This window comes from Sphingobacterium wenxiniae (genome assembly GCF_900116225.1).
GTDB classification, from domain to species: Bacteria; Bacteroidota; Bacteroidia; order Sphingobacteriales; family Sphingobacteriaceae; genus Sphingobacterium; species Sphingobacterium wenxiniae.
Genome location: NZ_FOZZ01000010.1, coordinates 57,672 through 140,114, shown reverse-complemented (window position 1 = coordinate 140,114; position 82,443 = coordinate 57,672). Strand labels below are relative to the sequence as shown.

The 82,443-nt window shown below is 39.5% G+C and carries 86 protein-coding genes (1 of these 86 cut by a window edge); 32 read left to right on the top strand and 54 right to left on the bottom strand.

Annotation, left to right across the window (positions count from 1 at the left end; genetic code table 11):
• The 6 genes from BM375_RS13525 to BM375_RS13500 all read left to right on the top strand — a co-directional run.
• On the top strand, positions 1–392 hold a 392-nt coding region (locus BM375_RS13525; RefSeq protein ID WP_170852670.1), incomplete at its 5' end, for a tyrosine-type recombinase/integrase.
• Between the two features lie 572 nt (positions 393–964).
• Positions 965–1,810, top strand: a complete 846-nt coding sequence (locus BM375_RS13520) for an RteC domain-containing protein (protein WP_093366821.1) — start codon at positions 965–967, stop codon at positions 1,808–1,810.
• A 274-nt stretch (positions 1,811–2,084) separates the two neighbouring features.
• Positions 2,085–2,378 (top strand): helix-turn-helix domain-containing protein, encoded by a 294-nt coding sequence (locus tag BM375_RS13515; RefSeq protein WP_093366820.1) that lies wholly within the window; start codon positions 2,085–2,087, stop codon positions 2,376–2,378.
• Between the two features lie 98 nt (positions 2,379–2,476).
• Positions 2,477–3,928, top strand: a complete 1,452-nt coding sequence (locus BM375_RS13510; RefSeq protein ID WP_093366818.1) for a DUF3945 domain-containing protein — start codon at positions 2,477–2,479, stop codon at positions 3,926–3,928.
• Positions 3,929–3,930: 2 nt separating this feature from the next.
• Positions 3,931–6,024 carry a type IA DNA topoisomerase gene (locus tag BM375_RS13505; RefSeq protein ID WP_093366817.1) on the top strand — a complete coding sequence of 698 codons (2,094 nt, stop codon included), beginning with the start codon at positions 3,931–3,933 and terminating at the stop codon, positions 6,022–6,024.
• Entirely contained in the window at positions 6,014–6,895 is an 882-nt protein-coding gene (locus tag BM375_RS13500) for an ORF6N domain-containing protein (protein ID WP_093366815.1), read from the top strand. The genes BM375_RS13505 and BM375_RS13500 overlap by 11 nt, the downstream gene beginning before the upstream one ends.
• 40 nt (positions 6,896–6,935) lie before the next feature.
• Here the strand turns inward: BM375_RS13500 and BM375_RS13495 are convergent, their stop codons facing one another.
• Positions 6,936–7,112, bottom strand: a complete 177-nt coding sequence (locus tag BM375_RS13495; protein ID WP_093366814.1) for a histone H1 — start codon at positions 7,110–7,112, stop codon at positions 6,936–6,938.
• 176 nt (positions 7,113–7,288) lie between these two features.
• Here BM375_RS13495 and BM375_RS13490 point away from each other — a divergent pair, with 176 nt between their 5' ends.
• The 3 genes from BM375_RS13490 (at position 7,289) to BM375_RS13480 (ending at position 13,832) form a co-directional block, all read left to right on the top strand.
• The gene (locus BM375_RS13490) at positions 7,289–7,864 is read left to right on the top strand and encodes an MT-A70 family methyltransferase (protein WP_093366812.1); all 576 of its coding nucleotides are present in this window, start codon (positions 7,289–7,291) and stop codon (positions 7,862–7,864) included.
• A gap of 114 nt (positions 7,865–7,978) precedes the next feature.
• On the top strand, positions 7,979–8,416 hold the full coding sequence (locus BM375_RS13485) for a DUF1896 domain-containing protein (protein ID WP_093366811.1): 438 nt from the start codon (positions 7,979–7,981) through the stop codon (positions 8,414–8,416).
• Entirely contained in the window at positions 8,403–13,832 is a 5,430-nt protein-coding gene (locus tag BM375_RS13480; RefSeq protein WP_093366809.1) for an N-6 DNA methylase, read from the top strand. Before BM375_RS13485 ends, BM375_RS13480 begins: the two co-directional genes overlap by 14 nt.
• On the opposite strand, the gene BM375_RS13475 is transcribed toward BM375_RS13480, so the two are convergent.
• The gene (locus BM375_RS13475; protein ID WP_093366808.1) at positions 13,833–14,660 is read right to left on the bottom strand and encodes an RteC domain-containing protein; all 828 of its coding nucleotides are present in this window, start codon (positions 14,658–14,660) and stop codon (positions 13,833–13,835) included. It abuts the gene before it with no gap.
• A gap of 313 nt (positions 14,661–14,973) precedes the next feature.
• Positions 14,974–15,525 carry a Tll0287-like domain-containing protein gene (locus BM375_RS13470; protein ID WP_170852669.1) on the bottom strand — a complete coding sequence of 184 codons (552 nt, stop codon included), beginning with the start codon at positions 15,523–15,525 and terminating at the stop codon, positions 14,974–14,976.
• A 539-nt stretch (positions 15,526–16,064) separates the two neighbouring features.
• On the opposite strand from BM375_RS13470, the gene BM375_RS13460 reads away from it, so the two are divergent.
• From BM375_RS13460 to BM375_RS13445, 4 genes are read left to right on the top strand one after another with little or no spacing between them, the layout of a single operon-like run.
• Positions 16,065–16,472 (top strand): DoxX family protein, encoded by a 408-nt coding sequence (locus BM375_RS13460; RefSeq protein WP_093366803.1) that lies wholly within the window; start codon positions 16,065–16,067, stop codon positions 16,470–16,472.
• Positions 16,473–16,491: 19 nt separating this feature from the next.
• Entirely contained in the window at positions 16,492–16,932 is a 441-nt protein-coding gene (locus tag BM375_RS13455; RefSeq protein ID WP_093366802.1) for a DsrE family protein, read from the top strand.
• Between the two features lie 7 nt (positions 16,933–16,939).
• Positions 16,940–18,544, top strand: a complete 1,605-nt coding sequence (locus BM375_RS13450; protein ID WP_093366800.1) for a bifunctional metallophosphatase/5'-nucleotidase — start codon at positions 16,940–16,942, stop codon at positions 18,542–18,544.
• Between the two features lie 22 nt (positions 18,545–18,566).
• Complete coding sequence (locus tag BM375_RS13445; protein ID WP_093366799.1) at positions 18,567–19,127, top strand: TlpA family protein disulfide reductase; 561 nt, start codon at positions 18,567–18,569, stop codon at positions 19,125–19,127.
• A gap of 42 nt (positions 19,128–19,169) precedes the next feature.
• Here BM375_RS13445 and trxA read toward each other — a convergent pair whose 3' ends face one another.
• From trxA to BM375_RS13365, 16 genes are all read right to left on the bottom strand, one after another.
• Entirely contained in the window at positions 19,170–19,463 is a 294-nt protein-coding gene (gene trxA / locus BM375_RS13440) for a thioredoxin (RefSeq protein ID WP_093366797.1), read from the bottom strand.
• A 4-nt stretch (positions 19,464–19,467) separates the two neighbouring features.
• A complete protein-coding gene (locus tag BM375_RS13435; RefSeq protein WP_093366796.1) occupies positions 19,468–19,671 on the bottom strand; it encodes a DUF6132 family protein in 204 nt (67 codons plus the stop codon).
• A complete protein-coding gene (locus BM375_RS13430; RefSeq protein WP_093366794.1) occupies positions 19,671–19,907 on the bottom strand; it encodes a hypothetical protein in 237 nt (78 codons plus the stop codon). The genes BM375_RS13435 and BM375_RS13430 overlap by 1 nt, the downstream gene beginning before the upstream one ends.
• Positions 19,908–19,918: 11 nt before the next feature.
• Positions 19,919–20,290 (bottom strand): rhodanese-like domain-containing protein, encoded by a 372-nt coding sequence (locus BM375_RS13425; protein ID WP_093366793.1) that lies wholly within the window; start codon positions 20,288–20,290, stop codon positions 19,919–19,921.
• A gap of 43 nt (positions 20,291–20,333) precedes the next feature.
• On the bottom strand, positions 20,334–20,648 hold the full coding sequence (locus BM375_RS13420; RefSeq protein ID WP_093366791.1) for a rhodanese-like domain-containing protein: 315 nt from the start codon (positions 20,646–20,648) through the stop codon (positions 20,334–20,336).
• A 75-nt stretch (positions 20,649–20,723) separates the two neighbouring features.
• Entirely contained in the window at positions 20,724–21,371 is a 648-nt protein-coding gene (locus BM375_RS13415; protein WP_093366789.1) for a peroxiredoxin, read from the bottom strand.
• A 26-nt stretch (positions 21,372–21,397) separates the two neighbouring features.
• On the bottom strand, positions 21,398–22,777 hold the full coding sequence (locus BM375_RS13410) for an MBL fold metallo-hydrolase (protein WP_093366788.1): 1,380 nt from the start codon (positions 22,775–22,777) through the stop codon (positions 21,398–21,400).
• Between the two features lie 26 nt (positions 22,778–22,803).
• Positions 22,804–24,222: an MBL fold metallo-hydrolase gene (locus tag BM375_RS13405; RefSeq protein ID WP_093366786.1), complete on the bottom strand. Its 1,419-nt coding sequence runs from the start codon at positions 24,220–24,222 to the stop codon at positions 22,804–22,806.
• 91 nt (positions 24,223–24,313) lie between these two features.
• Positions 24,314–25,117: a sulfite exporter TauE/SafE family protein gene (locus BM375_RS13400; RefSeq protein ID WP_093366785.1), complete on the bottom strand. Its 804-nt coding sequence runs from the start codon at positions 25,115–25,117 to the stop codon at positions 24,314–24,316.
• A gap of 140 nt (positions 25,118–25,257) precedes the next feature.
• Entirely contained in the window at positions 25,258–26,724 is a 1,467-nt protein-coding gene (locus BM375_RS13395; RefSeq protein ID WP_093366784.1) for an MBL fold metallo-hydrolase, read from the bottom strand.
• Between the two features lie 186 nt (positions 26,725–26,910).
• A complete protein-coding gene (locus BM375_RS13390) occupies positions 26,911–27,276 on the bottom strand; it encodes a carboxymuconolactone decarboxylase family protein (protein ID WP_093366782.1) in 366 nt (121 codons plus the stop codon).
• Positions 27,276–27,821, bottom strand: a complete 546-nt coding sequence (locus tag BM375_RS13385; RefSeq protein WP_093366781.1) for a DinB family protein — start codon at positions 27,819–27,821, stop codon at positions 27,276–27,278. The genes BM375_RS13390 and BM375_RS13385 overlap by 1 nt, the downstream gene beginning before the upstream one ends.
• 78 nt (positions 27,822–27,899) lie before the next feature.
• Positions 27,900–28,592 carry a methyltransferase domain-containing protein gene (locus tag BM375_RS13380; RefSeq protein ID WP_093366779.1) on the bottom strand — a complete coding sequence of 231 codons (693 nt, stop codon included), beginning with the start codon at positions 28,590–28,592 and terminating at the stop codon, positions 27,900–27,902.
• An 11-nt stretch (positions 28,593–28,603) separates the two neighbouring features.
• On the bottom strand, positions 28,604–29,908 hold the full coding sequence (locus tag BM375_RS13375) for an APC family permease (RefSeq protein ID WP_093366778.1): 1,305 nt from the start codon (positions 29,906–29,908) through the stop codon (positions 28,604–28,606).
• A 3-nt stretch (positions 29,909–29,911) separates the two neighbouring features.
• The gene (locus BM375_RS13370; protein WP_093366776.1) at positions 29,912–31,972 is read right to left on the bottom strand and encodes a TonB-dependent receptor domain-containing protein; all 2,061 of its coding nucleotides are present in this window, start codon (positions 31,970–31,972) and stop codon (positions 29,912–29,914) included.
• Positions 31,973–32,032: 60 nt separating this feature from the next.
• Positions 32,033–32,377 (bottom strand): hypothetical protein, encoded by a 345-nt coding sequence (locus tag BM375_RS13365; RefSeq protein WP_093366775.1) that lies wholly within the window; start codon positions 32,375–32,377, stop codon positions 32,033–32,035.
• Between the two features lie 260 nt (positions 32,378–32,637).
• On the opposite strand from BM375_RS13365, the gene BM375_RS13360 reads away from it, so the two are divergent.
• Positions 32,638–33,399, top strand: coding sequence for an SDR family NAD(P)-dependent oxidoreductase (locus tag BM375_RS13360; protein WP_093366774.1), 762 nt, complete (start codon positions 32,638–32,640; stop codon positions 33,397–33,399).
• 53 nt (positions 33,400–33,452) lie between these two features.
• On the opposite strand, the gene BM375_RS13355 is transcribed toward BM375_RS13360, so the two are convergent.
• The 33 genes from BM375_RS13355 to mobA all read right to left on the bottom strand — a co-directional run bounded on the left by BM375_RS13355 (position 33,453) and on the right by mobA (position 67,645).
• Positions 33,453–33,779, bottom strand: coding sequence for a DUF202 domain-containing protein (locus BM375_RS13355; protein WP_093366772.1), 327 nt, complete (start codon positions 33,777–33,779; stop codon positions 33,453–33,455).
• A gap of 4 nt (positions 33,780–33,783) precedes the next feature.
• Positions 33,784–34,413 carry a Crp/Fnr family transcriptional regulator gene (locus BM375_RS13350; RefSeq protein ID WP_093366771.1) on the bottom strand — a complete coding sequence of 210 codons (630 nt, stop codon included), beginning with the start codon at positions 34,411–34,413 and terminating at the stop codon, positions 33,784–33,786.
• A 12-nt stretch (positions 34,414–34,425) separates the two neighbouring features.
• A complete protein-coding gene (locus tag BM375_RS13345) occupies positions 34,426–34,839 on the bottom strand; it encodes a YeeE/YedE family protein (RefSeq protein ID WP_093366769.1) in 414 nt (137 codons plus the stop codon).
• A 5-nt stretch (positions 34,840–34,844) separates the two neighbouring features.
• On the bottom strand, positions 34,845–36,200 hold the full coding sequence (locus BM375_RS13340; RefSeq protein ID WP_093366767.1) for a hypothetical protein: 1,356 nt from the start codon (positions 36,198–36,200) through the stop codon (positions 34,845–34,847).
• Positions 36,201–36,205: 5 nt separating this feature from the next.
• Complete coding sequence (locus BM375_RS13335; protein WP_093366766.1) at positions 36,206–36,763, bottom strand: YeeE/YedE family protein; 558 nt, start codon at positions 36,761–36,763, stop codon at positions 36,206–36,208.
• An 80-nt stretch (positions 36,764–36,843) separates the two neighbouring features.
• Positions 36,844–38,106: an NAD(P)/FAD-dependent oxidoreductase gene (locus tag BM375_RS13330; RefSeq protein ID WP_093366764.1), complete on the bottom strand. Its 1,263-nt coding sequence runs from the start codon at positions 38,104–38,106 to the stop codon at positions 36,844–36,846.
• Between the two features lie 459 nt (positions 38,107–38,565).
• On the bottom strand, positions 38,566–39,024 hold the full coding sequence (locus BM375_RS13320) for a DUF2141 domain-containing protein (protein ID WP_093366763.1): 459 nt from the start codon (positions 39,022–39,024) through the stop codon (positions 38,566–38,568).
• Between the two features lie 16 nt (positions 39,025–39,040).
• The gene (locus BM375_RS13315) at positions 39,041–40,162 is read right to left on the bottom strand and encodes an ABC transporter permease (RefSeq protein WP_093366761.1); all 1,122 of its coding nucleotides are present in this window, start codon (positions 40,160–40,162) and stop codon (positions 39,041–39,043) included.
• A complete protein-coding gene (locus BM375_RS13310) occupies positions 40,162–41,268 on the bottom strand; it encodes an ABC transporter permease (protein WP_093366760.1) in 1,107 nt (368 codons plus the stop codon). Before BM375_RS13310 ends, BM375_RS13315 begins: the two co-directional genes overlap by 1 nt.
• A 15-nt stretch (positions 41,269–41,283) precedes the next feature.
• On the bottom strand, positions 41,284–42,018 hold the full coding sequence (locus tag BM375_RS13305; protein WP_093366759.1) for an ABC transporter ATP-binding protein: 735 nt from the start codon (positions 42,016–42,018) through the stop codon (positions 41,284–41,286).
• Positions 42,015–42,920: an ABC transporter ATP-binding protein gene (locus BM375_RS13300; protein WP_093366757.1), complete on the bottom strand. Its 906-nt coding sequence runs from the start codon at positions 42,918–42,920 to the stop codon at positions 42,015–42,017. Before BM375_RS13300 ends, BM375_RS13305 begins: the two co-directional genes overlap by 4 nt.
• A gap of 3 nt (positions 42,921–42,923) precedes the next feature.
• A complete protein-coding gene (locus BM375_RS13295; RefSeq protein WP_093366756.1) occupies positions 42,924–43,808 on the bottom strand; it encodes an HlyD family secretion protein in 885 nt (294 codons plus the stop codon).
• Positions 43,809–43,829: 21 nt separating this feature from the next.
• Positions 43,830–45,086, bottom strand: a complete 1,257-nt coding sequence (locus tag BM375_RS13290; protein WP_093366754.1) for a TolC family protein — start codon at positions 45,084–45,086, stop codon at positions 43,830–43,832.
• A 91-nt stretch (positions 45,087–45,177) separates the two neighbouring features.
• Positions 45,178–45,504: a cupin domain-containing protein gene (locus BM375_RS13285; RefSeq protein WP_093366753.1), complete on the bottom strand. Its 327-nt coding sequence runs from the start codon at positions 45,502–45,504 to the stop codon at positions 45,178–45,180.
• Positions 45,505–45,597: 93 nt separating this feature from the next.
• Positions 45,598–48,099, bottom strand: coding sequence for a cation-translocating P-type ATPase (locus BM375_RS13280; protein WP_093366751.1), 2,502 nt, complete (start codon positions 48,097–48,099; stop codon positions 45,598–45,600).
• 15 nt (positions 48,100–48,114) lie between these two features.
• Complete coding sequence (gene chrA / locus BM375_RS13275; RefSeq protein ID WP_093366750.1) at positions 48,115–49,239, bottom strand: chromate efflux transporter; 1,125 nt, start codon at positions 49,237–49,239, stop codon at positions 48,115–48,117.
• Between the two features lie 138 nt (positions 49,240–49,377).
• Positions 49,378–49,944 (bottom strand): cytochrome b/b6 domain-containing protein, encoded by a 567-nt coding sequence (locus BM375_RS13270; RefSeq protein ID WP_093366748.1) that lies wholly within the window; start codon positions 49,942–49,944, stop codon positions 49,378–49,380.
• Positions 49,945–49,948: 4 nt separating this feature from the next.
• The gene (locus tag BM375_RS13265; protein ID WP_093366747.1) at positions 49,949–50,698 is read right to left on the bottom strand and encodes a phosphatase PAP2 family protein; all 750 of its coding nucleotides are present in this window, start codon (positions 50,696–50,698) and stop codon (positions 49,949–49,951) included.
• A 1-nt stretch (position 50,699) separates the two neighbouring features.
• Complete coding sequence (locus BM375_RS13260) at positions 50,700–51,833, bottom strand: efflux RND transporter periplasmic adaptor subunit (RefSeq protein WP_093366746.1); 1,134 nt, start codon at positions 51,831–51,833, stop codon at positions 50,700–50,702.
• 12 nt (positions 51,834–51,845) lie between these two features.
• Positions 51,846–56,189, bottom strand: a complete 4,344-nt coding sequence (locus tag BM375_RS13255) for a CusA/CzcA family heavy metal efflux RND transporter (protein ID WP_093366744.1) — start codon at positions 56,187–56,189, stop codon at positions 51,846–51,848.
• Positions 56,190–56,269: 80 nt separating this feature from the next.
• Positions 56,270–56,659, bottom strand: coding sequence for a hypothetical protein (locus BM375_RS13250; protein WP_093366743.1), 390 nt, complete (start codon positions 56,657–56,659; stop codon positions 56,270–56,272).
• 249 nt (positions 56,660–56,908) lie between these two features.
• On the bottom strand, positions 56,909–57,496 hold the full coding sequence (locus BM375_RS13245) for a DUF6448 family protein (RefSeq protein WP_212611682.1): 588 nt from the start codon (positions 57,494–57,496) through the stop codon (positions 56,909–56,911).
• Between the two features lie 132 nt (positions 57,497–57,628).
• Positions 57,629–59,554: a heavy metal translocating P-type ATPase gene (locus BM375_RS13240; RefSeq protein ID WP_093366740.1), complete on the bottom strand. Its 1,926-nt coding sequence runs from the start codon at positions 59,552–59,554 to the stop codon at positions 57,629–57,631.
• Positions 59,555–59,566: 12 nt separating this feature from the next.
• Positions 59,567–59,776 (bottom strand): heavy-metal-associated domain-containing protein, encoded by a 210-nt coding sequence (locus tag BM375_RS13235; protein ID WP_093366831.1) that lies wholly within the window; start codon positions 59,774–59,776, stop codon positions 59,567–59,569.
• Between the two features lie 124 nt (positions 59,777–59,900).
• Complete coding sequence (locus tag BM375_RS13230; RefSeq protein ID WP_093366739.1) at positions 59,901–60,764, bottom strand: helix-turn-helix domain-containing protein; 864 nt, start codon at positions 60,762–60,764, stop codon at positions 59,901–59,903.
• A gap of 48 nt (positions 60,765–60,812) precedes the next feature.
• Positions 60,813–61,115 (bottom strand): cupin domain-containing protein, encoded by a 303-nt coding sequence (locus tag BM375_RS13225; RefSeq protein WP_093366737.1) that lies wholly within the window; start codon positions 61,113–61,115, stop codon positions 60,813–60,815.
• Positions 61,116–61,204: 89 nt separating this feature from the next.
• On the bottom strand, positions 61,205–62,098 hold the full coding sequence (locus tag BM375_RS13220; protein WP_093366736.1) for a 3-hydroxyacyl-CoA dehydrogenase: 894 nt from the start codon (positions 62,096–62,098) through the stop codon (positions 61,205–61,207).
• A gap of 20 nt (positions 62,099–62,118) precedes the next feature.
• On the bottom strand, positions 62,119–62,628 hold the full coding sequence (locus tag BM375_RS13215; protein WP_093366734.1) for a hypothetical protein: 510 nt from the start codon (positions 62,626–62,628) through the stop codon (positions 62,119–62,121).
• 18 nt (positions 62,629–62,646) lie between these two features.
• Positions 62,647–63,111 (bottom strand): hypothetical protein, encoded by a 465-nt coding sequence (locus BM375_RS13210; RefSeq protein WP_093366733.1) that lies wholly within the window; start codon positions 63,109–63,111, stop codon positions 62,647–62,649.
• 14 nt (positions 63,112–63,125) lie between these two features.
• Positions 63,126–63,716, bottom strand: coding sequence for a TetR/AcrR family transcriptional regulator (locus tag BM375_RS13205; RefSeq protein ID WP_093366731.1), 591 nt, complete (start codon positions 63,714–63,716; stop codon positions 63,126–63,128).
• A 91-nt stretch (positions 63,717–63,807) separates the two neighbouring features.
• A complete protein-coding gene (gene mobC, locus BM375_RS13200; protein ID WP_093366730.1) occupies positions 63,808–65,808 on the bottom strand; it encodes a conjugal transfer protein MobC in 2,001 nt (666 codons plus the stop codon).
• A 101-nt stretch (positions 65,809–65,909) separates the two neighbouring features.
• Positions 65,910–67,205 carry a conjugal transfer protein MobB gene (gene mobB, locus BM375_RS13195; RefSeq protein ID WP_093366728.1) on the bottom strand — a complete coding sequence of 432 codons (1,296 nt, stop codon included), beginning with the start codon at positions 67,203–67,205 and terminating at the stop codon, positions 65,910–65,912.
• The gene (gene mobA, locus BM375_RS13190) at positions 67,202–67,645 is read right to left on the bottom strand and encodes a conjugal transfer protein MobA (RefSeq protein ID WP_093366727.1); all 444 of its coding nucleotides are present in this window, start codon (positions 67,643–67,645) and stop codon (positions 67,202–67,204) included. Before mobA ends, mobB begins: the two co-directional genes overlap by 4 nt.
• 699 nt (positions 67,646–68,344) lie before the next feature.
• On the opposite strand from mobA, the gene BM375_RS13185 reads away from it, so the two are divergent.
• From BM375_RS13185 to BM375_RS13100, 18 genes are all read left to right on the top strand, one after another.
• On the top strand, positions 68,345–69,112 hold the full coding sequence (locus BM375_RS13185; protein ID WP_093366725.1) for a ParA family protein: 768 nt from the start codon (positions 68,345–68,347) through the stop codon (positions 69,110–69,112).
• 12 nt (positions 69,113–69,124) lie between these two features.
• Positions 69,125–69,535, top strand: a complete 411-nt coding sequence (locus BM375_RS13180) for a DUF3408 domain-containing protein (protein ID WP_093366724.1) — start codon at positions 69,125–69,127, stop codon at positions 69,533–69,535.
• A complete protein-coding gene (locus BM375_RS13175) occupies positions 69,535–69,807 on the top strand; it encodes a DUF3408 domain-containing protein (RefSeq protein ID WP_093366722.1) in 273 nt (90 codons plus the stop codon). The genes BM375_RS13180 and BM375_RS13175 overlap by 1 nt, the downstream gene beginning before the upstream one ends.
• A 2-nt stretch (positions 69,808–69,809) precedes the next feature.
• Positions 69,810–70,445, top strand: a complete 636-nt coding sequence (locus BM375_RS13170; RefSeq protein WP_093366721.1) for a conjugal transfer protein TraD — start codon at positions 69,810–69,812, stop codon at positions 70,443–70,445.
• Positions 70,446–70,650: 205 nt separating this feature from the next.
• On the top strand, positions 70,651–70,956 hold the full coding sequence (locus tag BM375_RS13165) for a DUF4134 domain-containing protein (protein WP_093366719.1): 306 nt from the start codon (positions 70,651–70,653) through the stop codon (positions 70,954–70,956).
• A gap of 11 nt (positions 70,957–70,967) precedes the next feature.
• Positions 70,968–71,300, top strand: coding sequence for a DUF4133 domain-containing protein (locus tag BM375_RS13160; protein ID WP_093366718.1), 333 nt, complete (start codon positions 70,968–70,970; stop codon positions 71,298–71,300).
• The gene (locus tag BM375_RS13155) at positions 71,297–73,801 is read left to right on the top strand and encodes a TraG family conjugative transposon ATPase (RefSeq protein ID WP_093366716.1); all 2,505 of its coding nucleotides are present in this window, start codon (positions 71,297–71,299) and stop codon (positions 73,799–73,801) included. The genes BM375_RS13160 and BM375_RS13155 overlap by 4 nt, the downstream gene beginning before the upstream one ends.
• A gap of 21 nt (positions 73,802–73,822) precedes the next feature.
• Positions 73,823–74,455 carry a DUF4141 domain-containing protein gene (locus tag BM375_RS13150; RefSeq protein ID WP_093366715.1) on the top strand — a complete coding sequence of 211 codons (633 nt, stop codon included), beginning with the start codon at positions 73,823–73,825 and terminating at the stop codon, positions 74,453–74,455.
• A gap of 2 nt (positions 74,456–74,457) precedes the next feature.
• The gene (traJ, locus tag BM375_RS13145; RefSeq protein ID WP_093366713.1) at positions 74,458–75,453 is read left to right on the top strand and encodes a conjugative transposon protein TraJ; all 996 of its coding nucleotides are present in this window, start codon (positions 74,458–74,460) and stop codon (positions 75,451–75,453) included.
• Between the two features lie 21 nt (positions 75,454–75,474).
• Positions 75,475–76,098, top strand: coding sequence for a conjugative transposon protein TraK (traK, locus tag BM375_RS13140; protein WP_093366712.1), 624 nt, complete (start codon positions 75,475–75,477; stop codon positions 76,096–76,098).
• Between the two features lie 11 nt (positions 76,099–76,109).
• Positions 76,110–76,541, top strand: coding sequence for a hypothetical protein (locus BM375_RS13135; protein ID WP_093366710.1), 432 nt, complete (start codon positions 76,110–76,112; stop codon positions 76,539–76,541).
• Positions 76,542–76,561: 20 nt separating this feature from the next.
• On the top strand, positions 76,562–76,849 hold the full coding sequence (locus BM375_RS13130) for a nitrogen regulatory IIA protein (RefSeq protein WP_093366709.1): 288 nt from the start codon (positions 76,562–76,564) through the stop codon (positions 76,847–76,849).
• Positions 76,836–78,173, top strand: coding sequence for a conjugative transposon protein TraM (traM, locus tag BM375_RS13125; protein WP_093366707.1), 1,338 nt, complete (start codon positions 76,836–76,838; stop codon positions 78,171–78,173). Before BM375_RS13130 ends, traM begins: the two co-directional genes overlap by 14 nt.
• 24 nt (positions 78,174–78,197) lie before the next feature.
• Positions 78,198–79,094, top strand: a complete 897-nt coding sequence (gene traN, locus BM375_RS13120; protein WP_093366706.1) for a conjugative transposon protein TraN — start codon at positions 78,198–78,200, stop codon at positions 79,092–79,094.
• Between the two features lie 21 nt (positions 79,095–79,115).
• The gene (locus BM375_RS13115; RefSeq protein WP_093366704.1) at positions 79,116–79,676 is read left to right on the top strand and encodes a conjugal transfer protein TraO; all 561 of its coding nucleotides are present in this window, start codon (positions 79,116–79,118) and stop codon (positions 79,674–79,676) included.
• A gap of 11 nt (positions 79,677–79,687) precedes the next feature.
• Entirely contained in the window at positions 79,688–80,137 is a 450-nt protein-coding gene (locus BM375_RS13110; RefSeq protein ID WP_093366703.1) for a DUF3872 domain-containing protein, read from the top strand.
• Between the two features lie 112 nt (positions 80,138–80,249).
• Positions 80,250–80,540, top strand: coding sequence for a molybdenum ABC transporter permease (locus tag BM375_RS13105; protein ID WP_093366701.1), 291 nt, complete (start codon positions 80,250–80,252; stop codon positions 80,538–80,540).
• Between the two features lie 367 nt (positions 80,541–80,907).
• Positions 80,908–81,375 carry a response regulator gene (locus BM375_RS13100; RefSeq protein WP_093366699.1) on the top strand — a complete coding sequence of 156 codons (468 nt, stop codon included), beginning with the start codon at positions 80,908–80,910 and terminating at the stop codon, positions 81,373–81,375.
• Here the strand turns inward: BM375_RS13100 and BM375_RS13095 are convergent.
• Positions 81,350–82,330: a bacteriophage abortive infection AbiH family protein gene (locus tag BM375_RS13095; RefSeq protein ID WP_093366829.1), complete on the bottom strand. Its 981-nt coding sequence runs from the start codon at positions 82,328–82,330 to the stop codon at positions 81,350–81,352. The two genes, BM375_RS13100 and BM375_RS13095, sit on opposite strands and share 26 nt — an antisense overlap.
• A 49-nt stretch (positions 82,331–82,379) precedes the next feature.
• Positions 82,380–82,443 carry the 3' end of a GIY-YIG nuclease family protein gene (locus BM375_RS13090; protein WP_093366698.1) on the bottom strand. Its footprint extends 512 nt past the window's final position, so the window shows 64 of its 576 coding nt (coding positions 513–576); its start codon lies off the right edge, out of view; it ends in the stop codon at positions 82,380–82,382.

Genomic DNA, 82,443 nt, shown 5'->3' with positions numbered 1-82,443 from the left:
AATCTTCAGATGGAATTATCAGAATCCATCAAAGCAAAGGTAATAAAGATCGGATTGTATCATTACCAGACAAATTGCTGGCGACTTTGAGACATTATTATCAAGCATTCAAGCCAAAGGAGTACCTCTTCGAAGGTGAGAAGGGTGGCAAGTATAGCGAACGAAGTGTACAGTTGATTCTGAAAAAAGCATTGGTCAAAGCAAATGTTCAGTCGGAAGGCTCTGTACATACATTGCGACATTCTTATGCCACACATTTAATCCAATCAGGTATCGATATCCGAATTGTAAAAGAGTTATTGGGTCATGAAAATATAAAAACGACTATGATCTACGCTCATATCACTGACATAGACAAGCAAAAGACTCCTAGCCCTCTTGATTTTTTATAAGAATAAGATGAACTTTTCACGCTCTATAGAAACAAGCATTATGCTCCAATCATTCTTTAAGAAGGGTTATTCTTCTAGCTTAACTTAACTTTGCTTAGGTTATTGAATAATCAATATTCAGATATAATTTGTCCGAAATATGTCCAAAAATAGAAAAAGCCACTGATAATCAGTGGCTTTTGTCGTCCTCCCAGTACAATTTTCGAACCATTTTTTGGAGGATTTGAAGAAATTAGTTAACAACACATAACCATAAGTGGTTATACGTAAGATGTTTAAGCAAGAAAGAAGAAAGTAAATTAAATATTGGAACTTAAATAAAATAAATGGTTCGAACTTTCTTAAAACTTTGAAGTAGCTATATATGTTATTTATTATAAATTTAGGTAGTTTAGCTCAAGTGAGCCTATCTCACTCTCGTATTATTCTAAATTTCTGGCATTGAGACTTTAAACAAAATCCCCCAAGTTCGACCCACCTTGGGGGATTTATTCATTTGTATTTATAAAGTTTGTGATTCAATTGAGGAATATTTGCCTAAAAACCAGTATTCCGCTTAAAAATCATTTATTATGGAATACTCTTTACAGAATATTATTTTAGAGATTCACAACCAGGAGGAAAAGATTCTATCTCAGGGTAAACGATTTATTGATGAGGCATACGAAATGACCTTGTACCTTCAGAATCTGATTTTTTCGGTCAAGAAGCTCATAACCGAACAAGGGTTTAGTAACGACGCCGAAGAAATACATTTCTTCCGTACCATAAAGCCCCAAATACTTGGAAAATTAATTTATTACAACAAGGTCTATCGGATCGAAACTTCATGTCCTGTTAACAATGGAGAGATGTATTATGGTTATTTCTCCACTCAGTTAGCAAACCTAAAACGTGAATATATTGAACATATCTGCAATTCGGACTTTTACAGATACTATCAATCTGGAAGAACAGACAAAGATGGTATCTTTTTTAAACGGGGAAACATAAACTACCATGATGGATTGAACAGTATTGTATTTGAGATTGATCCGGAGTTCTCTACTTTCTTTGACTTCAAAGTCGCCCGAATCATTTCCAATGAATTACTTTATACATACCTCTTGACGAAAATCAATCCAGAAGAAAATCCCGATATGATTATTCAGAAGCTAGAGAATTCTAAGGACATATTTTGGACGGATAGTAAAAATGCACTTATTGAATTAGTCTATGCGCTTTATGCTTCTGGAGCTATTTCCCATGGCAAAATCGGTATTCGAAAAGTAAGCCTGTTATTTCAGGTACTTTTTCGCGTTCCTTTAGGTGATCTACATCATGCGTTTCATCGGATGAAAACGCGTGCCGGGTCAAGGACTTCTTTTCTAGATCAACTCAAACTATCCCTCGAAGAATATATGGACAAAGACCTTTAGCTAAAATAAAAATCTTTTTGAGGCAGTGCATTTGATGCGCTGCTTTTTTTTTACCCATATCTGCCAATTGGCAATACTTACCTTTTACAATACATAATCGCACTCAATATTCACAAACCCTCCTAATACAAGAGATTTAGCAATCTACCAAAAAATAAAAAACAACCTTTTCAATTGGCAAAGCTTGGCAGACAATCGCTACCACAATATTCAATTTTGTACAAACAAGATTAAGGAACTGTACAAAAAGTAATAACCATTAAAGTATATACTCATGAATATTAACAGAATGGAATTTCTGGCGTGGATGGAACGTTTAATGAGTCGCCTTGATATGTTGGGCGACAATATAGACGATTTGCAAAAGAAACGAAACAGCATAGACGGCGAAGAATTGTTGGACAATCAGGATTTGCTCCAAATGCTAAAAATCAGCAACCGCTCCCTGCAACGGTATCGCTCCATTGGCAAGCTACCTTATTATACGATAAGTGGAAAACTGTATTATAAACTATCCGATGTGCATCAGTTTATCAGGGATAGCTTTAATCCGCCTCCAAAGAAATAAGCGCCACTAAGTGCCAAATACTACCTTTGAGTGCCACATCTGGCAATGCAGTGAACGCTTCCTTTACTTTCGACGATGAACTTTAAATTTTTCAGATTATGAGTGAAGAAACAACAAACAAACAGGAAATGCCCGAACAGTTATCGGACATATTGTTAGTGCTGGATAAAGAAAAAATGAAAATCCAAGCCGTAAAGAGCATTGACGAAAACGGAAAAATGGAAACCGTAGAACCAACGAAAAAGAACCAAAATCAGTTTATGCGTGTAGACAAACACGGCGATTTATTTACCAATTTCTTCTCCAACTTTTTCAGTCAGTTGAAAAACCCAACCAACTTTTCATTTTTTAAAGTAGGAGAATCCGAAGCTATCGAAAAGGCAAAGGAAATGCAGAAACAGGTTGATAAGCCCACACCGGAGGGCGAAAAAGTGATGAAAGAACACGAAGTAAAACCCGATACACAAGAGAATAATAAACAAGAAAATAAAAATGATATGGCAACAGCACAAACAACACAGGAAACAAGCGATTACCGCTATAAGCCGGAGCAGATTGATTGGGACACAATGAAAAATCTCGGATTGAGCAAGGAATATCTCGAAAAAAGAAATCTGCTCGACCCTTTGTTAAGAGGTTACAAAACCAATGAGCTTATACCGATAGGCATTAATCTCGGAGGATCTATCCTCCGCACAGATGCCCGTCTGTCTTTACAGCAAGGCGAAGACGGCAATGTTATCGTAGCAATACACGGTATCAAAAAAGAACCTAATCTGCACTTTGAATTCTTCGGACACAAGTTTACAGATGAAGACAAGAAAAACCTGCTCGAAACAGGCAATATGGGGCGTGTGGTTAATTTAATCAATTCTAAAACAGGCGAACTAATGCCGTCTATTATAAGTATTGACAGGCTTACCAATGATGTAATTGCACTGCGAACGGATTTCATTAAAATTCCTGATGAAATTAAAGGTGTAAAGCTGAATGATGAACAAAAGCAAACTTTAATGAAGGGCAAACCGCTCAAATTGGAGGGTATGATTTCCACAAAAGGTACGGAGTTCTCGGCAACGGTACAGTACAATGCCGAAAAACGTTACCCCGAGTTTTTGTTTGACCGTAGCAACAATAACGGACAAAAGCAAAATAACCAACAAAAAAATCAGCAGAGCCAACCGCAGGAAGCTCCAAAAACATTTCGTGGAAAAGAGCTGTCCGATGAGCAATACAATAACTTCAAAGCGGGTCAAACTGTGTATATGGCAGGGTTGGTCGATAAGAAAGGACAAACGTACAATGGTTACATCACGTTCAACAAAGACACAGGAAAAACAGGTTTTGAGTTTCCAAATCAATACAAAGAAAGAATGCAACCTACAGAAGCCCACAAAACGCAAACTGCGGTCAATTCGCAGGGCAAGACCAACGAAGCGACCAAAAACATCAAAGAGCCTTTGAAGTCGGGGCAACAAAGACCGAAAAACGAAAAACAACAGGAGCAACAAAACAAGCCTGCAAAATCAAAAGGTAGAAAAGTTAGTTAATTATGAAAACAATCATTGCAGAAAAACCAAGCGTAGCGAGGGAAATAGCAAGCCTGTTAGGAGCTTTCGATAAAAAGGACGGCTACCTGACAGGCAACGGCTATTTTGTTACGTGGGCGTTCGGTCATTTAATTGGATTAGGAATGCCCGAAGATTACGGCATTTCGGGGTTTGACAAGGCATCACTGCCGATATTGCCAAACCCTTTTTTATTGATCGTCCGCAAGGTCAAAAAAGACAAAGGCTATACCGCCGATACAGGAGCATTAAAGCAACTGAAAATTATCAAAGAACTATTCAATAAAAGTGACAGCATTATTGTAGCTACCGATGCTGGTCGAGAGGGCGAATTGATATTCCGATACATTTATGAATACCTAAAGTGTAATAAACCCGTTGAACGACTTTGGATAAGTTCGCTTACCGAAAAAGCCATTAAACAGGGCTTTGAGAACTTGAAAGACGGAAAAGAATTTGACGGGCTGTACCAGTCTGCACAAGGCAGAAGCCGTGCCGATTGGCTTGTGGGTATCAATGCCACACAAGCGTTGAGCATTTCCGCGGGCAATGGTATTTATTCGCTCGGCAGAGTTCAAACGCCTACCTTGGCTTTGATTTGCAAACGCTATCTCGAAAATAAAAATTTCTCGGTAAAGAAATATTGGCAGATACAGTTATTGCATCACAAAGAAGATATTTACTTCAAAAGCATTTCAAAAAGCAAATGGGAAGACCAAAAACTCGCTGATAATACGCTGAAATCCGTTCAACGCATCGGAACGGCAACGGTTACATCAATAGAAAATAAAAACGTAACGGAGCAACCGCCCTTACTGTTTGACCTCACAGGATTGCAAAAGGAAGCTAACAAGAAGCTCAACCTTTCAGCCGAAGAAACTCTCAATATTGCCCAAAGCCTGTATGAAAAGAAATTTATCACTTACCCACGGACAGGGAGCAAATACATTCCCGAAGATATGTGGGCTGAAATCCCCAATCTCGTGAGGGCTTTGAAAAACAGGGAAACTTGTAAAAAAGCCTTGTCAAAAATGAAATGGGGGCGTTTCAATAAACGTATCGTAAACGATTTGCGTGTTACCGACCATCACGGATTGTTGATTACGGATAAAATCCCGTCAGCCCTGAACGCAAAGGAAAATGAGGTATATGATATGATTGCCTTTCGCTTGCTCGAAGCCCTTTCACAAGCCTGTACCAAAGAGATAACCAATGTTGCTTTGGAAGTATCGCACTACGATTTTACGCTGAAAGGCTGTAAGATTATCGAAGCGGGCTGGCGTGGGATCAAAGGTAATTTTTCCGGTGATGATACCGAACCCGTACAGGATTTGCCTGAACTGAAAAAAGGCAATGAACTCAAAATCAAGGAAGCTACTGTTTCGGAGAAGAAAACCAAACCGCCTGTACTTTATACCGAAGCCGGACTATTGTCGGCTATGGAAACCGCTGGTAAGGAAATCGAAAACGAAGAAGAACGGAAAGCCTTGCAAAACATCGGTATTGGTACTCCGGCTACAAGAGCTTCCATTATTGAAACCCTGTTTACCCGAAATTATATCCAAAGGGAAAAGAAATCCTTAATCCCGACTGAAAAAGGATTGCAAGTGTATGAATTGGTCAAAGACCTAAAAATTGCAGATGTGGCAATGACTGCCGAATGGGAATTGGCTTTACAGAAAATCGAAAACAACGAAGCTGATGCAGGTACATTTCAAAAGGAAATGGAAACCTATGCTTCAACGATTACCAATGAACTGTTGCAAACCTCCATTGCCCAAAGCAACCTGCCTAAATTAGTTTGTCCGAAATGCAAGAGCCATCATCTGATTATCAGGGATAAAATTGTCAAATGTCCTGACGAGGTTTGCAGTTGGGTACAGTTCCGCAATGTGTGCGGTGTACACATCGGTATAGCCGATATTGAAAACCTTGTCAATAAAGGTAAAACTTCGCTTATCAAAGGAATGAAAAGTAAGGCAGGTAAGAAATTCGATGCTTACATCGTGCTGAATGAACAAGCCGAAAGCTCCTTTGAATTTGAGAAAAGCAAAAGCTACAAACGCAATGGAAAATAAACCGACTATTGTACCACAAGAAATCAGAAACCTGATTTATACCATACGTGGCAAACAAGTGATGCTGGACAGCGACCTCGCTACGCTTTATCAGGTGGAAACAAAGAACCTTAATAAAGCCGTAAAGCGGAATATCAACAGGTTTCCTGTTTCTTTCTGCTTTCAACTGACCGAAGATGAGGTTGAAAACTTGAGGTTCCAAATTGGAACCTCAAGTTTAAACTACGGTGGAAGACGTTACCTCCCCTACGTTTTTTCGGATATGGGAGTTGCGATGGCTTCTGCTATTCTCCGTTCAGATATAGCTGTTAAAATCAGCGTTGAGATTATGGAAGCCTTTGTAAAAATGCGAAAAATGCTCATCAGCAACGCTTCGCTGTTTCATCGTTTGGACAATATAGAACTGAAACAATTACAAGCCGACCAAAAATTTGAGGAAATATTTAAGGCTCTTGAAAGCAACAAGCTCCACGCCGAAAAAGGTATTTTCTACAACGGTCAGGTATTTGACGCCTATACCTTTGTTTCGGATATTATCCGAAATGCCAAAAGCTCTATTATTCTGCTTGACAATTACGTGGACGATACGGTACTGACCTTATTGGGAAAACGTAATACCAATGTAACCGCTACTATCTTCACCAAAAGCATCAGCAATCAGTTACGGTTAGACCTGCAACGCTACAATAGTCAATATCCGTCTATCGAAGTAGATATTTTCTCCGATGCCCACGACCGATTTTTGATTATTGATCGTACGGAACTGTACCATATCGGAGCATCACTCAAAGACTTGGGTAAGAAATGGTTTGCCTTTTCACGAATGGATATTGAGGTCGCTAGAATGCTTCAAATATTGACCACTACATAAAAGCAAAACCCTCCGAATTTCCAGAGGGTTTTGTGCTTTTTTAACCTTTAGATGCTTCCAAAGATGCCTTTCTGAACTCTTTTAAAAGTTTCTCCAATTCAAGAGAAGCCTTGCGTGCTCGTGTTCCTGCCGCTTTGTTTCCCTTTTCTGATTGTAATTCTGCATCAGCTTTTAATGCTTCATAGCTTGCGTTGATTTTTTCAATTAGTCCGTTCATTATGATAGTGAATTAAAACTTGTAAAGCACAAAAATACATTTTTCTGCCTTATAAGATATACTAATAAGCCAAATCCTACCTCTCAAAGCCAAACCCTGCCACTTTTATATATCCTTTCCTTCTGCATAATACTTTAGTCATCACAAAAAAAATGAACTTTTAAAATCCAATTGTGATGACTGTAAATCGAAAAAAATATGACATAATCTACGCTGACCCTCCATGGCATTTTAAAGTATGGAGCAAGAAAGGCGCTGGACGCAGTGCCGAAAATCACTATCTAACCCAGAGTGGGGAATTTCTAAAAGGAATGAAAATCCAAACACTGTGTAAACCCGATTGTGTTCTTCTTATGTGGGCTACTTTCCCTTGTTTGGAACAGGCATTGGAACTCGGAAAGTCCTGGGGATTTACCTATAAGACTGTTGCATTTACGTGGGTGAAAACGAATAAGAGCAACGACAAAACTTTTGCAGGAATGGGTTATTATACAAGGGCTAATGCTGAAATAGTCCTGCTGTTTACCAAAGGGAAAGCGATTACCCGTCAAGCAAGGGATGTTCCTCAGGTGCTTATATCCTCCCGTGGAAAACATTCAGAGAAACCCGATGAAATCAGAAAACGTATAGTTCGTTTGTTTGGTGAAGTGGACAGACTGGAACTGTTTGCAAGGCAAGGCTCATCCGAAAATATATTTGAGGGATGGGATGTTTTCGGCAATGAAGTTGATAATTCCATTGAGATACCTTAAAGAATTATTCCGCCAAATCCTGCCTCTCAACGCCAAACGCTGCCACTTATGCAAAGGCACTGATGTACCGCTATAATTTTAGGCTTTCAGTAAAATTCTAAACAAAATTATAGTATGAGTACACAGCAAAAAAACCTATCGTATTTCAGATTACGATTGCAGGAACTGTTAAACAGTAGCTTCCCCGAAAAGGCACACGACCAAAAATTTATCGACCAACGTTCATCGTGGGCTTCCAATGCCTATGAGGGTGCTTTTAGGGCAGGAAACCCAATTGAACAATGCAACGAGATAGCCAATTACATACTCTTTGAGGGCTTGCATTTCTCCAAGTTTGACACAGTTTTTCAAGTGGTCTGCAATGAGTTTGATACCCTGATGGCAGATGAGGAATTGCGACCGTTCGCCCTTAAAATGTTCCCTGTCTGCGAGCCTGTTTTTTCAAAATATACACTAACCGATGATTTCGCATACGGTTATGAGTTTGACCTGCTCTACACCGAACTGATTGGAGCAATCGCAATATGGATAGAGGAAAATGGGCTTCAGTAAAAAGCAACACCTCCGACAGAATATTGATGCCTTGCGGATTGCTTTTACATTGGAAAAGGAGAAACGGCAAGCCACCGTAAGCGAAAGACTGTCATTGATGCAATATAGCGGATTTGGTGGTCTTAAATTCGTTCTCAACCCTATTACGGACAATATAGACATCAATAATTGGAGGAAAAATGACCACGATTTATTCCCCATTACGCAGGAACTCCACAAACTGCTCAAAGAAAACTCTACGGACGACAAGCAATACCGCCGATACGTGGATAGTATGAAAAGTTCGGTACTTACGGCTTTTTATACTCCGCCACAGGTCATTGATGCCATTTCATCAGCCTTGCGTGAAAGTGGTGTAAATATTCAGAAATTCCTTGAGCCTTCCGCAGGTATCGGCTCATTTATACAATCCTTTTCCGAAAACCAACAACCCAAAGTTACTGCATACGAAAAGGATTTGTTGACAGGTAAAGTTTTAAAACACCTTTATCCCGAAAGTAATATCCGCATAAGCGGTTTTGAGGAAGTACCTGAAAAGGAACAAAACGGCTATGATGTTGTTGCAAGTAACATTCCGTTTGGCGACACCTCTGTATTCGATTTGTCCTTTTCCCGAAGTAAGGATAATGCAAAAGTACAGGCTTCCCGAAGCATTCATAATTACTTCTTTCTGAAAGGAAATGATATGCTCCGTGAGGGCGGTTTGCAGGCGTTCATTACTTCGCAAGGTGTTCTGAACAGCCCGAAGAATGAGCCGATACGCAGGTCGTTAATGGAGAACAACAATTTGGTTTCGGTTGTCCGTTTGCCCAACGACCTCTTTACGGAATATGCAGGGACGGAGGTCGGAAGTGATTTGATTATCCTGCAAAAGAACACAGCAAAACAAGGTCTGACCGAAACGGAAGAACTGTTTTGCCAAAGCAAACAGACCAAGTACAATACGCCAAGTAACGCTTTCTTTCAGAATGGTTCAAGAGTAATCCATACCGACCGTAAAATTGATACCGACCCTTATGGAAAACCTGCAATCATCTATACTCATAAAGACGGTGCCGGTGGCATTGCCAAAGACTTGAAGCAAATGCTTTCCGAAGATTTTGGAAAGCATCTGAATTTGGATTTATACAAAGGCGAACGCAACGATGAGCCTGTCCTCCAAATTCCAAGTGAGCCAAAGGTAACACCTCAGGTTGTTGAGCCTGTAATCATTCAGCAAAAGCCAAAACCTGCACCAATTCCGGAAAGTCCGCAGGAACTGAAACAGTTAAGTATTTTTGACCTGTTTGAAAATGCGGGCGAACCTGTAATGGTAATTGCTCCACCCAAAAAAACCACGCAAGCCAAAAGACAAACCGCTAAAAAAAGACGGGGTACAATAGGTCGTCAAACTGACCTGTTCGGTGGTGCGATGCGACAACCTTCTACGCCGCCAAATCCTAACGGAACTACGAACGGAACAACTCAAATAAACGGCAAAAAACAGGAAGTTATTGGCGATTTGTTTTCACAGGCAAACGGGAATGGCCAAGCGGAAACGCCTGCCGTTCCCAACATTGACATTAACACCATTCCCGAACCTGCTCCGTATAGTGGCGAATTGCAATCGTTCCACCGAAAAGACTGCCTTGTCGTAGATAACGGTTGGGTCGGACATCTGCAAGATGTAGATACCGCAGACGGTACGGCAGTTTTCCACCCTTTACAACTATCGCCCTTACAGAAAGCAAGAGCTGAAGCCTATATCGGGGTGCGTGATATTTACCAACAGCTCTATATCAAAGAAGCGGAGCTTCAAACCGAACACAAAGACGAAAGGGAAACCCTTAACTGTCTTTACGATGCCTTTGTCAAAAGGTACGGAAACCTCAACAGTGCAGACAATATCAAGCTCATCAAAACGGATAATGCTGGTAAAGAAATGCCTTATTTGGAGCGTGTTGTCGGTGGTGTAATCCATAAGGCAGATATATTCAACCGCCCTGTAAGTTTTTCCACAGGAACCATAGCAACCGACAATCCCGAAGAAGCCTTATCCGCATCGCTTAACAAATACGGAAGCGTGGATCTGAACTATATGTCCGAAATCAGTGGTATGCCTGCTGATACGCTGAAAGAAGCCTTACACGGGCGTATTTTCTATAATCCATTAAAAAAGGAATATGAAATAGCTGAACGTTGGATTTCGGGCAATGTCGTGGAGAAAGCAAACGAAATCAAAACCTACTTCGAAAACAATCCCTATGATGCCCAAGCCAAAGAAAGCCTTTCCGTATTAGAGGAAGCAAGACCAAGACGGATTGAATTTGAGGAACTTGATTTTAATCTCGGCGAACGTTGGATACCCACAGGCATTTATGCACGGTTTGCATCACATTTGTTCGACGCGGAAGTCAATATCCATTATGCTGATAGTGCTGATGACTTTTCCGTAACCTGTAAGCAAAAGAATGTACACATTTGGGACAAGTATGCGGTAAAAGCACAAAGCAGGACGTATGACGGAATTGCCCTGCTCAAACACGCCCTTGTCAACACTACGCCCGATATTTCCAAAACAATACACATAGATGGCAAAGATGTCAAAATGCGGGATATGGAAGCCATACAAATGGCGAATACCAAGATTGATGAAATACGCACTGCCTTTACCGAGTGGCTTCACGCCCAGAATGATGCTTTCAAAACAAGACTGACGGACCAATACAACGACACCTTTAATTGTTTTGTGCGACCGGACTATGATGGCTCACATCAGAAGTTTCCGGGATTGGATCGCAAGGGCTTAGGTATTGAAGACTTGTATTCAAGTCAAAAGGATGCTGTCTGGATGATTAAGCTGAATAACGGTGCTATCTGCGACCACGAGGTAGGTGCAGGAAAGACCTTGATTATGTGTACTGCCGCACAGGAAATGAAGCGTTTGGGAATGGCTCATAAACCGATGATTATCGGATTGAAAGCCAATATTCCGGAAATAGCTGAAGCTTACCGCACTGCTTATCCCCACGCCAAAATCCTCTATCCGGGCATTGATGATTTTACGCCTGAAAAACGCCTGCGGATTTTTGGAGATATTAAAAATAACGAATGGGATTGTGTGATACTCACGCACGACCAATTCGGAATGATACCCCAGTCGCCCGAAATACAAAAACAAATTCTCCAAGACGAATTGGATACTGTGGAGGAAAACCTTGATGTGATGCGAAGTCAGGTCGATGAAATAACCCAATGGATGCTCAAAGGAGCGGAAAAACAAAAGGAAAATCTTGAAGTCAAGCTCAAAACCCTGCAACACGATATTGAAAACCGCAAAGATGATATTGTGGATTTCAAAATGATGGGTATTGACCACTTATTTATTGATGAAAGTCATCAATTCAAAAATCTGATGTTTAATACAAGGCATTCGAGAGTGGCAGGATTGGGTAATCAACAAGGAAGCCAAAAGGCACTGAACCTGCTGTTTGCTATCCGTACCATACAGGAACGTACTCAAGCGGATATGGGAGCAACTTTCCTTTCAGGTACAACAATCAGTAATTCACTGACCGAATTGTACCTGCTTTTTAAGTACCTGCGACCTCGGGCATTGGAAAAACAGGGTATTAATTCTTTTGATGCATGGGCGGCAATCTATGCCAAGAAAACGACTGATTATGAGTTTTCAGTGGCTAACAATATCGTAGCAAAAGAACGTTTCCGTTATTTTATCAAAGTGCCGGAACTGGCTCAATTCTACTCCGAAATTACGGACTACCGCACTGCGGAAATGATTGGTATTGACCGCCCCGAAAAGAACGAGATATTTTATAACATACCGCCAACTCCGAACCAGGAAGAATTTATCCAAAAGCTGATGAAGTTTGCCGAAACAGGCAAAGGCGAATTATTAGGGAGAGCTCCATTATCCCAAAAAGAGGAAAAGGCAAAAATGCTTATCGCTACGGATTACGCCCGTAAGATGTCGCTTGATATGCGAATGGTAAGCCCCCATTACCAAGACCATCCCGACAACAAGGCTTCGCATTGTGCCAATAATATCGCCAAGTATTACAATAAGTTCAACGCACAAAAAGGTACGCAGTTCGTGTTCTCGGATTTGGGAACATACAAGCCCAACGAATGGAATGTATATGCTGAAGTCAAACGCAAACTCGTAGAAGACCACAGCATACCTGCACACGAAATCCGATTTATACAGGAGGCGAAGAACGACAAGCAACGCAAGGCACTTATCAAGGGAATGAACGACGGTACAATCCGTGTGCTGTTCGGTTCTACAAGTATGCTCGGTACAGGTGTTAATGCACAAAAAAGAGCCGTTGTCATACACCATTTGGATACGCCGTGGCGACCGTCCGACCTTGCCCAAAGGGACGGTCGGGCTATCCGAAAAGGCAATGAAATTGCTAAACATTTTAACAACAACAAAGTGGACGTTATTATTTATGCAGTAGAAAAATCGTTGGACAGTTACAAGTTTAATCTGCTGTTCAACAAACAACTATTTATTGACCAACTGAAATCCAACAATCTCGGCAAACGGACGATTGACGAGGGCAGTATGGACGAAAAATCGGGAATGAATTTCTCGGAATATGTGGCTATCCTTATGGGAAATACCGACCTGTTGGACAAAGCTAAAATAGAAAAACAGATTGCGGGATTGGAAAGTGAACGACAAGCGTTCAATCGTTCCAAATATAGTGCAAAGTACAAATTGGAAGATTATACAGCAGAATTAGACAAAGCCCAATCACGCTTTGACCGTATGAGCCTCGATTGGAATAATCTGCAAGGGCGAATTCAAAAACGTTCGGACGGTACGATTGCCAACCCTGTACGCTTGGATGGATTGTCGCCCAATGCGGATATAAAACAAATCGGTGCAAAACTTAATCAATTGGCGGGCAAAGCCCGCACAGGTGGCGATTATGAAGAAATCGGAAGCCTTTACGGTTTTCAGCTTTTGGTCAAAACCGAAATGTCGCAAAAAGAGGGCGTGGATATTCGGGTAAACCGTTTTCTGATACAGGGCGAGGGCAATATCAAATACACCTACAACAACGGTATCATTGCCAAAGATGAGAAGCTGGCATCAATGAATTTCCTCAACGCATTGGAAAAACTACCCAACTATATCGAACAGGAGCAAAAGAAAATAACCGAAATTCAAAAGGATTTACCTATACTTCAAGAAGTGCTTAACGGTACGTGGAGCAAAGAGAGCCGATTGAGCGAACTCAAAACAGAGCTGGCTTCCGTTGAACGGAAAATACAGCTTTCTATCAAACCCGAAACACACGGAGACCCCGAAGAACAAGCCGAAAAAAAGCAGAAAAATGCCCCTGATAATTCGGAGAGTATTGTGCGGACAAAAGGTATTCATTTACCGAGAGGTGTACTGTAATTATCTCTCATCCTGTTCGTCCATTTTTTTAATCAGAGCTTCACGCATACTGTCAAGGAATTTTGTTTGGGTTATTTTTCTGGATTTCAATTCCATATACGTATGATAAAAATCGCCTAAATCAACATTAAAGGATCTTTCAAAAAATCTGACAATAGCAACAATATCAGCGTTTCCATTATTCAGAACACCTTGAGCATTTAGTCCATATATCAATTCAATTAAAGCTACTTTACTTCCTGTCCAAGTTAAGGAGACGTCGTTAGTTCTATTTGTGATATTATTGTTGTTTAATTGCTCTTCAAGAAATACCTGTATTCTGTCATTCGCTAAAATTTTGGCTACTTTGTAATCGTGAGATGTGGAAAAACTGTGATCCGTTTCAAAATAAAATGTGTCCAAACTTAAAACTATATCATAATTTCCACGTACAAAATATTTATGGTCAAGATACGAGCTATTTGTTCTATAATAACTATAAAATTCTTTATTGTTGTCATAAAATCTTTTAAGCTTTGTTAATTCAGTGTTGAAATATTCATCTAACACTTTCTTTCCACCATACGGCTTTTTAGCCTCAATCTTAAAAACGGCGTTGTAACAAATCAATTTAGAAAGTATGATGGGTTTTAGCTTTTTAAAGAAATATATTTCTTCTTCCTCATCTTTAAAACCACTTTTCATTACCTCTTGTTTTAGGTCAGCTAAACATTTTATCAGAAGTTTTATTACTTCTTGTGCTAATTGCATGCGGTCTTCGATTTCAACAGACAGTTCGTTAATTTGATAATCTAAATTCTGAACACATTCATTATAGTATTTCTCCATAGGCTTATTCTTTTATAAGGTTTTCAATCTGCTTAACAAACTTTTCAGACATGTAATTGCTAAATCTCTTATGATGAAATCTGATTTCTCAGTTCTTATCAAATATTAGCCTAATAGGCAATGCTCTGTATTACACGCTTTCCCGAACATTGCTAAATGTTGTGTATAGTATCCTTAAAAATTTTCTTTATTAATAGTATAACTAACTGAACTTAATCACATGAATTTCCAATAGAGAAAACCCATCAAAACTCCAAGATGAACTCCAATTGTCGGTAATATATTTTTCTTGAAGTAGATATATTATTTGTCATTACTTTAATTTAATTTTCCACATACCTCTTAAATCGCCCATTTTGTAGTTGACAGCTTTGTCGCCGGGATATTTTTGGGTAATACTATTTTGTGTGCTTTCGGCTATATCAGATTTACCACCGTGGCATTTGACACAAGTGGGCATCGCTATTAAAATGGGTTTATAATAATATACCTCCCCATTATTATGCTGCTCGATAAAATCTGCTTTCTTAGATTTAATCTTTTTCCAAGCCAAACTATCTGCCTGTGTTTTAATTGCATTAGCGGGATTTCGGTTCTTATCGCTTAGTCGTTGGATGTAAACATTAAGACCCTCAGCAATGCTGTCTGTGAGTGGCATTGCCTGAATGTTGCAAAATTCAACCGCGTAATCTATTCCTCCTTTTTGTATGGCTCCAGCTACGTTTTGCAATAAAATCATTTGAGATACTGTTGCAATGGAATCAGCCTGCCTTTTTAAGGCAGAAATTTGTTTTTCATTCTGTGTAGCTTGCTTACAGGAAGCCACTATAAATGGCAGTAATAAAGTCGCTATTCTCAAATTCACTGTTCTCTTTCTTTCAAAGATAATTTACCCTAAACTTTTAATATGTAACATTGGTTACAAACCAATGAATATGATCTTGTTATTTTTGTTGCAACTTTAAACTGTGTTTAATTGATTATGTTTCAGTTTCTAAAGACATATCGCCAAATTGTGATCGTTTTGCTAACGATTGTAATGGCTATTCCATGTTCTGTAAAAAGAGATCTGAAGCAACAATTTCGACCTGAAAGCACCCAATCTACAAACAGTAATTCTCCCAAAATAGGGTGCACTTCTTTCTGTTCCGTATATTCAGAATCCAATAAGAAACAAAAAAGCCAAACATTCCGCAAAGCTGCATTCCCATATTCTTCCTTATATGCGCATGAGAGCATCATAACAGCAGATTTCATTGCTCCGATTATAGATAATTACCATTTCTATAAAGAAAAAATTCCCACACATATCCGAAACCAACAATTCTTGATTTGATACCCTGATGAATCTGCTGTTTTAAACAGCATCAGTTTCGATTAGTATTTATTAAATCAGAATTATCTATGGACAAACAAATTCAAATAAATGGATTATCCGTTTTGTTGTTGCGTATTACACTCAGCGGTATATTTATCGTTGCAGGTGTATCACATCTGTTAAACCCCGAAGGAGTAACCCAACGTATTCAAAATGCTCCTTACAGTAGCTTTGCATCTATGTTTGGCGATCCACATGTATTAGGGATTATATCGGGGTATGTACTCCATATTTTCGGAATTACTTTCCTGTTGGGCGTATTTACCCGTTGGTCTGCCGTTATCTTATTTCTTACGCTCATTCCAATTACAATAACCATACAAATGGGAAATGGCATTCTACACGGCCCACTCTGGAAAAATATAGCACTTTTCGGGGGATTGTTGTTTTTTATCCTCAACAACCCAAAACCATATAGTCTTTACAATCAATAACATTTAAAATCAAAATAAAATGAAAAAACAAATCATCATCATTGCTTTATTCCTTTTAGGAATCACACTTTTTAACGATGTAAAAGCACAAAACCTTACCACATCTCAAGTTGAAAATGCCATCAAAAAAGATGGAAAATATGCCCTTTTAGTTCAAAATTCGAAGCACTTTATGGTATCGGTCATGACGGGCGAAGAATACAAAACGAAAAATACAGGCATCCAGTTTGAAATCGTGCTTATCGGGGAAGTCGTAAAAGATTTAGCTGAAAAAGAAGACTTAAAACCATTCATTGAAAAAGCTCAAAAAACAGGCGTTAAAATCGTTGTTTGCGAGTTTGCAATGGAAAAATTAGGTGTCAAAAAATCGCAATATCAGCCTTCAATCCTAACTACTCCCAATGGTTTCACATACCTTTTTGGCTTGCAGGAATTAGGATTTAAAACCATAACTCTTTAAACTAATCATGATGAGAAAATTAGCAATATTATTCAGCTCAATAGCGATGCTATCTTGTAGCGACAACCATAAAGAAGAAATGATTACCATTCTGCAAACTGCCGATATACACGCTTACCTGAATCCACATTCGGAATTATTCGTTGAAAATGATTCCATCGTTTTCAGAAATACCGGTGGATTAGCCAATATTAAATCTTTGGTGGAATCGGTACGCCAGGAAAATCCCGATGGAACAATCTTTATAGACGGCGGTGATTTGATACAAGGAAGCGGAGAAAGTGTCCATTCTGAAGGGAAAATATTTCCTTCCCTCATTCAGGCTATGAATTACGATTTACTGATTCCGGGCAACTGGGAAGTTATCTATGGCAAGCAGGTAATGCTCGACGTGATGAACGGTTACAAAACTAATGTCATCGTATCGAATATGTATCACGAAGCGGACGAAAAACCGATTTTTCCTCCCTATTGGATTACCGAAAAGAAAGGGGTTAAAATGGGGTTCATTGCCTATAATGACCCGGAAGTTCCGATACGACAAAACCCGGGTTTTAGTAAAGGGTTGAAATTTACTGAAGTTGAAAACAACTTGAAAGAACTCATCAAAGAGCTAAAAGAAACCCAAAAAGTAGATTTGCTCTTTTTGGTGGCACATATTGGTATTTCGAAACAGGTTTTATTGGCAAATAATCCTGCGGTAAAAGGCGTGGATTTCATTTTTGGAAACGATACGCACGAACGCATCCGAAAACCGATAAAAGGTAAATTTACAACGGTGGTAGAGCCCGGAGCTTTTGGTTCGTTTGTAGGTAAATTGGATTTGAAAATTAAAGACAAGAAAATTGTTGGTTACGATTACGAACTGATGGAAGTTGACCCGGAGAAATATCCCGCAAATACCGAAGTACAGCAATTGGTCGATCAGTCGTTGGCTCCCTACAAAGAAGATATGCAACGGATATTGGGCTATACTTCGACACCGATGTACCGCTACTTAGTGGTTGAAAACCCCATGGACAATATGATTACCGATGCCTTGCTTTGGAAATCAGGTGCAGATTTTGCTACGTCCAATGGTTTTCGTTTTGGTGTGCCGATTGTTCCTGATGAAAATGGTAAAAAGGCGATTACCAAAGAGGATCTATGGCGGATGCTGCCTGTGGACGAACACATGAAAATCGGTGAAGTGACCGGTCAGCAAATCAAAGACTGGTTAGAAAAGGAAATCAACAATGTATTTGCCAAGGATCCGTCCAAACGTTTTGGCGGATGGCTGGTTCGCTTTTCGGGCATGACCTTAAAATTTGACAGTTCCAAAGAAATGGGCGAACGTGTGCTGGAAGTAACCATTCAAGGCAAACCGATGGATCTCGGTAAAACCTATAAAATGGCTTCGTGTAACCGTACCGGAGAGCCTTTGCACGTGTTATGCCGTATGCCAAACGGTAAAAATGTTGAGATTAAAGATTATACTTTGCACGATGCCGTAGAAGAATATTTAAAGGTAAAAGGAACAGTAAATCCTGTACTGGACGGACGTTCAATTGCGGTAGATTTAGGCACAAATGCTTTCTCTCAAATGGCGGAAACAGGGTATAAATTTCGATAGTATAAGCGGTAAACTAAAAATAATGAACAGAACAAAAAAAAATTATATGCTTGCATTTCATTTAGTCCTATCTACAGCCATTCTCACAGGTTGTTCCAATATTGAAGGAAGACATAACGAAAAAACGGGGCAACAAACAGATATTGTTGCCGAAAAAACGGATAATGATGTTGAAAAAGGTATTACATTTCAGGACGGAAACGGAAATGTAGTTGTATTAAACGATCTAAAGGGTAAAGTTGTCTTTATTAACTTTTGGGCAACCTGGTGTCCGCCCTGTATTGCAGAAATGCCGTCCATCAACGAACTGAAAGCGAAGTTTGGCGAAAATGAAAATATCATCTTCCTGATGGTGGATGTAGATGGAAAACATAAAAAATCACAAGCTTTTATGGACAAACGAGAATTTAACCTTCCGGTATATATTCCCCACAGTGAAATCCCAAAAGAATTTCTAAGTGGAGCGATACCTACAACCGTCATACTGGATAAGAAAGGTGCTATTGCGGCAAGGATTGAAGGCGGAAGGGATTATTCGAAGCCGGAAATCGTCAATGCGTTAAAACAACTCATAGAGGAGTAACAAGTGAAAAAAGCCGAAGATACTCACATCTTCGGCTTTTTTTTACAGATTTTCTTTAATTAATCTTTCCAATTCATTTGCAGGGAAAACCCCTGACTGTCGCCATTTTATCTTTCCGTTTCTAAAAATAGCCAGTGTCGGGACACTTCGGACTTGGTATTGAGCAGCAACTTGTTGATTTTGATCTACATCAATTTTTATGATACTGGCAGTGTCGCCGACCCGCTGCTTGAGTTCTTCTAAAATAGGAGCCTGCATTTTGCAGGGGCCACACCACGTGGCGAAAAAATCGACCAACACGGGTTTGTCTTGATTAATGATTTCCTGAAATGTCATTTTGTTATTTTTTATCTTTTTTGAACATTGAAAATATAAGTCCGCCCATAACCGAACCATATATGGTACTGTTTACAGGGTTTGATGTTATGGCACAAGTACCTGTATTACAACCAACGAACTTCCAATAGAGAAATCCTGCTATGGCACCTAATGGTACGCCAATGATGGTTAAAAGGTTCTTTTTTATAAATGTCTGCATCATCATTATTTTACTTCTTCATAGGTGATGTCTTCCGTATTTTTGGCTTTGCTTGTAGAATATGTTGTGTTGCATCCAGCAGCACCGCAACAGCCAATATTAAACAGTGGCATTAGTGTAAATAATCCACCTAAGACAACAAGCATCCATTGCTGTGCCTGAATGCCTTGAACGATGATCACAATTCCCAAAACCAGACGGATAATCCGCATGAAGTTCCAGCCTCTTAAATAGTTTTTCATTTGTCTGCTTTTTAATTATTAGAAATTAACGAGTTAACATTTTGCCAGGTACCACCATTGACAACGTTTTTAAAACCGTTTTTTTCTAAAATACTTTTTGCCTGACTACTCCGGTTGCCACTTCTACAAAACACAACAATGTTTTTCTTTCCTTTGAATTTGGAAACTTGTCCCGAAATTTTGTCTAATGGAATGTTGACAGCTCCCTTTACACTTCCGGATGCAAACTCGGAAGGTGTACGAACATCAACTAAATAGGCATTGTCCGCAAGTACTTCTTTTAGTTCTGTATTGTCTTTCTGACCGAAAAGATTTTTAAAAATTCCTAACATAACTACTCCAATTATAATAATGAGAATGAATTTGACACTTTGTTTTTGCATCTTTTTTTGATTTATACCGTTGAGTGAAAAAGTGATGTGTCATTTACTTTTTCTGCAATATTTCATCCAAGGCTTGCTGTACATTTTGCCACGGACCACCGTTCACTACATTTTCAAATCCGTGTTGTTGCAGGATTATTTGTGCATTTCCGCTTCTTGCTCCGCTTCGGCAAAAAACAACAATATTTTCGTGATTCTTGAACTGCGAAAACTCTTTTTCCAATACGCTTAATGGTATGTTTACAGCACCGTCAACACTTCCCGAATTAAATTCTTCAGGAGTTCGTACATCCACCAAAAACAGATATTCTTTGTCTGATATTTTATCCGGTGAAAGGTTGTTTAATATTTCTAACATAATTGAAATAATATTTTAGAAGAAGATTGGCTTTTACGATAAAGTCCTTAAAGCCAATCTTCTTTCCTGTTTATTTTAAATTGATTTTTTAGCCAGATACCAATCCACTTGCTCTAAACTTGTGTCGGCTTTACGTTCTTTCAACCCTTCCAATGTTTTTGGAGCTCCTACGATTACTTTATCGCCTGGCTGCCAGTTCAATGGCATTGCCACTTTATATTCGTCTGAAGTTTGAAGGGCTAATAAAGCACGTTTAATTTCTTCCATATTACGTCCTACATTCAATGGATAATACATTATCAAACGGATTTTTCCGGTCGGGTCGATAATAAATACGGCACGAACCGCAGCAGTTTCACTTTCACCCGGTTGCAACATTCCGTATAGTTTTGCTACTTTCATATCCAAATCTGCAATGATCGGAAAGTTGAACAAAACGCCAGTTTTTTCATCAACGGCATTTACCCACGCAATATGCGAATGGATACTGTCAATGCTTAATCCCATCAATTTGGTATTGTGCTTTTCAAAGAAATCGCCTTCGTTCGCAAATCCCGTCATTTCGGTGGTACAAACCGGTGTGAAATCGGCAGGGTGTGAGAATAAAATCACCCAGCTTCCTTTGTTGTATTCTGAAAATTTTAAATTTCCTGTTGTAGTCACCGCTTCAAAATCGGGTGCCATATCGCCAATTCTTGGCATTGTATTTACTTGATTTTCCATTTTTTTAGAATTTTAATATTATTTAATTAACTATTTACTTCCATCCACTCTTTCATTCCGGCAGAATAGTTTTTTACGTTTTTGAAACCGTTTTTAGCCAACAATGATTGAGCAATGGTCGCTCTATCGCCGCTTTGGCAATGAATGACGATTTGTTTGTCTTTATTGAATTTGTCCAGATTGTCGGGTAATGTTCCCACAAATACGTGATCTGCACCTTCTACATGATAGGTTTGATATTCTGTCAATCCTCTTACATCGACGATTTGAACATTTGGATTTCCGATATACGATTTGAATTCTTCTATATCGATAATGTCTTCAGTTTCTAATTCCAAGTCCAAATCATTCACATCAGAAATGTATCCATAGATATTATCCAAACCGATTCTCATTAGTTTTCGGGTCAAATCTTCCATCTGATTGTCATGTGCAACCAAAATAAATTGCTCCTGATAGTTCAGTAACCAACCTGCCCAAGTTGAGAAAGAATTATTGCCTTGGATATTAATGCTTCCCGGAATAAATCCTTTAGCAAAATCTGTTTTATTTCGAGTATCGATCACTTTCAATCCGTTGTGGTATGCAGTTAGAAATTGTTCTTTGGATAATTTTGGGTGCTTCGGAACTTCTACCAATAGCGGACGATTGACTTTGTTCAAGTGTTTCATCATTGCAAAATATTTCGGCGGTTCCGGTTGACCTTCTAACAGGTACTTAATAAATCCGGCTTCATCATTTTCATATTGGAATGCCCAGTTGCGGATTTTCTCGTAACCAACTGTAGAACTTGGCACTGCTCCCAAGGCTTTACCACAAGCCGAACCCGCTCCGTGTGCCGGCCAAACTTGTACGTATTCGGGCAATTCGGCAAATCGTTGAATGGATTCGTACATCTGCTTCGCACCTTTTTCTTGTGTGCCAATTAATCCTGCCGCTTTTTCCAATAAATCTGGACGACCAATATCGCCTACGAAAACGAAATCTCCTGTGAAAACCATCACCGGTTTGTCGGTAGCCGGCTGGTCTGTCAACAAAAAGCTGATGCTTTCCGGTGTATGACCCGGTGTGTGCAATACTTCCAAGGTTAGATTGCCTACATTTATTTTATCGCCGTGTTTAAGTCCTATGTGTGGAAAAGCATATTGCCAATCAGCTCCACCTTCGTCCGAAAGATACATTTGTGCTCCTGTCACTGCTGCCAACTCACGTGAACCACATAGAAAATCAGCGTGGATATGTGTTTCGGTAATATGCGTGATTTTCATATTGTTTTGCTTCGCAATTTCCAGATATACATCGATATCACGCTGTGCGTCAATTACGATGGCTTCGCCTTTTGCCTGGCAACCGATAAAGTAACTCGCCTGAGCCAAACTTTTATCATATACGTGTTGAAAAAACATAATTTTTAATTTTTAAGAGTTATTAATTAAAGCATTGTGGTTGGGCAAACGTAATCGCTCACTTTGAATTTTCCGGATTCTTTTATTGCGGTAAATCCACCTTGAACGTCAATCAGATTGTCATAGCCTCTGGCTCTTAATATGGAATTGAATATCATAGAACGGTAACCACCTGCACAATGCACATAATAGGTTTTGTCTTTGCTTATTTCGGTGATATGCTCGTTGATATAATCCAGTGCTATGTTTTCTGAACCCATCACGTGTTCTGAAAAATGCTCGCTCTTTTTGCGTACATCCAGAATATTCAGGTCTGGATTTTCTTCCATTCGTTTTGCCAGTTCTTCTACCGAAATTGATTCGATAGTATCCGTTTCTTTGCCTGCATTTTTCCACGCTTCAAATCCGCCTTTCAGATAGCCGATCGTATTGTCATAACCCACACGAGCCAATCGGGTAACGATTTCTTCTTCACGCCCTTCATCGGCAATCAATAAAATGGTTTGTTTAATATCCGGAATTAATGTTCCTGCCCATGGAGCAAAGTTGCCGTCGATACCGATGTTGATGGAATTTGGAATAAATCCTTTGGCAAAGGTTTGTGCATCACGCGTATCCAATAACAGTGCATCGGTTTCGTTGGCAGCCGTTTCGAATGCTTCGGGACTTAAAGCTTGTGTTCCTTTGTGCAACACCTCATCAATGCTTTCATAACCTTTGATGTTCATTAAAACATTTTCAGGAAAATATCCTGGAGGAGGCATCAAACCATCCAAAACCTCATCAATGAATTTTTCTTTACTCATTGGTTGCAACGCATAATTGGTTTTCTTTTGATTGCCCAAGGTATCGGTGGTTTCCTTACTCATGTTTTTACCACAAGCCGAACCCGCTCCGTGTGCCGGATAAACGATAATATCGTCTGCCAACGGAATGATTTTATTGCGCAATGAATCATATAAATGAGCCGCTAATGTTTCCTGTGTTAAGTCGGCAATTACTTTTTGTGCCAAATCAGGACGACCTACATCTCCGATAAATAGTGTATCGCCTGTGAACAAGCTGGTTTCTTTACCGTTTTCATCTATCAAAAGAAAACAAGTACTTTCCATGGTATGTCCCGGTGTATGGATTACTTTGATTTTTATGTTTCCAACGTTTAAAATTTCTCCGTCTTCGGCAACGTGTGCCTCAAAAGAAGGCTTTGCGGTAGGACCAAAAACAATGGTTGCATCGGTTTTCTTAGCCAAATCTAAATGTCCGCTTACAAAATCGGCGTGAAAATGCGTTTCTAATACATATTTTATTTTGGCTCCGTCTTTTTCCGCTTTTTCGATGTAAGGCTGTACTTCACGAAGCGGATCTATTACCACTGCCTCTCCGTTACTTTCGATATAATAAGCACCTTGTGCTAAACATCCTGTATAAATTTGTTCTACTTTCATTTTTTATGATTTTTTAATTGTTTAAATATTTATGATACAAAACTACAACCTGCTTACAACCTGTACAGTAACATAAGTTACAAGACTGTTTTTATAAGAATAATTCTTTGATAAGGATATAGATTCCCATAACCAGTACAAACCAACCGAAGGCAGATTTGAGTTTATTGCCTTCTATTTTTTTGGACAGGAAGATTCCAATAAAAATCCCGATAACGGATAATCCGGTAAAAATGGAAAGCAAAGTCCAGTCTATGGTTTCACTGCCTTGTAAATCGCCTGTAAATCCTAAAAGTGACTTTGCTGCAATGACAAATAAGGAAGTCCCTACGGCTAATTTCATCGGCATTTTTGCTAATAAAACCAATGCCGGAATAATTAGAAATCCGCCACCTGCACCGACTAATCCCGTCAGTGTACCGACCAAAGCTCCTTCCAACAGAATCATAGGATAGTTGTATTTTATTTCACCTGCATCTGTGTCTTTACAATGCGGACAAGGACGAATCATAGATATGGAAGCAAAGATCATCACGATGGCAAACAATACCATCAAGGCGATAGGTTTAGTGAATTGGAAATCTCCGACACTGAAAATCACATCAGGAATTAAAGGCATCAGATATGCCCGCGTTAAATACACCGCAACAATAGATGGAATACCAAAAATGAATACGGTTTTAAAATCTACTTTTTTCTGAAGAGCATTCTGAACACCACCTACCAAGGATGTTGCCCCAACAACGAATAAGGAATAAGCAGTGGCTAAAATGGGATTAACGCCCATAACATACACTAAAATAGGAACGGTAAGTATGGAACCTCCGCTACCTATAAGTCCTAATGAAACACCTACTAAAACGGCTAATAAATAGCCTATAAGATCTGTTGCCATAATTCAATAATTAAATGATACGGCAAAATTAGAGGACTGCAATAACGCGGGCAGTAACAATTGTTACAGAGCTAAAAGAAAATAAAAAGACTATCTGTATAAAAGATAGCCTTTGTGGGTAAGTATGAATTGGGAAGTCATTATTTCACCAATTCGTTGTTTTTTTCTTTCCAATCGTTAATTCCTCCAGCATAATTCAGAATGTTTTCAAAACCGTGTTTTATAAGAATGGAATAAGCAATTGCCGCACGTGCACCACTTTGGCAATGGATGATGACAGGTTCTTTTTTATTGATTTTATCCAGATTTTTTTCAAGTGTATTTAAGGCAATATTTTCAACACCGTTGATATGACCACTTTTGTATTCGTTTTCGGTACGGACATCAATTTTCTGAATGTTTTTGTTTTCCAAATACGATTTAAAAGTATCTGTATCAATGGTTTTTACTTTTTGTAAAGACAAGTTGTAATCTGAAGGATTGGTAATGTAACCATAAATATTGTCCATTCCGATACGCATCAGTTTTCGGGTAAGGTCTTCGATTTGGTTTTCTTCGGCAACTAGAATAATCTGATTTTGGTAATCGACAATCGAACCAGCAAATGTGGAGAATGTTTTCATATTTTCAATCAGAAAACTTCCCTTAATAAATCCTTTACCTGAAACTGATTTTGGACGGGCATCTATAACGGTTAACCCATTTTTAATTGCATTATCGATCTCCTTCTGATTGAGTTCAGTAAGTTTTGGCACTTCAACCAATAGTGGACGATCTGCTTTGTTCAGGTGTTTCATCATCACAAAATATTTTGGCGGAGCCGGTTGATCGTTCAAAATATAGTTTACAAAATCAGTTTCTTTTCCCGAAAATTGCAAAGCAGGATTGGTCAATTTTTCTTGTTGCAAAGTAGATTGCGGAATATTGCTCAAACTTTTTCCACAGAAAGAACCTGCTCCGTGTCCCGGCCATATTTCGGTATTATCTGGTAATTTCAAAAATTTCTCAATAGAATGATAGAGTTGCTTTGCTCCAATTTCCTGCGAACCAATTTGTCCTGCTGCTTTTTCCAATAAATCGGGACGGCCGACATCGCCTACAAAAATAAAATCTCCGGTAATGGCTTTTATTGGATTTGAAGTTCCGTCTTTTACCAAAAACGTAATGCTTTCAGGAGTATGTCCAGGTGTGTGAATGACTTCTATCGTAATACTTCCAACCGAAATCTTATCGCCATCTTTCAGTCCGGTATGTGGAAAATCGTATTGCCAATCTTTTCCGCCTTCATCGGATAAATACAAGGGTGCTTTAGTAACAGCTGCGAGTTCTCTCGAACCACTGAGAAAGTCTGCGTGAATATGTGTTTCGGTTATTTTGGTAATTTTTAAATTATGTTTCTCTGCAATTTGCAAATAGGTATCAATGTCTCTTTTAGGGTCGATAACAATCACTTCTTTGGTTTCTGCATCGCCAATCACATAACTTGCCTGTGATAGCGTTTCGTCATAAATACGTTCAAAAAAAAGACCTTGTGCAAACGAGGAATTCGATAAGAAGAGTAAGGCTACCAACCCAAGGAAACTGCTTTTAAAAAAGATAGATTTCATATATTAACTGCTTTAAAATTTCAATGTTATATAATTATCTACACTAACTTCACATGGATATAGTGTAGTTTTAAATTATCAAAATTAGCAATTCTCATTTGGGCGGAAAGTAACATAGGTTACATAAATAAAAAAAACGAGGACATTAAATCCTCGTTTTTTATGATACCCTTTAAACAGATTTTTTTAAACAGACTTTTCCATCGCTTCAAATACACAATCCACCGCCAAACTAAATGCCGGCATTCCACCGGTAATGGCTGCCGTTTCGCAAACGCCAAAGAGTTCTTTTACGGTAGCTCCGGCTTTTAAGGCTCCTTTAGCGTGCAGTTTTGCAGGTTCTTTGTGCATTCCCCCAATCAGTAAAGCAAAATGTACCAATTGCTGGGTTTTCTTGTCCAACGGATTGTTGTAAATGAGTTTTTCCCGGTATTTTTCGATGATTTCTATGGCATCTGTTTCGTCTGAAAGTGCTGCCAATTTTAACCTTTTTTCGATGTTTTCCGGAACGAAACCCAGCAGTTCTTCGTACTTTTTTCTAATGTTTTCCATTAGCCGATTAAGGTTGAAGTGTTGGGCCATTCCATATATTCAGCCGGATAAATTCCGTTTTGACGCATCAGCATATCCACCTGTCCTAAATGATACGAATGATGCCCAAACGTAATCCACAGAAATGCCATTACCGTGTATTTCCGTCCCATAAAGGAAACGGTTTTATTCAAATCTTCTTCGGTATAGCTTTTTAGGATTTCAAATCCTTTGGCAAAAACGTCTTTGTATTTTTCGACCAGTTCTTGTCCGTCTGCAATGTTTTCCAATAAAGAAGCGTTATCTGGTTTTGGAATTGCCAGTCCGTTTTCTCCTTCCTTCATCGCTTGAAACCAATGAATTTCTGCCAATACAAAATGACGGATTAATCCACCTATATTAATCGTATTCACACGGGTTCCGAGATACATCACTTCGCTATCAATTGGTGTACTTTTAAACACTTCATCAGGAACATCTTTCAGTAATTCCAACGTTTGAAGATAAAGTTGTTCGTGGATATTTAAGAAGCGGTTAAATTCCTGAATTGTTGCTTTGTTTTCCATTTTCCTTAAAATTTTCGTTAGTGTAAAATTAGCTTGAAACCGAGATAGGTACAGTAACCATTGTTACAGAAGGCTGAATTATTTCGCTTTAATAATAAATTGATACGGCAATAAATCTACATTCACCTCAAAAGAAGTATATCCCGCTTTTTTCAGTTCGGCTATTACTTCATCTATCGAAACTTTGTGATTGATTGGAGGTCCCACCGGAACATCGGTTTTAAAGAAATCAATCACCACTAATTCTCCGTCATTTTTCAAACCTTTTTTTACTTTTGCAAAATACTCGGCTCGATTGTCAATATGGTGATATGTATTTACGATTAACACCATATCCACTTCATTGTCTTTCAAATTAGGACTGTCAAAAGGTATTTTGCGAAGAGTGATATTCTCGATTTTGTTGTCTTCAATACGTTTTTTTAGGAAAGTCTGAAACTCATCATTTACATCGGCTGCAATTACATTTGCTCCGTGTTTGGCAAGTTTCACAGAAAAATATCCCGTTCCCGCACCAATGTCCATAATGGCTTTTCCATTGATGTCGCCTAAGTATTGCATCACCTTGTGCGGTTGCTGGTATTCGTCACGTTCTTTGGATTCGAAACGGTTGATCAAATCATCCGTAGAAGATTTGTGCATATATTCATTTGCAGAGTGTGCAGGTTTTCCGTCTCCGTGACCGTGATGCTTTTTGTTTTGATGTTCCTGTGCCATAATTGTACTGGTTGAGGCAATCGCAAGGATTGCGGTAATAATTTGTTTTTTCATTTTATATTAATTTAATAATTAGACTTTTCTAATTTTTTACTCCAGAAATAAGTTCCTGTTCCAATGAGTAAATTGCTCATTCCCAATATTGTTTCAAACGGATTATTGATAAACGCGTAGGTAATCATCCATACGGACAAAAGAATAAATACGCTTTGGAAAAGCGGGAACAACGGACTTTTGAATCCTTGTGTTTGTTGATCGTTATTTTGTTTTCGCAATTTGAATACGCCTAAAACAGTCATTAAAGAAGATGCCGTGAGCAAAATTCCACAGTAAATCATTATTTGCTCAAAAGTTCCGGTAAGCAACAATAAAGCACTGATGCCAAACTGCAACCACAAGGCTCTTTTGGGAATGCCGTTTTCCTGTGTTTGAAAGTACGACCAAAGACGATGTTCTTTTGCAATGCTTGATGTTACTCTCGGCCCAACCCAAACCATAGCACTAATGCCTGAGATTAACAGTAATGAAATAGCCAACCCAAAAAAATTTCCTGCTTTTTCTCCTAACATTTGCTTTGTAGCAATGGTGCCTACGTCCAACTGTCCGGCTAAATTCTCAACCGGAACGTGCTTCAGAAAAACGTATTGCAATAAGGTGTATAAAACCGTTACCAAAACCGTTCCTCCAATAAGTGCTTTGGGTAAAGATTTTAAAGGATTTTCAAATTCTTCGGTAATATAAGCTGCCGCATTCCAACCCGAATAGGAATAGCTTACATAAATCAACCCGATGGCAAAAGCTGTTGACGTTAATTCGGTAAAATATCCTTTTGAAGAAACGATTTCATTGCCCGAATGTTCAGGTAAAACCAAACCAATACTGATGATTATTACAATCAAAATTACTTTGAGCAAAGTACTGATGTTTTGAAATTCGGCACTCAGTTTCAAACTTCGGGTATGGATTAATGTGATGACAGCGACCAAAGCAATACTCATCCATTTGACATTGAAATTCCCAAATGGAAAATACTCCGAAAAAGCAATCGCAGCTAAAGCAATCGGTGCCGCAAAACCAACGGTAAGCGAAATCCATCCCGAAAGATAACCGATTAAAGGATTGTAAATTTTGGACAAGAAAGCATATTCTCCTCCTGATTTTGAAATAACCGTTCCTACTTCAGCATAACTGAACGCTCCCGAAAGAGCCAAAATACCGCCTAAAACCCAAAGAGTAAGTACAACCGATGGATTATTCAAGTCTTTGAGTTGAAACCCTAAACTGGTAAATGCACCTGTGCCTATCATATTGGCAACAACAATGGCAATTCCTGTTAGCGTCGTGATTTTATGTTTGGATTTTGGCTGCATACGTTAAAATTTATATTGCACGAAAACCGTAAAATTTCTACCAGCTTCATTAATCGGTATACTGGCAAAACCTTCCTGATTTCGGAATGCAAAATTTAAATGGTTGTGGTATGTTTTATCAAAAATATTTAGCCCGGCTATTCCGATACTTAGTTTTTCAACAGGTTTATAACCTAACCGCACATCCATAGTCTGATAACCTCCTGTTCTGATTTCTCCGAATGAATATGCCAACTCATTTTGGGTTGCAACAATATTATACTGAATATTTCCCCAGAATTTTTCTTTTTCTATTCCTGCAGAAATACGAGCTGTGAAGGGAGGAATTAACGGTAAAGATTCATCAAAATTCTTATTTCTGGTATAGATATAAGACAAATCTGTTTTTAAGAAATAGTACTTTCCGAAATCTAATTTTGCGGAAACATCAATACCCGTTTTATAAGCATCTTTGATATTGGTAAATACTTTAGCATCAGTTCCAATATCAGGCTCAATCACTGCCGAAATATAATTTTTCAAAAAGCCATAATATACAGATCCCTCAAAACGAATGGTATTAAAAAAGCCACTTAGGTTTTCATAACCGCTTAATCCAATTTCAAACTGATTATTTATTTCAGCTTTCAAATCAGGATTTCCGGTATAAGTATAGCTATCCTGTCCTACATTGAACTGGTTGATGTATCGCTCGATCATATTGGCAGAACGCACACCACGACCATAAGCAAATTCTAAAAACAGGCGGTCTGAAAATGCTTTTTTCAACGAAATGGTTCCGCTTATATTATGCTCTGTTCTTTTATCCAAATCATACAATGCGGCAAAATCAGCTTCCGGTTTACGAATGTCTGAAATGACCATATCGTAACGTAATCCTGCGGATAAAATATAGCTGGGCAGAAAGTTCCATTTCGCTTCCGTATAAGCTCCTATATCGTCAATATACGAATCCTGCCATATAGAATTTATTCTTGTAATAGGGTTAGGCAATGGTTTACCGTTCTGCATCTTTATCAGTCTTGTTCGGTCTCCATCTCTACCAATGTGCAGATAGTCCACTCCGCTAAAAAAATGAAGTTTATCGGACGTTTTCCATTCGAATTCTGCTTTTGCTCCGATGGTTGTAGAATTTACATCAGCTGCTGCTTCGGTTGCTGTCGCTGTGGAGCGTTTGTAATTGGTCATCAGATGATCTACATAACTGTAATAGGTTTTTACTTGCAGACTTTTTAGATTTCTACCAATATTCTCCCATTTGTAATCCAATGAAGCAATGCTGCTATTGTCATATTCGGTATCCATAGGAAGACCTGCGTGCAGCACATCCCGACCGAAAGCCTGTCGCCATCCGGCTTGTATGCGGTGGTTCTTTTTGATGTTATAACCGAATTTTAATCCGTAATCGGAACTTTTAAAAGCCGAAGGGATTTCTGTTCCATCACCATCTTTGTAGTTGTCATAATTGCGGTAACCGAAATTTCCGGCGAGGTCGAATTTATCAGTGACGTATTGCAATTGAGCCATTCCGACATACGCATTTCCATTGGTTTCATAGCCTGAAGCTATTGAACCGTGCAAACCGTGTTTTCCTTTGGACGGATTACGGGTAACGAGATTAACAATGCCACCAAATGTAGCTCCGTAACGAACGCTATACGGACCTTTGATGATTTCGATTTTTTCGATTTCTTCAGGAGCAATGTGAGAAGTAATCGGGTCCATTCGGTTGGGACAGGCGTGCATTGCTTTGATACCACCATCATATTGGATATTCAATTGTTCATATTGAGCCCCCCTAAAAGTCGGATCCATTGCATAGTTTCCTCTTTTAATTAGTGAAAAACCATTGATATCGTTAAAAAGTCCGGCTACATTTTTGGGTTGTACTATTTTTTCGTCATAGTTATTGGAAACTTTGCTGAAAGTAGGATTTTCGAGCCTGTAGCCTTTGATAATAATTTCGTTTAAGATAGTCGTTTTTACGCTGTCTTGTTGCTGTTTCTCTTGTGCCGCAGCCATAAAAGGCATTGCACAAAGTGAAACCCAAAGTATTGATTTCATTTTGTTTAAAAATTTGATGAATAAGAAATGTGTCCCATGAATACATCAGGGATTTTGAATTTAGACCATCAAATTTTCGGGTGGGTGTTTGCATTTATCCAAATACAGAAAAGAATATAGAGATTGTTGGGCAATGATTTTTTTCTTCTGTAATCTTTCGATTGTTATAAACTCTAAGGTGAATTTTTCGGTAGGAATAAAACCCGGAAAGCTCAAAGAAGTGATTTGTTCCGGAATTTTATCTTGTTTGTCGGAAGTTTCTTTTGTGGCTTTGCTCAGACTACATTTTCCGTCACAGTGCATTTCGGGTTTGTCCTGATTTTCACAAAAAAGCTCGATGTAGGTTTCACTGTCTATCAAATAAAAAGCATAATGAAACTGTGCATAGAATGTTCTAAGCACCATAGTAAAAAGGAATATGTATAAAACTAACTTCTTCAAACAAATTGTAGAGTAAAAAAAACAGCTCAAAGGTAGTTTTTAAGACTATAATTGATTGTAACTAATGTTACAAAACTGGCTTCTTTTTGATTATAATTCTATTGGTTGTTGGATTTGGTAAATACTAAAAAATAATCAATTTAAATGTGATTTTTGTTACCGAATTTGATATACCTTAAATTTAACTTTACCCAAGAATTTAATTAAACTAAAAAGTAAATATTATGGCAAAATTAGCAAACAAAGTAGCCGTTATTACCGGAGGTTCCGGAGCAATTGGTTCAACAACAGCAAAGTTATTTTTAAATGAAGGAGCAAAAGTGGTATTGGTGGATATAAATGAGGAAGCATTAAGCAAGGTTGCTTCTGAATTGAATAGTCCTAACGTAAGTTATGTAGCGGCTGATGTTACAAAAGCCACTGATGTACAAAAATATGTAAAACATACGGTGGATACTTTTGGCAAGATAGATGTATTTTTCAACAATGCAGGGATTGAAGGAGTGGTAAAGCCCATTACCGAATATCCAGAGGAAGTTTTTGATAAACTGATAGCCGTAAACGTAAAAGGTGTATGGTTGGGGGTTAAATATGTGTTGCCGGAAATGAATGATGGAGGTAGTATCATCAATACTTCCTCTGTTGCCGGTCTGGTAGGTTCGCCAAACGTATCGGCTTATGTAACTAGTAAACACGCTGTAATCGGTATTACCCGTACCGTTGCTAACGAAGCTGCTTCGAGAAATATACGTGTAAATTCTATTCATCCGTCACCTGTCGATAACCGTATGATGCGTTCTTTGGAAGAGGGTTATGCACCAGGGGATGCTGAAGCAGCAAAGAAAGGATTTGAAGCTACCATTCCTCTGAAGCGATATGCTACAAATGAAGACATTGCCAATGGTGTATTGTTCCTCGCATCTGATGACAGTAAATTCATTACTGGAATGAAATTGGTCATCGATGGCGGTATGACGATGGCTTAATTTTCAAAGTAGAAACCTAAAATGACGGTTTAAATTAACCGTCATTTTTAGGTTTACTTATTTTCATATTTAAACTTATAATCGCCTATATGAATTTTACTTTGCTTGATTTTTTTGTGGTTGCGGAAATAGTTGATAATGCCCACAACGAGTAAAAGCCCGGATATTACGAACAAGATATATTCAAAAATAACCACCTCGTTACCATCAACAAGCTTGTTGACACTAAGTCCAGCCACCAAAAAATACATGGAGCTTCTTAAAAATGACAGAAATGTCGATTGATTGGCAAGAAATGTACGTTGGATAGCTAATTCTTCTCTAAGTATCAGGTCTTTTTTGAAAGGTGAATTTATTTGTTCGCCTTTGGTTTCTTCCATAGTGTTAGTTTAACAATTCTATGTTATTGCGGTTTAGTTTTATTTTTCCTTCATTTTCCAATGCTTTCAGCAATCGTGAAATTACTACACGGGAACTGTTGAGTTCGTAAGCAATTTCCTGATGGGTTTTGGTAATAATATTGGAATTGTTTATTTTACTCTTTTCCAACAAATAATTATAAAGTCGCTTATCCATATTGGTAAATGCTATATTGTCTATGGCAGCAAGCATTTCATTAAAACGGTTGTTGTAACTTTGAAATACGAAAGCACGCCAGCTTTTATATTTGCCCAACCATTCTTCCATTTTGCCCACAGGAATCATGGCTACCAAACCATTATTTTCAGCCACCGCACGAATTTCACTTTTTTTGTCGCCCATACAGCAGGTAAGTGTCATGGAGCAAGTGTCGCCTTTTTCGATAAAATAGAGCAACAGTTCGCCTGTATCAAAATCTTCCCGCATGATTTTGATGGCTCCTCTAATCAGCAAAGGCATGGTTTTGATGTATTTTCCTATATCGATTAACACATCGCCTTCCTTAAATTCAACCAGCTTCGCAACTGAAATTATTTCGTCAATCAGCTCTTTTTCAAATATACCCCGATAGGTTTCACGGATTAATTCTTCCATAGTTATTTTGATTTAATGAGGCAACTTGTCTTTTATCAGACCGTAAAGCCACGTTCCTAATATCGCTCCTAAAATTACAACTAAAATCGGGAAATAGCCAGCTCCTGTCATTACAAACATAGGACCCGGACATGCTCCCGCCAATGCCCAGCCTAAACCAAAAAGAATACCACCTATTAAATAGCGTGGAATACTTTTATCCTTGTCTGCAATGACAATGGGATTGCCATTCACGTCTTTTACTTTGTTTCTTTTGATGTACTGTACTATGATTATTCCCACTGCTAAAGCTGTACCCATCAATCCATACATGTGAATGGATTGAAACTGGAACATTTCATAAATGCGAAACCATGATGCGGCTTCGGATTTGTACATGACAATTCCGAAAAATGTTCCGATCAGTAAGTAAACTATATTTTTCATTGCTTTTAAAAATTAAAATTTGTTATTAAATTCAATTGGTTGTAATCGCTTCTTTGTGCAACCAGTTGTGTATTATGCTCGTTTTTATTTTGTTTCCAGACATATAATAACTCGATATGAAGTCCTTTTAAAAAATTGGTAAACTCGTAATGCAGTCGTGTATTGATCTGGTAATAATCATCGATATTGTATTTGTTTAATTCATAGTCATCTGTTACTGCTCCATGGGTAGTGGTGGCATCGATATTCAAAAATAAATGTTTCCAATTGTACTGATATCCAAGAGCAAAGACATTAACTCCGCCCAATCCTTCAATACGGCTTCTGGGCATGGAAGTATAAAACTGATCCCGCCCCAATTCTTTCGGGAATAAGTACCTGCCGGACTCAAAAGATTTCGAATACGCAGCCTTGATTTGAGAAGCTCCGTTTTTATATTTCAGCATAAAACTGGCAACCTGTCCGTTTTCGTTCGGTTGCACGTATCGGTTTTCGTAAGCCAGTTTCTTTTGGTAGGCATCTGGTATCTGATACGTATAAACCATGCCAAGCTCCCAATTCTTTTTTGCATACTCCATTTGCAACCAGGAGGTATTGATAAATTTATCCAAATGAAAATTCCAGAAATTGGCTTTCAGATTTTTAAATTCTTTTCCTAAATGCACAATAGCTAATCCTTGTGAATGAGTTGTTTCTTCGTATTCTGCTTTTTCTCCGTTTGGTAAATAGCCGTTATCGGTAAGTCCTATTACTTCTTCCATTGGAAACCATTCGGTCATCGATCTCGGAGAGACTCTATGAATCCAAGCTATATCAGCCTGAAATTTTTCATCTTTGTGATGCAGCCAACCTCCCTGGAAGGCAAAAGGCTTCATTCTTCCATCGCTTTTATTCAATAAGGGCGTATATTCTACCGGGATTTTCCCATAGGTTACGTACGAATTTTTCCAATGATATTTGATATACAGTTCCTCCAATCTGTCCAGATCTTTAAAATTGTCCTTATGATTCACATCAAAAAGTTCCTGCTCCCATCGTGATGATTTATTGGTCTGATCGTAAGGTTTATTCAAATCTGATGAAAACACCTTGTAGGTAAATATCCCTGAAACACCTAACTGAAAACCCTTGTATGATTTGGTTTCATAGCTTAATACACCTCCAATGGCATTGGCATAATAATCATTTCCATGATGGTTTTCTGTTATCAGAAAATAGTTGCGGATATGACCGCTGATTTCGCCTTCTTTGAGATAGGGAACCAATGATTTATCTTCAAGGGTATCTTTTGTGTGATTTTCTTGTGCCTTTGTTGGTTGAGAAAGTATAGCTACAACCAGCATTACCACCAGCTTTTTCATTGGTATTAAAAAATTAAAGGAAAAATAAGATGTACCATAATTAATCCTCCAATGAAAAATCCAATAGTCGCAATCAATGACGGTAACTGTAAATTACTGATACCTGATATGGCATGACCTGAAGTACAACCACCTGCGTAACGTGCTCCAAAACCAACCAATATACCTCCTATCAATAGTATAGCCAATGTCTTAGGGTCTGAAAAAGCTTCCTGTCCAAAAAGCTCTGTTGGTACATATGCTTTCCCGGCACTTTCAAAACCTATTTCCTTTAAATGTTCAATCGTTTTTGGGTTTAAATCCGGTGTTTGGTTGTTTGAAAGATAATTAGAAGCAACAAAACCACCAATGATGGCTCCGCTCATTACCAATAAATTCCATCTTTGTGCTTTCCAGTCAAAACAGAAAAAATCACAAGTTTTGTCGGCTCCGCACATGGTGCACAGTGTTCTTAAATTGGACGACATTCCAAAATTCTTTCCTACATAAAGCAGGATAAACATCGTCAATGCAATCAGTGGTCCGCTTACATACCACGGCCACGGTTCTAAAATCCATTCCATAAATTATAGTATCATTCTTTTTTATTGTTGCAAATTTCGGCTTATAAAAAGAGATAGTCTGTTACATAGGTTACACAGGGCTAAACATCTTCGCCTTTCATCATTTTATTCCAATACAAATAAGGGAGCATATATTTTTTTAATAGCCACAAGCGCCAGTGTTCTTTGGAACTGTCGCCGATAAGCATCATTTTGAGTTTTGGGTCGGGCGTGAATTCGTTTTTGTAGTTAAATTCTGCCAATACCATTTTTCCGTATCCGGTTACTAAGGGACAAGACGAATATCCTTGGTAAGATTTATTGTCAGCAGTTTTTCCTTTGATGAGTTTGAGAATATTATCAACCACTACAGGAGCTTGTTTGCGTATGGCTGCTCCGGTTTTTGCGGTAGGCAATGCGGCTACGTCTCCAATCCCGAAAATATTCGGATATTTTTTGTGTTGAAGACTATTGATATCCACATCTAACCAACCTGCTTCATTCACCAATACAGATTCTTTTACAAACTTTGGAGCTGTTTGAGGCGGAGCTAAGTGCAACAAATCAAAAGGCATTTCAATCAATGAATCACCTTGTTGCTTTTCTCCCAAAACATTACCTTCTTTCACTACGAAATTATTTTCATCAGGAGCAACGCTTTTGAAATAAACTATTTTTTTGTCTGCATCTATTTTAACGGGAGCATAAAATGGCTTAAAATGTACATTGTATCGATGGATGACTTTCATCAATGTATCCGCAATCCGCTTCAGCCCAAAGATGACAGTACCGGGAGTTGCAAACACTACATTTGATTTTTTGTCTAATCCATTTCGGCGAAAGTAGTCGGCCGCCAGATACATAATTTTCTGCGGAGCTCCACCACATTTGATAGGGGTTGTGGGTTGGGTAAAAACCGCATTTCCACCTTTGAAATTCTTTAAGCATTCCCAGGTATATTTCGGATCTATGTAGTTACTGCATACAACGCCTTTTTTTACGGCTTCTTCCAATCCTTCTATCAGGGAAAGGTCATTTACTAATCCGGGAGCAACAATGAGATAGCTATAACTAATTACCTGTCCTTTCTGTGTTTTTATTTTGGCTTGCTCGGGAAAGAATTCGGTCACAGAATCCCGAATCCATTCTACACCTCGCGGAATTAAATCTCTAATAGGTTTTGCCGTTTTGTCGAAATCATAAGTTCCGGCTCCAACTAATGTCCAGGCCGGTTGATAATAATGCATCTCTGCCGGATCAATGATGACAATGTCAAGTGACTTATCCTTTTTTAAAAGCTGAGCTGCTGTCATAATACCGGCTGTACCAGCTCCAATTATGACTATTTGATAATGTGCTTTCATACCCTATACTATTTATGTTTATGCGTAAAAGTATATACTGAATAAAAGAATGTCAGTAACAAATGTTACTTAACCAAGTTTTTTAGCTTTGGTTCCCTGATTTATTTGTTTTTTTTACCTTAAATAAAGTCTAATCAAAGTGTATACCTTCCTCGATAAAAGGAGTAAGAACAGAAGACGGATTTATATTCGAAATTTAGTTTAAAACATTAAACGTGTTTTTTGAAATACTATACATGAAATAGCGTATTTACGCGGTTGTGAAATTCCACAATTGAAATAACTTTCTCAAACGACAATTTTCTTTTATTGTATCAAATGCTGTAAGTTCGGGTCATTCTTGATACGCTCCATTTCGCTTTCAACAATATGCACAATATCGGGTTTTATACGCTTGTAATTGCTTTCGATTTCCTGCTTCATATTATCAATTCCGTTTTCATTAACAAAAGAGAAGCTTCATAAGTATATTGTTTTTATAGAGACGGTATCGTTTTTCGATACTGCAAACTTTGCTTTTTCAAACTTTGGCCGATTGTTTAAACCTATTGACTGATAATTAGAGAAACCAATCCCTTCTTTGGGTTTAATGAAACCTATATCTGTTTTTCCATTTTTGTTTTCATCGTGTAAAATATGTACCGCATATTCTCCCTTAGGTAAATTTTTAAAGGTAAATGTAGAGCGGTTGTCAACGATTTCCGCCTTTCCTTTTTTGTAAAAGCTCTTTAAATCCTGATCGGGAAAATTCACTTCAGAATCATAGATAATATATTGAACGACCCCTTTAGAGTTGCGTAGGTTTTCAACGTTTACGGTTAACGAATAGGAATTTTGTAATTCTTTAAATGATGAAAACAAGACAAAGGCAAGCCATAAGGAAGAAAACAATGTACCATATTTTATTAATTTGCTCATAGTCATAAATTAAGAATCAACTCACTTTTTTATAGCTCCAAACGGCTAAAACATTCAACACAAACGCATATGCCAGGGTTTTTATGAGCTGGGGTAATATATCTGTAAAGCCGGCACCTTTCAGCATCACCATTCGCACGACCTCCACAAAATATTTAATCGGATTGAGCTCGGTAAACCATTGTGCCCACTTGGGCATACTTTCGATTGGGGTAAACAAGCCGCTCATCAAAATAAAAATGACCACAAAAAACCAAGCAATAAACATCGCCTGTTGCTGGGTATCGGTATAATTGGATATCAGCAAGCCCATGCCTAAAATAACCAATAAATAAATGGCGGTATAGAAATAGAGCACCCCGTTACTGCCCAGCATCGGGGTATTGAAAATGAGTTTTGCCAAAATTAGCCCGATGGTCAGCAAGCCCATTCCAATCACCCAGAAAGGAAAGAGTTTACCGATGATAAATTCTCCTTTTCGGATGGGTGTTACATTGATTTGCTCAAGTGTGCCGATTTCCTTTTCACGAACGATATTCATCCCCGAAAGGAACAGCGTAATCATCGTAACCAACAAAACCAAAATACCTGGAACCATAAACGTTTTATAATCCAAGGTCGTATTGTACCAAAACGAAGGAATAGTTTCAATGCGAACAGGTTTACTGTTTCCGTTGGAAAAAGACAAAAGCTCTAACCTTATTTTTTTATTGAAACCTTGTATGATTTGATTGATATAGCCACTTTCCACACCCGCAGCCGCTCCGTCTATGGCATCGATTATGATGCTTAAATTGTTCTTTTTATATCGGACAAAATTCCGTTCGAAATCTTGTGGGATATGTAGCAGCACACTCACTTCCCCTTTTAGCATCGCTTCACTCGCTTGTTCATAATTGGCGTAGGACGCTTTTACATCAAAATATTCCGAAGCTTTAAATTTTTCTACTAATTCACGTGAAGAAGCACTCCGGTCATCATCGATATAAGCAAATAATATGTTTTTTACCTCATAGGTAGCTGCATTGGATAAAATGAGCAACTGAAGCAGTGGCAAAACAAAGATGATGGGCAACATTCCCTTATTGCGGAATATTTGCTTAAATTCTTTCTGTATGATATAGCCGATAACCTTCATTATTCCAATCGAATTTTATATTTTTTGATACTTAACGCAATGAAAAAGACCGTCATGCCAATTAGAATTAGCGTTTCTTTCCACAAATAACTCAAACCAATACCTTTGAGCATAATTCCCTTGGCAATCGTGATAAACCATTTGGCTGGCACGATATTGCTGATAACTTGCAAGGGTGCCGGCATACTCGAAATAGGGAATATAAATCCGGACAACAAAATCACCGGAAGCATTAACCCCATTAGTGAAATCATCATCGCCGTTTGCTGGGATTTGACCATCGTGGAAATTAAAATACCCAAAGCCAGTGAAGTAATGATGAACAACACGCTTTCCAGTCCCAATAAAATCAAATTTCCTGCTATGGGCATTTTGAACACCGTAATTCCTAAAAAGATGATAATCGCAGCGTTGATCATTGAAAGGAAAATATACGGCACCACTTTGCCCACGATAACCTGAAAGGAACTTAGAGGGGAGACCAATAGAATTTCCATTGTGCCTAATTCCTTCTCACGGGTTATCGAAATGGAAGTCATCATGGCAGAAACCAACATCAGGATAATGGTCATTACGCCCGGAACGAACATAAAAACACTTTTTAATTCGGGATTGTAAACCATTCGCACTTCGGGATGAATTTGGTAATCCATCTGAACACCTTGGTTTTGTTGCTGCTGGTAGCTCTGTATAATCGAACTGATATAATTGGTAATAGCACTGGCAGTATTGGGGTCGGTGGCATCGGTCAGGATTTGAATACTGCCTTGTCCTTCTTTTATTAAATGCTCACTGAAATCCTTTTCAAAGTTGATAACGGCTTTAATATCACCTTTTTTAAATGCTTCTTCAATTTCTTTTTCACTGGTCAAAAAGCGTTTTATCGTGAAGTACTTTGACGCATCAATCTTTTGGGTGATTTCCTGGGTATTCACATCTTTGGATTGGTTCAAAACGGCAATGTCCACATTGTTGATTTCATTGGTAATGGCAAATCCGAATAGCAAAATCTGGGCAACGGGCATCCCAAATAAGATAAACAACGAGCGTTTATCCCTGAAAATATGGTAAAATTCCTTTCGGACAAATCCCAAAAATCGCTTCATATTCAACTACTTTATTTATTCAATATTTCTTGCTAAACGTAAAAACACATCGTTCATTGAACTCACTTCAAACTGTTCTTTCAATTTTTTTGGCGTGTCTAAGGCTTCGATCTTTCCGGCTACCATAATGGAAACCCGATGGCAATATTCCGCTTCGTCCATATAATGTGTGGTGACAAAAATGGTAGTGCCTTCATCGGCTGCTTTATAAATCATTTCCCAAAATTGCCTGCGTGTAATCGGGTCAACGCCTCCGGTGGGTTCATCCAGAAAAACGATTTGCGGATCGTGCAACATTGCTACCGAAAAGGCAAGTTTCTGTTTCCAACCCAGCGGCAATGAGCCAACCAATTGATGGGCAATTTCGCCCAATCCGAGTGTTTCAATCAGCTTGGTGCGTTTCTCCCGTATTTGTTTTCGGGAAAGCCCATAAATTCCACCATAAAAAGTAATGTTTTCAGCCACGGTCAAGTCATCGTACAAGGCGAATTTCTGGCTCATATAGCCAATATTCTTTTTGATGGCATCCTGCTGGGTATGCACATCAAATCCTGCTACCATTGCTTCGCCACCTGTTGGGTTGGAGATGCCGATTAGCATTTTCATTGCCGTCGTTTTTCCTGCACCATTAGCACCCAAAAAACCAAATATCTCTCCCTTTTTCACTTCGAAAGTAATGGCATCCACAGCGGTAAAACCGCCAAACCGCTTAGTTAATCCTTTGGATATGATTACGTTTTCTTCTTTCATTTTCTTGATAATTCCATAAAGACATCTTCAATGTCGGGTTCTGTTAAGCTGATGCTCACGTCTTGCAGGTTTTTGTTTTCCAAATATATTTTAAGTTCATTGCTGTCAAAACCTTCCCGTTTATCGGTATAATGCACAAATTCGCCAAATGGAAAAACACTGTGGGCGTGTTCAAAATCCTTTAATGCCGTCAACAATCCATACATATTGGATGCATAGATATCGTAAATCTTTTTCGGGAATTTTTTCACGATAGCTTCCGGACTGTCAATTTCCAGTATTTTGCCTTCCTGAATTAATGCAATACGGTCGCAAAGTGCGGCTTCGTCCATATACGGTGTGGAGACCAGAATGGTAATGTCTTTTTGTTGCAGGCGTTTCAGCATTTCCCAAAATTCTTTTCGCGAAACCGGATCCACACCCGTAGTGGGTTCGTCTAAAAAAAGCACTTTGGGCTTGTGGATAAGGGCACAGGAAAGTGCCAGTTTCTGTTTCATCCCTCCCGATAATTTACCTGCCCTGCGATTTTTAAACGGTTCTATCTGCTCGTAAACATCCTTTATCAAATCGTAGTTTTCCTCAATGCTTGTTCCGAAAATGGTGGCAAAAAAGTTCAGGTTTTCTTCAATGGTCAGATCCTGATACAGCGAAAACCTGCCGGGCATATAACCCACCGAGTGCCGGATGTTCTTATAGTCCTGTACTACGTCATAACCTGCCACTTTTGCTTGTCCTTTATCAGCTACTAACAAGGTGGTCAGAATTCTAAAAAGCGTTGTTTTTCCCGCTCCGTCCGGACCGATTAAGCCATAGAGTTCGCCGGGTTTCACTTCAAAGGAAATGTCCTTGACAGCCGCTACGTTTTTATAAGATTTACTGATATTTTCTACTAAAATTCCCATTCGTTATTGTGTTAGCCACATTTCTGCCGGCATTCCAATTTTTAAACTGCCATCATTCTTTACGGCAATCTTTACAGCATAGACCAAATTCACCCGTTCTTCTTTGGTTTGGATGATTTTAGGTGTAAATTCCGCTTCCGAGGCAATCCAGCTTACTGTTCCGGGATAGGTTTTCATTCCGTCTTTCGCATCTATTTTTATTTGGACTTCCTTGCCGATGCTTAGTTCCGGAATTTGCGTTTGCGATACATACACCCGAAGTTCCATCAGGCTTAAATCAGCAATTTTGTACAAGGGTTTCCCGAAAGCCACAATCTCTCCCGATTCGGCATATTTGGTCAAAACCGTGCCTTTTATGGGATTCGTGATTTTGCTTTTGGTAAGCTGTTCATTCAGCGATACGATTTTTGCATCCATCGCTTTGACTTCATTCACAATCGGGGCATTCTGGCTTTCGGCACTGCTGATTTGGCGATTTAACACCCGGACACGACTGTCTGCCTGATCCACTTGTTGTTGTGTTGCCGCATTTTCGGCAAATAAATTGTGTATTCGATTTTGTTCGATTTTCGCATTTTTCAGTTCCTCCTGCAATACATCCATTTGCGACCAAATCACTCCCGATCTGGATTTGATGGTCGCTTGCGAAGCCAATAATTCCATTTTGGTCAAATGTAATTGCAAGGTATCGACCAGGCCTACCTGCTCGGCTTCGTTGAGTTCCTGACCCTCTTCAACGTTCAGAAAATTCAGTTTGCCGTTGGCTTCTGCCGAAACCGTTATTTGCGTGGCTTCAAAATTCCCGTAGCCGTCTGCTTTTTCTTCCTGCGAACAGGAGTATAAAGATCCTATCAACAGAAGTCCGATTATGAATTGATATTGTTTCATTTTTTTAATTGTTTGCGTTAATTATTTCCCGACGATTACGTTATAGTTTGCTTTGGACAGGCTCAACTGAATTTCGTGCAATTGTTTGTCTATCTTGGCTTCAAAGAGGTTGTTGAGTTCGATGATGTATTCCGATGAGCGAATGGTTCCGTTCTTTAGTTGTGACGTTACTGAGGTTAACACTTCCTCACGGAGGTTGATGATTTCATCGTCTTTTTGTAACAGACCTTCGTACTTTATAATGTCATTATAAGCCGCCTGCTCATTGATAACGGTTTGAAGCAGGAAATTTTCCCGCTCGGTGGAAACGATCTCTTTGTTATAGCGAATGATGTTTTTTTTCTGTTTGTTTTGTCCCCAGTCAAAGATGTTCCAATTAAGCCTGATGCCGACGATGTAGAAATCCTGAAACGAATTGTCCAGCATATTCAGCCCGGGATTTCCGTAGCCAGCCTGTGCAAAACCAGAAACGATTGGGAAGACCTCCTTGGCGATGGCAGCTTCGGAAACGGTCAATTGATTTTCTTGCAAGGCGAACAATTTCAATTCCGGGCGGAGGTTTTCTTCGTTTTTATAAACGGTCAGGTTAGGATTTTCCAGCACTAAATCTTTGGTTACATCCAGATGGAGCAATTGTGAAAGCTGTTCCAATGCCTTTTTTCGGTCGGCATCCACTTGGGTTTGCTCTTGAGACAGCTTGAGCAACTCGGCTTCCAATATTTTCTCGGATGACGTTAACGCCGCACCATATTTCACGGCAGCTTTGACTTCGTTCAAGCGTTCCTGAAGTTGTTGCTTTTTCAGCTCCAATAATTTAGCCTGCTCTTGTTTGAGCAACACATTGAAATAATACTGGTTTACCTGATATTTCAATCCATACAATCCCACCTCAACCTGCTGTTGCAGGGTTTGTAATTCAGCTTCTTTTAGTTTCGTTTGTGCTTGGATAGCACCGCCTTTATAGATAAGTTGGGATACGTCAACCGTAGCTCTGTACTGGTCTTTATTGGGCGGTACAATGGACATGTTGGGGAGCGAACCGGGAAAATGAACCACATCAGACTGGTAGGTGGCCTGTGCGTTTACGTCCAATTTTGGGAGCTTTCCCTTCTCCAAAATACTGATTTCAGCGTCCGATTTTTCTTTTAGCCAATCTGCTTGATTTCGGAGTGGATTGTTCTTCAAAGCGTAATTATAACTTTCTTCCAAACTCAATTGCTGTTGGGCAAAAAGAACGGCAGGGAGGAACAAAACGTTTAATGCTATTATTCTTTTCATTTGCAGTTTTTTAAATGGGCTTACCGAATAATTTGCGAGTATTCACTAACATCATTGGGTAAATTTTTTTGTTTTATTGAACTTGACTGAATTATTCCTGTTTGATCATCGTCAACAGCATTTTAAAGCGTTCGATGGCTTTCAGGGAATGCGGAATGTTTGCGGGCATAATGATAGACTGTCCTTTTCTCAAATGAAAGGATTTTCCATTGATGGTTATTTCTGCTTCACCGTCCAAAATTTGCACAATGGCATCAAAAGCGGTTTTATGCTCCGAAAGTCCTTGCTCTTTATCAAACGAGAAAAGCGTTAGATTTCCTGCTTTGCTTTTTGTAACCTGTTTGCTGATCACGCCACCGTCCGTGTATTCAATCGCCTCTTCTAAAGAGAATTTAGTTTCTTTTTCAAATGCTGCCATACTATTTTACGTTTTTAAAAAATATTAGTTAGTATTCACTTACAAAGGTAATACTATTTTTTAATTGAGCACTATTATTCTTAAAAAAATGCCTTACCTCTTTCTTTTTATCCATTTATACAATTCAAACCACAACACAGAAGCTGCTGCAATTAAAAACGCAATGCCCAATTCCTGAATGTTTAATCCGGTAACGTGAAAGAAATCGGCAAAAATAGGGATATACAATATCGCAAGAAGCAGCACCAAAGTGGCACCGATAATGATTGGGAATAAGTTGTTTTTGTATTTGAAACTGTCAAAAACACTGTACACAAACGAACGGTTAACCAGGCTTAGCAGGATATTGGCGAAAATCAAGGTCGTGAAAACCATCGCTCTGGTGGTTACTTCATCGCCTCCGTTTTGTACGGTTAACTGGTATGCGAACAGTACACCTGCCGTAATGAGTAAGCCTTGAATAATGCTGATGCTTAATTCCTTCCAGTTCAGAAAAGTTTCGGTCATTTTCCGGGGTTTTCGTTGCATTGTGTCTTTTTCCATCGGTTCGTTTTCATAGACAATGGAACAAGTAGGACCCATTATCAGCTCCAGGAAAATAACGTGAACAGGCGTGAAAATATGCGGATAAATCCAGCCCAGGAACAAAGGCAAAGAAACTGTTAGAATAATCGGAATATGAATGGAGATAATATACTGAATGGCTTTTTTGATATTGGCATAAATACGCCTGCCTGCGGCAATTCCTGTGATGAGTTTGTCCAAATCATCATTGGTAATCACTAATGAAGCTGCTGCTTTCGCTATTTCCGTTCCTTTGCTTCCCATTGCTACACCAATATGAGCGGCTTTCAGTGCAGGAGCATCGTTCACACCATCACCCAGCATCGCCACGACTTCGCCGTCTTTTTTGAACGCATTGACCATCGCTAATTTTGCTTCGGGAAACATCCGAGTGAATAAAGTTGTTTTCTTTGAAAGTTCAATCAATTCCGTTTCGGTGTGATGGATCATTTCTGCTCCGTTTACGGCCGGAGTTTCATTGATAATTCCCGCTTGCTGGGCAATCGCATTAGTGGTGTCGGCATTGTCGCCTGTAATCACCTTTACTTTAATTCCGGCATCGTATATTTTTTGGAAAACTTGCTGAATGTTTTTCTTTGGTGGGTCGTAAAACACGGTAAATCCTAAGAATTCAAAGTTGAAATCCCATTGTTTTTCGGGGAAATCTTTTCCTTCAAAATTTGACCTGGCTACACCCAATACCCGATAGCCTTGTTTGCCAAAATCGCTGATATGCTGGCGCATTTTTTCTTTTTCGCCGTCTGAGAGATTGGATACGGCAAGTATGGCTTCGGGAGCACCTTTGGCGGCAATAATTCTTTCGCCCTGGTCATTTTCAAAAAGATGCGTCATCATCGGTGGTTTTCCTTCCAGGGGATATTCGTGTATCATTTGGAAGTTCTTCCGTTGGTCATCAGCTTGAGTTTGTTCATAAACCTGATGCAGCGTTTTCTCCATCGGATCAAACGGAACAGGTTCACTACTCCACATCGCAAACGCAATGAGTTCTGAAAGCTCGGGTGAGTTAAAATCAGCTTCGTCAAAAATATTATTGGATTTATAATCGAACAAAGCTTTCAAGTGCATTGAGTTTTCGGTAATGGTGCCAGTCTTGTCTGCGCAGATCACCGTGGTACTCCCCAATGTTTCTACTACACTGCTTCGCTTGATGATAATTCCTTCTCGCATCAGTTTCCAGGCTCCCAATGCCATAAAAGTGGTAAAAGCCACAGGGATTTCTTCCGGCAAAATGGACATCGCCAAAGTCAGTCCAACCAATAAACTTTCAATAATATCTCTTGATTGCCAAAAACTGTATGCCCAAACTAATAAAAAAACAACAATGCCGATGATTGCCATCCATTTGACAAATTTTGTAATCTGAATTTGTAAGGGAGATTGCTCTCCTTTGATGTTCTGAATGGATTGTCCGATTTTTCCCAGCTTGGTTTCCGCACCGATTTTTTCCACTTTAAAAACCGCCAGTCCAGAAACGGTCAACGAACCGCTATATACTTTCCGGTCTTCGGTTTCCTGACTTTTGAACACCGAAAAGCTTTCCCCTGTTAGCGATGCTTCATTGACCGAAAAATCATTGCTGTGCACAATCTCACCATCCGCATTGATCATCTTTCCTTCTTCGGTAATGCACAAGTCGCCCACGGCAATTTCGTGGGTAGGGATTCGTATTACTTTTGAATTTCGGATAACGGTACTGAGCGGTTCGTTCAGTTTTTCCAAGGCTTCCAATGCCTTTTTACTACGATTGTCCTGATAGAACGAAATACCCGAAACGGCTATAATCGCTCCCAACATAAAAATTGCTTCGGAATAATTGCCCACAATCACATAAATAATCGCCACGGCAATGAGCAAAAGCAACATCGGCTCTTTCAGGATGTCCAATAGCATCGTGTACCAGGCACTTTTCTTCACGTTATCTGCCTGATTGAAGCCGAAATCGTTTCGAGAGATTTTCAAATCTTCTTCCGAAAGTCCGGTCAGGTGTTTGGGAATGTTATAGGGTGTCATAAAACTATATTTTAATTATATTAGATGTAATAAATAGCCCGTCAAAGACCCCAGAAGTATGATAACGACGGAGCTTATTTTTCGGAAGCCAAAGGTTAGAAAAAGGCTGATGATTGCAATGGATATCGTCCGCCAGTCGGTTATTACTTCTCTTCCCATAATGATGCAGACCGAAATAATGAGTGCTACCGAAGCAATATTTACTGCATCTAAAAAGGAAGAGAAACGTGTTGATTTTCGTAAAAATTTCAAAATTGGATTCAATAATGCGACGAAAATAAAAGAAGGCAAAAAGACAGCAAATGTTGAGATAATTGCACCCCAAATTCCATTGATTTGATAACCAATAAATGTAACCGAAGACGTAACGGGGCCGGGCGTAAACTGCCCCACGGCAATGGCATCAATCAGTTCTTGGCGACTTAAAATACCTGTGGTCACGAGTTCAGAATCTAAAAATGCAAACAACACATAACCACTTCCGTACAAAACTGCTCCTATCTTTAGGAAAATCCAAAACAGTTTGAGGTTGGTAACAGAAATTGTGGTCATTAAGGGAATGGACAAGAACGGAATCGGGAAAAAACTGTTGAGTGTATGCTTCTCTTTAAGTGATTTATAAAGCATAAATAGTAAACCGAAACCAAACATTAATAAGATTTCATTTTGCACAAAAAATGAAAAAATTAAAACCAATAATCCAACAATAGCCAACTCTTTAGATTTTACAGATTGCTTGCCTAATGGATAGACTGCTGCCAAAATAATGGCAATAATTGCGGGTTTGATACCATAAACAAATGGTTCGACTTGAGGAAGTTGTCCATATATTTTGTACAAATAAGCAAAAATCCCCGTGATAAGTACGGCAGGAAGAATAAAAAGACTTCCGGCAACAAGCATTCCCTTCCAGCCGCCTTTTTCTTTACCAATATGTATGGCGAGTTCAGTACTGTTGGGACCAGGAATTAAATTTGTAGCTCCCATCAAATCAAGAAATTGCTGCTCGGATAACCAATTTCTTTTCACTACAACTTCCTCCCGCATCATAGCAGTATGACCAGCAGGACCACCAAATGCCGTAAATCCCAGTTTCAGAAAAAGTCGGGCAATTTCTTTGATGTTGTTATGTTCGCTCACTAATGAAATCTTTGCGTTAAAATTATTGGTTATTACGGTTCATAATCATTTAATTAATATATATTTTTCCAAAATATATAAGGTCGATAGGTTATATTATTGTAAAGTATTTTGGCTTATCAATATCAAAATTTTTCTTTAATCCCCACCAATCATTTTTGAGGTGACTCCTTTTTTACTGGATAATTCAGCAATGACAATTCCCACAAAATGCAATAGAATAAAAATAGGAAACCAATAAACACCCCATTTATGGACAGCTTCAATATTTTCTTTCCATTGTGGAAAAAATCCTTGTCTGATACAAATACCCGTAACGGCAGAAATGAATACAAAAAGATAAAAATACACATAAGTAAAACCCTGTAACCGTTCTTTAAGCGGTATTTTGATTTGAAACGGATTTGGAAAACGAATGCCTTTTGCCAACATATAAATTATTCTTGCAAGGAATGAAAATATCATAATGTGTGCAAATACTTCGTGCCATTGCCACATAGGCTCAAGAATGCTTTTAGCAATTTCCATTGACTGTTCTTTGGCTAATAAATCTGTTTTACTTTCGATGATACCGATTATATGTTTTTTATTCATCCAGTTCATACGAAGAAAACCGGTGAGAAATAACACAAGCATTGCAAAAGCCATTATCCAATGCAATATTCTATGAGTTACAGTAAACTCTTTCTTAATAATTGTTTTCATTGTTTTAAAATGTTTTAATAATTGTAAGTCCAACAGCTTTGGATTGATAGAAAGGAACAACAGACAATGCTTCACTTTCTTCTTTCGACGAAAACCATTTCGATGTGAGAGGAAACAGCCAATAGGCAATCTCGGTGGACAAGATACCAATACCTGCCCCCGCAACAATATCACCGACCCAATGCTTATCGTTGAATATCCTGTATATTCCTGTCATAGCTGCCAGAGGATACCCTGATATGCTAAGCCAGAAATTACTGTCCTTATATTCCCTGAACATAAAATGGGCTGATGAGAAAGCCGTAGCCGTATGTCCGGAAGGAAAAGAAAAATTATTGGAACCATCGGGGCGTTCTTCGCCTACGAATTGTTTTGTGGGCAATACCAATGCTGCAGAGATTAATTGAGACGTAGCATAGATAATGGTTCTATCTTTAAAATTATGTTTTCCTTTAACTCCGGCAAGATTAAGTCCATATACCGCTGCTGCCGGAGCATATTGCATATAATTGTCTATGGTTGCTCCGGCAATGATATGTTCCCGTGTTTCGTAGCGTGTGGACTGGTTCAATGACTTTAAATCATCAGACATCAAACTCAATGCTCCGTATGAAATCAAAACAGAAGGAACGATCAGTTTCTTTGCCGAAAATTTATACGCTTTATCTTCAATGCTTAATGTGTCTTTGCCTACTGTTTGAGCTTTTAAGCTCAACGCATACAAGAAAGTAATCAATAACAATATAGGTTTCATCTTAATCTTCTGCTTTATTTTTCAGTGCCATTAAGAGTGTGTAAGCATTTTTGACCACGATATTTTCATTATCAAACTGCTCGGCATTGATGATTTCGACAAGATTATTTTCAGCATTTCCGGTTTGCACTTCTTTCATTTCAAAAGTTTGTTTTCCTTTCTCCACAAAAACATAGTGTTTGTTTTCAAACCGAACAATCGCCTCTTCAGGAAGCACATTAGCGTTATGGGCAGAAACCTCTATTTCGGCATTCATAAACATTCCTGGAAGTAAATTTTTATCGTACTGCTCAAACTGGCAATGTACTTCAGCAGCATTCTGACCGGAGATGTTTTTGCTGATGAGAATGACTTCCAAAGGATATTTTGTCTGCGGATGGTTGTTGGAGTATGCCAACAATTTTTGCCCCACATCAAGTTTATTGATGTCTTTTTCAAAAACGGTCAATTTCAAATGAATGTCATTAGGGTTTACCAACTCAAAGAGTATATCACTTGGGTTTACATATTTCCCAATATTAACGTTTACTTCCGATACAAAACCCGATATCGGTGAATAAATATTAATGCTTTTTGAAATGGTACCGGTACGTATTCTTTGCGGATTTAAGCCTATCAATTTCAGTTTTTCTTCCAGCGATTTCAATAAAACCAACTGCGTTTGATAATTCGTTCTTGCTTGCTCAAACACTTTATCGCTCGTGGCTTTGCTTTGGTTCAGCTCTTTCTGGCGGTTGTACTCGCTTTCTGTTAAACTCAACTGGGCTTTTGTGGTTAAATAATCCTGTTGCAACTGTATATACTGTATGTCTTCCATTACTGCCAATGGGTCCCCTTTGCGGATGTGCATTCCGGGCAGTAATTTTGTTGATTTCAGATAACCACCCAACGGAACACTAACCGAAACCAAACTTTGTGGCGGTACATCAATCTTTCCGTTTAATCTGAGTACTGAAGAAATATTGGACGTGAAAATCTTAGCTGTTTCAATTGCCGCATTTTTGTACTGTTCATCCGTAAGCGTAAGGGTGTTTTCCTGCGTTGGCTGCTCATTTTCTGCATCGCTCTGTTTGTTGTCATTTCCGCAGGAAGTGAGTAACAGTGCTATATTTATGATTAAAATTATATTTTTCATTTTTCCGGGATTTTATTGATTGTTGTAAAAATTAAGTTCAGCAAGAGCAGTATTCAGATTTTTTACCGCTTCGATATAATCACTTTGAATGCCGATCGCCTGATTGATTGAAAGCACCCATTCCAAATAATTGATGTCACCGTTCAGAAATTGCTTTTCGGCTGTTTCAGTAATGGTTGCTGCGTTTTTCAAGGCTGTGCTTTCAAAATAACGAACCATTTCTTCAAATTTTTGATATTCCATAAAAGCAGAATGATACGCATTTTCAAAGTTTTTCAACTTCCATTCGTATTCATTGGCAGCGATATTTTCATTGATTTTTGCTGCATTGATTTTTGCTTTTTGACTACCCGTAAAAACTGGAATACCCAAGCGAATTTGTATCGAATGGAACTGCGGTGTACTATTGTATAATTTATCGTCCGGTCCCATTCCACGCATTCCCATCAGGTTGTATCCAAAAGAAAGGTCAGGCAATAATTTTGATTGCTCTGATTTGGTAACAGCATTGGCTATCTGTTGTTGCTGTTTCAAAAACTGTATTTCAGGATGCGAAGTCAATAAAGAACTGTCATTTTCTAAAAATGGAATACCTAAATCAGCATCTTCCATTGGAACAAAATCTTTTTCCGTATTCAGCAAAAGTTGAAACTGCAACTGCACAATCTCCCAGTCTTTTTCCAACTGCAACAGTTGCAAGGCCATTTGTCCACGCTGGTTTTCGGCAGTTGTTTTTTCCAGAACATTACTTTCTCCGGCTTTAAAACGAAGGGTAGCTTTGTTCAAAAATTCTGCAAACAGCGTATCGGTTTTTTGCAACAGCTCTCTTTTGTGATGCAGGTAAACCAGCGTATAGAAAACCTGTGAAACCTGCTTTTTGAGTTGTGCTTCCTGAACGTCAGTGTTCAACAGGCTACTTTTCCACTCCTCGGTCAGCAATTCTTTTTGTCGTTTATAAACAGTTGGAAAGTTGATCGTTTGGGAAATCCCAAACCGGGTATCGTTATAAATACCATTGATTTGTCCGTATTCACCAAAAACATCCGTTACCGGAATTGCTGTTCCCGATTTTATCAGTTTTTGATGGTATTCATTTCTCAAGCGTTCTGTTTTGACCGAAAGATTATTGGCCAAAGCCGTGTCAATCGCTTGTTGTAGCGTGATGGGTGTTTGAGCGTTCATTTCCTGAAAAGAAAAAGCAAAAAGTACCACAAGCATCGCAACCAGTTTTTTATTGACAGCTATTTTTCTGTGCGTAAGCATATACATAATGGGTAAAACAAATAAAGTTAAAAAAGTGGCAATCAATAAACCGCCAATCACTACAGTCGCTAATGGTCTTTGCACCTCAGCACCTTCGCCTGTGCTGAGTGCCATAGGCAAAAATCCAAGTGAAGCAACCGATGCGGTCATTAATACGGGACGCAAACGGGTTTTGGTTCCCATAATCACGATGCGTTTCAGATTTGTATAACCTCGCTTTGTCAGTCGGTTAAACTCTGCCATCAATACAATTCCGTTGAGCACCGCCACACCAAACAAAGCGATAAAACCAATGCCGGCACTGACACTGAATGAAATATCCCTGATTGCTAACGCAAAAATTCCCCCAATGGCCGAAAGTGGAATTGTGCTGTATATGAGCAAGCCTTGTTTCACCGAACCAAAGGCAAAATACAGCAACAGAAAAATAAGTGCCAAAGCAAGCGGAACGGCAACATATAGTCGGTCTTTTGCCGCTTCTAAATTCTCAAAAGCTCCGCCATAGGTGATGTAATACCCCGGAGGCAGTTTTATTTGTTCTTCCACCTTTTTCTGCAATTCACTTACTGTGCTTTGAATATCTCTGCCCCGAACATTAAACCCTACAATAATTCTTCGTTGCGAATTATCCCGTTGGATTTGATTGGGTCCCTCCACAATATCCACGTTGGCAACAGTATTCAACGGAATTTGTGCCCCTTGTGGGGTAGTAATCAATAGTTGCCGGACATCTTCTAAATTTTTCCGTTTTTCGCCCGCCAAACGCACCACCAAATCAAAACGTCTTTCGCCTTCGTAAACCATTCCGCTGCTTTCTCCGGCAAAAGCGGCATTAACCACCCGGTTAATATCGCTGATGTTCAAACCGTATTGTGCAATAGCAGAACGATTGTATTCAATCACTATTTGGGGTATTCCGGTTACGGATTCTACATAAACCGCCTCACTGCCTTCTACTGAATTACTTAATCTCCCCAATTGAGCTGCATAAGTTGCCAGTGTATCCAAATCCTCACCAAAGATTTTCACCACCACATCCTGCCTCGCTCCGGACATCAGTTCGTTAAAACGCATATTCACAGGATATTGAAAACCGAAGGAAACGCCCGGCAAGGCTTCCAGAGCTGCGGACATTTTAGCTTCCAGTTCGGTATAGGTTTTAGCGGAAGTCCATTCTTTGCGTGGTTTCAGAATAATCATCATATCCGATGCGTCCACCGCCATCGGATCGGTTGGTACTTCACTGCTTCCTGTTTTTCCGACTACTTTTTCCACTTCCGGGAATTTTTCGAGGATAATTTTAGATGCTTTTGAGACCGCTTCAACCGAAGTATTCAGATTACTACCCGGCAAAACCCGGGTGTCCACTGCAAAATCGCCCTCGGGCAATGCCGGTATAAATTCTCCTCCTAATCTTGTGAATATGAAAACGGCAACCGCAAACAATCCTAAAACAGTTGCCAAAACCATTTTTTGACGACGTAATATTTTGGTCAGGTATTTTTGATAAAAACGTTCCAAACGGTTCATCATCCTATCCGAAAATGTGGGTTTGTGCGAGATTTTTTTGCTCAAAACCAGGGAACTCATCATCGGAATATAGGTGAGGGAAAGCAGAAAAGCACCTAACAAAGCAAAAACTACGGTCTGTGCCATCGGCATAAACATTTTTCCTTCAATGCCCCGCAGGGTAAAAATGGGCAGATAAACGATCAGGATGATAATCTGTCCGAAAACAGCTGCGTTCATCATTCCCGATGCAGAAGTTTTCACCTCTTCGTCCATTTCGGACTGTGTAAGTTTATTGACATTTTTAAATACTTTACTGTGGGATAGCTTGTGTAAAACCGCTTCCACGATAATCACAGCTCCATCCACAATCAATCCGAAATCCAAGGCTCCCAAGCTCATAAGGTTACCACTCACACCAAAGGTGTTCATCAGGATTATCGCAAACAACATAGATAACGGTATTACCGAAGCTACGAGCAATCCTGCCCTGAAATTGCCCAGGAACAGTACCAACACAAAAACCACGATCAAAGCCCCCTCCAGCAGGTTAGTGGTTACGGTACTGATGGAATTGTTTACCATTTTGGTACGGTCCAGAAAAGCATCAATCATAACACCTTCGGGCAGTGTTTTCTCGATCTGGGTAATGCGTTCTTTGATGTTTTTGATGACTTCGTTGCTGTTTTCGCCTTTCAGCATCATCACTACCGCTCCAGATACTTCCTGCTCGCCATTATATGTCATTGCTCCGTATCGTGGAGCACTTCCCAGACGAACTTCGCCTACATCACGAATTAATAATGGCATTCCGTTGGGCAGATTTTTAACGACGATATTCCGAATATCTTCCATACCGCCGACTAATCCTTCGCTGCGGATAAATAAAATGGTAGGACCTTTTTCTATATAAGAGCCACCCGTATTTTGGTTGTTGGTTTCCAAAGCAGTGAATACATCGCCAATGGTAATATTGTATGCCATCAGTTTTTCGGGAATGACCGCTACTTCGTATTGCTTGAGGTATCCGCCAAAACTGCTCACTTCGGCTACGCCTTTTACATCCAACAATTGCCTCCGGACAATCCAGTCCTGAATGGTTCGTAATTCCATCACATTGTATTGGTCTTCGTAACCTTTTTTCGGGCGAACGGTGTATTGATAAATTTCGCCCAATCCTGTGGTAACGGGTGCTAAGACAGGTGTCCCAACACCTTTGGGGATTTGCTCCTGAGCCTGTTGCAATCGTTCAGAAACCTGTTGTCTTGCCCAGTAAATGTCGATATCATCTTCAAAAACAATCGTTACCACGGACAATCCAAAGCGTGAAAAACTGCGGAGTTCTATCAGTCCCGGAATGTTGTTGTTGACCTGTTCGATAGGGAAAGTAATGAGGCGTTCCACATCGGGAGCACCCAATGCAGGAGCTACCGTAATCACCTGCACTTGGTTGTTTGTTATATCGGGGACGGCATCAATTGGAAGCTTTCTAACTTCGTAAATTCCATAACCAATAAGGGCAAGTACAAACAGCCCTATGATGAGTTTGTTCTTTATTGAAAACTCAATGATTTTATTCAGCATAATTCATTTAATTAATCGTTTTGAGAAATGTACAATTGCGACAGGCATAGTAAAAAGCCTATCGTTCATTCAAAAAATGATTAACTAAAGCGTGGCGGTTGCCAGATGCTGTTCAGATATGTGTTTGAATAGTTTTGCTGGCTGTAAGCAGGTAATTTTACAACTGTCACAACTAAAGTGTTGTGAGAAATCACAATAGAAGGCGATGCAGCAATGAAAACAACCGACGAGAAGTGGCCATCAATAGCCTTAAACGGCAGTTGGTCGTGGTGGTTGTGGTTTTCCCGATGGTCGTGATTGATCCCTCCCGTATAATGCTGCACTAAAAATTTGAAGATGGTAACGTCTTTATCTTCATTGGTATGTTCCAAATAATGTTGTACAAGCATTGGCAATTTCAGTAGCTCTCCGAATGCCGTATTTGCACTCAGAAAGGTAAAAAGAAAAAATATTGCCAATAATCTTTTCATACTACAAAGGTATGTATTTATTTAAACGTGTTGATTGACAGCTCATAGGTTATGTTGATTTTATGAAAATTTATATTTGGTCTAATTAAAGTGCTGATGTGAATATTGAAATTAACAAACAAAATCATTTGATATTTAAAATTCCGCTCAGGTCTGTTTTCCCATTTTTACCTGATAATAAAGTAAAAATCGTTACATACCAGCAACGTCTTTAAAGAGCATTTCGGTGCGTAACGATTTTTTTAGCTGTTAATGATGGTGACCGCTTTGGTGTGATAATACTGTCTCCAATGCCTCTAAAGTATGGGTGTAATCAACATAAGCAGCTACATAAGCTCTTCCTTCGGTAACGGAATTGTCTTTTACTTTTTCCAATTTCATTACTTTATCATACTTCTCTTGGACTACTGTTTTAATGTGTTTGTCCAGCGCTGTGAGTAAACGCTTTACATCTTTATTGGCAATCGAATTATCAGCCATTTGTACGATTGGAGCAGTGGAACCTGCCGGTTTTAAGCCGGTATATGGTGCACCTTCGGTTTCCCGGTGATACCGGACGAGGGTTTCCAAAAAATGCTTTTCTACGATGCTGTAAATTTTCGCATCGCCGTTTTTCAAATCAATTGTTTTACCAAAAAGTTGTTTTATCTCCGTTTCGTGTTCGGGCGCTATCCACTTCATTACATAGGTTACATCTTTCATTTCCAAAGCTTTATATGCATCCTGAATTACCGGACCGTCATAAGAATCACAGTGCGCAAATGCAGTTGCCGAGAAGGTCATCATAACACCCAGCAAAAGGGCTATTTTTCCCAGTCTCATTTTAAATTTTTTCATTGTTTTCATATCTATTAATTTTAAATGTTATTGAATGATTTATTTGTACAAAGTTAGAGTTTAACCGAGTTTATATAAAGTACATTGGTTGACACTATTGGTATAGAAGTCGGAAGCTGTCTTTTCTTAAACCTATACAGTCAGTTGCGTTTCAGTATGTTCCTTTTGTTTTTTGGCGTTAAAATTCAGCCATTTAAACCATACCTGATACTTCGGAAATCCTACCAAGCGAACGGCGTTGAGAATGACCAGTATCACGCTTATTTCGTGGATCAACATCCCTGAAGCCAGATGAATTTTATCTGTCAAAACTCCCACCAACAACAGCGCAACAGTGATCAAAGCAAAGTAAGTGTTCTGCTTCATATTGCGGATGGTGGCTTTGGCGAGTTTGATGGCATACGGCAGTTTATCCAATTTATCCGACATCAAAATAATATCTGCTGTTTCCATTGTTACATCGGTTCCTGTTCCACCCATTGCAATTCCAACATCTGCGGGGGCAATTGCGGGGGCATCGTTAATTCCATCACCAATCATCGCCACATTTCGTCCTGAGGTTTTTAGTTCAGTAACTTTACTCACTTTGTCTTCGGGGAGTAATTCCGCATAAACCTTGTCGATTCCCAATTGATGGGCTACTTTTTGGGCAACCAATTCATTATCACCAGTGAGCATCATTAAGTCGTTGATTCCGGCTTTTCGCAATTGATCCATAGTTGCAGGAGCTTCTTCCCGAACCTGATCGGCAATAGAAATAATCCCAATTACTTCCTTGTCTCTGGCAATGAAAACCGAAGTGTTTCCATTTTTTTGTTGTTGAAGCATATATTCATTTGCTTCAATGTCAATGGCAATTCCGAGTTTTTCTGCACCTGATTTATTTCCGACATAAATCTGCTGGCCGTTTAACATTGCCCGCAGACCGTGACCTTTCATAATTTCCACGTCTGAAGGATTATGAACTAATTTAAGTCCTTTTTCTTCGGCTTTTTTGACGATGGTTTTACCGAGATGGTGTTCAGAAGTAACTTCCACTTCAGCTGTTAATTGCAATAATTCATCAGCTGAAATTCCATAGGCTTTAATATCTGTTACCTCGGGTTTTCCTTTTGTAAGTGTTCCTGTTTTATCAAATACAAGGGTGTTTACTTTGGCAAGATTTTCCATTTTATCTCCACCTTTGATAAGGATTCCATTTTTGGCACCATTCCCGATTCCGGCAACAATGGACACCGGTACTGAAATAACCAGAGCACCTGGACAAGCGATTACCAAAAAGGTTAATGCCAAGTGAACATTCAGCGTGATGAGGCCAACTATCACCGAGAGAATAATAATTCCCGGGGTGTAATAAGCGGCAAATCGCTCCATAAATTTTTGCGTTTTGGCTTTGGTTTCTTGTGCTTCTTCCACCAATTCGATGATTTTAGCAAAAGTCGTGTCGTCGCCCACTTTTTCAGCGAGGATTTCCAAATATCCGTTGTCCGAAACCGTACTGCTAAACACCTGATCGCCTTTGGTTTTATTTACAGGAACCGATTCACCAGTAATAGCTGCTTGGTTAATTAAAGACTGTCCCGTAATCACTTTTCCGTCCACGGGAATTCTTCCTCCGGGTTGTACAATGACGTGATCGCCTATTTGCACTTCCTCCGCAGGGATGGTGATGCGTTCGCCGTTTTTTAAAATTGTAGCTTCAAGCGGCGCCATATCCATCAGCGATTTTAAGGAGGCTCTTGTTCTTTGTAAGGTACGTCCTTCTAGGTAGTGACCAAACAAAAACAGAAACGAAACGACTGCGGCTTCTGTGTATTCACCGATAATCATTGCACCAACCACGGCGATCGTTACCAGCAAATCAATGCTGAAAGCTTTCATTCGAAGTGCTTGAAAAGCCTTTATTGCAATGGGAACTCCCGCAAGAATCGCGGCAACAATCAAAATGATGTCTTGTGCAAGGCTTCCGGGGGTTAATAGGTACACGGCCAAAGCCGCCAACAGCAATCCGCCAGAAACCAGGGTTAATATATTTCTAGTTTTTGTGTTTATATTCATTGCTACTATAAATTATGATAAAACAGGATATCCCAGTTTCTCTATTATTGCAGAGATTTCTTCAGGATTGGTTTCTTCCTCGTTATAGGTTATTTTCACTTTACTTGAGTTAAACATTACCTTCGCTTCATCCACTCCGGTTTGTTTATTAAGTACCCCTTCAATTTTGTTGATACAACTCGGGCAGGTAAGGGTTTCTAATTGAATTCTTATTGTTTTCATCTTTTTTTTTATTTTAATGATTAATACTTCTTTTTTGTTCAATACAAAGATAGGAACAGACTCAGCCTTTTGGAAGAGCTGAAAGTAGGGGGTAATGGTATAAAAGTCGGATTTTGAGAATTTCCTAAGCCTCTCTGTATTCCTTCGGACTTACGCCCGCGTGTTTTTTGAAGAATTTGCCAAAATGGGATGGATCAGAAAAATTGAGGTCGTAAGCAATCTGAGCGATGCTTTGTTTATGGTTTTGCAAGCGGACTTTAGCTTCTAATAAAACCATCTCATTGATCCAGGCACCGGCAGTTTTACCGCTGACTTCTTTGATGAGCGTTGAGAAATATTTAGGCGTCAAGTGCAATTTATCCGCATAAAACGACACTTCTCTTTCTTCTATAAAATGTTCAGACAGCAGACTTTTAAATTGCGTGAGGATATGCGCATTTTTATCCGTTTCCTGATCGGTATCCGGATTTTGTTTTTGGTGCGCATCATCAATTTCATTGAGAATAATATAAATCAAACTTCTGATAATTGCCGAAGTATGGGGTGCGCTTTCACTTGATTTTTGATGAATTAATTCAAAATAAGATTTAAACTGACCAAAAAGTGCATCATCCAATTTAATTACTTGTTCGCCCGTTTTTTCAAAGAAATCAAATTTATCTAAATAAGTAATATCCGTTTGTCCTTCCAAAAAAACTTCTTTCCGAAAGAACAAAATCTGTGCATCATAGGCTGACCCGAGATCTGTAAATTTCCGAATCGCCGAAGGTGCAAGGGTAAAGATGGCAGGAGCTTTGGTTTTATGCACGAACAAATCAGATTCCAGTTGTAATTCGCCTTCACTCAGCAGACAAATAGCATAAGCCGATGTTCGGTGAGCATCTTCAGAAGCACAGGCATTGCTGAGATGCGACATATAAAACCACTTGTCTGAACGCAGGTGTCTTGCCTCCAGCTTTGTATATTCGATATAAGGGATTGGCTTCATAAAGTTGACTTTTAAAACTCATATCACAATAAAGATTGAAAATAAACATTAAACATTTTTAAAAAACTCAAACTTGATGTCTTTGGGCATAAAATGAATCCCTTTATAATCCTTTACTGCTTTGATTTGGTGCTTGATAAGTGGTGGAATAACCACCGCCTCACCCGGTTTTAGCAAAAGTTCTTCGTCATTCATTCGCAGGATGCATTCTCCTTCATAAATAAAAAGAATGGATTCTAAATTGGCGTGATGAAGTGGCATTACTTCGTTGGCATTGGCTTGCATTTGCTTGGCTGCAAAGTCAGTACCTGTCGCCAAAACGCTTACCGTTGGGATGATAATTTTTTCCATAATTTATTTTTAATTGTGTTATTTTTTTGATTGATCGAATAGGTTGCAAATTGTGCCATCGTCTTTGATGGCACAATTACTGAACTAAATTATTTTAAAAAATCTGGAGTTTGATAAGCTGGATTCGGATAATCATATACACCTTTTCCATTAGCCGTTCCCATTCTGTCTTTATCTAAGTATTCCGACTTAATCCATGCAGCAACCTTAGCGGATAGCTCATCTCCTTGATCACCCCATGCTTTGTACAAATTATACGGCGTATTTGGTCCGATAATATCTAAAAATGCAAATGGTCCAATTGGAGCACCTGTGGAAATCATCCAAGTCTTATCAACCACTTTTGGATCGGCAACTCCATCAGCAGCTAATTGCATGGCCGCCTTCAGGAAAGGAACCAAAAGTGTATTTAAAACATAGCCAGGCTGCTCCTTATGAAGTGGAATCGGAATCATGGCAATATCTTTAGCAAACTCAATTATAGTCTCAAACACCTCGTCTGAAGTACGTTCATGCTTCATGATTTCGGCAATATTAAGTTTCCATATTTCATTCGCAAAATGCAGATGCAAATACTTTTCAGGGCGATCTGTGAAATCTACAATCTGACTCGGTGTCATCGTAGATGAATTGGATGCAAAAATGGTTTTTTCATTCGCCACCGCTGACAATTTCGTGTAGAAATCTTGTTTTATAGGAAGCAATTCCGGTACTGCCTCAATGACCAAATCTGCATTTTCTACAGCTTTTGCTAGATCGGTGTATTGTGAAATACGATTGTAGGCATTGTCAACCTCTTCTTTCGTACCATAATTATCTTCAACATACCGCCCTTTTAAGACAATAAGTCTTTCATTTGCTTTTTCTAATGCGTCATCGTTAATGTCATAAATCGAAACATTAAATCCTTTAAATGCTGATTGAAAAGCGATTTGACTACCTAAAACTCCCGTTCCGGCAATTGTTACATTTTTAATTTTCATAAATCTACTTTTTAAAATTATTATTCTATTCTATCATTGTTGACCAATTTCTTAAAATCTTGATTGCTATAGGAAGGAATAGTTGGTATTTTTATTTTAATGAACTCAACTTTTGTTGCTTGGTGGCAAGTGTTGCAAGCATTCGTAAGTGTTAAATATCCCTTTTTAAATGCTTCTGCATCTCGTTGTTTAATCGCATTGTTTACTGTTTCGAGGCTCGGTTCAATGATAGGTAAAGACTGTGTTTCTTCCCGATCGGGGTAAACGGCTCGGATATCTTCGATAATCTCTTCCATCTCGTGCATTTCAAATTCTGCCAATTCCCAGTTTTCATTCGCTCCGGCAAACCACAGCTTGCTGTGGCGGGTTTGGATGCTTCCCATAAAATCTCCAAATCCGGGTTTGTAAGCATTATCTAATTCTGCTTTCAGGCTATCGATCTGATTTTGTAAAGCCTGTTCCCCACTTTTTGATTGGGTACAGGCTGTTAGTAAACTTATCAATACTAATAGTACAAATAATCCTCTCATATCAAATGGTCTTAAATTTTATTGAAAATATTCGTGATATTCCTTGTAAGAATATTGTAATTGATCTACAACTTCATTTGCTTTTGTAGCATCTGTTTCATTTTCCAATGTTTTCACGATTTCAAGATGTGGATGCAGCCATTTGTGTAATTCATCGTGGCTCTTACCCGTCATTGTACAGCTTTTTATGAGCTGGGTGTTTTGGTCTTTTAGTTGCTCGGCAAGGGCTTTGAAATCCGTTTGATTGTCTTGGATATAGGTACTGACCAATTCTTCTCCTTTCAGTACAAAGGGTTTCATTTCTTCATTCACAAGCCACTTTTCGCCATTGTCGAGTTCAACTGCATCGGAACTTTCAAGGTGTTGGTGCGCTGAGTGGTTTTCTGTTTGTACTTTTGTTTCTTCGGAGGAAGTTGTTTTTCCTGCATTGTTACAACTCCAAAAAAGCATTACGCTCATTCCTAATAAAATCGTTTTTTTCATCGCTTAAATTGTATTTATTTGTTTTCAATCATTTTTAAAATTCCATTCAGGACTGTTTTTCCGTCTTTTACCAAGTTTGATTTATGACCTGATAATTTCCATTTCAAAACCGCCATTCTCATTGCTCCTACAATAATGGTTGTGATTGTGGAAGCACCGATTAATTTTTTATATGTCCCGTTTTTTTGACCTGTATCAACATTCGCGTTTACAAATTCCTGCATCATATTTATAATTTCCGATACCTTTTTGCTCAGCCTATCGTCGTAATGAAAAATGCTTTCGGCAAAAATAACACTAACTATTGCCGGCTTATCGGAAAAGGTTTGCAGTTGTGAATGGAAAATCTTTCTTAGTTTATCTCCTTCAGTAGCACTGGGTTCAAATGGAATAGACTGTATGCGGCTTTTCATTTCTGTTTGGAAATACTCCAATAAATTCAACAAGATTTCATTTTTACTCTTAAAATGCCGGTACAATGCCGGTTCAGATAGACCGATGTCTTCGGCAAGTGTTTTTATGGTCAAATTTTGAATCCCGAATTTTGAAATCCTATTTGTTGCCGCTTCCATTATTTCTATTTGCCTATTGCTAAACTTTTCCATAATATATATTCACTATACAAAACCATTAGTTAGTATTCACTCACAAAGATAGGAATAGTTTTTTAATGGACAATATTTGGCACTTTAATGTTTAGTTCTCCTGCACCAAATGTTGTAAGTTGGGGTCATTCTTGATACGTTCTATCTCGTTCTCTACAATATGCAGAATGTCGGACTTAATCAGACGGTAATTGCTTTCAATCTGCTCTTTCATTCTATCCTCGCCCTGTTCATCTACAAAAGACAGGATTTGTGGTATCTTCTGATAGGTTTTGGTTTCGGAAGCTACCTTTTCGTTATCTACTACAATTTCAGCGTGAAATATCTTTTGTTCGATACGTTCATCAAAGTTATCTGATACAGAACCCACAAACATACCCTGCGTAAGTGTAGATATTTTAGAGGCAGGTATTAGGCTATCCAATTGTGTCGAAATAGAAGTTGATTTATTGTTACGGTTGATAGTCATACTCTGGCGTTTCTGCAACACTTTTCCGAAGCGTTCAGAAAGGCTCTTTGCCGTTTCTCCAACAACCTGTCCACTGAAAACATTACCTACGGTATTCTGAATGACCTTAGCTTCTTTATCTCCATAATCACGGATTAGCTGGGAAAAATCCTGAAAGCCCAAACATACCGCTACCTTATTACTCCTCGCAGTTGCAATCAAATTATCCAATCCCCTGAAATAAATTGTGGGCAATTCGTCGATGATAACCGAACTCTTCAATTGCCCTTTTTTATTGATGAACTTAACAATCCTTGAATTGTACAATCCCAATGCTGCGGAGTAAATATTTTGGCGGTCAGGATTATTGCCCACGCACAAAATCTTCGGCTCTTTCGGGTTATTGATGTCCAATGAAAAATCATCGCCTGTCATAACCCAATACAGTTGCGGGCTAATCATTCTTGACAGAGGGATTTTTGCAGATGCGATCTGTCCTTGTAATTGGTCTTGTGCTCCCCCTTGCCAAGCGTCCATAAAGGGAGAAAGGTAATTTTCCAAATCCGGGTATGAAGTTAGTATCGTAAATACGTCCGAATACTTTTTATTTAGTAATTCTATGGCGTGGGGAAAGGTGCAATACTTACCGTTATCGTATATTTTAAGATACCAAATAATGGCGGCTAAAAGGATAATAGGACTTTCCACGAAAAAATCCCCTTGTTTCTGTATCCACGACCTATTGAGGTTTAGCATTATGGTATATGCCGCTTCGTAAGCATCAGAAATGTCCGTCATAAAATCGGGATTAAGTGGATTGCAACGGTGGCTCTTGCGTGGGTCGTCAAAATTTATCACGTAAAATTTTGGCTGAACTTTGTATTTATCCCTGTTCTTCAGTAAGTGATTATAAGCAATGGTAGAAAGGTCATCGAATTTGAAATCATAGATATACATACTAAACCCTTTCTCAATCTGCTGCTTGATGTAATTGTTTACGACGGCATACGATTTTCCCGAACCCGGAGTACCCAGCACAATCGTTGCCCGAAAAGGGTTCACTATATTTATCCAACCGTCATTCCATTTGTTTTTATAATAGAATTTGGTAGGAAGATTGACAGAATATTCATTTTCCATCAACCGGGTTTCCTGCTGAAAGCTTTCGTTTTCATTATTGAAAACATCGTCCATCAAATTGGTACGAAGCAATCGGCTCATCCAAACGCCTGCCATCAGTAAGGCGATATAACCTAAAGAGATAGTCAGCATATATAGGAATGTTCCTATTGCCGGAGATAACTTTAATAAAGGTGCGTTAAAAAAGAACAAAACAAAACCAATTCCCAAAGCAACATAAATTTTAGCCCACGTTATTTTTTCATTTTTTACGCCTTTTGTTCCTAAACAGCTTAAAGCTAATAAAACCAAGGCAAACACTTTGGTATATAAGGTATGCGAAAACAGCCCTGCCGTTCGCTGAAAATTTCCCAGTATTTTGTTGATTATTTCTAATGTCCAGCCACGTTCTAAAAAGAACCCGTAGCAGAACCAATAAAGGTGCATAAGTACCAATAGAATACTCACTGCCCTCATAAATGCCATTATCTTGGCAAGTCCTCTTAAATCGTCTTCTCCCTGCATTTTTTTCAGTTTTAATGTTCGGGCGTGAATTTAAAGGCTCTATTTATTGGCTATAAGAATGTGGCAGGCGTTGGCATTGCGTGGCGATGTTTGGCTGATTTCTATCGCTGACCTCTTTGGCGTTTCCGTTTCTTCTTCATCTTATTGACAAAGTCCTGTTCCTCGTAATCTTCGCCCTGTGCATCGGGTATGAGCAAACCGCCAAAGGCTTCTATCAAACCGTCTTCCTGCTTCGGCTCGGTGTTTAGAAAGTCAAAGAAATGGTGCGGTTGTTCCGCAGGTAGTTCGTTCGTATCATTTGGTGTAACGGACCTCTTTTGTGGCTTGGCAGTCTCTTTAATATCCGCTTTGATGTTATTGTTCCAATAATCATTAAAGGTATTGGCAGAAAGTTCCTTGCTCAAACGTGAGCCGTTCCAGACCGATTTAGAATTGTGGTCTATAAATGTTATACCATAAATACGACCTGCATCGTTCCTGCGGACTACCACGTTAATGCCCTGTCCCCCTAATTGCTTTTTAAAAGCCTGTTCGTTGTTGGTAGATTGCAGGGCAATGGTAACGGCTGATTGTAAGGTTTGTTTGGTCGAGGTATCTTTCAGGGTTGTTTTGCATTTCGTAAAATGCAATTCCAAAGCCGGAAGCCCTGCGTTCTTTCCGAAAAGTGAAGCCTTGAACGGGTGTCCGGCTCTTTCGCCTTTCTCGTCTAACGGAATGTACAATAAACCCTGCTGTGCCTTTCCGTGCAGTTCGCCCTCCACTTTTTCGGTGGTAATATTGAACAGGGAAAGCAAAGCGTTATACTCTCCCAAAGTCTGAAATTGGTAGTAGTTCGGCAGGTGTCGAATGACCGAAGCAATCTGACTTTTTACGTCGCCTGCCCGATAATCCACCGGACGGAAAACCTTGCCTGTTTGGTTACGCTCCTTATCTGTGGCAGGTATTAAATGGTGTTTTCTTTCCAACTCTCGGCACACATTCATTGACCGCATTTTCTCGAATTTATCTGAAATCTTTTTGCCTTGCTCGTCCACGCAGACCGATACAATGTGTATATGGCTACGGTCAATATCGGTATGTTTGAAAACCACAAAAGGCTGTTCGCCGTAACCCATTTCTCGCATATATTCCTGTGCCATTTCCCGGTACTTATCATCGCTAACTTTATCTTTCGGGTCGGGATTGAGCGAAATATGCAAGGTATGATATTGTGTATTGCGATTTGCGATGAGGTACGGCTCAAAAGATTGGGTCAGTTGAGCAACGGTATATGCTCCGTTTAGCGTTTCAATTATCTTATTTGTGAACAGAATTTGTCCGTTTTCCTTTTCAACTTTCAGATTATTATACGCCAAGGCACCGTACAGATTTTCGCTTCTTCCGATTTTCGCTATCATTTTTCACGCTGTTTTTTCAGGTGTTTGGCTTCAAATTCTTCGGTTAGCTGAATAACTTTTTGACATAACATTGCCATTTCTGCCGTCTGTTTTTCCAATTTGTAAAGAAATGCAGCTGCTTTTTTCTCCGAAAAATGGCGGTACAACAGCTTTACAATCTGATTATAATTGACACCTATTGCCCGAAACTGACTGTGAAACGAGGTCAGTCGCATATAAAAATCAACGGTTCCTTTATCAATTTTAACCGACTTCATTTCCTTTCCGAATACCTGTGAAATGATAAACTTGGCTTTATTGGGCATTCCCGATGCTTCAAAAAGCGATAAAAGTTTGGCATTTTCCTCATCTGTCAATCGGAAAACGTGGCGGTGGGTGCTGGGATTGAGCTTTGGCTTGCGACCGCCCTTATTCTGTTTTCTGTTACTGTTCTCATTCATCACTAATCCATTTATAATCTACACGAAAAGCCGACTTCGGAGGTTTTTTCTGCCCCCTGCAAAGGGCAAGTTGTTTTGAAGCACTAAATTCTATTTAGAGTGCCTCAAAACACAACTTGCCGTGTTCTGATGAACACAAAAATCCGCACTTCGTGACGGATTAAATGTAACAGGGAAAAGCGGCTCGATGCCGTCCTGTGTCGTGTCCATTTTGTCGAGGTGCTTTTGCATAAATCCGTTAATAAAATTCATTACACAAAGTAAAGCCCTCTTTACGAAAGGATTGCATTGTACAACAGTGCCAAACACTGCCTTTGAACGCCAAACACTGCCACACATCATAGAGCGGATAAGTTATTCGTTTTATTTGCCGTACGGTTTTAGTGCAGGTAGTAAAAATTGTATTACAACAAAGAAGAAAAACAGGTTTGCATACAGTCAATTTGGCGTAAAAGCATAAGGTTTTAAAAGCATACAACTATAAAAGTGTAAAAGCATAAAAGCGGTAAAGCATTTTACCTTTTGTAAGCCTTACCACTTGCCAAAGAATTTACCCGACAAGGCTGTGAGGAAAGCAAAAAGCCGTACAGGAAAACACCAAAGAAGTAATGCAGGAATTTGGTAATGAGGGAATATTCAAATACACGAATATGCAAACCTGCTAAATAAGTAAAGTATATAACAATAAATTTTTAAATAATGGAAACAACAAGGAAAACTTTAAAAATCAGCTTCTCCACCCAAAAAGGCGGTGTGGGAAAATCTACGATGACCACCTTGCTGGCAAGTGTGTTGCACTACCGGTTAGGTTATAATGTCTTGGTAATGGATTGTGACTTTCCGCAACACAGCCTGACCAATATGCGTGAGCGGGACAAGAAAACCATAATGCAGAATGAGTACCACAAAAAGGTGGCAATGAAGCAATTTCAGACTATTAACAAAAAGGCATATCCAATTATCAAAAGCAAGGCTGAAAATGCGTTGGAAAGAGCTTCGGAATATGTAGAACAGTCGACAGTTGTACCGGACGTTATTTTCTTCGACCTGCCGGGAACAGCTAATACCAAAGGTGTATTGACGACCTTGAAAATGATGGATTTTATATTTTCGCCCATAACCGCCGACCGTTTGGTAGTAGAAAGCACGTTGGGCTTTACCAAAGCCTTTCTTGAACTTCCAAAAACTGTTGAGGGCAACGATAACCAGGAGCTTTGGCTATTCTGGAATCAAGTGGATGGCAGGGAAAAAACTGGTTTGTACGAGGCGTATCAAAGTGTTATCAAAGAACTTAACCTGCCCATTATGGAAACAAGAATAATGGATAGCAAGCGCTTTCGTAAGGAAACGGACGATACAAGCAACTACGTGTTCAGATCAAGTTTGCTGCCTGCCGAAACACAACTGTTGAAGGCAACGAGAATGGATCTGTTTGTAGAGGAATTTTTAAAAATAACGCATCTATAAAAACATTAGACAATGAGTTCAGACAACAAAAACAACGATTTTAAAAAGCCCGATGTTGATGAGGAGTATTTGATGAACATCATAAGTGGCGATGAGCCTGTTGTTCCGCCTCAAAATAATCAACAACCCGAAACACCAAAGGGAACAAAGCCCAAACCCAAAGAAAAAGCCCGAAACAGCCCATCCAAAAAAGCAGATTATGAGGAAACATTTTTGGTCAATCGGTTTCCGTCGGGCCGTAACGGTAAGGTGGTTTACATACGCCCCGAATACCACGAGAGGTTGCTCCGTATTGTACAATTAACGAGGGAAGAAAAAACAACGCTCTACTCATACATTGACAATATCCTTGAACACCATTTTAGGGAGTACGGGGACGATATTACCGATTATTTCAACGAACGTTTTAAACCCATTTTATAATGAAAAAAGCAAAGCAAAAACCGAAAAAAGTTTTACGGACAACCGAATACAAAACGGCATTTCTTACGCCAACAAATTTTTTAGCTCGGAACGGAAAAACAGTGTATATAAACAAAGAGTTTCATCACAAACTTACCCAACTTGTATTTATGGTCGGTGGCGGTAAGCTGACACTTTCAGATTACCTACACAATCTGTTACAACACCATTTTGATGATTTCGGGGCTGAAATGAGAGAAGTTTATAACAACTTGGACAAAGAAATTTTTTAGTTATGGAAACCATAATTGTAATATGCCTGCTGATAATCATTGTCCTGCTTGTACAGGACAAGATTGTCATTAAGAAAAAGTCGGAGCAAAAGCCGAAACAGGAGAAAGTCAATCCCAATCTGCCCGATATTATGGGTCAGCCGAAGTCTGTAAGAAGCCAATCAGTGCAGAATAGTGCCAATGAAAGCCAAATCGAGGAGAAGGAGACAAACCCCGATAATTTAGACATTGAATACGACGAAAACGAAACCGTTGGTATTCAAATTCCGCAGGAGGAGCTGGACGATGCTTTCAGTAATATGCCTGATTTAAGAGTGGAGGAAGAAGAATGGAACAGGTACGGAATTTCTGGTGGTGATGACAGTCTTGCCCAAGGGGTTACCTATGACGAACTAACAGCCGTAGGAGAATTGCTCCAAAAAGAAAATTTGGAACAGTCTCAAAAAGAAAAGGCAAAAGCGTTAGTTCAAAAATTGCAGGGAACTGAATTATTCAGCCTAATGGAAAGTTCCATCGAGGGTGCGTCCAAAAAGATTGCCGAGCTTTTGGACAGCACACTCACTACTGAAACGGAAGCTGGTTCTTCCACTTTGCGGAAAAATAATTTTGAGGACTTTGACATTGAGGAGTTTGTATAGACTTCCCTTTGTTATATCCAACTAAAAATGCCAAACAGCAAAAATGTTTGGCGTTTTTTTATGCTTATACACTCACTACAAAGCCACTAAAAGCCAAACACTTCATTTGACTGCCACTTTAAAGTAACGCCTCCATTTCCATAAGACATTTGTCCCGAAAGCCCGTAAGGTGCGGGCTGACATAACAAATTAATGTATTTCAATTATGGAAAAACAAAGTAAAAAGGTTTTGCTGACAGTCGGTGCAATGCTGTCAGCAATGGGTGCATTCGCACAGGGAAACGGCTCGGCGGGTATCAACGAAGCTACCCAAATGGTAACATCCTATTTCGACCCCGCAACCCAATTAATCTACGCCATCGGTGCGGTAGTTGGGCTAATAGGAGGCGTTAAAGTGTACAACAAATTCAGTTCCGGCGACCCCGATACGAGCAAAACGGCGGCAAGCTGGTTTGGTGCGTGTATCTTCTTGATTGTTGCCGCTACTATCCTGCGTTCATTCTTCCTTTAATCCTTTGCTTTATGAACAGTTACAACATAAACAAAGGTATCGGCAGGACAGTGGAATTTAGAGGGCTGAAAGCACAATACCTGTTCATCTTCGCAGGCGGTCTGCTCGGTACGCTCATCTTCGTGATGATATTGTATATGGCTGGCGTAAGTAATTACGTCTGCCTGTTCCTCGGAGCCGGAGGTGCTTCGCTGATTGTGTGGCAAACCTTTTCGCTGAACAGGAAGTACGGCGAACACGGTCTGATGAAAGTGGGTGCGAAAAAAAGACACCCCCGATACATCATTTGCCGCAAGCCTGTACACAGGTATTTAAAATTCACTCCTAAATCCAAAGCCGTATGAGAAATGTAACCAAAACAGCCACATTGGAAAACAAGTTTCCATTGCTGGCAGTAGAAAACAACTGTATCTTATCGAAAGATGCGGACATTACCGCCTGTTTTGAGGTGCGGTTGCCCGAACTGTTTACGGTAGCATCGGCAGAATATGAAGCCATACACTCGGCTTGGCACAAGGCTATCAAGACCTTGCCTGATTTTACGGTAATCCATAAGCAAGATTGGTACATTAAAGAAAACTACGCTCCCGATTTGGTACAGGAAGACCAAAGTTTCTTATCCAAAAGCTATCAAAGGCATTTCAATGAGCGACCATTCTTAAATCACTACTGTTACCTGTTTCTGACGAAGACGACCAAAAACAGAATGCGTATGCAAAGCAATTTCAGTTCACTTTGCAAAGGCACACTTATTTCAAAGGAAATCAACAAGGAAACGACACATCGCTTTATGGAAGCGGTAGCACAGTTTGAGCGTATCGTTAACGATAGCGGTTTTGTAAGCCTGAAACGTCTGACCGAAGATGAAATCATCGGAACGGACGAAAAGCAGGGATTGTTGGAACAATACCTGACACTTTCGAGAGAAGCCGGAACACCAATGCAGGACATCGCTTTAGGGGCAGAAGAAGTCCGTATCGGAAACAAAAGGTTGTCTTTGCATACCTTGTCCGATACGGACGACCTGCCGGGAACTGTATCGGCAGATACCCGTTTTGAAAAACTGTCCACCGACCGGAGTGATTGTCGTCTGTCATTCGCAGCACCTGTGGGGTTACTTCTTAGCTGTAACCATATCTACAACCAATATTTGTTTTTAGATAACAGCGAAGACAACCTGCAAAAGTTTGAAAAGTCCGCAAGGAATATGCACTCGCTGGCAAGGTATAGCCGTGCAAACCAAATCAACAAAGAGTGGATAGAAAAGTACCTGAACGAAGCACATTCGTTCGGTCTTTCTTCCATAAGGGCACACTTCAACATTATGGCGTGGTCGGAAGACCTTGCGGAACTGAAACAGTTGAAAAACGATTGCGGTAGTGCGTTGGCACTAATGGAATGTAAGCCCCGCCACAACACTACGGACGTTGCAACCTTGTATTGGGCAGGAATGCCGGGCAATGCAGGCGATTTTCCGAGTGAGGAAAGTTTTTACACATTCATTGAGCCTGCTTTGTGTTTCTTCACAGAAGAAACCAACTATCACAATTCGCCCTCTCCGTTCGGTATCAAAATGGCGGACAGGCTCACAGGAAAGCCAATCCATTTGGATATATCGGATTTGCCTATGAAACGTGGGATTATCACGAACCGCAACAAATTTATTTTGGGGCCATCCGGTTCGGGTAAATCTTTTTTTACCAATCATATGGTTCGCCAATATTACGAACAAGGCGCTCACGTTCTGCTCGTAGATACAGGTAATTCCTATCAGGGATTGTGCGAGCTGATTAAGGGAAAAACCAAAGGCGAAGACGGTGTTTACTTCACGTACACCGAAGACAACCCGATTGCCTTTAACCCTTTCTATACCGATGACGGTGTGTTTGATATTGAAAAGCGTGAAAGTATCAAGACTTTGATACTTACGCTTTGGAAACGGGACGATGAACCCCCCACACGTTCGGAAGAAGTGGCATTGTCCAATGCTGTATCGGGCTATATCGAACGTATCAAAGCGGATGATGTGTATCCGTCATTCAACGGTTTCTATGAGTATGTTAAAGGCGATTACCGCAAGGTATTAGAAGAAAAACAGGTAAGGGAAAAAGACTTTGACATCGCCAATTTCCTCAACGTGTTAGAGCCTTATTACAAAGGTGGCGAGTACGACTATTTGCTGAACTCGGACAAGCAATTAGACTTATTGAGCAAACGCTTTATCGTGTTTGAGATAGATGCGATTAAAGACCACAAAATCCTCTTTCCCATAGTCACGATTATTATTATGGAGGTCTTCATCAACAAAATGCGTAGGCTGAAAGGTATCCGTAAGCTGATTTTGATTGAAGAAGCGTGGAAAGCGATAGCGAAAGAGGGTATGGCGGAATATATAAAATATTTGTTTAAAACCGTCAGAAAATTCTTTGGAGAAGCCATTGTCGTAACGCAAGAGGTCGATGATATTATCCAGTCGCCCATCGTCAAGGAAAGTATCATTAACAATTCCGACTGCAAAATCCTCTTAGACCAACGCAAGTATATGAACAAGTTTGACGACATCCAAGCGATGTTGGGGCTGACCGATAAGGAAAAAGGGCAGGTGCTTTCTATCAATATGAACAACGATCCCTCACGGCTTTATAAAGAAGTATGGATTGGATTAGGTGGTACGCACTCGGCAGTCTATGCCACCGAAGTTAGTCTGGAGGAATATCTCGCCTATACGACCGAAGAAACCGAAAAAATGGAAGTGATGCAATTAGCTTCCGAATTGGACGGTAACGTAGAACTCGCCATTAAGCATATCGCAATGCAAAGGCGGGACAAATCAAATAGTAATTAATCATTTAAAATTTCAAGAACAATGAAAAAAGTAGTGTATCTGGTGTGTACGGCACTAATGCTTGCCGTAGCACCGTCAGCAAAAGCCCAATTTGTAGTTACTGACCCTGCAAACTTGGCATCGGGAATTATCAACTCTGCGAACGAAATCATACAGACTTCTTCCACAGTATCTAATGTAATTAAAAATTTCAAGGAAGTGGAAAAGGTGTATAAACAGGGAAAAGAATACTATGACAAGCTACAAGCTGTCAATAACCTTGTGAAAGATGCCCGTAAGGTACAGCAAACCTTACTCTTGGTAGGCGATGTTTCGGAAATGTATGTGCAAAATTTCGGCAAAATGATGAACGACCCGAATTTTTCCGCACAGGAATTGGCGGCAATATCCAATGGTTACTCGGCACTGCTCAATGAAAGTACGGAACTGCTCAAAGAGCTGAAACAGATTGTAACCTCTTCAAGCCTGTCGCTGAACGACAAAGAGCGTATGGATATAATTGACCGTGTGTACAAAGAAGTGAAAGAATACCACAGCTTGGTAAGATACTACACCAATAAAAATATCTCTGTGAGCCTGTTGAGAGCGAAAAAACAGAACAATACGCAAAGAGTGCTTGACCTCTACGGAACTTCTAACCAAAAATATTGGTAGTTATGGAATTTAATAATCTTCACGAAGTCCTACGCTCATTATACGATGAGATGATACCACTGTCCGCCGATATGGCGGCAGTGGCAAAAGGAGTGGCGGGCTTGGGTGCATTGTTCTATGTCGCTATAAAAGTATGGCAGGCTTTGAGCAGGGCTGAACCCATTGATATGTACCCTTTGCTCCGTCCTTTTGCTTTGGGTATCTGTATAATGTTCTTCCCGACTATCGTATTGGGAACAATCAATGCCGTATTAAGTCCTGTGGTACAGGGTACACATCAAATTCTCGAAAATCAGGTGCTTGACCTTAATGATTTACAGGCTAAAAAAGACCTTTTGGAAAGGGAAGCGATGTTGCGAAACCCCGAAACTGCCTATTTGGTGTCCAACGAGGAATTTGATAACAAGCTCGAAGAATTGGGCTGGTCGCCCTCCGATTTGGTAACGATGTCGGGTATGTATATGGACAGGTTTGCCTATAAGACCGAACAAGCCGTTAAGAATTGGTTTCGCAATCTGTTGGAAGTCCTGTTTCAAGCTGCGGCATTGGTGGTCGATACGATACGGACATTCTTTCTGATAGTATTGAGCATACTCGGACCGATAGCCTTTGCGATAAGCGTGTGGGACGGTTTTCAGTCGACGCTCACGCAATGGCTGACCCGATATGTAAGCGTGTACCTATGGTTGCCAGTGGCAGATCTGTTCAGCTCTATGCTTGCCAAAATACAATCCCTCATTATCGAAAAGGATATAGCAATGCTTGCCGACCCGACTTACATTCCTGATACCAGTAATACCGTGTACATCATCTTTATGATAATCGGTATCGTGGGTTACTTCACTATCCCAACGGTAACAGGCTGGATTATTCAGGCAGGTGGTGCAGGAAACTTTACTCGTAACGTAAACCAAGCGGCAATGAAAACCGGAAATATCGCCGGAGCAGGAACAGGTTCGGCAGTTGGAAATATCGGTGGAAAATTAATGGGGAAATAAAAACAATCAAATCATTTAAAAATGGAATTTAAAACATTAAGAAATATCGAAAACAGTTTTAGGCAAATACGGCTGTATGCCATTGTATTTGCCGTTCTCTGCATTAGCGTGGTAGGATTTTCACTATGGAAATCTTACAGCTTTGCAGACGAACAACGCCAAAAAATCTATGTGCTGGATAACGGTAAATCGTTGATGCTTGCCTTATCGCAAGATGCAAGTATCAACCGACCTGTGGAAGCAAGGGAACACGTCAGACGTTTTCACGAACTGTTCTTTACCCTCGCACCCGATAAAAATGCGATTGAAAGCAATATGAGCAGGGCGTTCAACCTTGCCGACAAATCGGCATTCGACTATTACAAAGATTTATCGGAAAAAGGATATTACAGCCGTATCATTTCGGGGAATGTACAGCAACGCATTGAGGTAGATAGTGTCGTATGCAATTTCGATACCTATCCTTATGCGGTGCGTACCTACGCCAAACAGTTCATTATCCGTTCGAGCAACTTGACCAGGCGTAACCTGATTACTTCCTGCTATCTCGTGAACTCCGTTCGTTCGGACAACAATCCGCAAGGATTTAACATTGAAAAGTTTACGGTAATAGAGAACAGGGATATCGAAGTCATAAACCGATAAAAATTAAGGATATGAAACAGTTACTTGATTTAAACACATTCGCAAAAACGCTGACCGAGAAAGGATATGACGGCTATTTCCAAACCGAGGGAGCTTACCCCGATAAAATTAAAGACAGTATCAGCAGGTTTTTGGAGGCTTGCAAGAATGGCACGGACAAGCCTCTGCAACCCGGCAGTTTTTCGTTAAGGACTTACATCGAATGGAATGGCGATGACAAACCCAAAGTTGATTGCTATATGCGGGTACGGTACGAAAACAACAAATTCGATGTACAGAAAATGAATATTGAAAGGACTGACCAATACGGGCATTTAATGAAGCAATCGAAACTGACAGACCTATCCACAGGTTCAGTTCCGACCTCAAAGGAAGCCGTTGCATTGGTCTCCGATACGCCTAAACAAAAGCTGTCCTCACAAGGCAGACGGTTCAGAATGTGATAACCGCAAATCAATAAGGTATGAAAAAAATTAGAGCAAATATGGACAGGTACTTTGATAGGCTGGACGAGCGTTGGCGGGCATTGCCAATACGCAGACAGCACCGATACACGCTGTATCTCTTTATCGGTTATTTTCTGATGACAGCAGGGATAATCTTCAAAGTGTGGTACGATACCTCAAAGTCCGAAAACAATATGCACATAAAGCATATTGAAAACCCTGTCCTCAAAAAAAGTGAACGTCCTGCAACCTTGCAAGACACATTATCAACAATGCTAAAAAATAAGTTTTATGAAAGAAAGTGAGAACAAAAAATCGGTTGTTCGGGTAACGGAAAGTAACACGAACGAAACCGCTGATGTACAGCAAGACAGTACACAGAACAAAGCCGAAAAGCTAAAAAAGCCTTTGATATTCGGCTTAATGGGGATTGTGTTTGTAGGTTGTATGTATTTGATTTTTAAACCGTCGGAAGACAAAAAGGAAATCGAAAACATCGGACTGAACGATGCCGTTCCGCAAGCCACCGGAGCAGGGCTACCTGCCGACAAAGGAAAGGCATACGAATTGGAAATGCTCCAACGAAAAGACGAGGAAAAACGCAATGCACTTGCCACGCTTTCTGACTATTGGAGTACCGAAGATAACGATGAGCCAATAGATGAATATCCCGATGAAGACGAAGGCTACGGTTATGGCAGTGGTGGTAGAAATCCGGGAAGAAACGGCAATCCTGCACTGAACAGCTACCGCAATATGCAAAGCACATTAGGTTCTTTCTATCAGGACGACAATACGGAAACTATGGAACTCCGCAGACAGTTGGACGAACTGAAAGAGCAATTAGCTGAAAAGGACATTCCGCCTGTTGCAACCGTTGATGACCAAATCGCCCTAATGGAGAAATCCTATGAAATGGCGGCAAAGTATCTACCGCAAAGCACAAATATCGCAGAAACCGTACCTACCAATGGTACGGCTTCGGGGACTTCGGGTGCTAACCAAAAAGAGCATTTGGTATCGTTTACCCCGACAAGGAAAAGCACCGTTTCAGCCTTGTACCGTGAGCCTACTGATAGTGCCTTTTTAGCCGATTGGAGCGAAACAAGAAACCGTGGGTTTTATACCGTAGGTGCTATGGAACAGGTGGCACAACCGAAAAACAGCATCAAAGCCTGTGTACACGATGCACAAACGGTAGTTGGCGAAACAGGGGTACGATTGCGGTTGTTAGAGCCTGCCCGAATGCCACAACGCACCATTCCCCAAGGAACGATTGTAACGGCTAATGCCAAATTTCAGGGTGGGCGTTTGCAACTCAAAATTACCTCTATTGAATTAGAGGGAAATATTATCCCTGTGGATATTACCATTTATGATTTGGACGGACAGCAAGGTCTGTACGTGCCGTATTCTCCCGAAATGAACGCACTTACCGAAATGGCGGGCAATATGAGCCAAACAGGAGGAACGAGCGTAATGCTCACGCAAAATGCCGGACACCAAGTAGCGGCGGATTTAAGTCGTGGCGTGGTACAGGGCATTTCGGGTTATTTCGCTAAAAAGGTACGCACACCAAAGGTTACGCTGAAAGCCGGACACCAAGTCTTTTTGGTATCTAAAAAATAATGTTGAATTCAAATAAATAAAATAATGAACAATCTTTTTAAATCAATCTGGGCGGTTGCCCTTACAGTCGGCTTTGCCGTAACCTCTTTTGCACAGGATAGTGCAAGAACTCCGCTTGCTTTGGGCAAGATAGAACCCTACAAAATGGAAGTTACCTACGACAAAACTTCGCATTTGATTTTTCCGACCGCTATTCGGTATGTGGATTTGGGTAGCGAATATTTGATTGCAGGAAAGGCTGAAGATGCCGAAAACGTACTGCGTGTGAAAGCATCGGTAAGGGATTTTGAAGCTGAAACAAACTTTTCCGTGATTACCAATGACGGACGTTTTTACTCTTTCAATGTGTATTACAGTGGGTATCCCGATGCATTGAACTATGACCTTTTGACTATGCAAAAGGCGGTGGACAAAGCCAACGGAAATGATGTGCTTTTTGAAGAATTGGGCAATAATTCTCCGTCTTTGGCGGGCTTGCTGTTGGAAACCATTTACAAGAAAGACAAGCGTATTGTAAAGCATATCGGGGCTAAAAGTTTCGGTATTCAGTTTATCCTCAAAGGGATTTACATACACAACGGCAAATACTATTTCCATACGGAATTGAGAAACAAAACCAATGTACCGTTTGATATTGACTTTATCAATTTCAAGGTCGCAGATAAAAAGGTCGCCAAACGTACCGTAGTACAGGAACGTCCTATGATACCGTTAAGGACTTACAAGCCATTTGAAGACGGAATAAACGGAAAATCTACCGAACAAAATGTGTTCCTGTTAGACAAATTCACGATTGCCGATGACAAGGTACTGCTGATTGAGATTTTCGAGAAAAACGGGGGCAGACATCAAACTCTGCAAGTCGAAAATTCGGACTTAATCAAAGCCCGATTGATAAGCGATATGCACTTGAAATTTTAATAACCTTTTAAAGCAAGAACAATGAACAAGTATATCTATACCGTGATGCTACTCTTTGTGGCCATCACGGTTGCACAGGCACAACGAATGTTGCCCAAACAAAAAGGATTGGAAGTAAGCACAGGCATACTGTCCAACGACAAAATCGGTAACGATTATTATATCAGTCTTGGTATGATCGTAAACGGAAAGAACGGCAATTATCAACTATGGGGGTTGGAATACACGCACCAATACCACGATTACAAGACCATTCGCATACCGCAGGAAACCTATACCGCAGAGGGTGGTTACAGCTTTTTCCTGTTGGGCGATGCCCGAAAGAATATCACGCTGAATTTCGGCATAACAGCCGTGGTTGGGTACGAAAGTATCAATCGTGGCGAGGCAATGTTGTATGACGGAGGAAAGATATTGAGCGAGGACAATTTCGTTTACGGAGCTGGCGGACGGCTCACATTTGAAACGTACCTGTCAGACCGATTTGTACTTGTCCTGCAAGGGCGTACAAAGGTCTTATGGGGTACGGATATGGAACAGTTCCGACCGTCCGCAGGCGTGGGATTGAGGTTTAACTTTTAAAACGTAAAACGATGATAGCAATATTTAATAAATTCAGAATAGGAATGTTGCCAATATACTTAATGTTGGCAATCCTCACGGCTTCGGTTTCTTTGGTATCTTGTAGCAAAGATGACGACCTCGAAATACAGAACGATTTTCCTTTTGAGGTCAATGTAATGCCTGTACCCAAAAGCGTAGTCAATGGGCAGACCGTAGAAATACGCATTACCATACAGCGAACGGGCAATTATAGCAACACGCAATATTTTCTCCGCTACTTTCAATTTGACGGACAAGGCATATTGCAGTATTATGATGAACCGCCATACCTGCCTAATGATTTGTACCAATTACCAAAGGAGCAATTCCGATTGTATTACACTTCCACTTCTACCGTAACACAAGCCTTTGAGGTCTGGATTTCGGACAGCTTCGGGAACGAAAAGCAAATCAGTTTTCAGTTTAACAGTACGGATTAAGAACAATAGAAAATGAAGCTAAAAAACCGACTTTACGAAGGTCGGTTTTTTGCTTTTTAGCTTTCGGTATAGGATGATTTTGTTTAAATTTACCTATTAAAATTTTAGTGTTATGGATATAGATACGGCTCAATTGGTGTTTGGTATTGTCCTCGTCATTGTGGGGATTGGTCTTATCTATTGGATAAACCGCAGGAAATTTTACAGGCGTAATGGAATGGGTGCGGAGGGTTTTTCAAGTTTTGAAGCATCTGTATTTACCCGTTTTATTGAGCGTATGGGCAAATGGATTGCTTATGCTTTGATAATTGTCGGTATTGTTTGTATGTGGACTTACAGCCAAATGAAGAAAGACAAAGAACAAAAACAAGAAGAAACAACAGAACAACCGGCTCGACGGTAGTTTATTCGTGTCAAAAATAGTCTAAAACAAGTCGAATAAGCTTTCTGGGTTATTTGACTTTTTTACATTTCTAATTATATCGCCACAATTTTTTCGATCGGTCATTAAATTTATGATTGCGTATCATAACTGACTTTAGTATATTTGTGTCTGAAAATATAAAAAATACTTAAAGTGTTTTTGCTTTAGGTTCCGCATTAGAAACTGGTAATTTTTAAAACCCCGGAACAGATAAGTAAGAACGCTCACGTCATAGGCGTGGGCGTCCGCTTATTTGGGGGATGGCGTACCAGTGCCTTAATGCCGGTAAGTGTGATTGCCTACGCTTTCTTTTTTTGCGTAGGGTTCACAAAAAAAAAATGGCATTATGGAAACAACAAACAAAACCAAACAAACCCTCGCCTTTATTCACGATAAAAGCCCGATTGTAGATATTATCTGCAATGGCCTCATTGATTTAGGATTTGAGATACTATACCGCTCGGAACATATCGAGGACGGAATAACTCAATTATTTTCATTAAAATCACTTCCCGAAGTCTGTATCATTGACCTTGATTTTTACGATAAGAATGTGTTGGCGGAGCTTCAGGAACTACGGACAAAATATCCAACTATAAAACTGATTGCTTTCAGCGATAAAGATAGCGAACAAGCCGTAAAATCTCTATTAGAGATTGGTTTTGCAGGTTATCTACTCTTTGGTAGCGATGCAGATGATTTAAAAAAAGCCATTGAGGTAGTTTCCAATGACGGAAGATATTTTAGTGTGGGCGTAGCGAAAATTGCACAGGAGTATTTTGCTAATACTAAGACTGCTTTTTTAAATCTGTAATTTTTATTTGGACGATATTGTTGTCATTTATTCCAAGTTGCAACAATGTTTGCTTGTGTGCTTGCTTTTCAAGTTCACTGTAATACGAAACATTCCAAAATACATTTTCATTTAGTTTAGCTTTTAATATTTCAAAATATTTTAAATCGACTTCTGAAATAGAATGTCCCAGAACAATAACCTTTTCAACTTCCATAAGATTGGCAAAAAAAGCAATATTGTTTTCTATAATTGAAGCTGTATTTTTAAAAGCCTTTGTATAGTAAGATAGTATTTCTTGCTTGGCACTTTCATAGGAATAGTCATATTCATCTGCCTTTTGTTCACGCCATTCGTAAAACTCTTCTTCGCTTAAACCTTGTGGCGGTTCTTCTTCTTTCTCTTCAAAATTTGCGGGGTCAGTTCCGTGTCCTAAAATAAGATTACAATTATCTGCATCGGCTCTGTTATGAATATAGATTATTTGTTCTTCGGGAATGCCGTAGCTTTTCTGTAATGTTTCAGTATAATTGAAATTAAAAAAATGGCTATCGTCTTCCAATTCAATTAGGGTATCATCGGGAATGTTTTCGTATTCGACTACGAGAATGAAACTATTAAATTCACTAATTAAGGTCGTAGTTAAATCTTTTATAATTAACTCCATTTCAATTTGATAACTATGCCAATCTCTATCTCGAAAATCTTCAGCACCAGGACAAGCTATTAGGTCAGAATTGTTTTCCAATACCTCTACATAATCTAAATCAGCTAATGCTAGTTCAAACCTTGACCATAAGGCATACTCCTCATCAGTCAATTCGGGATTTGTTATATCAGGAAGTCCATAATAATTTAATAAAAGGTCATAAACCTCACTGTTATTTTCAGCCAAGTAGTTTGCAAAACTTTGATACCTTGTATCTAATTTATGATGGATATCAAATCCGTTTCCAATAATGTATAATGTCTTCATTAATGTATTTGTCTTTTCATATTTGTTGTCGGTTTGAAATGGTTTACCTCTACAAACCACTGCGTTTTCCAAATATAGGACTTAACTTATCCCAAAACTGCTGTTCAAGGATT

Coding starts and splice junctions, on each gene's coding strand:
- BM375_RS13500 (WP_093366815.1), top strand. CDS start 6,014: ATGGAAAATAAACCGACTATTGTACCACAAGAAATCAGAAACCTGATT.
- BM375_RS13445 (WP_093366799.1), top strand. CDS start 18,567: ATGAACAGAACAAAAAAAAATTATATGCTTGCATTTCATTTAGTCCTA.
- BM375_RS13150 (WP_093366715.1), top strand. CDS start 73,823: ATGAAAAAAGTAGTGTATCTGGTGTGTACGGCACTAATGCTTGCCGTA.
- BM375_RS13225 (WP_093366737.1), bottom strand. CDS start 61,115: ATGGAAAAAATTATCATCCCAACGGTAAGCGTTTTGGCGACAGGTACT.
- BM375_RS13295 (WP_093366756.1), bottom strand. CDS start 43,808: ATGAAACAATATCAATTCATAATCGGACTTCTGTTGATAGGATCTTTA.
- BM375_RS13110 (WP_093366703.1), top strand. CDS start 79,688: ATGATAGCAATATTTAATAAATTCAGAATAGGAATGTTGCCAATATAC.
- BM375_RS13480 (WP_093366809.1), top strand. CDS start 8,403: ATGGGCTTCAGTAAAAAGCAACACCTCCGACAGAATATTGATGCCTTG.
- BM375_RS13255 (WP_093366744.1), bottom strand. CDS start 56,189: ATGCTGAATAAAATCATTGAGTTTTCAATAAAGAACAAACTCATCATA.
- BM375_RS13395 (WP_093366784.1), bottom strand. CDS start 26,724: ATGAAATCTATCTTTTTTAAAAGCAGTTTCCTTGGGTTGGTAGCCTTA.
- BM375_RS13180 (WP_093366724.1), top strand. CDS start 69,125: ATGAGTTCAGACAACAAAAACAACGATTTTAAAAAGCCCGATGTTGAT.
- BM375_RS13115 (WP_093366704.1), top strand. CDS start 79,116: ATGAACAAGTATATCTATACCGTGATGCTACTCTTTGTGGCCATCACG.
- BM375_RS13360 (WP_093366774.1), top strand. CDS start 32,638: ATGGCAAAATTAGCAAACAAAGTAGCCGTTATTACCGGAGGTTCCGGA.
- BM375_RS13270 (WP_093366748.1), bottom strand. CDS start 49,944: ATGAAAACAATTATTAAGAAAGAGTTTACTGTAACTCATAGAATATTG.
- BM375_RS13185 (WP_093366725.1), top strand. CDS start 68,345: ATGGAAACAACAAGGAAAACTTTAAAAATCAGCTTCTCCACCCAAAAA.
- BM375_RS13235 (WP_093366831.1), bottom strand. CDS start 59,776: ATGAAAACAATAAGAATTCAATTAGAAACCCTTACCTGCCCGAGTTGT.
- BM375_RS13345 (WP_093366769.1), bottom strand. CDS start 34,839: ATGAAAAATATAGTTTACTTACTGATCGGAACATTTTTCGGAATTGTC.
- BM375_RS13510 (WP_093366818.1), top strand. CDS start 2,477: ATGAGTGAAGAAACAACAAACAAACAGGAAATGCCCGAACAGTTATCG.
- BM375_RS13300 (WP_093366757.1), bottom strand. CDS start 42,920: ATGGGAATTTTAGTAGAAAATATCAGTAAATCTTATAAAAACGTAGCG.
- BM375_RS13380 (WP_093366779.1), bottom strand. CDS start 28,592: ATGAAAAAACAAATTATTACCGCAATCCTTGCGATTGCCTCAACCAGT.
- BM375_RS13340 (WP_093366767.1), bottom strand. CDS start 36,200: ATGAAAAAGCTGGTGGTAATGCTGGTTGTAGCTATACTTTCTCAACCA.
- mobC (WP_093366730.1), bottom strand. CDS start 65,808: ATGCAGGGAGAAGACGATTTAAGAGGACTTGCCAAGATAATGGCATTT.
- BM375_RS13475 (WP_093366808.1), bottom strand. CDS start 14,660: ATGGAGAAATACTATAATGAATGTGTTCAGAATTTAGATTATCAAATT.
- mobB (WP_093366728.1), bottom strand. CDS start 67,205: ATGATAGCGAAAATCGGAAGAAGCGAAAATCTGTACGGTGCCTTGGCG.
- BM375_RS13165 (WP_093366719.1), top strand. CDS start 70,651: ATGGAAAAACAAAGTAAAAAGGTTTTGCTGACAGTCGGTGCAATGCTG.
- BM375_RS13450 (WP_093366800.1), top strand. CDS start 16,940: ATGATGAGAAAATTAGCAATATTATTCAGCTCAATAGCGATGCTATCT.
- BM375_RS13460 (WP_093366803.1), top strand. CDS start 16,065: ATGGACAAACAAATTCAAATAAATGGATTATCCGTTTTGTTGTTGCGT.
- BM375_RS13240 (WP_093366740.1), bottom strand. CDS start 59,554: ATGAATATAAACACAAAAACTAGAAATATATTAACCCTGGTTTCTGGC.
- BM375_RS13095 (WP_093366829.1), bottom strand. CDS start 82,330: ATGAAGACATTATACATTATTGGAAACGGATTTGATATCCATCATAAA.
- BM375_RS13210 (WP_093366733.1), bottom strand. CDS start 63,111: ATGAAAAAAACGATTTTATTAGGAATGAGCGTAATGCTTTTTTGGAGT.
- BM375_RS13505 (WP_093366817.1), top strand. CDS start 3,931: ATGAAAACAATCATTGCAGAAAAACCAAGCGTAGCGAGGGAAATAGCA.
- BM375_RS13215 (WP_093366734.1), bottom strand. CDS start 62,628: ATGAGAGGATTATTTGTACTATTAGTATTGATAAGTTTACTAACAGCC.
- BM375_RS13370 (WP_093366776.1), bottom strand. CDS start 31,972: ATGAAATCAATACTTTGGGTTTCACTTTGTGCAATGCCTTTTATGGCT.
- BM375_RS13290 (WP_093366754.1), bottom strand. CDS start 45,086: ATGAAAAGAATAATAGCATTAAACGTTTTGTTCCTCCCTGCCGTTCTT.
- BM375_RS13130 (WP_093366709.1), top strand. CDS start 76,562: ATGAAAAAAATTAGAGCAAATATGGACAGGTACTTTGATAGGCTGGAC.
- BM375_RS13175 (WP_093366722.1), top strand. CDS start 69,535: ATGAAAAAAGCAAAGCAAAAACCGAAAAAAGTTTTACGGACAACCGAA.
- BM375_RS13250 (WP_093366743.1), bottom strand. CDS start 56,659: ATGAAAAGATTATTGGCAATATTTTTTCTTTTTACCTTTCTGAGTGCA.
- BM375_RS13330 (WP_093366764.1), bottom strand. CDS start 38,106: ATGAAAGCACATTATCAAATAGTCATAATTGGAGCTGGTACAGCCGGT.
- BM375_RS13365 (WP_093366775.1), bottom strand. CDS start 32,377: ATGGTGCTTAGAACATTCTATGCACAGTTTCATTATGCTTTTTATTTG.
- BM375_RS13265 (WP_093366747.1), bottom strand. CDS start 50,698: ATGAAACCTATATTGTTATTGATTACTTTCTTGTATGCGTTGAGCTTA.
- BM375_RS13285 (WP_093366753.1), bottom strand. CDS start 45,504: ATGGCAGCATTTGAAAAAGAAACTAAATTCTCTTTAGAAGAGGCGATT.
- BM375_RS13135 (WP_093366710.1), top strand. CDS start 76,110: ATGAAACAGTTACTTGATTTAAACACATTCGCAAAAACGCTGACCGAG.
- BM375_RS13485 (WP_093366811.1), top strand. CDS start 7,979: ATGAGTACACAGCAAAAAAACCTATCGTATTTCAGATTACGATTGCAG.
- traM (WP_093366707.1), top strand. CDS start 76,836: ATGAAAGAAAGTGAGAACAAAAAATCGGTTGTTCGGGTAACGGAAAGT.
- BM375_RS13400 (WP_093366785.1), bottom strand. CDS start 25,117: ATGGCAACAGATCTTATAGGCTATTTATTAGCCGTTTTAGTAGGTGTT.
- BM375_RS13230 (WP_093366739.1), bottom strand. CDS start 60,764: ATGAAGCCAATCCCTTATATCGAATATACAAAGCTGGAGGCAAGACAC.
- BM375_RS13305 (WP_093366759.1), bottom strand. CDS start 42,018: ATGAAAGAAGAAAACGTAATCATATCCAAAGGATTAACTAAGCGGTTT.
- BM375_RS13495 (WP_093366814.1), bottom strand. CDS start 7,112: ATGAACGGACTAATTGAAAAAATCAACGCAAGCTATGAAGCATTAAAA.
- BM375_RS13420 (WP_093366791.1), bottom strand. CDS start 20,648: ATGTTAGAAATATTAAACAACCTTTCACCGGATAAAATATCAGACAAA.
- BM375_RS13435 (WP_093366796.1), bottom strand. CDS start 19,671: ATGATGATGCAGACATTTATAAAAAAGAACCTTTTAACCATCATTGGC.
- BM375_RS13160 (WP_093366718.1), top strand. CDS start 70,968: ATGAACAGTTACAACATAAACAAAGGTATCGGCAGGACAGTGGAATTT.
- BM375_RS13385 (WP_093366781.1), bottom strand. CDS start 27,821: ATGGAAAACAAAGCAACAATTCAGGAATTTAACCGCTTCTTAAATATC.
- BM375_RS13280 (WP_093366751.1), bottom strand. CDS start 48,099: ATGACACCCTATAACATTCCCAAACACCTGACCGGACTTTCGGAAGAA.
- traJ (WP_093366713.1), top strand. CDS start 74,458: ATGGAATTTAATAATCTTCACGAAGTCCTACGCTCATTATACGATGAG.
- BM375_RS13245 (WP_212611682.1), bottom strand. CDS start 57,496: ATGAAAAAATTTAAAATGAGACTGGGAAAAATAGCCCTTTTGCTGGGT.
- BM375_RS13105 (WP_093366701.1), top strand. CDS start 80,250: ATGGATATAGATACGGCTCAATTGGTGTTTGGTATTGTCCTCGTCATT.
- BM375_RS13205 (WP_093366731.1), bottom strand. CDS start 63,716: ATGGAAAAGTTTAGCAATAGGCAAATAGAAATAATGGAAGCGGCAACA.
- BM375_RS13310 (WP_093366760.1), bottom strand. CDS start 41,268: ATGAAGCGATTTTTGGGATTTGTCCGAAAGGAATTTTACCATATTTTC.
- traN (WP_093366706.1), top strand. CDS start 78,198: ATGAACAATCTTTTTAAATCAATCTGGGCGGTTGCCCTTACAGTCGGC.
- BM375_RS13430 (WP_093366794.1), bottom strand. CDS start 19,907: ATGAAAAACTATTTAAGAGGCTGGAACTTCATGCGGATTATCCGTCTG.
- BM375_RS13355 (WP_093366772.1), bottom strand. CDS start 33,779: ATGGAAGAAACCAAAGGCGAACAAATAAATTCACCTTTCAAAAAAGAC.
- BM375_RS13220 (WP_093366736.1), bottom strand. CDS start 62,098: ATGAAAATTAAAAATGTAACAATTGCCGGAACGGGAGTTTTAGGTAGT.
- BM375_RS13490 (WP_093366812.1), top strand. CDS start 7,289: ATGACTGTAAATCGAAAAAAATATGACATAATCTACGCTGACCCTCCA.
- BM375_RS13335 (WP_093366766.1), bottom strand. CDS start 36,763: ATGGAATGGATTTTAGAACCGTGGCCGTGGTATGTAAGCGGACCACTG.
- BM375_RS13155 (WP_093366716.1), top strand. CDS start 71,297: ATGAGAAATGTAACCAAAACAGCCACATTGGAAAACAAGTTTCCATTG.
- BM375_RS13425 (WP_093366793.1), bottom strand. CDS start 20,290: ATGCAAAAACAAAGTGTCAAATTCATTCTCATTATTATAATTGGAGTA.
- BM375_RS13415 (WP_093366789.1), bottom strand. CDS start 21,371: ATGGAAAATCAAGTAAATACAATGCCAAGAATTGGCGATATGGCACCC.
- BM375_RS13455 (WP_093366802.1), top strand. CDS start 16,492: ATGAAAAAACAAATCATCATCATTGCTTTATTCCTTTTAGGAATCACA.
- BM375_RS13315 (WP_093366761.1), bottom strand. CDS start 40,162: ATGAAGGTTATCGGCTATATCATACAGAAAGAATTTAAGCAAATATTC.
- BM375_RS13520 (WP_093366821.1), top strand. CDS start 965: ATGGAATACTCTTTACAGAATATTATTTTAGAGATTCACAACCAGGAG.
- BM375_RS13320 (WP_093366763.1), bottom strand. CDS start 39,024: ATGAGCAAATTAATAAAATATGGTACATTGTTTTCTTCCTTATGGCTT.
- BM375_RS13170 (WP_093366721.1), top strand. CDS start 69,810: ATGGAAACCATAATTGTAATATGCCTGCTGATAATCATTGTCCTGCTT.
- BM375_RS13100 (WP_093366699.1), top strand. CDS start 80,908: ATGGAAACAACAAACAAAACCAAACAAACCCTCGCCTTTATTCACGAT.
- BM375_RS13410 (WP_093366788.1), bottom strand. CDS start 22,777: ATGTTTTTTCAACACGTATATGATAAAAGTTTGGCTCAGGCGAGTTAC.
- traK (WP_093366712.1), top strand. CDS start 75,475: ATGGAATTTAAAACATTAAGAAATATCGAAAACAGTTTTAGGCAAATA.
- BM375_RS13260 (WP_093366746.1), bottom strand. CDS start 51,833: ATGAAAAATATAATTTTAATCATAAATATAGCACTGTTACTCACTTCC.
- BM375_RS13375 (WP_093366778.1), bottom strand. CDS start 29,908: ATGCAGCCAAAATCCAAACATAAAATCACGACGCTAACAGGAATTGCC.
- BM375_RS13405 (WP_093366786.1), bottom strand. CDS start 24,222: ATGAAAGTAGAACAAATTTATACAGGATGTTTAGCACAAGGTGCTTAT.
- BM375_RS13515 (WP_093366820.1), top strand. CDS start 2,085: ATGAATATTAACAGAATGGAATTTCTGGCGTGGATGGAACGTTTAATG.
- BM375_RS13390 (WP_093366782.1), bottom strand. CDS start 27,276: ATGGAAAACATTAGAAAAAAGTACGAAGAACTGCTGGGTTTCGTTCCG.
- mobA (WP_093366727.1), bottom strand. CDS start 67,645: ATGAATGAGAACAGTAACAGAAAACAGAATAAGGGCGGTCGCAAGCCA.
- BM375_RS13350 (WP_093366771.1), bottom strand. CDS start 34,413: ATGGAAGAATTAATCCGTGAAACCTATCGGGGTATATTTGAAAAAGAG.
- trxA (WP_093366797.1), bottom strand. CDS start 19,463: ATGACATTTCAGGAAATCATTAATCAAGACAAACCCGTGTTGGTCGAT.